The organism is Brevundimonas sp. SGAir0440 (assembly GCF_005484585.1).
In the GTDB taxonomy this organism is placed as follows: Bacteria; Pseudomonadota; Alphaproteobacteria; order Caulobacterales; family Caulobacteraceae; genus Brevundimonas.
Window position 1 is genome coordinate 950,320 of the sequence record NZ_CP039435.1, and the last position, 115,343, is coordinate 1,065,662.

Below are 115,343 nucleotides of genomic sequence, written 5' to 3' on the forward strand. Positions count from 1 at the left end.
ACGACGGCGGCTTCAAACAGAATAGTGGCGATGCGCTCGATGTCGGGCGCCTCCAACTCATGACGGTCCGCCGCCCCGCCGAGGATCGCGGCGATGACACGCACGGGCTGACCGCTCGAACGGGCGAACATGGATCGCACCAGATCGGGGTCGTGATCGCGCGCCCACAGCAACAGGCGCTCGATGGCCCGCAGTTCGGCTCCTGCCGAGACCTCGAGCATCTCAGAGAGCAGAGAGGCGAGTCCGCTGCGCCAGTCCTCATCCGGCAGCGGCCGACGCAGCGGCGCCAAGCGGGGTTCCACAGCGTGGTTCAACACAGCCAGAAACAGGGCCTGTCGCGTCGGAAAGCGCGCATAGAGAGTGCGCTTGGACACGTGGGCGGCCCGGGCCACGGCGTCGATCGTGACGCTTTCCAGATCGTTCGCACACATGAGTTGCAGCGCGATGCTCAGGATGTGGGTCTCAAGCTTGGCGGCAATCTCATGGGGCGGACGACCGCCTTGGGCAGGGCGCGGTTGCAGCACGAGATCGTTGGTCGCCGCCTTCATCATGGGTTGTTAACGCAAACGGTCCGAAAGCGTTCCGTTTTAGGCTCCTAGAGCCTTTAGACCTCCGCCGGCCCCAGAACAGGTGACCACCACGGACAATAAGTTGGACCCTGCAACCTATGCGACCGATGCAGTACCAACATGTACGCCAGGCCAGTAGGTCAAGTTAGCGACCACACCGGTGTGGCGGCATGCTCGCCCGCCCGAGCGGCCCCGCCGCGACAATTCCATTCTCGTTCGACGTGTTGAACCGAAGGTGCAACATGGCCTGTCCTGGAAGGCAAAGCATGTCGCCCGGCGGCCGCCCTGGGCAAGGCGAAGCGCACCGCTGGCAACCCGGACAGAGCAAAGCCGAGGCGGGATAAAAAGTCAGGATATAGCAGCCGACGATATAAAATCTCTGTCGAAATCGCCTATTCACTCGCCGCAGAGTATAATCGGTGTGAAGTGACTGTATTCAACTTAACGAAGTTTGCGGCCTGCTGCAGGGCCTGATGTGCCTCGGGAATGGGCAAGCCGACCCAGACATGGGGCATATCCGGATACTCGAACATCTGCACGACCCCTGGCGCGCGGCGCGCGACACGGCGAGCGTCGCTATTTAGGAGATCGCGTGTGCCGGATAGAATGGCGACGGGCGGCAGGCCGTCGAAGGAACCGAACAGGGGGCTGACGCGCGAATCCTGCGGGGACACACCATTCGCATAGGCCCTTCCCGCCGCCAACAGTCCCGGCGGCGCGAGGATTGGATCTCGGGGAGCCAGCGCGCGTTGTTCCGGATCGGACAGGGTCACGTCGAGCCAGGGAGAAAATAGCACCAACGAGCCCGGCATCGGGCGTGCATCGTCGCGCAGGGCCATCGTTACCGCTAGTGCGAGACCGCCGCCTGCGGAATCGCCCATGATGGTAATCGTGCCGGCGGCGCTCTTATCCACCAGATGGCCATAGACGCGCCTGACCGCATCATGCGCGGCTTCCCAGCCTGTCGTCGGTGTCAGCGGATAGATCGGAACGGTGACGCTGGCCCCCGTGAGCGCGATGAGGTCTTCGATGATCGTCCAGTGCAGGGAAATCAGGTCCCACGCATAGGCGCCTCCATGAAGATAGAGGATCCGGTGCGCCGACGCGTTCTCGCGCGGCTGCACTATAAAGCTTCGCACCCCCGCGATCTGTTTGTCCCGGATCAGGAACTTGCGCCGCAGACGCCGGCCAGGCAGCGCCGGTCCGTTCTTCTGCTTCTCCAGCGCATCTGCAAGGAAGTTTTCGCCGTCAGTGAACGCCTTTCGCGCGTTCACGAGACGGAGGATTGCGAGCAGGAGTTTCGCTCGTAAACTCGTCATCGGTTTGCCCGCCAGTCGGCGCACTGCGGAGTCTTTAGCATCGCGTCTCTCAATAGCACCAGCCGGACAAATTCCACACACGTAGCCGATGGCCCAGAACAGGAAGGTGACCACATAATCGGCGCTGGTGTGATGGCAAAGACCTTGAGCAAGCTCGACTGGGCAGCGGATCCTGCGATCTCACAGATTGATGCCGTCACCTGCGGACAGCCCCTGATCTGCAAGAAGTAATTTTGAGTTTGAGGGGGTGATCTGCGGGGTGCGGTCATCTGGCCGGCCTGTTGACGCAGTGTGGATGACCGCTGGCCCTGATGGAGTCCGCGGATCGGGTCCCTTTCAGGCAAGCGAGCACAAAGCTCCGACAGCACCTCGGGTTTTCCCGGCTTGCGGCCGCGTTCAGATCGTCACCGTCATTCCCATTCGTCCCTCTGCAGCTTGGGGCGACGACCTTGTGGCCGCCGCGATCTCATTCAGACCGCAATGGGCGGCCTGTAGACGTCTCCTTGGGTCATGACCGCTCAGGGCGATGCGGACGGTCTTGGTGGCCATGGCCACGGTGACCACGCGGGCGGGTTTGTGTTCGAGCAGGGAGCGAACCCTATCGGCCGAGGCCAGGGAGGCTCCGGTTCGGACGCGCCGGATGACCGAGGTCGCTCCTACCACCAGCAGCTTGCGCAGATAGCCGTCGCCCATCCTGGAGATGCGGCCCCGCCGATCCTTGCCGCCGGAAGAGTTCTGTCGGGGAACCAGGCCCAGGAAGGCGGCGAACTCCCGGCCGGACCGGAACAGGGAGGGATCGGTGATGCTGGCCGACAGGGCCGTGGCGCTGATGATCCCGACGCCGGGAATGGTAGCGAGCCTCTGGCTGATCTGGTCCTGGCGATGCCAGGCCAACAATCGGCGTTCGAGTTGATGGATCTGGGCCGCCAGGACCTGTAGTCGATCCGAGCGACGCCTTTGCGTTGCGCGACGGGCCTTACCATTTTTTTGAAAGCAGGTCGTTTAGCGCCGCCTTGTCCAGCATGGCGTCGGCCAGCAGGCGCTTCAGCTTGCCGTTCTCGTCCTCCAGCGCCCGAGGCCGTTGGGCGTCCGACACGCTCATCCCCTCGAACTTGGCCTTACAGGCGTAGATCGTGCCCTCGGATACCCCGTGCTTGCGCGCCAACTCGCCCGCCTTCGCACCCGCCTCGTTCTGCCGCAGAATCCCAATGATCTGCTCTTCTGTGAATCTTGCTCGCTTCATTCCATCCGTCCGTTCAAGGGCCGGACTCTAGGTGTTTGATCCCGGAGTTTGATGGTGCATCTTCGGTGCAAGCTTGGAGGAAATTCTCAGGGGCAAGTCACCTGGGATATGGCAGCGCCAATGGTTTGGCTACGGATGCCTTGACGCCCGCAGCGTCCATCGACGGAAGCCTTGATCCGCTGGACGAGATTTACTCGGGAAAGAAGGCTCACCTCCGCCCGTGCCACGAGGCTGTAATGGCGGCGGGGGAGTCGTTCGGCGAATTCGAGATCGCACCCAAGAAGGGCTCCGCCGCTCTCCGCCGGAAAAAGCAGTTCGCGATGGTTGGCCCTAAAAGCGCCAACAGCATCGAGATCGGCATCAACTTGAAAGCGGAGGTCACGAGCGAACGCATCGTTGCGCAAAAGCCCGGGGGCATGTGTCAGCACGCAGTCCGGGTCTCGTCAGCGCATGACGTGGACCAAGAAGTCGTGTCGGCCATGAAGGAGGCATTCGATGCGGCGGGTTGAGGCCATATTGTAGCTGGCCTCGCCGAATGGTTAGAGCGCGCCAGACGCAAGCTCCAGCCGGACGTGATGGCGGACCGGTGAAGCCCGCCCAATCTTTTTCAAGCGTCCTTGGCCTTTAGGTTGACCGTCAGCTCCGCCAGCTTGGTCATGTACTGATCGCTCTCGTAGATGTCCTTGGTCGCGGCCTTCAGCTTTTTGTCGTCGGCCTTGAGACCCGAGCCCGCCGCGAAGGCCGCTGCTGTCCCGAAGCCCGCGATGCCATAGTGGGACATCCGCTGATATTGCGCGATGATGATGGCGTCAACACGGGACCTTTCTCCGGACCCTCTTCGATGACATGCTTCGTGGCTTCGGCGACTAGGCCTTCCATGCCTCTGAAGTGTTCTTTGGAGACTTTCTCGTCCTGCCCGGCGAGCAGCTCCTTCAGCAGCTCGGTATGCTTTGAAATGCCTTCAACCGATTTGCCGAGCATTTCCTTAAGCGAAGGATCAGAGGTTTTCGGGGCGATCTTCTTCAGCACGCGCTGCATCTGGTCGTTGGCGGACCACAGGTCTTTCAGCTCGTCAGTGTAGAGGCCTTTCAGATCTTCTGGCGTCGACATAGATGTTTCTGCTGGTTGAGTTGATTGGATGTCGTGCGGACGTCCGGAAAGCCGCTTCGGCCCCGTTAGCGATGAGCCAACCATCCGTTCCGGCGAATCCTCCCGTTAGCGCCGGAACAAGAATAGGCTCGATCTTGTTAGGCCCGCTGGAAACCCACGCGATCAGCGTCAGGACTGAGGGCTGTATGCAAACGACAAACTACGAGTTCATCGGATGGGACGCGCTGCTCTATGAGTGGGCGCCCAAGGTGATCGGCGCTGTGCTGATCCTCATCGCGGCTTGGTTTATCGGCAAGGCCGTGAAATGGGCCCTGGCGAAGGGGATCAATCGTATTCCTGGCGCCGCCAAGGCGAGCACCAGTGACAACCCGAAGCACTCGATCGGCGCCAGCCTGGGAGATGTCGCCTTTTGGCTAATCCTCTTGTTCGGTGTCGTCGCCGCCCTCGGCGTCCTGAACCTGGGCCAGGTCGTCGCGCCCCTGAACTCACTGCTCACGCAGGTCGCGTCCTTCGTGCCGAGCGTCCTCGGCGCGGTCCTGATCTTCTTCATTGGGTTTGTAGTCGCGACTTTGGCCAAGCGAGTCGTCGAGGCTGCACTGCAGGCCGCCAACGCGGATCGCTGGCTTGAGAAGGCCGGCCTGACCAAGGCGACGGGCTCGACTGGCGTCAGCACCGCGATCGGCACCCTGGTGTTCGTCCTGATTCTGATCCCCATCACGATCGCGGCGCTGGAGCAGCTGGGCATCGAGTCATTGACGGTTCCGGCGGTTGCCGTGCTGTCGACTGTCTTGGCTGCGATCCCGCATGTTCTCGCCGCTGCCATCGTTTTGGCGGTGGGTTGGTTCATCGGTCGCTGGGTCGCCCAGCTGATCGAACGCATCCTGCCGGCGACTGGGTTCGATCGCAGCATCTCGAGCCTGACGGCTCTGACCGCCACGACTCAGGCGCCGGCCGCGCCGAAGCCGACCACGGCTCCCTATGCCGGTGACGTGACACCGGCCACCGCAATGGCTCTAGGTAGTGATGTGCCCAAGCCGATGACGCCGTCCAGCATCGTGGGCAAGATCGCAATGGCGGCGATCGTCGCCTTCACGGCGGTCGAGGCCGCCAAGCTTCTGCAATTCGGCACGATCGCCGTGACGCTGCAGGAAATCCTGGCCCTGGCCGGACACGTCATCGTCGGCGGGATCATCATCACCGCCGGCGTGCTGATCGGCGGTGTCCTCGCCAACCTGATCGACAAGGGTACTGGCGGCGCCGATGGCTTCGCCTCCACCCTGGTGCGTTGGGCCACGATCGCATTGGCGACGGCCATGGGCCTGCGCTTCATGGGCATCGCCGACGATATCGTCCTTCTCGCCTTCGGCCTGATCCTGGGGGCGGCTGCGGTGGCGGCAGCGCTAGCCTTCGGGCTCGGCGGGCGCGACGCCGCCAGCAAGGTGGCCCAGACGTGGGCCGACAAGGTCACGAAGACCCCGCCTCAGTGAGACCCGCGGCCGACGATCGACGAGATCGCCGGCCGCATTCTTTTCCCCATTTAACGACGAGTTCGATATGACCGATAACCGCGATCGCGACCCTCGCCTGACCCCAGTGGCCCCGGCCTGGCGCAAATACCTCCCCTGGATCATCGGAGCCGTCGTGCTCCTGCTGCTGCTACTCATGCTGACCCGCTGTGGCGACGACCGCGCCGCCATGGATCCCGCAACGACTGACGACGCCGCCGTAGCTCCGACGACCGAGGCGCCGGTCATGCCCGCCACAAATGCTTCCGTTGGGGTTTCGGGGCTGGACGCCTACCTCGCTGGCTCGGACGCCGCCCCGCGCACTTTCGCGTTCGAGCGCGTCAACTTCGACACCGGCAGCAGCACCATTCGGCCCCAGGATCGTCCCGAGATCGCGGCCGTCGCCGCTGTTCTGAGCCGCTACCCGAATGCCAAGATCCGCTTGTACGGCTATGCGGACGCGCGCGGCTCCGACGCCGCGAACCGAACCCTCGCCCAGGCCCGGGCCGACATCGTCCGTTCCGCCCTGACGGCAGCCGGCGTGGATGCCCGCCGGATCGAGGCGCTTTCAGGCGGGGAAACCAATCCCGTCGACAGCAACGCCACCGCCGGAGGACTGGCTGAAAACCGCCGCACGGAACTGGTCGTCGTCCAGCGCTAACCGCACAGGCCGGGGCTAGCGCCCGGGCCATCCACCTTCAGAGGAGATGTCATGAGCTTTTTCGGAAAAATTTGGGACAAGATCACCGGCCATAAGGCGCGTCCGACGACGCCTCAGGCCCAAGCGCCCACGAGCACCCCAGTCTCGGCACAGCCCGTTCCTGCGGCGCCCGCCACTCCCTTCACGCCTCAACCGGTCGATGTGGACCAGATACTCTCCCAAATGGCCGAGATGAAGGGCGGCGGCGGAAACTGGCGGACATCGATCGTCGATCTGCTCAAGCTGCTCGACCTGGATTCCAGCCTCGACGCCCGCAAGGACCTCGCCGAAGAGTTGGGCGTGCACGCTGGCGCTCATGGCTCGGCGGAACAGAACATCGCCCTGTCCAAAGCGGTCTGGCGAAAGCTTGCGGAGAATGGCGGCCAGGTTCCGGCCAGCCTGCGAGACTAATCGAACAGGTCGATGTCGGCTCAACACACTGCTGCGATTCTCCTGCTCGCTCGCCACCTGGATGTGGAAGAGCCTTCGCCTGGGCAATCCAAATGGACGGATATCAAGGCGGCCATCGACGGCCTGAGCGATGATCGCCTTGATGCATCGATCCGCTATTTCGGTCAGGCGGGCTCGCCAGTCACCGCCCGCGCGGCTGAGATGCTGACGGATTTGATGATGGCGAGGATGGTCCGCCTATTGGGCGCGTCGAGATCGGAGCGACAATAGCGCCTCGGACTGGGCGCGGTACAGAGGGTGTCAGTGTGAAGCGCTTCTTGCGAGACAACGGCCTGACCCTAGTGCTGGGGCTCCTGTTCGTTGCCTGTCTGGCCGGTCAGGCGCTCACCGGCCTAACGAGCGAGAGTGCGGACCGCGCCCAGCACGGGGAGCCGGCACTGCACATGGTCGCCTACCTCGGGAGCGGCGCCTTCCTCTCCTCGCTCTTCGAAAACTGGGAGAGCGAGTTTCTGCAAATGTCCACCTACGTCGTTCTGACGGCCTACCTCATGCAACGCGGCTCTCCAGAGTCGAAGGATCTGGACGCCGAAAACCCGCAGGACCGAGACCCCGCTCTCGATGCCGCTCGCGCGGACGCGCCGTGGGCCGTTCGAGCGGGCGGGCTGGTACGGACGATCTACGCCCATTCCTTGGGACTGACGCTGTTCGCGCTGTTTCTGGCCTCGTTCGCACTCCACTTCCTGAACAGCGCCCGCGACGCCGCCGAACAAGCGGCCGCGCATGGGGAGGAGGCGTCCGGTTTGCTGGCCCATCTCGGCGAGGCGGGGTTTTGGTTCGAGAGCTTCCAGAACTGGCAAAGCGAATTCCTCTCGACAGCCGTCCTGGTGGTTCTCAGCATCTTCCTGCGCGAGCGCGGCTCTCCGGAATCAAAGCCCGTGTCCGCGCCACATTCAAAGACCGGCACCGGTTAGTCTCTCTGCTGGATAGGGCCGAGGTCGCTGCTCGGCTCCTTATGAGTTATGGCTCGGCCCCGGCTAGAACGGCTGCCACGCGCCTGTCGGGTCCAGGACGGAGAAACCAACACTTCGGCTTAATCTGCATATGCCGCGTGCGGACTTCTCCCTTGTTCACACAGCCGCCACCGAGCGGTTCGGGGTATACGCCGACCCAATCATGGCCGTGATAAATGCCGACACTGGAGAGGCGGTTCAGGATGCCAATCTTGCCCTCGTCACTATCCTAGACGGACGCCTCAAGGCGGAGCGCGGAGCTTTCGATCAGTCTATTGCAGGTTTGACGATCAGCTCGGCTCTTGTCGATTCCGCTGTGCACCACATCGCCCGCTACGGCTCGGGCCACACCGAGGCTATCGTCACCGCCGACGCCGAGGCGGCCGAGCGTTTCGCCGCCCAGGTCGACAGCGCCATCGTCCTGGTCAACGCCTCCACCCAGTTCGCCGACGGCGGTGAGTTCGGCTTCGGCGGCGAGATCGGCATCTCCACCAACCGCCTGCACGCCCGCGGCCCCGTCGGCGCCGAGCAGCTGACCACCTACAAATACGTCGTCCGCGGCCAGGGCCAGATCCGGCCGTGACAGCAGGAAGCCGGAGACGTCTCCGCCTCCGGCTCCTCGCCGTTCACCTCATCCGGGCCTCAAGCCGCGCGAAGCGCGATGGGCCCGCAGAGCAATCCTATGCTCTGCCCTCGGGCAGAGCATAGGCGATCACATAGTCGCCTTCCGGCGTCTCCATGAAGTGATGGCCGCCGGCCATGATGACCAGGTATTCGCGGCCGTTCTGCTCGTAGATCATGGGGTTGGCCTGGCCGCCCGCGGGCAGGACGTCGGACCAGACGGTCTTGCCGGTCTCGATGTCGATGGCGCGGATCAGGTCGTCGGTCGCCGCGGCGATGAAGATCAGGCCGCTGGCCGTCACCACCGCGCCGCCGTTGTTGGGCGTGCCGATCTCCAGCGGAAGCATCGAGGGGATGCCCCACGGGCCGTTCTTGCGCGCCGTGCCGAACGGACGGTCCCACAGGGTCTGGCCGGTACGCATGTCGATGGCGGTGATCCCGCCATAGGGCGGCTCCTTGCACAACAGGCCCGTCCACTTCACGCGCCAGCCGGCGTTGACGTCGATGGCGTAGGGCACGCCGATCTGCGGGTCGCCGGCGCCTTCGCCCTTGGACAGGCTGCCGCCGCGTTCGGCCGCTTCCTTCTGCTGGGCGATGTAGCGCGGGTCGTCGCGCGGGAACCAGCCCTTTGCATTGGCCTCGGCGCGCGGCACCAGCCGGTTGTAGTTGGGCATGTCGTTGTAGTTGGCCACGATCACGCCGCGCACGGGATCGACCGCCACGCCGCCCCAGTCCGAGCCGCCGTTATAGCCCGGATAGTTGATGTAGTGGTTGGTCGAGGGCGGGGTGTAATAGCCTTGATAGTTCGCCTTCTTGAAGTTGATGCGGCAGAACATCTGGTCGATCGGGGACATGCCCCACATGTCGGCCTCGACCAGGTTCGGCTTGCGCAAGGTGGCGAACAGCGAGAACGGCTGGGTCGGCGAACGCTGGCCCTGTTCGGTCCCGCCGGTGGTCGGCACCGGCCGTTCCTCGACCCGGTGCAGCAGTTGTCCGGTGGCGCGGTTGAAGACGTACATGTCGCCTTGCTTGGTCGGCACCAGCAGCGCCGGTACCACGCCCGCCGCCGTCGGGAAGTCGATCAGCGTCGCCTGCGAGCCGTGGTCGAAGTCCCACACGTCGTTGTGGACGGTCTGGTAGTGCCAGCGCGGTTTGCCCGTCGTCACGTCCAGGGCGACGATGGAGGTCGAATACTGCTTCTCCAGCGGGCGGCGCGAACTGGACCAGTAGTCGGCCGAGGAGTTGCCCATCGGCAGATAGACCAGACCCAGATTCTCGTCGACAGAGGCCGTCGTCCACATGTTGGGGGTGCCGGGCGTATAGGTCTCGCCCTCCGGCGGCAGGCCGTTGCGGTCCGGACGCATCATGTCCCAGGCGAAGCGCAGTTCGCCCGTCTCGACGTCGAAGCCCTGGATCACGCCCGAGGCGTTCCACCGCTTCTGGCCGTCCAGAACCTGGTGGCCCGTGACGATAACGCCACGCACGATGACGGGCGCCGAGGTGATCGACACCATGCCGGGATAGGGGTCGCCCATGCCGACCTTGATGCTGACCGCGCCGTTCTGGCCGAAGGCCGGGCACGGACGCCCGGTGCGGGCGTCCACGGCGATGATGCGGCCGTCCAGGGTGCCTTCGATGATCTTGACCGCGCAGGGTTCGGCCGGATTGGCGTTCGCCCGGGCATGATAGGCCACGCCGCGGCAGGCGGCCGTGTAGGGAATCTGGTCGTCGGCGACCTGCGGATCATAGGTCCACTTCTGCTGGCCCGTATTGGCATCCAGGGCGAACAGCTTGTTTCGGGCCGAGCACAGATAAACGGTGTCGCCGATCTTCAGCGGCGTGGTCTCCGCCCCCCACCGCTCGCCGGGCAGGTCGCCGGTGCGGAAGGTCCAGGCGCGTTCCAGGCGGCCGACGTTGTCCTTGTTGATCTGGGTCAGCGGCGTATAGCGCTGCGCGCTGTCGGTGCCGCCCCAGGCGGGCCAGTCCGCGCCCGTCTTCAGCAGGGCGGGATCGTTGTAGCTTCCGCGCGCGCCGGGCACCGGGTGGTCGATCTGCGCCTTGTTGGCCTGGGCGATGACGACGCCGAAGATCAGGGTCAGAACCGCCAGACCGGCCGCCGATCCGGCGGCCAGCCGCCCCGCGCCGCGCCGCAGCGCCGGCAGGGTCGCGATGACCAAGAACATCAGCACCAGCGGCCCGACCAGGCGCGGCACCAGGGCCCAACCGTTCAAGCCCTTTTCCCAGAAGGCCCAGATCAGCGTCGCCAAGAAGGTCGCGGCGTATATCCACGCCCCACGCACGTCGCGCAGCACCAGCAACACGCCCGAGGCGATAAGCGCCAGGCCAGCCAGGACATAGTACCAGGAGCCGCCCAGAGCGGCCAACTGCACCCCGCCGACGGTCAGGATCAGACCGATCACGGCCAGCAGGACGCCGAGAAGCAGGGTCAGCCAGCCTCCCAGACGGGTTGGCGTTGTCCATCGTGGCATGAGAGCCCCCTGAAACTGCGGATCAAGGAACGGCAACGCTGTCTCAGAGGCGGAGTTCCAAACATACATTCCCCAAGTGGCATGCCGTCTGACGTGAGTTTCGCCTGAATCCGACCGCAGGACAATCATTTTCCGTCCCGAGCGGCGTCGTCGGGGGCGCAAGGCGCTGAGACAGGGCAGATCGGCCCGCGAAGCCGCCGTGTTGTGCCCTGGTGGCGGTGTTTTTCAGCGCAGCGGACAGACCCATCCTGCCGTTTTCGTTCAGTTTGGGCGTGGATGGCGGTCATGCGCATAGCGGAGGCGCTCGCAATCGGCGGATGGCGGCGAGGATGGCGCGGACCATCGGACCGGTGACGGCCACCTCGGCCAGCTGGAAGGTGATGGCGCGGGCATGGCGGACGACACGTGCCCCGATCTTGATCAGCTTCAGTTGCAGGCTGGTCAACGACCAGTCGGCCATCGTCTCGGGCAACTCGATGCAGCGCAAGAAGATGGCCAGGTTGTAGGCCAGCGCATGCAGTTGCAGTCGCACCTCATTGTCGCGGAACTTCCGGCATGACAGCCGCGTCCAGTGGAAGGCATATTTACCTTCCTTGATGTGCTGCTCGGCGGTGCCGCGCTGGTTATAGAACCGCACCACCCAGTCGGGCTCCATCGGCAGGTTGGTGACGATGAAGCCGACACGCGGGAACAGTTCGCCCGGATGCCATTCGATCTTGGCGATCACCCGGCGTTCCTTGTCCCAGGATGCCGCCTGATACTCGAAGTCTTCGTAGAAGCGCTTGACCTTGGTCAGCGAAGGTCGCCCGACAGGGCGCGTCAGCCGATGCGCGATCTTCTCGCGCAGGACGTTGTTCGCAGGCAGCCGGATGGCGTAGAAGAATCGGGCTTCTTCCAGCCGCTCATAGATCGCGGGGATCGCGTAGGCGGCGTCAGCCCGGAAGAACCGGCCGCAAAGGTCGCGCTCCGCGTAGCGGGCGATGACGGGGTCGAGAACGTCCCGCCAGCCATCGGCGCTGTGGACGTTGCCATGGCGCAAGGCGCAGCGCTCCAGCATGCCGAACTGGTTGAACAAAAAGTTCGGGTGATAGCAGGTGCAGTCGAAATGCCCGTTCCAGGCCGCGCCCTCCTGATCGCCATGGGTGGGGCTGACCGAACTGTCCATGTCCAGAACGATGTACTTCAGCCCGTTACGGTCATGGAACCGGTCGATCCATTGGCCATTCAGGTCGGCCAGCGCGGCACGGTTCTCGGGCTGTGCCAGTGTCTCGGTCTCGAACCGTCCCATCTGCGAGGCCGAGGCCGCTTGCGCATCGACAGCCCTTCCACCCACGACCTGGCGCATCACCGGATCGAGGGCCAGGCGGTCGGCGTCGTTCACATCCTCGTATCCGGCCAGTCGCCCGAACACCGATTGCCGGAACAACCCGTCAAGCCGGTGGACCGTGTTCTTGCCGCGCCGGGTGTCGCGCAATGCTTTTGCCGCCAGATCGGACAGCCCGAGCGCGTCATCCAACTCGCGCATCACCAGCAGGCCGCCGTCGGAACTGAGCTGCGCACCTCGGAACTCCACATGCACCCGGCGGTCGAACTCGACCCGATCTGCCCGCTTCGAACCCGCACCCTCTGGGTGATCCATCAAACGCGCCCCTCACGGCCATCAACACCATGATTTATATCGGAAATATTGAGATCCTGACAGCAAAATCAGCGATTTACTTGGGGAATGTGGGCTTAAGCGTCCTATTGAATAGGCGCGGGGAGACAAATTGTGAGTGACGATAAGAGCAAGTCAGGCGATCAGGATCGTGAATTGATCAGCCTGACCGAGGAGTATGAAGTCCAGGACTGGGCTAAGAAGTTTGGCGTGACCCAGGCCGCCTTGCGTAAGGCGGTTCGCAAAGTTGGAAACAAGGCCGACGACGTCGAACGGGAGCTCAAGGCCTGATGCGCCTGCAAACGACTCTGATGGTGGCCATTGCCGGGTTGCTCCTGAGTCTCGCTATCTGGTGGGCGACCGGGGGCAAGTTCGCTTTCTTCTTCCTGCCCATCTTGCTCGGATTGCCGATGCTAGGGCGGAACCGGCGCTGACGGTTGGCCAATGGCCATCGAGCATTCAGTCGATGCGGTTCGTAGACGCGTGTTCGTCACCCCGCCGCCCACAGCGCGAGGGTCCGCCGTGAGCGATCTCATCATCTCGTTGGTCGGGGCGCGGCCTGAGTTCGCGAGTTGGGACTGGGTTCATGACATCCGAAACGCCAGCGGCGAGGCGGGCCAGGAGGATGTCAGTCGTGTGGCCAGCGCCTTTTCATTGGCATTGGCCGGAGAGCCTGCGCCTGCCGCGATGACGATCTTTATCACCCAGGATCCTGGATTTCCGCTTTGGGCCAAGGTCATGGATGGCTTGTTCCCCGGGCGGCGACATCTAACGGCGGCCACCCCGGCAATGGCCCTGACCCTCCTCGAGACCGCTCGGACCGGTTGACCTGCAGGCGGCCATGATTGTCCGCAACCGTGAAGCCGCCGCGGCTCAATCGTCTCCCAAGATATCGCGTATGCGCGTCGCCAACGCCTCCATCGCGAACGGCTTGGTGATCATGGTCATCCCATGCTCCAGGAATCCGGAGGCCAAAGCCGCGTTCTCGGCGTAGCCGGTCATGAACAGGACTTTGAGGTTGGCGCGAAGTTCGCGGCCGGCGTCAGCCACCTGTCGTCCGTTAAGCCCGGGGAGGCCGATGTCTGTAATCAGTAGATCGATGCGCCGTTTCGACTGAAGGATTTCGAGTCCTTTGGGTCCGTCGGAGGCTTCCAACGTACGGTATCCGAGGTCCTCCAAAACGGAGACGATCAGTCCGCGCACGACGTCCTCGTCCTCGACGACCAGGACGGTTTCCCCTTCCTCGGCGCCGTGTGCGTCGCTGAGAGAGAGGGGTCCGTCGTGCTCCTCGGCCTCGCCGATATGGCGCGGCAGATAGAGCTTGATCGTCGTCCCCTTGCCGATCTCGCTGTAGATTTTGGCGTAGCCCTCGGACTGGCGCGCGAACCCGTAGATCATCGACAGACCGAGGCCGGTTCCCTGACCAATAGGCTTGGTGGTGAAGAAGGGATCGAACGCCTTGGCGATCGTGCGAGCGTCCATGCCCGTGCCTGTGTCGGTCACGCAGATGCAGACATACTGTCCGGGTCGCACATCGCGCTGGCTGGCGGCGTAGATGGAATCCAGGTGGGCGTTGCAGGTCTCGATTGTCAGGCGGCCGCCGTCCGGCATGGCGTCCCGGGCGTTGATGACGAGGTTGAGAATCGCGCTTTCAAGTTGGTTGGGATCGCATTGCGTAAGCCACAGGCCGCCGGCCAGGGCGAGCTCTAGCTCGATCCGCTCGCCCATGGTGCGCCGGATCAGATCCTCCATCGACGCGACCAGAGGGTTGGCGCGGACGGCACGGGGAGCGAGGGGCTGGCGCCGCGAGAAGGCGAGCAGGCGGTGTGTCAGCGCCGCCGCGCGATTGGCCGAGGTCATCGCGCCGGTCATAAAGCGGTCGATCTCGCTTATCCGCCCTTCGCCGATGCGTTTCTGAACGAGGTCGAGGCTGCCCGTGATGCCCTGCAGCAGGTTGTTGAAGTCGTGGGCAATACCGCCAGTGAGCTGGCCGACGGCCTCCATCTTCTGGCTCTGCCGCAGCGCGTCTTCGGTCGCGCGCTGCTCCGTCACATCGCGTCCAAATCCATAGATCGTGTTCGTGTCACGGACGAAGTTCCAGACCACCTGTCTCACCGCGTCGTCGGCGGCCCGCATGTCGACCTGACGCTCGCTCGGCGGCGTCGGGCCGACGATGTCATTGAGCAATGTTGTTCTGGATGCCTCATCGCCGCTTAGGAACTCATCGAACCGATGTTGAACGGTTCGAGCCGTCGACCAGCCTAAGCATGAACTCCAGGCGGGATTGACCTTCAAGATCTCGCCGGACCCTGATGCAACCACCTTCAGCACTGGCGAGACCGACCAGATCCGCTCCTGGTCGCGAGCGATCGCCCGCTCCTCGGTGATGTCGCGCCCGACCGCGTGGATGCGCCCGGCGTCGGGGACTGCGGTCCAATCGAGCAGACGGTAGGTCCCGTCCCTGCAGCGATAGCGGTTCTCGAAGGCCAGGGTCGTGGCACCCTGTTCCAGCTTGCCGACTTCCTGGGCGGTGCTCGCTAGATCGTCGGGATGGGTGAATTCGGCCAGTGATCGGCCGGCCATTTCACCGACTTCCCAGCCAAGCAGCCGCGTCGCCGAGGGGTTAACGGCGGTGATGATGCCCTCAAAGTCGCAGACCAACATGAGGTCCTGGGACATGGTCCAAAGCCTGTCACGATCGCGAGCGTTCGCCGCCTCCACGCTCTTCTGGTCATGGATATCGGTGTTGCTTCCGACCCAATGGCTGATCAGGCCGTCCGCGCCTCGGATCGGCAGCGCGCGCACCAGGTGCCAGCGATAGTCGCCGTCGGCCCGGCGGATTCGGAACTCGGCTTCGTAAATCTCGCCCGTTGCGACGGAATGTCCCCACCGGGCCGCCGCCGCGGTCAAATCCTCCGAATGAACGATCTCGCCCCAACCTTCGCCGACCAGATCACGTTCGTTGCGTCCGCTATATGCGACGACCTGGCGATTGAACCAATCAAGCCCGCCATCCGGCTGTGCCGTCCAAATCTGGTTCGGAAGGCCCTGCGCCAGCGACCGGAATTGCGCTTCACTCTGCTCGAGCGCCGCCTGGACCCGACGCTGCTCGGTGACGTCCTGGATGACGCCCACCATAGCCGTGGGTCGGCCCGCATCGTCCCGTTCAAACTCCGCTCGCCGGGACAGAACGCGTTCCTCGCCCGTGTCTGCGCGCCGGACGCGGTATTCCACGGTCCGATCCGCGTCGCCCGCCGAGCGCCGGGCCTCGTTCGAGGCCTTGCCCGCATCCTCCGGCACGATGAGCGTTTCGATCTCGCTGGCTGGAACACTGTCGCAGACCTCAAGTCCGAAGATGCGGCAGAAAGCCGTCGAGCCCGTGATCAAGTTGGTCGCTAGGTCCAGCGTGAAGACACCGACGCCGCCCGCCTCTTGGGCGCGGTCCAACTGGTCAGCCGTGCGGGCGAGCGCCTGGGCCGCCATGTGCTCGTCGGTCCGATCACGCAGCACCTTGACGAAGCCTGCGACCGCTCTCTGCTCATCCAGTAGAGGGGTCATCTGACCCATGGCCCAAAAACGGTCGCCCGACTTGCGCATGTGCCAACGCTCGTCAGCCACTGATCCGTCTTTCAAGGCCCCCTGCATTTCAGCTTCCGGAACACCCGCCTCTCTGTCCTCGGGCGTGAAGAAGAGGGTCGCCGGCTTGCCGAGCATGTCAGCCTCGGTCCAGCCAAGGATATTCTCGGCCCCCCGGTTCCAACGCGTGACCTTGCCTTCGAGGTCGCTGGCGATGATCGCGTAGTCCGTGGCGCTGTCGAGGATCTGGCGACTGCGCGCCTCGCCCGCTTTCATCTGGTTCTCGACGAGGGTCCGTTCAGTGACGTCGGATCCTTCGACGAAGATCCCGACGGTTTCTCCCGCCTGATCCTTCAGCGGTTGATAGACGAAGTCGACATAGCGTTCGTCGGCCGGTTCCTCTGGGTTCGCCTGAACCGCATATTTGGCCCCGTTGGCGGCGAAGGCTTCTCCCGTGTTGAACACGCGGTTCAGCAGCTCCAAGTAGCCCTGTTCGACCGCATCGGGTAACGCCTCGGCGATGGTCCGTCCGACAACCTCCCGCTCGCCGATGAGGCGCATGAAGCCGGGATTGGCCAGCTCAATCCGATGTTCCGGTCCGGCGAGCAGGGCGATGAAACTCGGCGCCTGCTGGAACATGCGGCGCAGACGATCTTGTTCTCCTTGAAGCCATCGCTCGGCCCGAACTCTCTCCGTCGTTTCGGTCACGATCGCGATGACGCCGCACGGAACGCCGCGGTCATCGAGCGCCGGCGAGTAGTCCAGGTCCATCCAGACCTGCTCCGGCGCGCCATGCCGGTTCAGCGTCAACTCCTGGTCTTTGTAGGCGAGTGTCCCTCCCGCCAGCACGACCTTCATGACATTGTCGTTGAACTCGGCCACTTCAGGCCAACCGTCCCGCACCCCCAGGCCCAATTGGCCTGGATGCCGCCCACCGGCGAACACCGAGTAGGCGTCGTTGTAGATCATTGTGCCGACCTCGCCCCAGAGGCTGACGATCGGTACATGGGACCTGAGAATAAAGCCAAGGGCGGCGGTCATATGGGATGGCCAGGACCCAATAGGTCCAAGCGGCGTAGTGGACCAGTCGTACGCTGCGACCAGCGCTCCGACCTCGCCGCCATCACGGAGAAAGCTAGGCGCTGGGCTGGTCGGCAGGCGGTCAGAGATCATCAGGAATCCGGACGTCCCCCGGGACGCTACGCGCTCCAAACGCATAAAATGCCTTTGGGTTCAGAGAAATCTGTGACCGCAAAAGAGCCACGAAAGCAGACGGTTAAATCACGGCCAGTTGGAACGGTGGCGTGGCGTCATGGTTGAGTAGCGCATGACCGTCGCTGCCCGCCATGTCGTCCTTGTCGTCGATGACGAACCCATTCTGCGAATGAATGCTATCGAAGCATTTAGAGATCTCGGTTGCGAGGCTTACGAGGCGGGTGACGCGAAGGAAGCGCTCGCAGTATTGGAAGAGCACCCCGACATCTCGGTACTTTTCACCGACATCAATATGCCAGGTGGACAGGATGGGCTCGCCCTCGCGGGCGCGGTCCATGATCGACGACCCGACGTTCGTCTGATCATCACGTCGGGGCGGGAACAACCTGCCCCAGTCGATATTCCCGACGACGGACAGTTCGTACCCAAGCCCTATCATTTGGACGTGATAACTGACCTCGTATTGGAGCTTCCCCTGGCGCGCGTGTGATCGTGGGCTCCAACATCTCGTTACGACCATCTGCGCGGTGCTGTCGTGCAACTGGATCAGCCGGCTTCGCTCCACCTGCGACATCCCGGTAGCTCGCCAGCCGGACGTATACGGCCTCGATCTTGGCCACGGTCTCGAATAAATCCATGGCCGCTCCGGGTCAGCGATGTTTAGCGATCCGGTAGATGCTGCGCTAGTGGAACGCCGGCAGTTTAGTGAGCCTGGACGTAAGCTTCGAGTTCTGGCACCTAAATGCAAACTGAGACCTGCTCCTGCACTGGATGAGGGTGGCCGAGAGTGACGTGACCCCCGTTTCTCATCCAGCCATAACGAGAGTGCTTTGCTGATCTGAACTTGGGTTGGTGGGGTTGGCAAGAGGCCGGTCAGCGAAGCCTTCAACCAGCGCAGCAGACCGGCCGCTCTGTCCGGTGAGCGCCTGTGCGTAGGCCTTCGGCGTCAGCCATCCCAGCTTCGAGTGAGGCCGGGTTTCGTTGTAGTCGCGCCGCCAGGCTTCGAGCACCGCCCGGGCGTGCGGCAGGGATCGGAACAGCGTCTCGTTCAATAGCTCGTCACGCAGCCGGCCGTTGAAGCTCTCGTTGAAGCCGTTCTGCTGAGGCTTGCCCGGCGCGATGTAATGCCAGCCCACGCCGGCGTCGTCGGCCCAGGCCAGGATGGCGTTGGACGTGTACTCCGTGCCGTTGTCGCTGATGATCGTCTCGGGCCGCCCACATCGGAGGATGATGGCGTCCAACTCGCGCGCCACTCGTCGGCCCGACAGCGACCCGAATCCGATAAGCGCGGGGACCGCGGGAGACGCCGCACGGCGGGGCGGATCAAGCGCGGTGGTGGGAATGGCGGCGAACCCGCATGAAGCCCACCAGGCCGATCGCCATCGGATCGGCCGGGGCCGGCCTCCTCGGGCCGGCCCGCAGCCGGCGGAAAGTTATCCGCCTGACTTGAAAACCGCCGATCCGCACGTGCAGGATTGATGTCGCAGGGGCGTCGCCTCGGCATTCACGCTCAGGGACCGCCGGTCCCTCTCACATCAAAACTGAAACTTTTGAAACTGCGGAGGCCCCTCCGCAGCGTGGAGAGATGTGATGTCGAAGACAACGAACGGACCAGCCTGGCTGACGTCTATTGAGCAGGGAAACGTGCCGACAGGAGGCGCTCGTGGCTAAGCGTTGCGCTCCTGTCACGCGCGTGGGCGGCAAGGTCAGTCCACGCCGAACAAATCAGACCATGGCGATCGAATATGTGGCCGTGGGTTCATTGAAGCCGGACCCGCGACCCCAGCGCAAACATAGTCAGCGCCAACTGGCCAGTCTCATCGGAGCTATCGAACGCTTCGATGTCGTCAGGCCGATCCTGGTCACCGACGACAATGTCGTGTTGGACGGCAACGCGGTCTTGGAGGCGGCGAAACGGCTCGGTCACGACACTATCCCCGTGATCCGCATCGACGGCTATACGCCGAATGAACTGCGCGCCTTGCAGATGTCGCTGAACCGGATCGGCGAACATGCGCAGTGGGATGAGGCTGTCCTTCGCGCCGATTTCATTGCCCTCCTGGCCGATCCCGACATCGAGTTCTCGCTGGATTTCACCGGCTTTGACCAGGTCTTCGTGGATCGGGTCACCCTGGCCGACGATGTCGGCGCCCTGCAGGATGAAGTTCCCGAGCCGGATGGCGGTGCTCCGGTCACGCAACTGGGTGATGTTTGGATCTGCGGGCGCCACTGCATCGTCTGCGGCGACAGCCGTGATGGCGCTGTCTACGTCATTCTGTTGGCTGGAGGGCGGGTCAGGCTGATCCTGACCGACCCGCCCTATAATGTCAGAATCGCGGGCAACGTCTCGGGCCTGGGAAAGGTGCGCCACGGCGAGTTCGCCATGGCGTCGGGAGAGATGACGCGGGCGGAGTTCGTCGAGTTCCAACGCCAAGTCTTCGATCACTGCAAGCAGCACGGCGTCGACGGAGCCCTGCTCTACGCCTTTATCGACGGACGGCATGTCGCCGATCAGATCGCCGCCGGCGAAGCCGTTTTCGGAGAGCTCAAACAGCTTGTTGTCTGGGCCAAGGACAACGCGGGGATGGGGACCTTTTATCGGTCGCAGCACGAACTCCTGACGATCTGGAAGGTCGGCGACGCGCCCAACGTCAACACCTTCGGGCTAGGGAGCAATGGCCGCTACCGGTCAAACGTCTGGAACTATCCGGGATACGCCAGCCTCGGCGCTGGCCGGGATGAAGCATTGTCCTTCCACCCGACCGTCAAGCCGCTGCCAATGATCGTCGATGCGATCCTGGACGTCACCCATCAGGGAGAGATTGTCCTCGATCCGTTCGGTGGATCCGGCACGACCCTGATCGCGGCTGAGCGCACGGGCCGCATCGCCCGACTGATTGAGATCGACCCAAAGTATGTCGATGTGACGCTGCGACGCTTCATCACCGAGACTGGCGAGGAGCCCACGCTGGCGGAAACCGGCGAAGCCTTTTCGGAAGTCCGGTCTCGACGCCAAAGCGAAACCGTGAAGCCAGTTTCGGAATCGGGTCCCGACAGCGTGTGGGAGATCCTCTGATGACGAGGTCCGCGAAACGCCGCCCAATGACCGATGAGCAAAAGGCCCGTGCTGACGAGGCCGATTATGTGGCCGGCTTCGGCAAGCCGCCGAGGTCATCGCAGTTCGCCAAAGGGAAGTCCGGCAATCCGGCGGGACGTCCCAAGGGCGCGCGCTCCATGCGCACGCTGTTGCAGGAAATCCTGGACCAGCCTGTCACCATCTCCATCAAGGGCGTGCCGCGCCAGGTCCCCGCCAAGGAGGCCGTCCTGACCCGGCTCATGTCGCAGGCGTTGACGGGTAAGACCCAAGACGCGGCCCTGTTCGTCAGCCTGATCAAGTCCACTCTGCCGGAACAGTTCGCCGAGGAGGCGGACGACGCGCTGTCGACCGATGAGGCCAAGCTTCTCGAAGCCATCGCCAGTAAGATGTTGATGGCGCGCGGAGAGCGTGGGGAGGACGTTTGATGGGCGTCCCGGCCTTCACCCGCGCCGAGTATGACGCGGCCCTTCGAGCCGACCTGATGGGTTACTTCGTCTGGGCGTGGTCCCAGTTGCATCCCAGCCAGAAACTCATATCCGGCTGGCATCTTCATGCGTTGTCGGCGGCGCTCACCAAATGCGCCACGGGCCAGACCAAGCGGCTGATTATCAATCTGCCGCCGCGAAACCTCAAGTCAGAGTTCGCCTCGATAGTCTTTCCGACCTGGCTCCTCGGTCGCGAACCCAGCCGCAAGATCATCAACATCACCTACTCGGAGGCTCTGACAAAGGATTTCGCCCGGGGTTCCAAGGCCCTGATGGAGACGGCCGATTACAAGCGGATGTTTCCGGCGACGCGGATCAATCCGAGGGCCAACGCGGACGCCGACTTCACCCTGATGAAACACCGGGGCAAACGGTTCGGGACCACGGTCTTCGGTCCCATCACCGGCTTCGGCGGTGACTTTTTGATCATCGACGATCCGATCAAGCCCGAGGACGCGCGGTCCGACACGGTTCGCACGCGGGTCAACGAATGGTTCGAAAGCACTGCCCTGTCCCGACTGGATCGCAAGGAGACCGGCTGCATCATCGTCATCATGCAACGCCTGCATGTCGATGATCTGTCCGGCAGGCTGCTCGAAGCGGGTGGATGGACCCATCTGAATCTCCCGGCCCTGGCCACCGAGCGCCAGGCGCTTGATGCCGGTCTGGGACTGACCTGGACGCGGGAGATCGGCGACCCGCTGAACCCTAGGTTCGAGTCCAAGGAGACGCTGGCGGCGATCCGCGAGAGCATGGGGGAGGACTTCTTCGAGTCGCAGTATCAGCAATCGCCGGTCATGCCGGGCGGCAACGTCGTCAAGCTCGGATGGCTGCAAAGGTACCGTGCGCCGTTCAGGGCCACGATGGACGATGAGGTGGTGTTCAGTTGGGACACGGCATTCGGAACGGGCGACAACAATGACTGGTCCGTGGGTACGGTTTGGATCGTGCGCGGCAAGGACTACTACCTTGGAGACATCGTCAGGGGCCGTTTCTCCGGGGGAGATCTCGTCACCGCCATGGCGAATCTATGGAACAAATATCCCACCACTCGCCGGGTCATCCTGCTTGAGAAGGTCAATGGGATGGAACTGGTCGCGGAACAGGTCCGGCAGGCCTGTCCCGATGTTGATCTGGAGCTCGTCCCGCCGGTCCAAAACAAGGTCTCCCGGCTTTGGGCGTCCACACCGATATTCCAACGCGGGGCGGTCCACCTGCCGGATCATGCGCCATGGCTTGATGAGTATGTGAAGGAACTCATCTCCTTCCCTCGCGCGAAGCATGATGACCAAGTCGACGCCACCAGCCAGTTCCTGGGGTGGATCACGACGAAGCCCGATCTGACGGTCGTCCAGCGATCCTGGTGACGACTGGACTTCGCCGTGGAAGGAAGCGTTGGTCGGCTCATGCCGTTTCAACCGACACCTCGACCCACCCCGCCCGCCTTCGGCAAGCGCCGCGTTCCGCCCCTTACAGCGGAGCAAAAGGCGGCGCTGGTCGCAAAGGCCGAGGAAGCTGCGCGGGCGGCATGGCGCGCGCGCCAGGACGCCTACCTGGAGGCGCGGTTCCAAGAGAACATGGCCAAGCTGAGGGCCTCTATCGGCGAAGCCGAGCACGCTGTCGCGCGTCGTCGACTTGGGGCCATGGGCGGCGAAATCCTGCGGGGTTTGGCCGGGTTCGCGGTTGGCCTGCGGCTAGGCTGCTAAGCCGCCAACTCAGCCGGGCGTCGGGCGGACGATCAATGGGTCCGCCTTTGGTCGGAGCAATTCATAGGGCGAGACCTTCAACGCTCCAGCCAGCTTCTCGATGTTGTCGAGTGAGATGTTGCGCTCGGATCGCTCCACGGCGCCGACGAAGGTTCTGTGCAGTCCGGCCTCGTCGGCGAGGCTTTCCTGGCTCAGCCCGCGATTGGCGCGATAGCGGCGGAGATTCTCCGCCAACACCTTCCGCAAGGGTTTGTCCGCCTTCGCCGCCATCTCCGAAAGCTGACTGGATGACGCATATACGGCGACAGCGTTTACGTAGCATTTTGGAAGTGTGCGTTAGGGTTTTCCGGTCTCAAAACAGGAGCGGCAAACATGAGTCAGCAGCAAAACAACGACGGCCCGATCGTCGGAATCATACTTCTCCTGATGTTCGTGGCGTGGCCCGTGTATTCCTGTACTCGGCCTAAGCCCAAGCCGTCATGCGCGGCGACGCTCGCTCAGCTCAGCGGCGAGGGTGTTTCGGGCCGCGAGTATCGCCAGCTCCAGCAGGTGTGCAAGGATGTGGGTCGCTGAACATCGCAGGCCAATCCCGCACGCGTGATTGTTGGTGATGACGGCGCGGTCTGCTCGTGGCGTTTGCCGATCATGTGGAAAAGTGGTTGACCGCCTAAGCGAGCGAACGGCGGGCAACATAGGGACATTCATGGCGGTGCTTGGAATTGACGCCGCTTGGACGTTGCGAGAGCCGAGCGGTGTCGCCCTCATTTCGAAAAGCGGATCGCGCTGGCGCCTGTTGGCGGCGGCGCCCTCGTATGAATCCTTCATCGCGATCACGGGCGGCGCCAACCCGTCCGGTGATCGACCACGAGGGAGCGAACCTGATCTATCTGGGCTACTGTCGGCCGCAGCTCGCGTCGCCGGTGTAGAGGTCGATCTGATCGCGGTGGACATGCACAAAGAAATCGCGCGAACGTTTGAAGCCGTACTTCTCGATGAAGGCGTCACGTCCCAGGACGCGGAATTCCTCCATTGCCCTCTCGACAGCGGCTGACTGGGTCAGATTCTCGAGCTTGCCGCCTGTCGCCATTTTCTTCCCCCGACCCGCTGATCATGCCCGACATACAAGGCGGTCGCCGCGTCGCGAAGGCCCCCGGGAACGCTAGGGCCACCGCGCATGGCCTTCGGCTCCAGATGGTCGCGTCTGAACTCCGCCAGTCGATACGCTTGAGGCGTTTCCTTAGGCGTGGGCCGACGCCTCGTTCGCCGCCGCTTGCTCTTGCTCCGCGCGTTCTCGAGCCTCCAGATGTCCCGCGACCTTGGCGGAGATATCCTCCGGCGTCACACCGCTGTCCGCCAGCTTGACCGCCCAGGTGCGTCCCGGATGCAGCACGTCCCAGGGTGAGCGGTACTGGGTGGCGCGTCGTCCGCCGGGATCATGATTGCCGAACCCGTCGACCACCAGGTTCCAGACCGGGAAGTGCCAACTGATCAGCATCCGCTCGGCCATCCGGATCCACACATCGTCGACCGCCAGGAAGCGGCAGGCGAAATCCTCGGATTTCAGATTATCGGCCTGGGCCACGGACTTGGCGTGATCCGCCAGCCGGTTCCAGAGCGCCCGCCCATGCGGGGCGTCGAAATCCCCGCCGCGACGTCCCCCCATGGGGTCGGCCTTGCCGATGTAGATCGGCAGCGCGAAGGCGCCGTCGCGATTCTTGTCGGCGACCTTGGCGTAGGCCGGGAAATCGCCGGTGTAATAGATGGCGTAGATGCCGGCGCCCTCGAAGGGCTGGGCCGGCGCGAGCGGCTCAATGGGCCTGCGCAGGAGGGCGTTGGCCACGCTTTCGGCCAGGTGCCGCTTCTCCAGCGGATTGTAGGGGACCAGGGCGCTCATCGGAACGATGTAACTGATCCGCCACCGAGCGGGCAACAATGCCGGCCAGACGCACGGGCACGGCGTTGCCGAGCTGGCGCATGGTTTCCGTCCACGACCCATGGAACAGGAAGTCGTCGGGGAAGGTCTGGAGGCGGGCGGCCTCGCGCACCGAGAAGTAGCGGATCGAGCCGTCGGGACGGCGCAACATGTTCTCGCCGCCGGGCACGCCATGGACGCCGGCCTTCAAGGTCTTGGCCGGGGCGTCCAGCGGGCTGCCGGTATGACCTGGATAGGAACGAGCGCCGGGGATGAATCTGTGGTCGGGGATACCCTTGGCTCCCCTTGGGTCGAGCTCTGGGTCCGGCAGGCCGAGGAAGGCGTCGCGGACGGTGAGCCACGGCCGTGCGGTCGGCTTCTCGCCCTTGATGGTGGGCAGGGCGTCCCGCAGCAGTCGGCGTTCGGCGCGTCCAATGCGGTGCCTGTCGAAGTACTCGTCCTCGTGGGTCAGGGACCAGGCCAGGGCGGCGGATGAATGGGTCTCGTCGGGGAAGCGCCATTCGACACCGAGGTCCGAACGGAACCCGACCAGGAAGATCCGCTCGCGCCGTTGCGGCACGCCATGGTTGGCGGCGTTGAGCAGGCGCAGAACGACATTATACCGCAGGCCCGAGTTGGAGCCGCTGGTCTCGTGGCGCTCGAGCCGGCCGAGGTGGTCGATCCAGGGCTCGTCGGGGCGGGCCGTGACCTCGGGATGCGCGAGCTGCAGCCGGATGTAGCTGAGGTAATTCTGGAAGGTCGCGCGCGTCAGGCCCTTCACGTTCTCGAACACGAAGGCCCTGGGCTGGAGCTCCCTCACGGCGCGAATGGCCTCGGGGAACATGTCGCGATGGTCGAGGTGGGCGTTGTGCTTTCCACCCAGGGAGAAGGGCTGGCACGGCGGACCACCGGACACGAGATCGATGGTCCCCAGGCCGTCATAGGACATCAGGCGCACGTCACCCTGGGTCACGGGCCAAGGCTTGTTGTCCTTCAGGGTGTCGCAGGCCCAGCGGTCCCATTCGACCACCGCCGCGTGATCGAACCCGGCCCCGGCCACGCCCAGGCCAAGTCCTCCCGCTCCCGCGAACAGTTCGATCGATCTCATCCGAGGAAGTCCCTCACGCACTGCTCCAATCCGGGACGGTCACCCAGTTCGCACTCCCAGAGAATCAGAGCTTCCCAGCCTGATTCGTTCAACCGTCGTTCCACCTCGCGGTCGCGTTCCCGGTTCCGAGCGAGCTTTGGTCCCCAGAATTCCACACGGGACTTGGGCGCTCGCGCCAGCTTGCAGTTGGGATCGTCGTGGCCATGCCAGAAGCAGCCGTGCACCAGGATCACCTTGCGGCGCGGACCGAACACCAGGTCGGGCTTGCCTGGTAGGTCCTTGCGATGAAGCCGGTATCGATAGCCCAGGCCATGGACCAGCTTGCGCACCAGCAGTTCCGGCTTGGTGTCGCGCGATCGAACCCGTGACATACGCTCCGAGCGTTGGGCTGGTGAAAGGGTGTCCACGCCCGCCACTGACCGTCATTCGCGGAGGAAGTCCAGCCGGACGCGGGATGCGTGCCTTTGCGGTGCGTCCGCCTTTGACGCAGGGCAGCTGTCCCAGGAAGCTAGGTAGAGTCTGGAACGGGCTCATAGCGGACGTTCGGGATGTCCGCTTCCGGGGGAGCACTGGAACCTAGATCCAGTGCGTCAGCGTCTGGCGTTTCGGTCGACGGCCGCGTCTGCTTCCGGAGGACTGAATGGTCAGCGGAGGGGGCGAGCGTCGCGAGTGGCCTCGATCGTCGTCTCCCGCCATAGCCAAGTAGTCCCGGTTACGTCCGGTTGTCGGGTGGCGGTGTGCGCGATACCCTTGCGGCCGTGGGAGGGGCTATGACTTCAAAGCGACCGCAAGTTGCGCAGCCATTCAGTGCTGAGGCGGCGCTGAAGCGCGCCCTTCGCGATCACCTGCGAACGCTGGGATTTACGAAGGATGACGCGGGTGATTTGGTTCTTCCCGACGGAGGAAAGGAAGTTGTTAGAAGCCTTCATCGCAGCCAGTGGCGCGCGAAGTGGACTGCCGCTCAGCCTTTATTGGCACGGGCGTTACCCAACGCTCTGGTACACTTCGCGAACGGCGCGGAGATCGATCCGACCAAAATCAAGTTTCGCCTGATACTCGTGCGCAGCGGCACACCTGAGGCCGATCTCTTTCGTATCGCTACACTGACTTGGTCCGTACCGGTCTCGCCTGGTTTCGGCCGGCGTCTGCGCTACCTGGTTTGGGACGACGGCCACAACCGCTTGGCAGGCGTCATCGCCCTCGGCGATCCCGTGTTCAATCTCAACGTCCGCGACATCGAGATTGGCTGGGATGTTCATGATCGCGCCAACCGTCTGGTGGGCATCCTCGACGCTTACGTGCTCGGAGCGGTTCCACCCTACAGCTTTCTTTTAGCCGGCAAGGCTGTGGCCTGTCTTATTCGGTCGAAGGACGTCTTGAATGACTTCGAGCGCGCCTACGGGAGATCGGTCGGGGTGATTTCAAAGTCGGCAAAGCACGCCAAGCTCCTTGCGGTCACAACCACCTCTTCAATGGGCCGATCATCCGTCTACAATCGGCTGAGGCTCGACGACACGATCTATCTGAAGCCCCTCGGCTTCACGAAAGGCTTCGGGCACTTTCACATCACCGATAGCCTCTTCGAAAAGATGCGGGCATACCTTCGAGAACGAGGTCACGACTACGCCGACAGACATGTCTTTGGCGAAGGCCCGAATTGGAGGCTGCGCACAATCCGGGCCGCGCTGGTCGGTCTGAACGTGAATCAGAACATTCTCAGGCACGGCATCCAGCGCGAAGTCTTTATCGCGACGCTCGCTGAGAACGCCTACGAGGTACTGAAGGATGGCAATGCGGAGCCGGACTTTTCAAAGTTGCTGAGCGTGTCGCAGATCTCAGATCTTGCCCGCGAACGCTGGATCGTGCCGCGGGCCGAGCGCGGCGAGGTCGATTATCGGTCTTGGACGCGTGACGACATCCCCAACCTCATCAAACGCAAAGCCGATTTGCCAACCGCGGCGAAACACAGCCGTGGCTAGAAGAACGCTACAGGGCGCCTCGTGATGGGCCATCTGGCGACCTAGCGATTGCCGAGAGACGGCGACTCCGCCCGCTTAGTGGGCAAGTCGGCCGAAGGAGGGCGTCAGGGGCTAGAAGCATTGGGGCCGATGAATGTTCTCTTGAGCATGGGGGCCGTCCTGACGCACTCGCCGTTCTGAACGGCTGAGCTTTTCACGCTAGGGAGGGCCCGTACCAACGATTGGTCCCGCCGACATCCTAGCGATGCGCGGCCCCCTAGAAACTCTCGGTGGAATGCGCGAAGCTTGATCTGCGAGCTTCGATTCACCTTGCGTTGCTGCGCCAAAACACCGGGGGCGGAATGCAGCGCGAAATTGACGAGATGCGGAAGCAGTTGGTCGGCTACATCGAAGCCACCTACCATCTCTCGCATCCCAAGACCGTCGCCATAAGACGCGCCTTGCTGTCGAGCGCGGGAGGGATCTCGCAGGAGCCTTACGTCGAAAGCACGCCGACCTACATCGGCGACCGAAAGTTCGACGATCTGTCCCTGCCTAAGGCGGTTCAAGCTCTACTGGCGGGGCTCGCCGACACGGGCTTGCTCTTTGATCCGCCATACGAGCACCAGGCCCAAGCGCTTGAGCAGGTGATGAACGACACCGGCGGCAAAGGAATCGTCGTTACGACAGGTACTGGCTCCGGCAAAACCGAATCCTTCCTCCTACCCGTCCTGGCGCGCCTGGCGGAGGAGGCCAGTGCTCGTCCGGAGGTGTTCAAGACCCGCGCGGTCCGCGCGATGCTGCTCTATCCGATGAACGCCCTCGTCAACGATCAATTGGGGCGGCTCCGCACCCTGTTCGGCGATGAATCCATCCGCAGCTGGTTCGAGACGACGGCTGACAGGCCAGCGAAGTTCGGTCGCTACACCGGCCGCACACTATACCCCGGCAGGCGCGATGGAGACCGCGACAAAGTTAGGCTGAAGTCGCTTGGCTACTATCTCGACCTCGAAGACGCCGCTCGCGGGGGCGAGGCCGAGAAGGCGGAACTAGTCGATGTCCTAAAGCGCAAGGGGCGCTGGCCAGCCAAGCCCGACAGCACCGAAGGCGCATATGACGGTCTGCGCGGCTGGTACGGCTCCAAAGTCGCCCGTTGGGAGGATGCGCAAGGCCGGCCAAATCGAGCCATTGAGCGCCCACAGGACGGCGAACTGCTGACCCGTCACGAGATGCAGGAGGCTTGCCCCGACCTTCTCGTCACGAATTACTCGATGCTCGAGTACATGCTCCTACGACCTATCGAGCGAAGCCTGTTCGATGAGACGCGCGCGTTTTTCGAGAAGCATCCCGAGGAAAAGTTCATCTTCGTCCTCGACGAAGCCCACCTCTACCGCGGCGCCAACGGCACCGAGGTCGCCTTCCTCATTCGGCGGTTCCTGGACCGTCTCAAACTAGACCCGTCACGCGTCACCTTCATCTGCACCAGCGCGTCGTTCTCGGTCCCCGCCGCCGCTCAGCAATTTGCGGCGCAACTCATCGGGATCGACCCGGCCACCATCACCGTTCTTAACGGCCGCAAGCGTCTCGAGCCCAATGCCGCCCCAGGAGACGCCGCCGCTGCGGACGTCTTCGCCAGCGTTCCTCTCCAAGGTTTGCTGTCCACCGACTCCGCCGAGAGGGCCGAGGTCATCGCCCCCGTTCTCGCGTGGCAGCCGTTCGAAGCGGCCGAGCCGCTCATCCTCCAGCGCGTCTCCGGCCCGGCCTCCGCCGTTGAGGTGAGGGGCCTTGATCGCGCTGGAAGCCTGCTCGTGGAAGAACTCCAGGTTCCATCCGGATCACCTGTCGAGACCCGACAACACTTCGGCCTTGTCACCTCGGTGGTACCGGCTGACGGCGTCGTGCGCTTCGCCAGACCCAAAGGCCTCGATCTCGGCCGCGCCACGCCCGACCAAATCCATTGGGCGACGGATGATCTCTCCCGTACCGCTTGGCTGGCCCTCAAGGACCTCCCGGTCGTCGCGGCCCTTAAGAACATCACCTCGGGCGCGGCCGCAGAAGCGGACCCGAAGCTGATCACCGGGTCGGCGAAGAGCCTGTCCCAACTCGCCACCTTGCTGTTCGGCGACGTCAACACCCGCTCTCTTCGGGCGATCGACGCCCTCCTTGAACTCACCAGCCTCGCACGCCCTGCGAGCGACAAAGTCCCGCTACTGCCGGCTCGCGTCCACCTCATGTTCCGAGGCCTTCCGGGCCTATGGGCGTGCGTTGATGCAAACTGCGCCGCTTTGCCGGAGCATTTGCGGGGCGGGCCGACCGGCGCCCTCTACGCAGAGCCACGCCGGCACTGCGACTGTAAGGCTCAGGTTTTCGAACTCTGGTCCTGCCGCTCCTGCGGCATCGCTATCGCACACGCCTACGTGGGGTCGCCCGCGGGGGCTCAACACCTTTGGCCGGATGACGGCGCGGCCTACAGCGACGATGCTGGTGTCGTTCGTGAAGCCCATATCTGCCTGGAAGATCCCGGCGCCTCGGCTGCGACGCCGCTGGCTGCGGCCGACCTCGACGTCTACACAGGCCGCCTTGATGGAGACGGCAGTCGAACCCGCCCGATCTGGTGCGACTCCACAGGACAGAGCGTCTTCGATCGCTGCCCGCGCTGCGATGCGAACCAGCAGATCAGCGACTTGCAGACCAAGGGCGACGAGCCCTTCCAACAACTGGTTGCCGTCCAGGTTCTAAGCCAGCCGCCACGCCCGGAATCCGACGCTCCGTTGAAGGGCCGAAAGACCTTAGTGTTCTCCGACGGTCGCCAAACGGCCTCAAGGCTGGCTGGCCTCCTGAAGACGTTCGCCTTCCGCGACAGCGTGCGTCCGTTGTTGCTCGACGGGATGGAGGGCCTGGCGAAGTCGCCTCATCAGCCCAGCCTTGATGACGCCCCGCTCGCGGTAAGTCTCTCAGCCGCGCTGAACCAGGTGCGCATTCGTCCCGTGGATGATCGGGGCGACTATGTCGGCTGGGGTCGGCGGGCTGCTGAACTGATTGCCGATCCCGACGTCGAGGCCCAGGAGATCGCTGGCTTCTCGAAAGACGCCTCGGAAGCCACCCCCGGATCGGTCTTCCAGTCGCTCTACGCAATTCTGCAGGATCGCCACACGGGGCTCAGCGCCCTCGCTCTTGCCAGCGTCGGCCCCAAGCTCGGTCGCCTCGACCGTAAGACTGTCGAGGCGATCCCTCTCCCTAAGCTGGCCGGACTCGACGACGACAGAGTCCGCCAGGAGGTTTTGCGCCTCTGGCTGTGGTGCGCGCTCGACCGTCATTCGATCAGGTTGAGCGCGACGCCGATCGATGTCGAAGTCGACCGCTGGAGTGGGAAATTCGGCGAGCGCGTCACCCGCGCCCTGAAAGCCGCCGGCCACAACGCCTGGCTTCCTGGTTTCACCAAGACCGGCGTTCCGATCCTCCGCACCGTCTTTAGCGGCAGCAGCGACAGCACCTTCCAGATCTCGGCGCGCAAAGTCGCGCTCCTCCCGGGCAACGCCGTGACCTGGCGCCGCTGCGGCACCTGCACCCTGGTTTCGCCAGAAAACGCTCTCCTCGCGGACTATTGCCCGTCGTGCAATGGCAGGACGGAGGCGATCGACCCCGGCCATGACCAGGTCTTCCGCAGCCGCAAGGCGTTCTTCCGGCACGCCGCGGAGCGCATGGCCGACCACACGCCAGGCTCCGCTCCGCACCAACTCGTCGCCGAGGAGCACTCGGCTCAGTTGAACGACACCAACGCGGTTCGGGCCATGAGCCGCAACGAGGCCTACGAACTCCGATTCCAGGATGTGCCGGTGGCCCAGAACGGCCAGCCATCCGATCCCATCGACGTTCTCAGTTGCACGACCACCATGGAGGTCGGCATCGATATCGGCGGCCTCACGGCCGTCGCGCTCCGCAATGTGCCGCCCGGTCGCGCCAACTACCAGCAGCGCGCCGGCCGTGCCGGGCGTCGGGGTGCAGGCCTCTCCACTGTCGTCATGTTTTGCGGCGCGGACAGCCACGACCAGAGCTTCTTCCGCGACCCGGCCCCCATCGTCGCCGGGCCCGCCCCCGATCCGGTCCTCAATCTCGACAACCGCGTTATTGCGGAGCGCCAGGCATTCGCTTTCCTCCTCGGCCGCTTCCAACAGGCCCGGGTCATCAGTTCAAGCAACCCGAACATCTTCGAGTCCCTCGGATCAACCCACGCCTTCCTGACCGGCGACGCGACCGGTTTTTCCCTCGCTGGCCTTCGCGTCTGGCTTGCCGACAATCGAGACGCGCTCGTCGCGGACCTCGACCAACTGTTCACGGCCTCATGCCCCGGGCTCGACGCCCCCGGTCTTCTCGAACAATGGCCTGATCTCCTTGAAGAGAAACTTGCCCTTGCGACCGCTCAAGTCGTCGAAGGGGCCGACGAGCCGGCTCCGGACGTCGCGCCCGACGAGGTAGATGACGACGGCGACTACGACGACCTCGTGGAGGAGGATGCGCCCGACAATGACAAGTCGGGCGCCGGATCGAATAAGCTCCTCGACCAACTGTTCGCGCTCGGTCTCATGCCGCGTTATGCGTTCCCTACAGACGTGGCGACGTTTGCGGTGTTCGAGGAACATCCCGACCCCTATCAGCCACAGTTGGCCTATTCACCCCAGCAATCTCTCAACGCGGCCCTAGCCCAGTACGCGCCGGGCCGCTCCGTCTGGGTCGATGGCAAAACGCACCTGTCGATGGGCGTCTGGAGCAACTTCGACGACGACCGCTGGGACGCCTATCGAGAGCGCAAACTCTACTACCATTGCCAGATCTGCGATTTCGCGACCCTCAAGCCTCGCGATCAAGGGCGTCCCCGTGAGTTCATCACCTGCCCGGCATGCAACACTCCGAGCGGCATGGGTCCGGCACAGCACTGGTTGCGGCCGGTCGGCTTCGCCAATCCACCCGGCATGCCTGCTGCCCCGCCTCGCATCGACGGCACCGTCAACAGCCGTCCGACGCGCGCTAAGCTCGATGCGCCGCACTTCCGCAACGAGCAGCGAATTGGCGGCGAGACTTTCGCCAACCAAGCCGGTTGGGAAGCCTGGCAGGAAAACCTCGACCTGGTCGTCACCAATCGGGGCACCCAGTCTTCAACCCAACAGGGCTTCCGGCATTGCGCGAAGTGCGGGCGCACCGAGCCAGCGGATCTAGACGCTAACCTCGCGCAACTGGGGCCCGGATCAGCCGGGCACGCACGGCCCAGGCCGACGAAGCCGAAGGAGCCCGAGCTCTGCAACGGCGCCGTGACGAGCCTCGTCTTGGGAAATCAGTTCAAGACCGACATTGCCGTCCTCCGGCTCCAGGCCCCGCCGTCGTGGGATCTCAGCCCTGACCGACCTGCGACGGTCATTGCTGCGAAATCCGCCGTTGAAGCTCTGATCCGTGCCGCCAGCCGCGACCTGGAACCGGGCGACATTGACGGCGACTATCGCTTCGCACCCGTGCGGACGGCCAACACGCTTCTAGACCTCTACATCTACGACCAGGCCGCGGGCGGCGCGGGCTTCGTCAAGGCGGCCGCATCCGATCCGCGCCGTCTCGTCTGCAGCGCCATCGAACTCCTTGACGACTGCACCTGCGAAGACAGCTGCTACCAGTGCCTCCGTTCCTACAAGAACAGGTTCGATCACGGTTTCCTTGATCGGCGGCTCGGGGCTGATCTCCTCCGCGCTTGCTTCGAGGGAGTCGACCCGGTCGTGTCAGACGCATGGGCAGAGGGGGCTCTGAGGCGGCTCGTGACCGACGTCCAAGACGCGGGTGGCGATTATAGTCTCGAGCCGAGCGGCCTCATCAGCCCCGAAGGGCGTGCCATCGTCGTCGGCCACCCGTTCGCGCCCGACCTTCCGGGCAATCCGAGCGCCGCCGCTTTCGCTTCGGAGGCCCAATCGGCCAAGGTCGTCGATGTCTTGATGATCGACCGAGGCCTCCCGCTTGCGACAGCTCTGGTCCTAGACACTATCAAGACGTCGGCTCCCCCGCCGTCTCCTGCGACGGATGGCCCGCCGCTGCTCAGCGTTGACGCCGCGATTGACGGAGCGGCGCCGACAGGCATCCAGCGGGTGGCCGTGGGAGCTTTCGAGCCCGGCGACTTCGTGATGAGGTTGGACACACACACGCTCGGCGGAAAGCTCGGCGACGGCGCGGCCCCTGTTCCCAAGGGCAGCTACTGCCTCTTCCGTCCGCTGGGCTCCGAGGACGTCGACCCTAAGCAGGTCTATCTGCTTCGCCGAAGCGACGGTGCGACCTTCGGTGCCACCCACCAACGCTGGACCGTTGGCTCGACCCAAACCGTCAAGGACGGGGTAAGGGTCCGATATCGGGCGGCGCCCGAAAGGACCGAATGCGCAAGCGAGGTCGTCGCCCCGGGCGCGCTAGAGGCGGTTGCCTTGTTCATCCGGCGGGTTGTCTGATGGCGATCTGCATCCCAAACACCCTGCCAGAGAACATGCCGCACGACTCGGAAGCCCTCCTGATGAGGGCCTTCCAGACGCGCCTCGGCGACGATTATCTGGTTTTCCACTCGTTCCCGTGGCTGGCGCCCGAGCGGGACGACCTCACTTCTCCGGTTCGCGAAGGGGAGGCCGACTTCGTCCTCCTCCATCGCGAGAAGGGAATGCTGGTCATCGAGGCGAAGGGCGGCGAGGTCGTACTGCGCAATCGTCAATGGTCTCGGCTAGTAGGCGGCGGCCGGCTGAAGGACCTACGTGACCCGGCGCAGCAGGTGAGAAGGGCCGCCAGGGCGCTGCGCAAGCGCATCGAACTGATCTGCGGCGAAACCATCTACCAGAAGGTCCGGTTCGCGACCGCCGTCGCTTTCCCACACTGCGTTTTCCGAGATACTCCGCCAGCGGACTTGCCGGCCCGCACCATTATGACGATGGATGACCTGGCGGACATCGAGAACGCAATCGACCGCGCCTATGACGCCTTCGGGCGCTTCCACACGGCGCTGACAGGTCCCGAATTCGAAGCGGTGCGCCAAGCGCTCGCCCCGGAGTTTGCAGTCTGTGAGCCGCTGAAGCTCGATGTCGACGCGGCGGGCCAGGTGCTGGCCCGACTGACGCGTCAGCAGATCCAGATTCTGAACGGGTTCGCGGCGAACCCTCGCGCGGTCATCCACGGCGTCGCCGGGTCCGGCAAGACGATGCTTGGCCTGCAGAGAGCGCGCCGGTTCGCCCGGGATGGCTGCTCGGTGCTCTTCACATGTTTCAACGCCGAATTGGCTCGCTGGCTGAACGAGCAGATCGCCAACGACGAGTACGACAAAGGATCTTTAACGATCCGCCATTTCCACGGCCTCGCCGCGGAGATCCTGAAGAAGGCGGGACTCCCGCTCGATCCAGTCGGCGACAACACCCATTACTGGGACGTCGTCGTACCGGATCAGATGGCGACTGCAGCCGCAGCACTTTATCCGGATGATCCGCCTTTCGACGCTCTCGTGGTCGATGAGGCTCAAGATTTCAGCCCGGGGTGGTGGGATGCGCTCGCGTACCTGACCGGTCTCGGCGACGACGTCCCGACCTGGGCCTTCCTAGATCGAGATCAGAGCTTGCGCCGGGACCCCGTCGATCCGCCTCTCGAAAACGCTGCGATCCTTCATCTCGACACCAACTGCAGGAACACGCGCCGCATCGTCGGCTTTGCCGCGGCAACGGCCAAGATCACGGCCGAAGCCGCAGAGATGGCCCCCCTCGGCCGACCTCCGCGCCTCATCTTCGCCCAAACCCAAGGCGCCATGCCTGGCCTTGTCCAAGGCGAGTTACAGCGTCTGCTGCGAGACCATCGTCTGAACCCTGATCAGGTCGCGCTGATCGGCCCGACCGCCTGGAAGAATGGCGTGTTGGCCCGCTGGACCGAGATGGCCGGCGTCAAGCTAACCGACTCCGCCAGCGAATGGCGCAAGGGGCAAGCCATCCTCTGCACCACGGCGCGCAGTTTCAAGGGCTTGGAGGCGGATGTCGTCATTCTTTACGGCATCAACGGCGTCGGCGGGCTCTTCACGGAAAGTGACCTCTACGTCGCGGTCACCCGTGCTCGGGGCCACCTTCTTGTGGTGACGCAGAACTCAAGCTTCGCCGACCAGATGAAGGCCGCCATCATTGGCGTCTCCGCCATCGGAACCGAACTGGAAGCGCTATGACGCGTGCGGCTTGGGCGGAGGCGATCGGCGCCGAACTTGACGACGCGGGCCTCCCCACGATCGAGACCGTCGTCGGCCACATCCGCGCCGCCGCCGCCGTCGAACCCTATCTGCTGCGAAGCCGCATCACCCGAGCGCTCAAGGAAAGCTACAGCCCTTTCGGCGGTGAGGATGGCGATCTCGGCCCGCTCATTCACCAAGGCTGCGACATCCTTGTGCGGCTCGGCGACCTAACCGCTTTCCAATCAGATGGCGGACTGGGCTACGTGGCGACGCCCGAACGGCTGGTTGAGCTCGATGCAGACCGCGTCGTCGTTCTCGGGATGTCTGCGGGTTCCGCGACGCCGGTAACCGGCTTGGTCCGTCGCCTTTCTCGGGACACGGCCATCGAGACCATTTCCGCGCCCCTGGTCGGTCTGGCGGACGAACTCGGCCCCCCTGAATGGCGTCTTCACATTCTGGCCCTCGGCGGCATGGATGAACGGACCGGTGGACCAGGGGGCCTCTTCACACGGCTGGCCGGCGCCGCCGCAAGCGGCGAGCGCCTGGATCGTGCCGAGCCCGCGGCGCTTCGCGTCCTATCAAAACGGGGGCCCTACTTCGGCAAGGCACAAGTCGTTGCCGGAGACGGACGATGGACTGGCCTCCTGGGGGAGGGGGCGTTCTGCGCCTCCCGACGTAAAACCTACAGCTGGCAGAACTGCGTAATTTCAGCGTCTGCGCAGGGTGTCCGCGCGGTCGACGTCACCAACCTCGACCGCTGGCGCTGGGCCGTCGTCGGACAGACCAGGCTCGCCGGGGATCCGGTATTTGATTGGCACGACGGCCAACTCCAATGCTTCACGCCTCCGCCATTTCAGTTGCAGCGGCTTTTAGACCTATCCGGAGACAATGTAGGCCCTTGGAAATGGGCCGTCTCGCAGACGGCTGCTGACCTCGCGGAACAACTCACCGCCTAACGATCATTGCACCTTCAGGACGATGGAGCGGGGCGTAAACTGCGACGTCATTAGCGCCTGAAGCATGCCGTCCAGATGAGCTTGGCGCATCTCGGCCCCGACCTCAGCGAGAAGGATCGCAAGGTCGTTGGCCCGCCGTCGCGCCCGGTCAAAGGCGAGTGTGCCGCCACGCAAGCGGCCGGCCGCCTCGACTGCTTGAGCGGCTGCGAGCGCCTCCTGCGCCTCCATGCGGGTCTTGAAGCGTCGTAACGGCAATGCTCCGGCGAGGCGCCGCCCGCGGTGCTCCATGCCTGCCCTCACGAGATCTTTCAGACGTTCGACCAGCACCCCCCGAGCGGTGACCGCCATGGCCGAGTCGCCGTGCGAAAGGCCTCGGCTCGAGATGTGTTCCGGTATGCTCACGCGGCCACTGGCTCCAACCAGCACCCTCGGATCGATTTCCTCGGGCGTAGGGCCGAGCCGCGCGCCAAGTAGAAACAGATCCGGTTGCGCAAGGTCAGTGAACCAACGCGCATCGGCCAAGTGTTCCTCGTAGGCCCTGCGAACAGCCGCCTGCATCGCGTCGCGCTCGGCCTGCGTATCGCCAGCCGAAGGCCGATCCTCCAGGATCGACGGGTCAAATGGGCGTCCTGACGTCGGCCTGAGCATGGCGCTGAGCAGTAGCACCCGCTCGCCCTTGAGCCCGGACGCCGGATGATCCTCCGGCACGCGAACGACGTGCTCGTTCTTCGTCGTGCTCGTCCACGCCAACTGAGAGAAGGTCTCGATGACACTGTCGTGAACCGGGTCGCCATGGTCGAAGAAGTGCAGCCGCCGTTCGCCGACATTGGAATTGGGCGGTGAATGTAGGTCGGTTCGCTTCAGCAGCAGGGCCACATGACGCCAAGGCCCGTCCGTTTCCAGCTCGGGAACGACGACGTCGCCCTGCTCAGGCCGATGAGGGTACCAGAGGGTCCTGTAGGGCTGACCGGTCTTCTCATCAGTCCGTTTCTGAAGCCGCAGGACTCTCAGTTCATCGGAAAGCGTGAGAAGACGTTTTGCACCCGCCTCACGCTCGATGAACCAATTTGGTCTCGGTGCATCGTCTGCGTCCGACATTGGCAAGGCATAACGCTGGCTTACCATCGCCTCGTAGCGGGCTTTCGCCTCAGCCGCCCGCTTCGGCGCACCGAAGCGCGAGTAGCTGCGCCAACCCTCAATGTCCCGGCGCTGCGCCGTCGCTGCCGAGATCAATGCAGGCCAGTTACCCGAGATGCCGTAGGCGGCCGTATCGATCGCCTGCGCCAGGCTCGTCCACGCATCCTCATCGAATACCCGCCCACCCGAAAAGACATCGGCGGCCTCGTAGACCTCGAGGATCCGCGCTTCGATGGAATCACGAGTGACAATCGGAGTGATCCGGATCGTTCGTTTACCTGGCCGACCCTTACCTCCCAGCCGGTCAAGCCTACCGATCCACTGATCAACGTCCCGCGGGTCCCAAGGGAGAACGTAGAAGACCAGTTCTGTAGCGAACTGGAAATTATGACCCTCAGCCGCCACATCCGCGGCAACCAACACCTTCGCTTTGCCCGACTCGAACGGCTCGACCTCATCGCGCAACTGCGCAACGTGGACGTCCATTTCGACATCCGATCCGCCGTAGGCCCGCCGCTTCGTGGCGACCTTGACCTCGACTAGCTTTTCGATGGCTGCTGCAAGGTGATCGACGCTTCGGTTGTCGTCGGCGACCACCACCACCCGAGCCGCCGGTGCGGCCGCAAATGTCGCGCGCAAGTGGTCGATCAAGGCGTCGAGTTTAGCGTCTCCAAGATCGCGGGCGGCAGCTTCCAGTGAGCGCAGCGCGGTCGCCATTTTGGCAGTCGGCCGCTTGAGCGTGCTGACCCGATTAATCAGCGCCTGGGGGCTCGCCAGGGCTGTCTGTAGAAGGGCCTCGCCGCGGACATTGACGCCCTCGCTGACTGCCGCCCCCAGGTAGCGCCTCGCGGCATCGACACGATCCGCGTCGCCATCAGTCGGCGCCACGACTATCGCCCGGTAACGACGCTGCGGCAGCGCGTCTGGATAGTCGGCTCGCCTCGTCCGGATCACCCGGCGAAACGCGCCGTGGGTCTCGGCGTAGAAACTCCGGCCCATCCCCGCTGGCGTCGTTAGGCCCTCCGGTTCATCGGCCTTGCCCGTAATGAAATCAAACGCCTCATCTTCGCGGGCTGCCAGCAACTCCAAAATATCCTCGCCTGACGCGTCCGCTCGGCGAGCAAGATCAGGCTCCAGGATCTCCAAGATAGCACGACGCAGACCTTCATCGTGCAAGGCCGGCGTCGCGCTCAACAGCAGCACGTGGGGAATACTGCGGCTCGCGGCGCCCACCAAATCGCGCATCTGCTGCCCGAGCTTGGGGTACTCGTCGACAACCAGGGCATCATAGAATTTTGCATTCAACCGAACGGCGCCGGCGGCCAAACGGGCAGGGCGGAACAGCTCGACGGCGATGTGACCCTTCCTCGGGCGAAGAGGCGGACTCTCCTCATCCGGCTCGATCGCCACGCCACCGGCGCCGATGTGCGTCCGGCACAGGAATTCCTCGTTCCATTGGTGATTAAGATCGTCCGGCGTCACGAGGGCGACGCGAAGGCCCGTGTCTCGCTGAGCAGCGAGAGCGCGCAGCACCATAAGGGCCTGGATGGTTTTGCCGAGCCCGACCTCATCGGCCAGGAGGAACCGACACGCCGTGTCCGTCGCCATTTGACTGACATTGTCGATTTGATGGGGATAGCTGAACGCGGCCACCCCTAAGGCGCCGAGTAAAGCTTGGTCGGCATCTGCCAGCCGCGCTTGGCCGTGGAGGCTCAACCAGTATGCAGCGAGTTGGTCCACCATCACGCCGCCCGCGCCATGCGCGCTGAAACGAACCGTACCGTCCGCGCCAAAAACACATCCCTGGACATGGCTGCAAAGGTGCCGGTGTCGGGATCCGCTGCTCCGGGGTTCAACCAGAACTGCAGCGCCTCACAAGCAGCATCAAGACCAATCTGGCTCCGCGGAAGGGCCCATGCCGCGGTCCAATCCGCGAGGAAAACTGAGGCCTCTGCGAGATCGCTACCCGCGAACCCTCGCCGGCCAAGAACCCGCGCTCCCGACGTCGGTGCGATCAAATCCATCAACGGCGATCGCCCCGACGCCTCGAGCGCCGCTATCGCAGCTTCGCGCCACTGGTCGTCCGAGGCGCCGAAGTCCATATCGTCCGCGTCAAACTCAACCATTCGTCCATGGGCCTGCGCGTTCCGCAGCATCTCGGCGAACGCCTCGACGAGCGCTTGGTCGGCGCACGCATCATCAATGACACCTTCGTCTGTCCAATCCGGGCAGGACCGCGCCAGAGCCTCGCCGAAGCGACCGGCAAAATCGGCCCTATCAGTCGGATCAAGCGCGCCAGCTTGGTCTCCGACCGCGTGCGGTAGGATATTGTCGAATAGCAACATCGACGGCGAATCCGTCACAGCGCGCCCTTCCAGCGCATGCCATTCTGGACCGCACAGGGCTGAAACGAGCGGGTCTTCAAATTGGCGGACGACGCGCACGCGCGCAGCGACAGAGGCAATGCTCCTTGCCTCGGCGGTGGCCCAAGCGCGACGTGAGCGAGCTAGGTCGATCAGGCCGCCGCCGTCCTCTCGTAGCCGCCGGCGCCCTTCGATTCCCGAGAAATTGCTGCCGAGATCCCCAAATCCAAACTGATCAGGCGCCTCGATTCTTCCTGGTGCGGCGAGGCGCCCATCGTCGAAGCGGAAGGTCCGAAGGATGGCACCGCCGCCCGGTCCAGCAAGGTTGAACCGGAAGGGCCGCTGCGCTTGCGCGACCACTTCTTGAGTGGGCCGGCCGAGCCCTGCTCCAGGCTCCTCCGCCGACCAGTCGATATCACCGTCTCGCCGTCGCAAATGCACCGTATCCCAAGGGTGCCGCCCGACGCGCACCCGGAGCGTCGCACGCCCGGCCTGAAGGATTCTCAGCCGAATGTGCTCAGCCTGTAGTGCGTTGAGGATCAGGCTCGATTGAGCCAGCCCGGTCCCCTCGTCACTCAGTTCATCAGTGGCGTAGGCGATGATCTCATCGTCGATCATCGCAAGCATCTCGACCGGCCAGCGGGCACCCGGGATGGGGCTTTGGATTTTCGCCAGTAGGCGCTCTTCGATCAGAGCGTCGAACGCGCTCTCCCTTTCGAACAGGAACACACCCGGCGTCGCCGTCATTGGCTCGCGTGGAGCGCTCACCGTAAGGCCGTGAGCGGCCCCGTCCCGGCGGCTCAACTTCTCGATCCGCAGGCCTGCGCCATTGATCACGCAAAACGGCGTCTGCGCTGTCACGTGCCGCCGGGGAAGCGTAAGCGCGTCCTGCGGAGCGCGTGCTACCGTGTTTGTCGAAGATACGCTTCCGCCAAGCCACCTTGCTTCCGCCAGCAGCGCGCGATCATGGGGATCAGAAAGGTCCGCCCGCCGAACGGGGGCGCCGGCAACAACCCCCTCGGCAGCAAGGCTCTCAAACTTGCCCGCCTGGTCCACCACCCAGAGGTGGCCCTGGTCGAGGCGAATAGGCAATTCAATCCGATCGGCCTCGTCGCCCGCTCGCAGGAAAACGAGGGGCGCGTCCCAATCCACCGTGCGGCCCATAAGGGCCTCCGCGATCTCCGCTTCGTCCTCGAAGACAGTTCGCGCGTCGGCCGCGGCTGGCCCGTTTCCACCGGGTAGGGCCGTCAGCCGGATCACAATCGGAAGTGACCCAAACATGTTGTCGGAGGCCGTCCGCGACTGTCCCCAGAGCTTCGGACGCCAAGCTCTCGCTGACGCCTGCTTCCGGCCCAGTTCGACGAGCGGTGGAGGGAGACTTGGCCAACTGACCGAAAATACAAACTCTTCGCCGATCCGCCGCAACCCCAGGGCCCCGCTCTCTGGCAGCAACGGCGTCGTGGTCGTCGGCCTGCGCCGTCTCGCCTCTCTCAACGCGAAAAAGGCCTCTGACTGGTGGGCAAACGCAGCCTTGAGACGCTCGAAGGTCGGATCGGGCAGCGATCCCTTCCCATTGTCGCCCAGTAGCGCAGTAATCACACGCGCCGCCGGTCCCTCCGGCTGCAACCAGTCCGACAGTCGGGCCCCTTCCCACGACTGAGCCCAGGCGCGAAGGGAGGAGAGGTCCGGCCTGCGCGTGCTGGTAGCTGAGGCCACGCCGGCGACGGGCCCTCGCGCGAGCAGCCGGGAGACGGGCCCAGCCAATTCGTAGGGCATGAGCGCGTTTGCGATCGGCCACGCGATGATTGAAAACTGCGTCGCGAATCCGCTGTCACTAGGTCGCTGTAGGGCGAAGCGGTCAGCAAGACTGCCGAACGCTGATGAAAGGAGGTGGCGCTGCCCGACCGGGATCGGCCGGCCCAGCAACCCTTCAAACTTCCCCCAGAAGACCGTTCCAACGCCCTCGAACCGGTACCCGATCTCACTCGCCGCGGCACAAGCAGAGATGGGGTATTCCTTGATCAGCGCCTCGAAGTCGATGCCGCCCAAGAGTTGGGGGAGTTCGAGGAGCGGATCTGACCAAAGGGCTGCAGCATCGACTACCTCGATCATGGTGATGGTTCGGCCAAGGCTCCCATTCGCGAGCTTGCCCAGGTGAGCCTCCAGCCGAGCTTCGATTGTACTAAGCGTGTCCGCCCCCATGGATCACCCCACACCTCGTCCGTCTTCACTTAAGCGCAAATTTGCTTGCCGGGACAGGAGAGTCGCCTAGGCGGCCTTGCCGAATAGCTGCGGCAAGGCCGAATGGCGGAGAGCGGACCTTGTAGCCCGTCTGAATGTCGCCTTTTGGAGGTCGGCGATAAAACCGCTCCTGGCGCTTGCGGGCCGTCGCTAGCTTTACGCTACCTAAGCGCCACCTCGTTCGAGCAACTCGAGCTCGCCTGTGACGGCAACCCGATCGTATTCAGCTACGTCAGGCACCCGGCCGAGTTCGACTACGCGGCGAAGAAGTCGCGCTAGTAGATCGCTGGCGAACTCGTACCCTCGGCGCAGCGTTTCGGCATCGCCACCACCCCCGTGCACCACTTTTGACCGAAGCTTATAGGCAGCTTTTACCGCCGCGAAGATCCTAGCTTTTTCGTCCCCACTGCCCTGTAGAAGGATCGCTGTGTTGAGCGCGAGCCGGCGAGTGATTTCTGCCTCGACCCCCACTAGGCCTTCGATCCCCGCCCAAAGCAGCATGATCCGGGCGTCGTCATCGGGAAGATATTGCGCATTGTTGTAGTACCGTTGCGCCGAAGTAAAAGCGTTATTGGAAAGCAGCTTCGCGAAGTCTCCATAGTGGTCGGCAGCCCATCGCAGGTTCTCTGGCGTCGCTGCGACGGCGCGGGGCAAGGGCTTGAAGACCAAGTTTCGGTTGGCGATCGCGAAGCCTGCACTTTGAGAGTAGCTGTAGAGCGGCATCACCGGAGCAGCGATAGCAAGGCCCAGCAAGCTAAACGTCCACAGCGAATTCCAAGCCTTTGCCGCAAGTAACTCGCCGCCTTGAGGCTCGCAGACTACCAGCGAGAAATCGGCGAGCCGTTCCATTACAATCAGCGCGGCGTCTTCGCTCAGCTGGCCCACCGTCGTCCCGAACGAAGTCTGACGCATCGGCGTCCCAGCAGAGATCGTGACGCCGTCGGCGAGTTTGAAATCGGACGTGACGGTCAGGCCATGCCCGACGATTTGGACCTGATGGCCTGGCCCGACTACAATCCCAACCATCGTGCCTTCATCCCTCGGTGGAAGAGCTGCCTAGCGAGTTACGTGTTGGCGGCTGTCAGAGTTCTTAGCCACTGCGCAATGTCAGCGCTCTTCGCTAAATGTTCCGCTTGTAGCTCCTCAAGCGCGTCTTGCCGACGCTGCGCCTTCACGGCCTCGTTATAGGCTTCCCTGAGGGTTGCGTCGGCAGCCTCCCGCGTCACATCGTCAGCCGCTGCATAATAGTCGATGAGTGCGGTTAAGCCGACGCCTCGCAGCCGCTCCGCGTCAGCGGTGAGTTGCTGTCGCATGTCGGATGTGATGCCTTGGATCGTCATTCTCTTCCCAAACCCATGTCTATGCCGTGCCCTGCCGACGCCGCAGACGTCCACTATACAGCGGCTTCCGCATGTCCGCTTTTGGCGCCAACCCGACTTTCCACGCGTCTCGCCCTCGACTTCCTGGTCGAAGGAAGCCCGTGTGGAGGCCATGACCGAGAGTGAAGACGATGACCCCCGACCCCGGCATTTGGAAGACATGATGTTGTCGGCGATCTGGACGCGGCTGGAGCAGGCGGGGGACCTGGCCACGGCCTCCGACGTGATGGCTGCCCTGCCAGATGTGGCGGCGCTCGCGGATGAGACGGCCATATTGGCCCGCGCTCTGGAACTCCTTCGGCGGACAGAATCCGAAGGCTGAGATTTCTCCTTCTTCCATTGGACTTGGCGGCGGAAGCAAGCGTTGGTCGCTCCACCGCAAGGGTGCGGATGGAGAGAAATCATGAACCAGAACAATATGAAGCCGGCTGGCGAAGGTGCGTCACAGCCCGCGCGCTTCAGCAAGATCAGCCAGGTGGTCGCCCTACTGCGCCGCCCCGAAGGCGCCACGGCGGCTCAGATCATGGCGGCGACCGGCTGGCAGGCCCACAGCGTGCGCGGCGCCATCGCCGGGCAGATTCGCAAGAAGCTGGGCCTGACGGTCGCGACCGAGAAGGTCGGGGGCCTGACCGTCTATCGCATCACGGCCGCCTGATGGCGGAAGACACGGTGACCCTGGAGGGCCTGCGGGCGGAATGGCGGGACAAGTTCATGACCGCTCCGCCAAAGCTCAGATCCCGCGACCTGATGGCGCGGGAGATCGCCTATCGCGAACAGGTCGCCCGCGAGGGCGGCCTGTCCCGGACGATGGAACAGCGCCTGGCCAGGTTGGCGGAGCGGTTCGCCGAGGACGAGGCCTACCAGCCGTCCCAGGCCCCGAGGATTAAGCCCGGTAGCTGCTTCGTGAAGGACTGGCGAGGCGAACGCCATGAGGTCTGGGTGAAGGAGGAAGGCTTCAACTACCGGGGTAGGGACTTCGCTTCCCTCAGTCAGGTCGCCTTCGCCATCACCGGCACCAAGTGGAACGGACCGGCCTTCTTCGGTCAGAGGAAAGCGGGGCGGCCATGAAAGCCCTCCGCTGCGCCATCTACACCCGTAAATCCACCGAGGAGGGGCTGGAACAGGGCTTCAACAGCCTGCACGCCCAGCGGGAGGCCTGCGAGGCCTATGTCCTGTCCCAGGCCGGCGAAGGCTGGCAGGCCCTGCCCAGGGAATATGACGACGGCGGCTATTCCGGCGGCAGCATGGAGCGACCGGGGCTGAAGCAACTCATGGCCGACATCGCCAAGGGCGAGATCGACATCGTGGTGGTCTACAAGGTGGACCGCCTGACCCGGTCGCTGCCGGACTTCGCCAAGATGGTGGAGGCCTTCGACGCCAGGGGCGTCAGCTTCGTCTCGGTGACCCAGGCCTTTAACACCACCAACAGCATGGGACGGCTGACCCTGAACGTGCTGCTGTCCTTCGCCCAGTTCGAGCGGGAGGTCACGGCCGAGCGGATCCGAGACAAGATCGCGGCGTCCAAGGCCAAGGGCATGTGGATGGGAGGGCCGCCGCCGCTGGGATACGATGGCGTGGACCACAGGCTGATCCCGAACGCCGATGAGGCGCCCACGGTCAGGATGATGTTCGAGCGATACCTCGAACTGCGCTCGGTCCTGGAACTACAGGCCGAACTGAGGCGACAGGGCGTTCGATCCAAGCTCCGGACGACCAAGGCCGGCAAGGTTCGGGGCGGGGCCGTGATCAGTCCCGGCGCCTTGCGGCTGATCCTGATGAACCCCGTCTACAAGGGCGCGCTCAGGCACAAGGAGAAGCTGGTCGAGGGGGCGCACGAGGCGATAGTGCCTCCCGAGACCTGGGAGGCCGTCAACGCGGCTTTGACACGACGCAGCCAATCGCTCGCCGAGGATCGCGCCCGGGGAACCAGCGGCCTTCTCTGCGGCATCCTGAAGGATGACCGGGGGCATACGATGCGGCCGGTGCATACCAAGGGGAAGGCTGGCCAGCGTTACCGGTTTTACTCCTCGGTCGCCCTGGAAAATGGAAGGAAGGACGAGGCCGGTAGCGTGACGCGAATCTCCGCCGGGGTGATCGAGGCCTTCGTCGCCAACAGGATCCTTCCGGCGCTCGATCCAGCCTGGAGGCTGGACGCCGAGCCCGACCAGCGTTTGAGAACCGCCATGGCCAAGGTCACCCTGGGCGAGACTCAGGTTCGTATCCTGACGGCCAAGGGAGCGATTCCTGGTGACCGAACGATCCAGGGCGCCGAACGAGAGGAGCGGGCCGATGGCGAGATCGAGTGGATCCTGCCGGTCCGGCTGAAGCACCGGCACAACGCGGTCTTGATCGAGGCCGAGGGACAATCCCCAACGGCCGCCAATCGGATCGATCGCGCCCTGGTCAGGGCCGTCGCCATGGCCAGGCGATGGACGGCCGACCTCAGGACCGGTCGTCATGGATCGACCGCCCAACTGGCCAAGGCCGAGAATCTCTGTGTTCGCTACCTCGGCCAGATCCTGCCCCTGGCCTACATGGCGCCGGATCTGGTGGAGCAGATCATCGCGGGACGTCAGCCCCAGGCCCTGTCACTCGGCGCCTTGATCGCCCATCCCTTCCCGATGGATTGGAACGAGCAGCGCAGGCTGTTCATGGCCATCGGCGCGGTCGGCTAGACCCGACCCTTCCTCACGATCGGAGACTTAAATCCCGCCGCCGGTCCTCCGGCGGCGGCTCGGTTCGGGCTAACCCTTCTCCGCGGACACCTGCGGCCAAACCCGGAAGTGGAAACATGGGCCTGGAGAATGGGGCGGGGAACAGCCGGCCAAACCGCGCGGAAATCCTCTCCACGGCGGGATTGGCGTCCGCGTTAACCGTCTAACTGTCTGAAAAGAGTGGCCAGTCTCCCCCTTCCCCGGCCGGCCGGTGAAAGGGGGAGACTGATTGGTGGAGCTTAGCGGAGTCGAACCGCTGACCTCTTGCATGCCATGCAAGCGCTCTACCAGCTGAGCTAAAGCCCCGGACCTGTCGGTCTGGATCGCCCGGTTCATCTTGCGATGGCCCCCGGCGAGGCGGCGGAAACTAGGTCAGGCTTTTTCTGCGATCAAGCCCGTTTCGAGATTTATTTTCACCGCGTTCCCAAGGGTGAAAATACGCAGGTTTTTCAAACCGGAAGGTTCGAAAGGCCTGCTGTCCCGCCGCGTCTCCCTAACGGGAAATGCGGCGGGTGCAACAAGTTTCTGAGCCTATCCACAGGCCTCGAACAGGTCGGGCCTCAAGGAGTGCGAAGCGCGATAGGCCCACAAAAGGATCAGTCGTCGTCGCGCGACGGCTTGGCGATCTCGTCGTCGATCGAGTCGTCGTCTTCGTCTTCGATGAACGGCACGGAGTCGTCATCGTCGTCGGCCAGCAGATCGTCGTCTCCGTCGGTCGAGCCCATGCCGGCTTCTTCCGAGGCGTCGGCGGGGGAGTCTTCGTCCTCGTCGTCCGGCGTCAGGATCGGCTCGTGGCCTTCCTCGTCGATTTCCGGCGTCTTGACGTCGTCTTCCTCGTCCTCGTCGCCGTCGATCTTCTTGTCCGTGACCTGATCATCCGTGTCCTCATCGTCGGACGGATAACCGGGACGGGCGCGGCGGCTGCGCAGCTTCATCGCCTCTTCGGGATCGAAGTCGGTTCCGCATTTGGGGCAGTGCGCGGGGCGACGGTTCAGGTCGTAGAACTTCGCCTGGCAGTTGGGGCAGACCTGTTTGGCGCCCAGTTCGGGATTGGCCACGTTTGGATGCTTTCAACGGGTTGAATTCGGGGCGGTCCCTTGCCACCCCTTTGACCCGCTGTCAAAAGCTGTCTTTCGCGCCGCCCGCGCGGCCCTTTGCACAATACAGCCTGAAGCGGGTGATCATGCCGTCCCAACTGACTTCGCGCCGCGCATCCGCCCTGACCGGAAAGGTCCGCGCGCCGGGCGACAAGTCGATGTCGCACCGGTCGATGATCCTGGGTGGAATGGCGTCCGGCGTGACCGAGGTCGAGGGTCTTCTGGAAGGCGACGACGTTCTGGCCACCGCCCGCGCGGTCGAAGCGTTCGGCGCCAAGGTCGAGCGGATCGGTGATGGGACATGGCGGATCGAGGGGGCGGGCGGGTTCAAGACGCCGGCCTCGGTGATCGACTGCGGCAACGCCGGAACCGGGGTGCGCCTGCTGATGGGGGCGGCGGCCGGCTATCCGCTGACGGCGACCTTCGATGGCGACGGCTCGCTGAGAAAGCGCCCGATGAAGCGGGTCACGGGACCGCTGGCCGACATGGGCGCGGCGTTCGATTGGCAGGCGGCAGAGGATCGGCTTCCGGTGGCCCTGACCGGCGGCGCGCTGAAGGCCATCGACTATGTGCAGACGGTGGCCTCGGCCCAGGTGAAGTCGGCCATTCTGCTGGCCGGGCTGAACGCCGAGGGCGTCACCTCCGTGATCGAGCCGGAAAAGAGCCGCGACCACACCGAGCGGATGCTGCGGGCCTTCGGCGCCGAGGTGGGCGTCGAGGAGAGGGGCGAGGGCTGGAAGGTGACGCTGAAGGGCGGTCAGGCCCTGACCGGGACTTTCGTCGCCGTGCCGGGCGATCCGTCCTCGGCGGCGTTTCCCCTGGCGGCCGGTCTGATCGTTCCGGGGTCGGAGGTCACGGTCGAGGGGGTGATGCTGAACCCGCTCCGCACCGGCCTGTTCGACACCTGGATCGAGATGGGCGCCGACCTGACCATTACGAACCGGCGCGAGGCCGGGGGCGAAGAGGTCGGCGACATCACCGCCCGTCATTCGTCCCTGAAGGGCGTGGTCGTGCCCGAGGATCGCGCCGCCTCCATGATCGACGAATATCCGATCCTGGCGGCGACGGCGGCCTTTGCGGACGGCGTCACCGTCATGCGCGGCGTGGGTGAAATGCGGGTCAAGGAAAGCGACCGGATCTCGCTGATGGTCGAGGGACTGCGCGCCTGCGGCGTTCAGGTCGAGGAGGAACCGGAAGGTTTTATCGTCACCGGCGCCGGCCACGGCGGGACCGTGCGTGGCGGCGGCCTGGTCCATACCGCCCACGACCACCGCATCGCCATGAGCCATCTGGTCCTCGGCCTGGCCGCCGAACAGCCGGTCTCGGTCGACGAGCCCGGCATGATCGCAACCAGCTTCCCCGGCTTCGTCGAGATGATGAATGGACTGGGCGGGCGGATGTCGCAATGAGCAGCAATCGGGAGACCGCGCCGATCAGGATCGCCGCTTTTGGTCTGCTGACGCTTGTGTTCAGCTGGGCGGTTCTCACGCTGCATCGGTCAGGCGAGATCGATTGGAGTTTTCGAGTAAATAAGGTGCCGTCCGTCTTTCGATTGAGTCGCGCGGTTGACGGTTGGCAGTTTGACTTGCTGGTCGCGATCTGCGGCCTCCTGGCTCTCGCGAGCATCTTCTTTGTCGGACTCGCGATTTCAGACCTCATCGCGCCGGAAAAAGCTGAAGCATGAGCCAGGCCCTGATCATCGCCGTCGACGGACCGGCCGCCTCTGGCAAGGGGACCATCGCCGCGCGCCTGGCCCAGGCCTATGGCCTGCCACATCTGGATACGGGGCTGCTGTACCGGGCCGTGGGCGCAAAGGTGCTGGCGGAGGGCGGATCGTTGGATGATGAGGCCGCGGCGACGCGGGCGGCGCGGGGGCTGGATGCGGCAGGCCTGTCGGAGGATCCGCGCCTGACGACGGGCGAGGCGGGCGAGGCGGCCAGCCGTGTCGCCAGCTTCGCCGGCGTGCGGGCGGCTCTGCTTGAACTGCAGCAGGCGTTCGCGGCCCAGGCGGGCGGCGCGGTGCTCGACGGACGCGACATCGGCACGGTGATTGCGCCGAATGCTCAGGCCAAACTGTTCGTCACCGCAACGCCCGAGGTGCGGGCCACGCGCCGCTGGAAACAACTGACGGCGCGAGGATCGGACATCGCCTTTGACGCCATGCTGGCCGACATTCAGCGCCGCGACGAGCGCGACGCCGGGCGCGGAGCGGCCCCGATGGTCCAGGCGGACGACGCGGTCTTGCTGGATACGACCGATCTGGGTATAGAGGCCGCCTTCGATGCGGCCCGCCGTATCGTCGAGGCGGCGCGCGCGAAACACGGTCTCTGACCCATTTCGCAAATCCAACGCTCCCACCCTCGGCCTCCGCGGGCGTTTTGATCGTTCTGAACGGCCTCGCATCCCGACGACCTGACTCCATCTTTTCCCATCGCCCCGCGCGCCGCCTTTCGCTGCGTCAGGGGTCCACCTCGCGCGGGACCGTCCTTTGGTCACGCGCCACAGCCCCACTGGAAACACCAGAGCTTCATGTCTGATACTCTCAACCCCACGCGCGACGACTTCTCGGCGCTGCTCGACGAACAACTGTCGGGCCGCGACTTCGGCGAAGGCCAGGTCGTTCACGGCCGCGTCGTCGGCATCGAAAAAGACATCGTCATCATCGACGTTGGTCTGAAGACCGAAGGCCGCATCGCCATGCGCGAATTCGGCCAAGGCGACGACGGCGCCCTGCCCAAGGTCGGCGACAACGTCGAGGTTTACCTGGAGCGCGTCGAGAACGCCCTGGGCGAAGCCGTCATCAGCCGCGACAAGGCTCGTCGCGAAGAAGCCTGGACCCGTCTGGAAGTCGTGTTCGCCGAAGGTCAGCCGGTCAACGGCGCCATCGTCGGTCGCGTCAAGGGCGGCTTCACCGTCGATCTGGGCGGCGCCTCGGCCTTCCTGCCGGGTTCGCAAGTCGACATCCGTCCGGTCCGCGACGTCGGCCCGCTGATGGGCAAGGAGCAGCCCTTCGCCATCCTGAAGATGGACCGTCCGCGCGGCAACATCGTCGTGTCGCGTCGCGCCATCCTGGAAGAAGCCCGCGCCGAACAGCGCACGGAACTGGTCGGTCAGCTGGCCGAGGGTGAAGTCCGCGAAGGCGTCGTCAAGAACATCACCGACTACGGCGCGTTCGTCGACCTGGGCGGCATCGACGGCCTGCTGCACGTCACCGACATGTCGTGGAAGCGCGTCTCGCACCCGAGCCAGGTTCTGGCCGTCGGCGACACCGTCAAGGTCCAGATCGTCAAGATCAACCCGGACACCCAGCGTATCTCGCTGGGCATGAAGCAACTGCAGTCGGACCCCTGGGACGGCGTGGAAGCCAAGTATCCGGTCGGCGCCAAGTACACGGGCCGCATCACCAACATCACCGACTACGGCGCCTTCGTGGAGCTGGAAGCCGGTGTCGAGGGCCTGGTGCACGTCTCGGAAATGTCCTGGACCAAGAAGAACGTCCACCCCGGCAAGATCGTCTCGACCTCGCAGGAAGTCGACGTCGTGGTTCTGGATGTCGACGCCTCCAAGCGCCGCATCTCGCTGGGCCTGAAGCAGGCTCAGGACAATCCTTGGGACGCCTTCGTCGCCAACAACCCGATCGGTTCGACCGTCGAGGGCGAAGTCAAGAACGCCACCGAGTTCGGCCTGTTCATCGGCCTGGACAACGACATCGACGGCATGGTGCACCTGTCCGACCTCGACTGGTCGGTGTCGGGTGAAGAAGCCATCCAGCGCTACCGCAAGGGCGAGATGGTCAAGGCCAAGGTCCTGGACGTCGACGTCGAGAAGGAACGCGTCTCGCTGGGCATCAAGCAGCTGGGCGGCGATCCGATCGGCGAGGGCGACACCTATCGTCGCGGCCAGCAGATCACCGTCACCGTGACGGCGATCGAGTCGGGCGGCATCGAGGTCAAGTTCGGTGAAGACGACGCGCCGGTGACGGCCTTCGTTCGCAAGTCGGACCTGTCGCGCGACCGTAACGAGCAACGTCCGGAACGCTTCGCCGTCGGCGACCGCGTCGACGCCATGATCACCGCCGTGGACAAGGCCTCGCGCCGCGTCTCGGTGTCGATCAAGGCGCTGGAAATGAAGGACGAGCAGGAAGCCATCGAACAGTTCGGATCGTCCGATTCGGGCGCTTCGCTGGGCGACATCCTGGGCGCCGCGCTGAAGAACGCCGGCACCAAGGACTAAGCGCTCATCCAAAGAGCGTCAGGCGCTTCGCTCAAGCAGCGGAGCGCCGCGCGCTCTGCGATAGCGACAAGGAATGAGGGCGGCGGGAGCAATCCCGTCGCCCTTTTCTCTGTCTGGCACACCGCTGTGTGCACTTCCGGACATATTTCTTGCGAATGACGCGCATCATTGTCGGATAAGGGCTTTTTCGAGAGCCTGTCGAAGGTTAGGGTGCGGCTCTGGATCGACGGCAGGCGAGACGGCCTGTCTAAACGAGCTGGCGGGGGCGCAGATGATCAAGTCCGAACTGATCGAGAAGCTTGCAGCGGAAAACACCCACCTGACTCACGCCGAGGTCGAGCGGCTGGTCAATGTGATCCTCAACACCATGACTTCGGCGTTGTCCGAAGGCGGCCGGGTCGAGTTGCGCGGTTTCGGCGCCCTTTCCGTGCGGTCGCGCCCGGCGCGTGCGGGTCGCAATCCGCGCACCGGCGAAACCGTCGAAGTGCCCGCCAAGGCCGTCCCCTTCTTCAAGAGCGGCAAGGAACTGCGCGAGCGGCTGAACGCCTCGGGCGACGCCTGATCTCACTCTCTCAAGGAAATCTCATGAGCCTGCTGTCGGAGTTTCGCGAGTTCGCGGTCAAGGGCAATGTCGTGGACCTGGCGGTCGGCGTGATCATCGGCGCGGCCTTCAACGGCATCGTCAAAAGCCTGGTCGATCAGGTGGTGATGCCGCCCATCGGCCTGCTGACCGGCGGCATCGACTTCTCCGAGCTGGAATGGGTGCTGCGCGCCGAAAACCCGGCGACGGAAGCGATCGAGAAGGTGTCGATCCAGTATGGCGCCTTCCTGAACACGGTGATCCAGTTCCTGATCGTCGCCTGGGTCGTCTTCCTTGTGGTCAAGGGCATCAACGCCCTGCGTCGTCAGGAAGCCGCCAAGCCCGATCCGGCGCCGGCTGCGCCGACGGCGACCGAAGCCCTGCTGGCCGAGATCCGCGACGAGTTGAAGGCCCGCCCAAAGGCCTGATCAGGCCTTCGACACGCGTCCGCCCAAGGTCGGGCGCGTGATTGCGGCGGCAGCCAAGGTTTTGGGCATCGGCGGCGTACGCGAACAGATGCCGTAATCGCCGTCGAACGGCGTCGGCGCCCAGGCGGCGGCGAGCGCGGGGTCGTCGATGATGGCGTGGCAATGTCCCCAGCCGCCCTCGCGCCACGCCGTCTTCGCCAGATCGCCCAACAGCGCCAGCAGGCGCAGCGTCACCATCTGCAGCCGCACCTTGGCGGCGCCCAGCGCGCGGGCGTTGTCGATCAGCGCCTGCGTCAGAAGCGGTATCGCTTCGGGCGCCGTCTCCAGCGCAATCAGATCGAGAATGTCCAGATAGGGCGGCTCGATCAGGCTGGTCTTGGTCATCTGCGCCATCGCCATCCCGACGATGCGGTTGTCGCTTACGCAGGCCAGCATGACCGGCGGCAGGGTCAGGTCAGGGTCCGCCAACCGCCAGCGCAGGATTTCCGGGCTGCGATCCGCCAGCAGACGCTCTTCTTGCGACAACCGGCGCCAGAAGTCCGCATAGGGCGAGGCATCCGACAAATCGCGCAGCACCGTCACCCCAGCGGGCAGCACCATCGGCGTCTGGCGGAATACGCGCCTGTTCATCAGCCGCTCGCCCAGCCGCGCGGCGGTCTCGGCGGAGGTGCGGCCCAGCAGCAGGCGCAAACTTCGACCCTGAGCGCAGGCCAGACGATTGGTGATCCACGACAGCTTCAGTCCATGACTTTCGGTCGGCCAGGGCTTCATGTCGAACAGGCCGTATAGCGGCGCCGAGCGCGCATTGGCGTTGAAGGTGTAGCGGGCGAACAGGCCTGGCTGTTTCAGAAAGGTGCGGATCAGCGGCCGGCTGGCGCCCTTCTGGCTGGGCGGCACGATGATCGAAAAACCGGTGGCGCCGAAGTGGTCCTGGGCGCCTTGGCGAAATCGCTGGATGAAGTTGCCCAGCATGGCGACGGCGTTGTCATCCGCGTCGGCGACCACCCATCCGGCGGGCGCGCCCAGCGCCAACCGCGCCGGATTGGCCTCGAGCCAGCGCCATCCGGCCGGCGACCGTTCGGGCCAGCCGACCTGACGATGCAGCCTGTTCAGCGCCTCATGGTCTGGAGCGGCGATCGGTCTGACAGACATCTGGCGCGCCTTCCCATTATGAAACCGCGAGCGTTTCTGACGACCGACTTAGCAGGATGTGCGCCATTGGGCGTCGCCCAGGGTTGTTTTTCACTTTCCTCGCACGCCGCCTGGCTACCCCCGCGACAGCCTTAACACTTGTTCGAATTCCCCCGCTGTGCTGGGTATGCGCCTTTCGCGCGCCCGATAAGCGGCGCGGCAGTTGGGAGTGAGCCGTTGAGGACGGATTTGGGGAAGGCGCGACTTACACGGCGCGTGAAGACGATTAGGGGGACGCGCGCATGAACATCGTCGTCGCCCTTGGACTGATCATCACCTTCGCCACGGGCGTGCCGGTGCTGATGCAGATCCTCAAAAACCACCCGCGCGGACTGATCATCCTGTTCTTCGCCGAGATGTGGGAGCGGTTCTCCTACTACGGCATGCGCGGCATCTTGATCTTCTTCCTGACGCAACACTTCCTGTTCGACGACGCCATGGCGGGGTCGACCTACGGCTCCTACACCTCGCTGGTCTATCTGCTGCCCCTGCTGGGCGGCATCATGGCCGACCGCTTCATCGGCACCCGCAAGGCCGTCGCCTTCGGCGCCCTGCTGCTGGTCGCCGGTCACGGCATGATGGCCTTCGAGGGCCGTCCCGCGACCGAAACCCTGACCTATGCCGGTCAGACCTATCAGATCGACGCCGAAGGCCGCGGTGCGGCGCGTGAAGTGTCGATCGTCGTCAACGGCCAGAAATACGCCTTCGAGGCGGCCGAGAACGGCCTGGCGATCGAGGGCCTGCCCGCCGCGTCGCCGCTGCCGGCCGTGCTGCCGACCGGCGAATACAAGATCGACGCGACCCGCGACATGGCGGGCGTGAACGTCTTCTATCTGGCGGTGTCCTTCATCATCATGGGCGTCGGCTTCCTGAAGCCCAACATCTCGACCATTGTCGGGCAGCTCTATCCGCAGGGCGATCCGCGGCGGGACTCCGGCTTCACCCTCTACTACTACGGCATCAACCTCGGCGCCTTCTGGGCGGCGGTGCTGTGCGGCCTTTTGGGTCAGACCGTCGGCTGGTGGGCAGGCTTTGGTCTGGCTGGCGTCGGCATGGCGCTGGGGTGGATCGTGTTCGTGCTGGGCAAACCCCTGCTGCAAGGCAAGGGCGAGCCTCCGGCCGAAGCCAATCTGAGCAAGCCCATGCTGGGTCCGATCAACCGAGAATGGTCGATCTACCTGCTCAGCATCCTGGGCGTCGGCGTCGTCTGGTTCATGGTTCAGCGCAACGCCCTGGTGGGTTGGGTCCTGGGCGCCGCCACCGTCGCGTCGCTGCTGTTCATCCTCTACGTCATCGTCAAGGTTTGCGAGAACAAGGCGCAGCGCGAGCGGATGATGCTGGCCTTGGTGCTGATCTTCGGCTCGGTCGTCTTCTTCACCCTGTTCGAACAGGCCGGCACCTCGCTGAACCTGTTCGCCGACCGCAACGTCGATCTCAGCATCACCCCGCAGGCGTTCCAGCTGCTGGGCGTCACCGTCGGCACCCCGGCCCAGATCGCCGCCGCCGGTCTCAGCACGTCGGGTCCCTGGATCGACGCCACCATCACGGCGGCCCAGACCCAGTCGTTCAATGCGGGCTTCATCCTGATCTTCGCACCGATCATGGCCGCGCTCTGGGCCTTCCTCGGCAAGCGCAACCTGGACCCCAACCCCACGCTGAAGTTCGGCCTCGGCCTGCTTCAGGTCGGACTGGGCTTCATGATCGTGGTGTGGGGCGCCGGCATGGCCAACTCGGCCTTCCAGATGCCGCTGCTCCTGCTGGGTCTGCTCTATCTGTTCCACACCACCGGCGAGCTGTTCCTGTCGCCGGTGGGCCTGTCGGAAATCACCAAACTGTCCGTCGCCAAGGTGGTCAGCTTCATGATGGCCGTGTGGTTCCTGGCCAGCTCCATCGCCCAATATGTCGGCGGCTGGATCGCCGGCCTGGCGGGCACGGAGACGGTCGGCGGCCAGGTGCTGAACCCGGGCCTTGCGCTGCAGACCTCGCTTGAAGTGTTCAAGCTGCTGGGCCTGTGGGGCATGGGCATCGGCGTGGCATTCATCGTCGTCAGCCACTTCATCAAGGGCTGGTCGCACGGCGCCAACGACGGTGATGATCACCCTGGCCCTGTGCTAAACGATCGCGGTCAGGAAGACGGCAACGTCGCCCGTCCTGCGGCCTCGACGCCCAGCCACTGATCGACGCCTGATCAAGGAAAAGCCCCGGCGGAGCGATCCGCCGGGGCTTTTTGCTGCGTGGACCTAGGCCTCAGAAGGTCTTGCGGACCCGCAACGAGACGAAGGTGCGCGGGTCGATGGAGCGCTCCTCGACGAAGGCGACCGTGCGCGGATTGCGCGTGGCGTAAACCGTGCGCTGCTGGGTGAAGTCGTCCCACAGGTTCAGCTGGGCGCGCAGCGACAGGGTCGGGCTGGGCTTGTATTCGACAAAGGCCTCCAGATAGTCCGCGCCGCGCCAGGCGAAGGTCTGGTCGGGGTCATAGGTCGCCTGGCCCAGACGCGGCAGCCAGTTGATCCCCCACTGGGTCTTCCACGAAGTGATGTCCTGCTGGAAGCCGACATTGGCCTGGCTGGGGCGCACGCCCGAGATGCGGCGGTCCTCGCCCGTGGTCGGGTCGGTGACGCTGGTCTTGTTCCAGTCGTTTTGGAAGGTGAAGCGGGCGCCCGAAATCCCGACCTTGTCCAGCGGCACCACCACGTTCAGCGACAGCTGATCCAGCGTTCCGTCGCCGATGTTGCCGGTCGCCGACAGGCCGCCGGGCAGGGGCAGGCGGTCGATCACATCGATGATGCGGTCGTGGCGATAGCCGATCGAGACCACGCCCTCGCCCCAGAAGCGGCGCTCATAGGACAGCTCGGAAATCCAGCGCTGTTCCGGCTCCAGATCGACATTGCCGCCGAACACCGTGCCGTCGCTCAGCTCAGCCGAAGCGGCGAAGTCGCCGAAGTCCAGCTGCCCCAGTTCGCGCTCGAAGCGGAAGCGCAGCTGATTGTTCGCCATCGGGGTCCAGGTCGCCAGCACGCGCGGCTTGGCGAAGAAGAAGCTCTTTTCCTGGTCCGCATCGCCCGACTGGCTGATGGTGGAGGCTTCCAGGCGCACGCCGCCTTCCAGCGTCAGCTTCGGATTGATCCGCCAGGTCGCCTTGCTGAAGGCTTCGCCGCGCGTCTCCTCGACCTTGACCGAGGCGCTGGGCAGGGGAACGCCGACGCCGCCAATGGTGAAGGCCTGGTTCACGTCCAGCATATTGTAGGCGATCTCGGCGCCGGCCTCGATTGTCAGGGCGGGCGAGCGTTCGTGACGCACCAGGGCGCGCAGGATGGATTCCGACGAGTCGCCGTCGGATTTGAACTGCTGCTCCGGCGCCGCCGTCCCGTTGAGCGTCTCGTTGCTGCCCGACACGCTGTCGAAGCTTGAGAACTCGTGGATCAGACGCGTCTCCAGGGTCCAGCGCGGGTTCAGGGTGCGGGTCCACGTCAGGCCCAGCTCGCCGGAATCGCCGTCTTCGGCATAGTCGCTGCGGCGCAGGGATGTGGGCGACGAAAGCTCGGTCCAGTTCTGATAGTCGTTCAGACCATAGCGGGCGGTGCCTTCCAGCTTTCCGCCGAACACCGGGCCGGTGTAGTTGCCGCGAATGCTCTGACCGCCGCCCCAGCCGTCGTTTTCAAAACGCTCGTCGCGGATGACGTCGCCGGCGGCGTTGCGACGGATCGACCGGCCGACGCCGTTGGAATCGCTGGATCCCATGCCGTCCGACAGGGTCACGCCCCAGCTGCGATCGCCCTTGTTCTGCGTGAACTGATAGGAGCCGCCATAGATGTCATGGCCGCCTTCGAACAGCATGGCGTTCCAGGTCAGGATCGACTGGCGGCTGTCGGTCGTCTTCAGGATGACGTTCACGACGACGGAATAGCCCTGCATGTCGATACCCGGCGCGCCGCCCCGGATCAGTTCGATGCGCTCGACCTGATTGGCCAGGGTCCGGCCCAGGACGTTCGAACCCGAGTCGTTCTTTGAGGCGGGGCGGTTGTTGTTGATCAGCACATTGCCGACTGCCCCTTCGAAACCGCGCGCGCCCGATCCGTTGTCGATGGAGAAGCCGGGGACCCGGTTGACCATGTCGAGCGCCGTATTGGGGCGCTGGGCGGCGAAGAAGTCCGGCGTGAAGACCAGCACGCCGCGCTGGCTGGCGTCGGCCAGGGGCGCCTGGCTGGTCGGGCCGGTCGGCACCGGGGCCTCGGCGACTTGGGGCTTGTCTGCGTTGGAGGCGTCGGCGGCGAATGCGGCGCCGGCGGTGAAAAGCAGGGCGGTGCTGGCCAGCAGCAGAGTCTTTGTCATTGATCTTCCCCTCGGGTGTTGGCGAGAGGTGTGCCGATCCGGCGCGTTTATCTCCAGTTACAAGGCCGCAAGGTGGATTAAATCGACGACATCATTACAGCGATTTCATTACACCAGCGACAGTAATGAAGTTTACAGCGATGTAATGATCGGACGCTCATCTTCTCTATTGCTTTTAGTTGGCGCGATGACGCTGACGACCGCGCCTGCCGTCGCGCAGGATGCGCCTTCGGACGCCGTCGAGGATATCGTCGTCACCGCCCGCCGGATCGAGGCGCCGATGTGGGAAGTGCGGCGCGGCGACAGCGTCCTGATCCTCGTGGGATCGATCGACGGTTTGCCCAGAAAGATGGAGTGGCGCACGGATGCACTCATCTCTGCGGTTGATCGTGCCGACCGCGTTCTGTTTCCGGTCGAGGGGCGGGCGTCGCTGGCCGATGTGGGCCGGCTGATCTGGCGGTTTCGGACGCTCACCCGGTTGCCGAACGGGCGCACCAGCGCCGACTATCTGTCCCCGGACCTTGAGGCCCGGGTCGAAAGCCTGACAGGCGAAGGCCCGACCCGCGACAGCATGCTGATCCTGTCGGGCGATCTGATGGAGCTGGGCGGTTACAGCAGCGGAGGGCGTCCGGTGTCCGGCCTGGTCCGTCAGGCGACGCGCGCCAATCGCACGCCCGCTGAACCCGTCGGCATCTTCAGAGGGGACGAGCTGATCGAAAAGGTTCTGACGACGCCGCCGGAACGCTATCTCGACTGTATCGACGCTGCGGCGACGGCGGCGGAGGCTGGGGTCGAGGCGGGCGCGCAACGTGCGGAGAACTGGCGTCTGCGCCGGATTCCCGCGGTATTGGACTCGCCCCTGGAAAAGGCGGCGACGGCCTGTTCCTACTGGTCGGTGATGGCCCAGGCGGACGATCTGCGTCGGATATGGAATACGGCGGTGGACAAGGCGCTGACCGAGGTCGGGGTCACCGTTGCTATCGCCCCCTTGCGGCTATTGGCTGAGCCAAACGGCGTGCTGGATCGGCTGGAGGCGGAGGGGCTGGAACCCATCGGTCCCGAATGGCGCCCCTCCGCCCCCGCTCAATCCGCGCGCTAAAGCTTACTTGCGTTCCGGAACGGCGTCGCGGGCGGCTTCGCCGATGTTGTCGGCGGCGTTGCCGACGCTTTCGGCTGCGCCGGCGATGGCGTTGTCCTTCACAGCGTCGCTGCGGTTCATGTTCATCAGGAAGTAGCCGATCACCAGCACGGCCAGCAGGCCGACGATCAGGGCGACGATGGCGCCCATGCCGCTGCCGCGACGCTCGACGACGGTGGTGGGCGCCGCGCTGGTTTCAGTGATGCGTTCGACCCGGCCATCGGGATGTTGGACTTCGCGTTCGGTAGGCATGGTGGTTCCTCTCCAGTGTGGCGGGGAAACACCCTTTGCAGCGATACGGTTCCGCTCGCTCAGACGGCGGTGCCGCCGACCGTCAGGCCGCCGATCTTGAGGCTGGGCTGGCCGATGCCGACGGGCACGCCCTGTCCGGCCTTGCCGCAGACGCCGACGCCCGGATCGAAGGCGAAGTCGTCGCCGACCATCTGGATCTTGGTCAGGGCCGTGGCCCCGTCGCCGATCAGGGTCGCGCCGCGCACCGGGGCGGTGATCACCCCGTCCTCGATCAGATAGGCCTCGTTGCACTGGAACACGAACTTGCCGTTTGTGATGTCCACCTGACCGCCCGAGAAGTTGGCGGCGTAGAGGCCGCGCTTCGTATTGGCGATCATGTCGGCCTTGGAGTCCCGGCCGCCCTCCATGAAGGTGTTGGTCATGCGCGGCATGGGCATGTGGGCGAAGGACTGGCGCCGGCCGTTGCCGGTCGCGGCGACGCCCAGTTGCCGCGCCGACAGCCGGTCGTGCATCAACCCGACCATGATCCCGTCCTCGATCAGCACGGTGCGCGAGGTGGGCGTGCCCTCGTCGTCGACCGACAGCGAACCGCGCCGTCCGGCGATCGAGCCGTCATCGACCACGGTGACGCCGGGGGCGGCGACCCGCTGGCCCATCATGCCGTTGAAGACCGACGAGCCCTTACGGTGGAAGTCGCCCTCGAAGCCGTGGCCGATGGCCTCATGCAGCAGCACGCCGGGCCAGCCGGCGCCCAGGACCACGTCCATCTCGCCCGCCGGACAGTCGACGGCGTCCAGATTGACTAGAGCCTGACGCAGGGCCTCGTCCACCTGGGCCTGCCAGCGTTCGGGCGCGACCCAGGCTTCAAACCCGGCCCGGCCGCCGGCGCCGGACGAGGCGCTCTCGCGCTTGCCGTTCTGCTCCACGGTGACCGAGACGTTCAGCCGGACAAGCGGGCGAACATCGCGCACCGCCCGCTCGTCGGCGCGCAGGATCTCGATGGCGCGACGTTCGCCGATCAGGGAGGCGGACACCTGAACCACGCGCGGATCACGGGCGCGCGCCCAGGCGTCGATCTCGGCCAGCAGGGCGATCTTGTCGGAAAAGGCGGGCGAGGCGAGCGGATCGACCTCGCCATACAGTTTCTGATTGGTGGCGCGCGGCCCCTCGGCAACCCGCGCCTCATGCCCCTGCTTGGCCAGGGCCGCGCTGTCGGCGGCGCGACGCAGGGCGGCGGCCGAGATCTCGTTGGCGTGGGCGTAACCGGCCGTCTCGCCCGCCACGACCCGCAGGCCGAAGCCCTCGGTGGCGTCATAGGCGGCGGACTTCAGCCGACCGTCGTCGAACACCAGGCTCTCGCTCTCGGACCGCTCCAGGAACAGTTCGCCGTCGTCGGCGCCGGCCAGGGCCGTTTTCAGGATCGACAGAGCTTCATCGGTATCGACGCCGGCGGCGTCGAGGATGGGCGGCGGGGAGGCGTGAACGGTCATGGCCTTTAGGTAGGGGCTGAAGGCCGTTTCGTCACCTGCCCCGGCGCGCGAAACCGCCGATCAGTCCAGCGGCTGGGGCCGCGTCACCACCGGACCGTCGAGGTCGCTGCTCGACGGGCGTGCCGCGGTCGGGGCGGGCGTCGGGGCCGTCGGCACGATCACCAGCGGCTCGGTCGTGACCGTCGGCGCCGGCGTGGACGGCGTCGGGGTGGTGGTCGTGGGCGCACGCGTCGTCGGTTGCGTCGTTGCGGCCGGCGTCTGGTTCTGGGCCGGGGTCTGCGTGCGGGGCGCGGCCGTCGTCGCGCGCGGCGTCGTCGTTGCCGGCGCAGAAGCGGCAGGCGCGGGCGTCGTCGCTGTGATCGTCGTGGCGGGGGCGGGCTGTTCGGTCGCGACGACGGGTGCGGCGTCGGCAGGAGTCGTATCGGCCGGCGGGGCGGTCAGAGGTGCATCGGCGGTGACGGCAGGCGTGGGTGTCGCCGGGGTCGAGGCGGGACGCATTGCGAACCACAGGCCCCCTCCGGCGACCAGCAGGGCGACCACCCCGACCCCGACATAGAGCGGCAGGCGCGAGGTCTTGGCGGGCGCACGGGCGAAGCTGGGCGTGAGCGGCGCAGCGGCCGGTGAAACAGCGGGTCTGGCCGCGACCGCTGGGGCGGCGGCGACAGGCTCGGCCGCGACCGGCTTCGGCGCAGGGGCCGGCGTCGCCTCGAGCGCGGGCAGGGGGCGTACGGTCAGATCGGGTTGAACGGCCGGCGCCGGCTGCGGCCTGGGCTGCGGCGGCGTTGGAGCCTGGGGTTGGGGCTGGGCTTGGGCCGGGCGCGCCGTCGGGATCAGCGAACCGCCCAGGATGCTTGCCCCCTGCGGACGGGGCGTGGGACGCGGGGCGGGATTCGCGGGCGTCGTCTGACCCTTGGCCGGCGCGACGCCGGAGGCCAGGCTCTGGGTGTGGATCGAGGCCTGCTGCTGTTGCGCCGTGGGCTTGCGCGGCGGCGGATTGGGAATGCGGTCCAGCGGATTGGGCGCGACCGGCACCGGCCCGACGTGGAAAGTCGTCGCGGGCATACGCCCCCAGGTCACCGGCTTGCGGGCGAAGGGCTGGGGCGGGGTCTTCTGGTCGTCGGACATGGTCTTCTCAATCGCTGGCGATCTGGCCCGTTTCGTGACGGATCAGTTCTTGAGCCGGTAGCCGGTCTTGAACATCCACATGACGATGCCCAGGCAGACGGCGAAGAAGCCCAGGGTGGCGGCGACGCTGACGCCGATGGCCACATCCCCCTGACCATAGAAGGCCCAGCGGAAGCCCGAGATCAGATAGACCACAGGGTTAAACAGGGTCACCGTGCGCCAGCCGTCCGGCAGCATGTCGATGGAATAGAAGGCGCCGCCTAGGAAGGTTAGGGGCGTCACGACCAGCATCGGGATCATCTGAAGCTGCTCGAACCCATTGGCCCAGACTCCGATGATGAAGCCGAACAGGCTGAAGGTCACCGAAATCAGGATCAAAAAGGCCATCATCCAGACCGGATGCAGGATCTGCAGCGGCACGAAGAAGGCCGCCGTCGCCAGAATGATCAGGCCCAGCACCGCCGACTTGGTCGCCGCCGCGCCGACATAGGCCAGCACGATCTCCAGCGACGACACCGGCGCCGACAGGATCTCGTAGATCGTCCCCGTGAACTTGGGGAAGTAGATGCCGAACGAGGCGTTGAAGATCGACTGTGTGAACAGGCTGAGCATGATCAGTCCCGGCACGATGAAGGCGCCGTAGGGCACGCCGTCCACCTGTTGCATGCGGCTGCCGATGGCGCCGCCGAAGACGACGAAATACAAGGCCGTGGTGATCACCGGCGTGACCACGCTCTGCCACAGGGTGCGCAGCGCGCGCGCCATCTCGAAGCGATAGATGGCCCAGACGCCGTATCCGTTGAAGGTCATGCCGCGGCTCCGTTCTGGTGGACCAGGCTGACGAAGATGTCTTCCAGCGAGCTCTGGCGGGTGTTCAGGTCCTTGAAGCCGATGTTCAGCCCCTCAAGCCGGCGGATCAGCGAGGGCACGCCCGTATCGTCGGCGTTGGCGTCGAAACTGTATTCCAGCTCGCCGCCCTCGTTCTTCAGCGTCAGGTCCCAGTCGGACAGGTCGGCGGGCAGGGCGGCCAATGGCTCGATCAGGTTCAGCGTCAGGGTCTTCTTGCCCAGCTTCTTCATCAGGGCCGACTTCTCCTCGACCAGGATCAGCTCGCCCTTCAGGATCACGCCCACCCGGTCGGCCATCTCCTCGGCCTCTTCGATGTAGTGGGTGGTCAGGATGATGGTGACGCCGCGCTCGCGCAGCTTCCTGACCATGGCCCACATGTCGCGGCGCAGCTCGACATCGACCCCGGCGGTCGGCTCGTCCAGAAACAGGATGTCCGGCTCGTGGCTCAGGGCCTTTGCGATCATCACCCGCCGCTTCATCCCGCCCGACAGCGTCATGATCTTGGCGTCGCGCTTGTCCCACAGCGACAGGTCCTTCAGCACGCCCTCGATGAAGGCGGGGTTCGGCGCCTTGCCGAACAGGCCCCGGCTGAAGGTGACGGTGGCCAGGACGGTCTCGAAGGCGTCGGTGGTCAGCTCCTGCGGCACCAGACCGATCTTGGTGCGGGCGGCGCGGAAATCGGACTGGATGTCATGGCCGTCGGCGACCACCGTCCCGGTCGTGGGCGTGACGATGCCGCAGACGATGGAGATCAACGTGGTCTTGCCCGCGCCGTTCGGACCCAGCAGGGCGAAAATCTCGCCCTTGTCGATCGTCAGGTCGATGCGCTTCAACGCCTGATGCCCCGACTTGTAGGTCTTGGTCAGGCCGTCGATCTCGATTACGGGCATGGGCTTTCCTTTCCGGCGCGCGCGGAGGCGCGGGCCGGGTGTGGCGGCAATATGGCGTGCCTGACGCCCGACTCAAGTGGCGGCAGCGCTCAAGAGACGCCAAGTCGTTGTTAACCCGATTGTCGCACGGTGCCGGCTTGAGTTGAGTTTTGGCAGGAGCTTTCGTGCCGTCCCTGTCCGCCGCCCACCACGCCGCTCTGACGGCGATCGTCGAGGCCTGCCCCGACGCATCGCTGGGGATGCTGGGCGCGGCTGTGGCGGCGCTGAAGGGCGACAAGGCGGTTGAACTGTCAAACATCGTCGCCGCAGAGGCGCGCGATCGCGCCCGTCGCGGCACGGCCTTCGCCCCTCTGCTGCCGCTGTTTCAGCCGCGCGCCGACGGCGTGCCGGCCCTAGTCTTTCCGCCTCTGGTCCTGAAACGGGTCTGGCGCGAGGCGGTCAAGGGCGAGGAGGATTTCCTGCCCCTGCTGGACGGGGCCGTGGCCGTGGACGGCGAATGGACCCTGGCCGCCGATCGGCTGTGCGCCAAGGCGGCCGCCGTGCTGCGCGACCGGCCGCGCGACGTCTGGCCGGAGTTTCAGCGTCCCGCCGACGACCAGCCCCCATCCACCCCGGTCGAACTGGCCGGCTGTTTCGACCTGACGCCTCTGGCCCGCAGCGCCCTGCCGCGCCTGCCCGTCTGGCTGGAACGCCCCGACGACAACCAGCTGGCGGGGCTGAGGCTGCTGATCCAGGACTGTCTGGCGATGTCGCCGGACGGCGGGCGGCGCATGATCGACATCCTGTTCGCCCATGTGGCGGACGCCGAGCGGATGCTGCGGGTCGTGACGCGCACCAGCCGCCTCGCCGACCGTGAAATCACCCTCAGCCATTCCGACATGGGCGTCTTCGTCGAGCGGCTACTGACCTCCGTTCAGGCGCGGGTGCAGAAGATCGCCGTCGTGGTCCGATCGTCGCTGGGCGAGACCGCGATGCTGGGCGTGGTGGACGACGTCAACTGGTGCGCGGGCGTGCTGGCCGAGATGGACCTCAGTTTGCAGGTGCGGCCCGATTCAAGCTGGGGCAAGGCGGCGCGGATGGCGCGGGTTCAGGTGTCGGGACAGCTTTCGGGTCTGATGAAATCCGCCTCCAGCGCCGTCCACGCCGCCCTGCCTATGAAGCGTCAGGTCATCACCGGACGCATGACGCGTATGTCGCCCTGGCTGGAGGCGCCGGCCGATGGCGAACCGATCGAGGCGGCGGCGGCCTTGCTGGCGGCGGTGGCGGCCCTGCGCGGCGCGGCCGTCACCTTCGGCTGTGAAGCCGATCGCTCGGGATTGAAGGCCGACCTGACCGACTACCTCTCCACCTGGTCCGACGAGGCGCTGAACAGTCTGTCGGACGGCGAGGCCGAAAATCCCGACCATGTGCTGCGTCTGATCGGGGTCGCGGCGCGGTTCCTGACCGTGATCGAGGCGCTGGAGGCGGCGCGCGCGGTCAGGCGGCGCGCGGCCTCGGCGGAAATGGCGCGGCTGGGCTGAAACGACGCCTCGCCCGACGTTCGTGGATGGGTTAGACGGCGAGGATGATCGTCTTCTGGATAATGACGGGACTGGCGGCGGCCCTGGCCGCCCTGCTGGTGCTGACCGGCGCGCGACGCGGCGCCGATCCGGCGTCCGGCGCCGAAACCCAGGCCGGCTCGCGGGAGATCGAGGAGCTGGATCGGCTGAAGGCGCGCGGCCTGCTGGACGAGGCGGCCTATGTGGGCGCGCGCGCCGAGGCGGGGCGGCGGCTGCTCGCCGTCTCGGCGACGATGACCCCGGCAGCCGGCGCCCGCGATCGGTTCTGGGTGCTGGGCGGGATTGGCTTGACGGTCGCGGCCGCCCTGGGCCTCTATGTTTTCACCGGCTCGCCCGGCTTGCCGGATCAGGCCTATGAGCGACGGGTCGACGATTGGTCCGCCAATCTGGATCGGCTGGAGCCGGCGCAACTGGCGGCGGTGACTGCGCGGGTCGTTCAGGAGCGGCCCAAGGATCGGCAGGCGCTGGCCATGCTGGGCGCGGCCCGCTTCGCCGCCGGCGATCCGCTGGGCGCCGCCTCCGCCTTCCGCCGTCTGATCGCCCTGGACCCCCGTGACGCCCAGGCGTGGGCGCGGCTGGGCGAAAGCCTTGTCGTCGCCAATGACAACCAGATCGGCGGCGACGCCGAGGCCGCCTTCCGCGAGGCCTTGAAACTGGACCCCGACCAGCTCGGCGCGCGCTTCTTCCTGGGCGAGGCGGCGCTGCGGCGCGGCGACGCCGTCGAAGCGCGCACCCTGTGGACGCCCCTGATCGCCGCGCTCGACCCGGCCGATCCGCGCCGTCTGGATCTGGAACGCCGACTGCCGAAGGACAGCGCGCAATGACGCGTTGGTCCTGCGCGACGACGGCGGTATATGCCGCCTGTCCGTCCCTGGAATCCGGAATGTCCCTCGCATGAGCTGGCTGCCCAAATCGCCGAAGGCGCGTCGCCGCCTGTGGGTCGTCGCCGCCGTGGCGCCGATTCTGGCGCTGGCGGTCGGCCTGTCGCTGTGGGCGATGCAGGACAGCGTGACCTTCTTCTATTCGCCGTCCGAGGCCACCGCCGACAAGGCGCCGGAGGGCCGCAACATCCGCCTGGGCGGTCTGGTCGAGGCCGGCAGCGTGCAAAAGACCGGCGACGGCGTGGTCGCCTTCGTCGTCACCGACAACGCCGCCACGACCCGCGTCGTCTATCACGGCGACCTGCCCGACCTGTTCCGCGAAGGGCAGGGGATCGTGGCGCAAGGGGCCTTCGGCGCCGACCGCACCTTCCACGCCAGCCAGGTCCTGGCCAAGCACGACGAGAACTATATGCCGCGCGAGGTCGCCGACCGTCTGAAGGAAAAGGGCGAGTGGCGGCCCGACGCCTCCGAAATGCGCTCAAGCAGGCCGCAGGCCGATAGCGCCCTGACGCGCTTATGATCGCCGAGCTTGGGGCCTTCGCCCTGGCGCTGGCGCTGGCGCTGTCGATCCTGCAGACCGGGCTTTCGGCGGCCGGACGCGCGCGTCGCAGCCCGGTCCTGGCCGGGGCCGCCCAGGGCGCGGCATTGGCGGCGGCGGCGGCGGTCGCGCTCAGTTTCGCAGCCCTGATCTACGCCTTCGTCGTCTCCGACTTTTCGGTCTCCAACGTCGCGGCCAACAGCCATACCGACAAGCCGATGCTCTACAAGGTCGCCGGCGCCTGGGGCAGCCATGAAGGCTCGCTTCTGCTGTGGTGTCTGGTGCTGACCGTCTTCGGCGGGGCGCTGGCGCGGGCGCGCGGCCTGCCGTTCGGGCTTAAGGCCTCGGCCGTGGCGGTGCAGGGCGCGCTGGGCTCGCTGTTTCTGGCCTTCGCCGTCTTCACCTCCAGCCCCTTCACCCGCCTGGACCCTGCGCCGTTCCAGGGCGCGTCGCTGAACCCCTTGTTGCAGGATCCGGCCTTGGCCGTGCATCCGCCGCTGCTCTACGCCGGCTATGTCGGGTTTTCGGTCTGCTTCTCCCTGGCGGTCGCAGCGCTGATCGAGGGACGGGCGCAGACCGCCTTCTGGCCTGCCTGGGGGCGCTGGGTCCGACCCTGGGCGCTGGCCAGCTGGGCCTTCCTGACCGTCGGCATCACCCTGGGCTCCTTCTGGGCCTATTATGAATTGGGCTGGGGCGGCTGGTGGTTCTGGGACCCGGTCGAGAACGCCTCCTTCATGCCCTGGCTCGCGGGCGCGGCCCTTTTGCACAGCGCGGTCGTGACCGAGCGGCGCGGCGCGCTGGCCGGCTGGACCGTGTTCCTCGCTTTGCTGGCCTTCACCTTTTCGATGCTGGGCGCCTTTCTCGTGCGCTCGGGCGTACTGACGTCCGTCCACGCCTTCGCTGTCGATCCCCAGCGCGGGCTGATGCTGCTGGCCATTCTCGGGATCACGGCCGGCGCCGCCTTCGCCCTGTTCGCCTGGCGGGCGCCGCAGCTGAAGGGCGGGGGCCTGTTCGCGCCGGTCAGCCGCGAGGGGGCGCTGGTGCTGAACAACCTGTTCCTGACGGCGGCGGCGGCGACCGTCTTGCTGGGCACCCTCTATCCGCTGATCCTGGAAGCGGCGTCCGGCGCGACCATTTCGGTCGGCCCGCCCTATTTCGCCGCCACCTTCACCCCGCTGATGATGGTCGCCTTCCTGCTCCTGCCGGCCGGCCCGCTGCTGGCCTGGAAGCGGGGCGACCTGCCCGGCGCGATGCAGCGCCTGGCCGTCGCGGCGGGTGTGGCGATCGTCGGCGCCCTGGCGGCCTATGCTCTGTGGGAGCCCAGGAAGGCGTTCGCCGCCGCCGGCATCGGCCTTGGTCTGTGGCTGATCCTGGGATCGCTGTCGGAAGTCGCCGAGCGCGCCCGCCTATTCCGCGCCTCGGTGGCCGAGACGCTGCGCCGACTGAAGGGGCTGCCGCTGGGCGCCTGGGGCATGACTCTGGCGCACTTGGGTCTAGGCGTCTTCATCCTTGGGGCGGTAGTCGAGACGGGCTTCAAGGCCGAGGCCGCCCGCGCCGTCTCGCTGGGCCAGAGCGTGTCCGCAGGCCCCTGGACCGTGACGCTTGACGACGTGCGCGTCGTCGAGGGGCCGAACTATCTGGCCGAGCAGGGCCGACTGACCGTGCGCGCCACGAATGATCAGGGCCGCGCCAGCACCGTCACGGCCGAGCGCCGCTTCTTTCCCGCCGGCGGCCAAACCACCACCGAGGTCGGGCTCGATTTCCGAGGCCTGGACGACGTCTATGTCGTGATCGGCGAACGCGCGGGCAGTCCCAAACAGCCGGCCTGGGTCGTGCGTCTGTACTGGAATCCCTGGGCGCGACTGATCTTCCTGGGGCCGATGATCATGGCGCTGGGCGGGGTGCTGTCGTTGCTGGATCGTCGTCTCAGGCTCGGGATCGGCGCGCGCCGGCGCAAGACCGCATGAGGCGCCTGGCGATCCTGCTGGCCGCGCCGGTCATGGCGCTGATGCTGACGGCGGCCGAACCGCCCGCCGCACCCGACCGTCCTCTGGCCGATGCGACCCAGGAGGCCCGCGCCCAGGCCTTGTTCAAGGACGTGCGCTGCGTCGTCTGCCAGCATGAGGCCATCGCCGACAGCCCGGCGGGCGTCGCCGGCGACATGCGCCGCTTGATCCGCGAGGAGATCGCGGCCGGCGCGTCGGACCAGGCCGTGCGCGACGATCTGGTGCGGCGCTTCGGCGAGTATGTGCTGTTTACCCCGCCGGTCCGGGCGGGGACCTACCTGCTGTGGTTTGGCCCGTTCATTCTGGTACTGGCGGCGATCGCCATCTTGATGTTGCGCGCGCGCCGTCGTCCGGCCGAGGCCGTTCCACTGACGCCGGAAGAAGAACGCCGACTGGACGAAGTTCTACGAAATGAGAAGCTTCGCCGCGATCCTGACGCAACCTCGCCTCACGACGGGCGCTAGTCGAGATCAACGATCGGCGGTCGGGATTGGCGCAAAGCCGGTTCGGCCTATATCAATCGCGAAACCGGCGCCCGTCTGGCGCTGGACAAGAGGATCGCAAGGACCACGATGCTGAAGCGCAAGGAGTTCATTCTCGGGGCCGCGGCCGGCCTGACCCTGGCGGCGGCGGCGACCGCCGGCGGCGTCATCACCTGGCCCGGCGCGCACGCGGAACCGCAGGCGGTGAACCGGATCACCCCGGTTCCGGCCAATGGCGACGCCTTCACGCCCCCGCCGGGCGCGCCCAGCAGCTTCGCGACCATCTTCGACCAGGTCTCGCCCGCCGTCGTTCAGATCGACGTGACGGTCAAGGTGGACCAGCCTCAGGGCGGCGCCTTCCAGATCCCCGGCCTGCCGTTCCAGTTCGTGCCGCCGCAAGGCCGCGGCGGTCAGGGCAATGATGAGCCGCAGACGACCCAGGGCGCCGGTTCGGGCTTCTTCATCTCGCAGGACGGCTTCATCGTCACCAACAACCACGTCGTCGCCGACGCGACCGAGATCAAGGTCAAGATGTCGGACGGCCGTGAACTTCCCGCCCGCCTGATCGGCCGCGATCCCGGCACCGACCTGGCGGTGATCAAGGTCGAGGGCAACGACTTCAAATACGTCAGCTTCGAAGAGACGGCCGAGCCGCGCGTGGGCGACTGGGTCATCGCCATCGGCAACCCCTTCGGCCTGGGCGGCACCGCCACGGCGGGCATCGTCTCGGCCAAGGCCCGCGACATCGATCCGTCGGGCTACAACGACTACATCCAGATCGACGCCGCCATCAACCGGGGCAACTCGGGCGGTCCGACCTTCGACATCCACGGCCGCGTCATCGGCGTGAACTCGGCCATCTATTCGCCCACGGGCGGCTCGGTCGGCATCGGCTTCGCCATTCCGGCGGACACCGCCAAGACGATCACCGAACGCCTGATGCGCGGTCAGTCGATCGAGCGCGGCTATGTGGGCCTGGGTCTTCGCACCCTCAGCCCCGACGGTTGGGAAGCTCTGGGCCAGCCCAAGGACTTCAAGGGCGCCCTGATCGAAAGCGTGACCGAGGACGGCCCGGCTTCGCGTGCCGGCGTCCAGATCGGCGACCTTCTGGTCGGCGTGAACGGCCAGGCGGTGGCCAACAGCCAGGAAGCCACCCGTCGGGTCGGCGCGGCCAAGCCGGGCGACACCATTCGCCTGGAAGTGATCCGCGACGGTCGTCGCCAGACCCTGAACGTGCGCTCGGGCACCCGTCCTTCGGAAGAGGAACTCGCCGCGTCGGAAGAGGGCGGAAGCGCCAATTCGGGACAGAGCCAGCCTGGACAGGGCGACACGATCGAAGGGCTCGCAGTCACCGCGATCACGCCGGCTGCGCGTTCGCGGTTCAGCCTGCCGGCCAGCGTCAACGGCGTCGTGATCACCAACGTCGAACAGGGTTCGGCTGCGGCGCGCCTCGGCTTCCTGCCGGGCTTCGTCATCACTCGCGCCAATGATCGCAACATCACGTCCGCCGCCGATCTGCGCGCGGCTGTGGCGGCGGCCAAACAGGCGGGTCGCCCCAGCATCCTGCTGTTCGTGCGCACGCCTCAGGGCACCAGCCCGGTGCCGTTGAAGTTCGCTGCCGGCGAATGATCGGCATTCTGACCAAGCCTTAACTCGTCAATCGCCGCCGATGCGCTACCATCGGCGGCGATTTTGATTCCGGGAGGGGTTTCGATGCGGATTCTGGTGGTCGAGGATGACGCCGAGGCGGCGACCGCCATGGTGCGGGGCCTGTCCGAAGCCGGACATGAGGTCACCCACGCCGTGGACGGCGCCTTTGGTCTGCTGGAGTCGCAAAAGGGCGGCTACGACGTCTATGTGGTGGACCGGATGATGCCGCGCCTGGACGGCGTCGGCATGGTCGAAACGGTGCGCAAGGGTGGCGATCAGACGCCTGTTCTGTTCCTGTCGGCCCTGGGCGAGGTCGAGGACCGGGTCACGGGCCTGAAGGCCGGCGCCGACGACTATCTGGTCAAGCCCTACGCCTTCGCCGAACTGATCGCGCGCGTCGAGGCCCTGGCGCGCCGTCGCGAGACCGGCGGGGTGCAAACCGTGCTCAAGGTCGGCGACCTGGAAATGAACCTGATCGGCCGCACCGTGCATCGCGGCACGACCGAGATCGATCTTCAGCCGCGCGAGTTCCAGCTGCTGGAGTTCCTGATGCGCCACGCCGGCCAGTCGGTGACGCGCACCATGCTGCTGGAAAAGGTCTGGGAATACCATTTCGACCCCCAGACCAACGTCATCGACGTCCATATCAGCCGCCTGCGCTCCAAGATCGACAAGGGCTTCGACCGCGCCATGCTGCAGACCGTGCGCGGGGCGGGATATCGGTTGGAGGCGTGACTTGAGATCCTCCCCCGCAATGCGGGGGAGGGGGACCGCCGGCACGGCGGTGGAGGGGGCGACCCCGGACACCGGCGCTGAAGCCGCCCCCTCCACCACTTCGTGGTCCCCCTCCCCCGTGAACGGGGGAGGATTTTAGGGTGCGCCTTCCCTCCCTCCTTCGCCGCACGCCGTTCCGGCTGACGCTGCTGTTTTTGGCGCTGTTCGTGGCGGCGGCGGGGGCGATCCTGGCCTATGTCTATTTCGCCTCGGCGTCGGAGGCCCAAGGTCGGGCCAGGGCGGATGTGGAGATCGAGCTGGGCGCCCTGACGGCGATTCACCGCACGCGCGGCATCGACGCCCTGAACCAGGCCCTGGTCGAACGGTCGATCCGGGGCGGGCCGTATCTGTATCTGCTGACCGACAAGGCCGGAAAGACGATCACCGGCAACATCACTGAGTCCCCGATCGACATCGACCTCAGCCTGCCGGCCGGCGCCAGCGACTGGGAGACCTTCCGCCTGACCGACACGGACGCCCAAGGCAAGGTCCAGCGGCGTCGCTCCATCGGCGTGATCACGACGCTGACCGGCGGCGAACATTTGTTCGTCGGTCAGGACATCGGCGACATCGAGGCCTATCTGGCGCGCCTGACCCAGGCCCTGTGGGGCGCCATGGCCCTGGTCATGCTGCTGGGCCTGGCGGGCGGTCTCTACATCAGCCGGCGGGTGGAAAAGTCGATGGCCGGGCTGAACCAGGTGGTTCAGGCGGTGCAGGACGGTGACCTCAAGGTCCGTGCGCCCGTGCGCCACACCGGCGACGAACTGGACGAACTGGGCCAGGGGCTGAACACCATGCTGGATCGGCTGGAGGCGTCCATGTCCTCGATCCGCCACGCTGGCGACGCCATCGCCCACGACCTGCGCTCGCCCCTGACGCGGATGCGGGCCAAGCTTGAGGTCGCTCTGATCGACGCCGAAGCCGGCAAGATCGACGGGGTCGACGCCCTGGGCATCGCCCTGGATGAGGCCGACCATCTGCTGAAGACGTTCAACACCGTCCTGGCCATCGCGCGGCTTCAGGCGGGCGGGGCGCCGGATCCCAAGGTCATGGACGCGGCTGATCTCGCCGCCGACATGGCCGAGCTTTACGAACCGGCGGCCGAGGACAAGGACATCGACTTCTCGTCCGAGGTCGAAAAGGGGCTGATGATCGAGGGCAACCAGCCCTTCCTGGCACAGGCCCTGGCCAACCTGATCGACAACGCCATCAAATACACCCCCGCCGGCGGGGCGGTGAAGCTGCGTGCGCGCCGCCGCTCGTCGGGCGAGATCGAATATTCGGTCACCGACACCGGACCGGGCGTCCCGGAAGAGGACCGCGAGCGGGTGGTCCAGCGGTTCGTGCGCCTGGACAATAGCCGCACCGAACCCGGCTCGGGTTTGGGGCTTTCACTGGTGACGGCGGTGGCGGAGGCCCATGGCGGGCGGGTCGTGCTGGACGAAGGCCCCGGCGCCTACGGCGACTTCGGACCGGGGCTGCGGGTGGCGTTGGTGCTTCCGCCCGCCTCGACCGGGATGAGCGGATGATGTGATGGCCCATCCAGAAACCTCGATCCCGCTGGCCTACAGTCTCACGCCCGCCGGTCCGGTCACAAACATCGCCGCCGCCGACCGCCTGCACGAAACCCTGACCGAGGCCGCCGACGCCGACGGCTGGCGCGAGACTCTGGACGGCGCCTGGGCCGCCCTGGCCCCCGTCGCCGGCGCCTCGCCCTATCTCGCCGGTCTGATGCGGCGTCGCCCCGCCCATCTGAGAAACCTGCTGGACGCCGATCCGGTCGAGACGCTGGAGCGGATCATTCGCGATACGGACGCGCTGGACGCCGAACCGGACGCGGTCCGTGCTCCGCTGCGCGTGCTGAAGGCCGACCTGCACCTGCTGACCGCCCTGGCCGATCTGGGCGGGGTTTGGGATCTGGATCAGGTCACCGACGCCCTGTCCCGGTTCGCCGACGCCTCTTGCCGCGCGGCCCTGCGCGCCGTCGCCGCCGAACAGAGGGCGCGCGGTCGGCTGATCTCGCCGCCCGGCGATCCGCGCGGCCCCATTCCCGGCCTGTTCGGCCTGGCCATGGGCAAACATGGCGCCAACGAACTGAACTATTCGTCCGACATCGACATCTCCCTCTTCTTCGAGCCGCGCCTGATGGTTCTGGCCCTGCGCGAGGGCGAGGAGATGCAGGACTTCGCCAATCGCGTTGGCAAGGGGATCGCCACCCTGCTGACCGAGCGGACGGGCGACGGCTATGTCTTCCGCGTCGATCTGCGGCTGCGGCCCGACCCGTCCTCGACCCCGCCGGTCGTCGCCGGGCCGATGGCCCTGGCCTACTATGAGAGCGTAGGACAGAACTGGGAGCGGGCGGCCTTCATCAAGGCGCGTCCGGTGCTGGGCGACATGCGCGCGGCGGGCCGGTTCCTGAAGGCCATGATCCCCTTCATCTGGCGGCGCAGCCTGGACTACGCGGCCGTACTCGACATCCAGTCGATCAAGAAACAGATCCACGTCCACAAGACGGGCGAGGGCCTGCAGGCCGCCGGGGCCAATCTGAAGCTGGGACGCGGCGGCATCCGCGAGATCGAATTCTACGCCCAGACCCAGCAACTGATCCTGGGCGGCCGCGATCCGGCTTTGCGCAAGCCCCGCACGCTGGAGGCGTTGAAGGCCCTGGCCGACGCGCGCCATGTGCCCCAGGCGGTCTGCGAGGAGCTGTCGGCCGCCTATGTCGAGCTGCGCGGGCTGGAGCACCGGGTGCAGATGCTCGACGACGAACAGACCCACCGCCTGCCCGAGGATGCCGAGCGCCGCGCCGCCGTCGCAGCCCTGGCCGGTTCGAACGATCTGGCCGCCTTTGACGCCCGGGTCGAGGCCCTGCTGGCGCGGGTCAACGCCCGCTATGGCGAACTGTTCGAGGGCGGCGAAGATCTGGACTCCAGCTACGGCAGCCTGGTCTTCACCGGGGTCGAGAACGATCCCGAGACGCTGGAAACCCTGCGTCGCATGGGCTTTTCCGAGGCGCCGTCGGTCGCCGACACGATCCGCAGCTGGCATCACGGCCGCATCCCCGCGACGCGCACGGCGCGGGGGCGCGAACTGTTCACTCGCCTGGCGCCGCGCCTGCTGGAGGCCCTGGCCCGATCCGGTGCGCCGGACGAGGCGTTCCGCCGTTTCGCCGTCTTCTTCTCCGGGCTGGCGGCGGGTGTTCAGGTCCAGGCCCTGTTCCTGAATCAGCCCAAACTGTTCGAGATGGTGCTGGGCGTCATGGCCTTTGCGCCGCGTCTGGCCCGGACGCTTGGCCGGCAACCGGCGGCGCTGGACGGTGTGCTGGACGCCCGCTTCCTGGTCGATCTGTCCGAAGAGACCGGCCTGACCGAACAGATGCTGCGTGAGGCCGGCGAGACCGAAGATTTCGAGGGGGCCATGAACGCCGTGCGCCGCCTGCATCGCGAGCAGATGTTCCGCATCGGCATCCACGCCCTGACCGGCCGGGCGGGGGCCGAGACGGCGGGCCGCGCCTACGCCGCCCTGGCCGACGCCGCCATGCGCACCCTGTCGCCCGCGGCCCTGGCCGAGACCGAACGGCTGGGCGGCGCCTTCCCCGGCGCAGTCGCGGTGGTCGCCTTGGGCAAGGCCGGCTCGCGCGAGATGACGGCCGGATCGGACCTGGACCTGATGACCCTGTACGAGGCGCCGCCCGAGGCGACCTCCGAGATCAAGGGCTGGACCGCCGACGTCTTCTACGCCCGCTTCACCCAGCGGCTGATCGCGGCCCTGTCGGCGCATACGGCGGAAGGCGGTCTTTACGAGGTGGACATGCGCCTGCGCCCCACCGGCTCCAAGGGGCCGGTGTCGGTGCGGCTGAAGGCGTTCGACGCCTATTACGCCAAGGAGGCCGAGACCTGGGAGTTCATGGTTCTGACCCGCGCCCGCGTGGTCTGGGCCAGCGATCCCAAGTTCGGCGCCCAGGTTTCGGCGGCTATCGAGGCCGCCCTGCGTCGCCCGCGTCCCGGCGTCGATATCGCCGCCGACGTCCGAAAGATGCGCTCCCTGATGGATCGCGAGCGTCGCCCGCACGGCTTCTGGGATCTGAAGCTGTCGCCGGGCGGGCAGGTGGACGCCGAGTTCGCGGCCCAGTTCCGTCAGCTTCAGGCCGCCGCCATCGGCGAGCGCTTGACCCTGTCGACGCTTGAGGCCCTGCACGACGACCCGGTCCTGGCCGAGGCCTGGCGCGTGCAGCAGCGTCTGGCCCATCTTCTGGCCGCCGCCTTCGAGGGGCGGGTCGATCCGGAGGGCGAACCCGGCGTCTTCCAGCTGCGCCTGGCCGAGGCGGCCGGCGCGCCGGACTTCGACACGCTGAAGACCGAGCTGACCGATCTGCGCGCGCGGGCCCGAAAGGCCTTCGAGCGGGCGGTGCCAGCCAGACTGGAAAAAGAGGGCCGCGACGGAGAATCCGCAACGCCGCGTTCAATCTCCTGACAGGGCAATGTCAAAGGGCGCCAAACGCGCCCGTGGAGATGATCGAGATGAGAAACACCTTTCTGACCGGCCTGGGCGTCATCGCTCTGGCCGCCGCCGCCGGCGCCGCGACCGCACAGGTTCCGCCGGCTCCCGTCGTCGGCGCGCCTGCGCCGCATCATGCGCGTGCGGATCCGAACCGCCAGATCACCCGCGCCGAGTTCGTCGATGCGCGCATCGCGCGTCTGACTGCGCTCGATACGAACCGCGACGGCGTGGTCAGCCCCGAAGAGCGCGCCGCCGCCATGCAGGCCCGTCGCGCCGAACGGGCGGGCGACCGCTTCGCCAAGCTGGATGCGAATGGCGACGGCTCCATCAGCCGGGCCGAGCTCGACGCCGGCCATGCCGCACGCCCGGATCGCGGTCCGCGCGCGGAGCGTGCCGGTCATCGTGAGGGGCGTCGCGGCGGCGCGCATCACGCCATGCGCGGACAAGGCCGCGAACGCGGGCCGGTGGTGATCGCCGAAGCCTCCGCCAAGCTCGGCGAGCGGTTCGACAAGATGGACGCCAACCGCGACGGCGTGATCTCCGCCGACGAGCGCCGGGCGGCCATGTCCGCGCAGCGTGAGCAACGGCAGGAACGCCGCGCGGCCCGCCAGGCGCAGCGTCCGGTACAACAACCCGCTTCCCCCGTCCCGGCTTCGGAGTAAGACGGTGTCGGGGTCGGCCGTCGTAAACGCACCGGTCCCTTTCGTCAGCAGCGGAAGAGGCAGGTTTGGTCGCGATCGTCGACCCCGACGAGGATCTGGTGCGGCGCGTGGGGCAGGGCGACCCGGCGGCGGTGCAGACGCTCGTCTCGCGCAAGCTGCCGCGCATCCTGTCGCTGGCCCAGCGCATGCTGGGCGATGCGGTCGAGGCCGAGGACGTGGCCCAGGAGACGATGCTCAAGGCTTGGCGTCAGGCGCCCAGATGGACGCCCGGCAAGGCCCGGTTCGACACCTGGCTGCACCGGGTCGCGCTGAACCTCTGTTACGATCGGCTGAGGCGTCGTCGCGAAATCCCGACCGACACGCCGCCGGATCGTCCCGACGAAGGCCCGGCGCCGGATCGCGGTCTGCTGGCGGCCGAGACGGGCGTGCGGGTCACGGCGGCCCTGAAACGGCTGCCGGACCGACAGCGCGAGGCCATCGTCCTGTGCCATTATCAGGAGCTGTCGAATATCGATGCGGCGGCCCTGATGGAGATCAGCGTCGAGGCGCTGGAGAGTTTGTTGTCGCGCGGTCGTCGCGCATTGCGTCTGGCCCTTTCGGACATCGGTCCGGGGTCGATTAAAGGAGACGGACGATGAAGGCGGAACGGTTGCACGAACTGGCGGACGCCTATGGCGCCGACCTGCGTCGGTGGCCCGCGTCCGAGCGCGCCTTCGCCGAAAGCCTGATCGCCGCCGATCCGTCGCTAAAGGCGGTGCTGGATCAGGCGGCCGCGCTGGACGCGCTGCTCGACGCCGCGCCCAGACCTGTCCCGTCCGCCGCCCTGACCGCGCGCATCCTTGCGGCTGCGCCCCGGGCGAAAAGCCGTCTGGGCAAGGCGATCTGGTATCTGGGCGCCGGTTGGGCCGCCGCGGCCTGTGCGGGCGTGGTCGCCGGCGTCGGTCTGACCACCCATCTGACCGCCGACGCGCGCGCCGATGCGGTGCTTTATCAATCCTCGCTGACGGGCGTGGATGACACGGAACTGCTGGGATGACGTCCAAGAGCCTGAAGATCGCCCTGGCCGTTTCGGTGGCCCTGAACCTGTTCGCCGTGGCGGGCGGGGTCACATATGTCGTCAATCGCGACCGGATCGAACGCCGGATCGAGGATCAACGGCGTCCGGGCCGCGAGGGACCGCTGGCCGAGGTGCTGGCCGATCTGGATCCGGCCGTGCGCCAGCGCGTGCGCACCGCGCTGCGAGAATCGGCCCTGGCGGCGCGTCCTGATTTCGAGGCGGCCCGCGCCGCGCGGCGAGAGGCGATCGACATCGCCGGTCAGCCGACCCTGGACGCGGCCCGGGTCGAAAGCCTGCTGGAACAGTCCAGAGCCGCCGAGATGCGCGGCCGCACCCGCCTGGAAAGCGGCGCGGTCGCCGTGCTGGCGACGCTGACGCCCGAGGAGCGCAAGGCCTTGGCCCCGATCCTTCAGCGTAAGGGCAATGCTCGTCGCGCCGTAGCCCGTGGGCCGGATCACCGTCAGCCGGACGACCGCGCGCCCCGCTGACGGCGCTCGGGCGCTCAGCCCTTCTCGGACGCGCGGAAGGCGGCGACGGCGCTGACCGCCGAGCGCACCGACGCCTCGATAGCGGCCCAGTCGCCCGACTTCACAGCGTCATCGGTCACCAGTTTCGACCCCATCCCCGCCGCGACGATGCCCGCGCCGAACCATTTGGCGATCGACGCCTCGTCCGGATCGACGCCGCCCGTGGGCATGATCTTGACCCAGGGCATCGGCCCCTTGACCGCCTTGACGAAGTCCGGGCCGCCGACGGACGAGCCGGGGAACAGTTTGACGATGTCGCAGCCCAGTTCGTGCGCCTCGCCGATGTCGGTCACCGACCCGCAGCCGGGGAAATAGGCGACCATGCGACGGTTGCAGACCTTCGCCACGTCGGGGATCAGGCAGGGGCTTACCACGAACCGCGCGCCGCGATTCAGGTACAGCGAGGCCGTGCCCGCATCGACGACCGAGCCGATGCCCAGGACCACGTTCGGGTCGGTCTTGATCAGTTCGCGATTGATCTCGCCGAACAGGTCGCAGGCGAAGTCGCCGCGATTGGTGAACTCGACCACCGGCGCCCCGCCGCGCGCGCAGGCGCGGATGACGTTCAGGCTGACCTCGGCGTCGGGATGATAGAAGACCGGGCACACGCCCTGGGTCTGAAGCGCCTGAAGCACGCTGACGCGATCATGGGCCATGGACGGGTTCCTCTGCGATAGGTTCGCGTCCGACCTCCGCTGTCGCGGACGCAAGGTCAAGTCAAACCGCGTTAGCGCGGGCGTTCTCTTGACGGCATGTGGCGAAAGGCGGACCGTCGTTCGCTCAATCGCCTGTTGGAGAAGCAGGATGTTCGCCGCCCTCGCTGTCGTCGCACTTCTGACCGTCCAGGATCCGCCGCCCGCCGCCGACATGGACGGCGCCTGGTCTGTCGATCTGGCGACCGATCCGGCCCAGCCCTATCGCCAGCCCATGAACCTGACGCTCCAGGCCGATGGCGTCGTGACGGGCGACTTCTACAACAGCCGCATCGAGGCGGGCCGATGGAAGCGCCAGCACGGCCGGCTGTGCGTCTCGTTCCGCACCACCGACGGCGCAGGCCCCTATCACACCGCCGCCTGCCTTGCGGGCGACCATGTCGAGGGTCAGACCTGGGCTGAACACCGCAACTTCGTCTTCATCTGGCGCGCCGACCGCCCCTCTTGAAGCCTCGCCGCTCAAGCCCATCTGTCAGGGAGGGGAGTGGGGGATTTTATACGAATTAGACGAATTAGACTCTATTTTTCGCTGCTGGGTCTGATCGCCGCTCAGCGTCGATGGACCAGGTCGGCCAGCCGTTTGACTAGGGCGCTCTCGGCATGGAACAGTGGATCCAGAACCGTGAAATGGTTCAGGCCTGGCATAGCCTCGAACCGTGTCTTCGCCCCGGCGTCGCCCCAGCGCGCGGCCATGGCGCGGCTCTGATCCACGAAGGCCTCGCTTTCCGCACCGCCGACAACGCAGTCCAGAACCGCGCCCGCGGGCGCCGGCCAGCGCATCGGCGACAGGGCCTCAGCCTCGGCCGTACTCAGGTCCAGGGCGACGTTGATTGAGGTGGGAATCAGCGGTTCCAGATCGAACACGCCCGAGATAGCGACCGCCGCCGAGGCCCGCCCGTCCGCCAGCAGGCAGGCGGCCATATGCCCGCCCGCCGAATGGCCGCTGACGACGGGCGCCGTGCCGGTGCGGTCGCGGATCAGATCGATCGCCGCCCGCGCCTGATCGACGATCCGGCTCAGCCGCACGTTCGGCGCCAGATCATAGGTCGGAATGGCGACGCTGACGCCGTGGGCCAGCAGGGGCGGCGCCACGAAGCTGAACCAGCCCGCATCCAGCGCCTGCCAGTATCCGCCGTGCAGGAAGACCACGACCTGCGCGCCGTCTCCGGCGTCGAACCAGTCGATCCGCTCGCGCTCGCCCGGGCCGTATTTCAGGACCTGCGGCGGATGGACGGCGCGGGCGGCCTCCGATCCCGCCTTCCAGCGCGCCATCACGGCGGGGTGGTCGGGGACCAGGGCGCGGTTGTTGTATTGCGCCTCCAAAACGGCGTCTGTGTCTTGCGGCTTACCCGTCACGTCTTCGTCCGCTAGAAGCGCCCTCGAACCAGAGGACTGATCCGCCATGATGACCGCCATCTTCGTCTTCATCAAATGCGAGCTGGGCTACGCCAACGACGTGGCGGCCGATATCGTGGACAATGTCGAGAACGTCTCGGAGGTCTATTCCACCTCGGGTCAGCACGACCTGCTGGCCAAGTTCAACCTGCCGCGCGACGCCGACATCGGCACCTTCGTGACGAAACAGGTCCAGACGCGGCCGCACGTGCGCGACACCTTCACCGTCATCACCTTCTCGCCCTTCCTGCCGAGCAAAGGCTAGGGCGCGGCCTTTCGCCTGACCTTGTCCTTGCGGTCCTCGGCCTCGTCGTCGTCGCCGACCTTCTCCTCGACCGTGGCCGACAGGCGCTGGAAGACGCCCAGGCCCACCAGCACCAGCACCGAGGCGATCAGCAGGGCGGTGGGATAGAGCAACTGCGCCACGTCCTCGCGCGCCGTCTTGAACACCACCACCAGCGCTTCGAGAAACAGGGCGATGACGATGGTCGACAGGAACTTGGTCAGGCTGCGCCGGGCCTCGGCGGCGCTGCGCTTTTCGTTGCCGCGCCGGACCTCGTCCTCAAAGATGTATTTGGCCACGTCGAAGACGGCGATGGCGACGATGACATAGCCCAGCACGTCCAGAACCGCGTCTGCGCCGGACTTGTCGGGCGAGCCGATGCCTTGCAGCGCCTCCTTCACCCCGAACCCGATCAGGGCCATGGCCGCCAGCAACAGCAGCAGGCTGGCGAAGGCGAACACCGCCCGGGTCAGATAGGTCATGGAAATCTCTCCGCGAGGCCACAGCAACGCGCCAACCGCCAAGCTGTTGCCTGACGGGCAAAGGGTGACGCTGGCGCCGGGGACGGCTAAACGAGGGGCATAGGGAGACACGACATGACGCGATCCAACGCGCCCGCCTACATGACCGGTTTCGGCAATCATTTCGCGACCGAAGCCGCGCCCGGCGCCCTGCCGGTGGGTCGAAACTCGCCGCAGAAGACGCCGATGGGCCTGTATGCCGAACAGCTGTCCGGCACGGCCTTCACCGCCCCGCGCGCCGAGAGCCGGCGCAGCTGGCTCTATCGCCTGCGTCCCTCGGCCCAGCATGGGCCGTACACCCCCTTCGATCAGGGGCGGGTCCGCTCCGGTCCGTTCGACGAGACGCCGCCCAATCCCAACCGGATGCGCTGGGACCCGCTGCCGATGCCGCAGGGTGCGACCGACTGGGTCGAGGGGCTGACGACCTATGGCGGCAATGGCGAACCGGACGGCGGCGCCGGGGCGGGCATTCACCTGTATGTCGCCAACCGATCGATGACCGACCGGGTCTTCTATGACGCCGACGGCGAACTGCTGATCGTGCCTCAGGAAGGCGACCACCGCTTCGTCACCGAGTTCGGCGTCATCGAGGCCCAGCCGGGTCACATCGTCCTGATCCCGCGCGGCGTACGCTTCCGCGTCGAGGTTGAGGGGCCAGTGCGCGGCTATGTGTGCGAGAACTACGGCAGCCCGTTCCGCCTGCCGGATCTCGGCCCCATCGGCTCGAACGGCCTGGCCAATCCTCGCGACTTCGAGACTCCGATCGCGGCTTATGAGGACGTGGATCGCCCGACCGAGTGCGTCCAGAAATACGGCGGGCGTCTGTGGGCCACGACCTTCGATCACAGCCCGTTGGACGTCGTCGCCTGGCACGGCAATCTGGCGCCCTGCCGCTATGACACGGCGCGGTTCAACACGATCAACACCGTCAGCTACGACCACCCCGATCCGTCGATCTTCACCGTCCTGACCAGTCCGTCGGAGACGCCGGGGACCGCCAATATCGACTTCGTCATCTTCCCGCCGCGCTGGATGGTGGCCGAGGACACCTTCCGCCCGCCGTGGTTCCACCGCAACGTGATGAGCGAGTTCATGGGTCTGGTGACCGGCGCCTATGACGCCAAGGCCGGCGGCTTCGCGCCGGGCGGCGCATCGCTGCACAACCGCATGAGCGGCCACGGCCCCGACCAGGCCAGCTATGACGGCGCGATCAAGGCCGAGCTGAAGCCGCACAAGATCGAAAACACCCTGGCCTTCATGTTCGAGATGCGCATGCCGATCCGCGTCACGAAATGGGCGTCGGAATCACCGCAGATGCAGCTCGACTACGACGACGTCTGGTCAGGCTTCACCAAAGGACAGATCTCATGATCCGCACATCCCTCATCGCCGCCGTTGCGCTTGTGGCCGCCGCCTGCTCGCCACAGACCACGGGAGCGGCGTCGGATGCGCCGATGCAGAGCGCCGACGCCGCGTCCTGCGCCACGCGCGGCGGCACGATGAAACAGGTCGGGCGGATGCAGTCCTGGCAGTGCGTCATCTCCTACGCCGACGCCGGCAAGCGCTGCACCGACGGCGATCAGTGCCAGGGCGATTGCCGCATCGAGGGCAACAGCGGCGTGACGCCGGGGACGGCGGCGACCGGCGTCTGCCAGGCGACCAGCGACCGCTTCGGCTGCCATACGACGGTCGAGGACGGCATGGCCGGCCCGACCCTGTGCATCGACTGAGGTCGCAGGCAGGAAAAAGCCCCCGTCGCAAGCGACGGGGGCTGATCCATCCGTAAACGGATTTAGGCGGTCGCCAGACCTTAGTGGGTCGAAGGCGTGTTGGCGGTGGTCATGCCGCCATCGGCGTTGCCGGCTTTCTGCTCGACCATGTCGGCCTTGCGGTCGGCGTTCTTCTCGACCTGATCGGCCTGGGCGTTCAGGGCGTCAGCCTGAGCGGCGGTCGGAGCGGTCGCGGCCTGCGCTTCCAGTTGGTCGGCGCGGGCTTCGCCCGTCGCTTCGATGGCGTCGGCTTGCTTTTCAGCGGCCTTGTCGGCGGCGCTTTCACCGCAGGCGGCGACGCCGGCCAGCATGAAGACCGAAGCGGCGGCGATGGCGAACTTTTTCATTTGAGTTTCCTCTCCTAGATGGAAACTCTCAAACGCTACGGTGACGGTTCGGTTCACGCCGCCGTGAGATTTTCGTGATCGCCCGTCGCGTCAGCCCTCCGACTGGGCGAAGGCGACCCGCGCAGCGCCCAGCAGGGCGGCGTGTTTGTGCATGATCACCTTGGTCGGAATGTCCTGCATATACTCCTTGAACCTGCCCTTGCGTTCGAAGCGCTGGCGGAAAGGGCTGGTCTTGATGAAGGGCAGGATGCGCGGAACGATGCCGCCGGCGATATAGACGCCGCCGCGCGCGCCGGTGGTCAGGGCGATGTCGCCGGCGACCGCGCCCAGGATGGCGCAGAAGCGGGCCAGGGTCGCGCCGCACGGGCTGTTCGGATCGGCCAGGGCCGTTGCGGTGATCTGGGCTGGATCGTCGATATGGGTCTCGCGTCCGTCGATCTCGGCCAGGGCACGGTGCATGTTCAGCAGGCCCGGCCCGCAGATCAGACGCTCGATCGACACCCGGTCATAGCGGCGACGCAGGATGCGCAGGATTTCATCCTCGACCGGATCGCCGGGGGGGAAGCAGGCATGCCCGCCCTCGGACGGCATGGCCATTTCCTTGCCGGCCGCGTCGCGTACCAGGGCCGAGACGCCAAAGCCGGTGCCGGGGCCAAGCACCGCGACGGTGCAGTGCGGATCGCCGTCGACCGGTCCGCCCAGGCTCTCCAGCTGGTCTTCCGGCACGATGGGCGCGCCCCAGGCCAGGGCCTCGAAGTCGTTGATCAGCTTGACCGGCTTCAGGCCCAGGGTCTGAAGCTCCGCCTCCGACACCTGCCAGGGCGAGTTGGTCAGGTCGATGGCGCCGTCCGTGACCGGGCCGGCGACGGCGATCACGCCGCCCGTCGGCTTGACCTCGCAGCCGTCGATGAAGGCGGCGACGCCTTCCAGGAAGGTCGGATAGGTTTCGGCCGGGAAGCTCTCGTGGTGGTCCAGCACGGGCTTGCCGTCAACCATGCGGGCCACGGCGAAGCGGGCGTTCGTGCCGCCGACATCGCCGACGAGAAGGGTCTTGTCATTCATTGGGGCGTTTCCTGCGCTCGGTTCGGTGGATCAGGCGTCCACGGTCCGATCGACGAAGTTGGGATTGGGCGGGGTGTCGTCGTTGCCGCGTGAGCCGGTCGGCAGGGCGAAACAGACCGTCGCTCCCTGCTCGGCCGTCGTGACCACATGGCGGAAGGCGCCGAACAGCTCACGGCCATAGCCCCAGGACGAACCTTCGGCGTTGACGGCGGACCGGGCGGCCAGCGGACGGGCGGTCAGGTCGGGAACCCCGACGGTGGTCAGAACCCCGGCTTCTGCGTCCAGGCGGATGATGTCGCCGTCCTGAACATGGGCCAGCGGGCCGCCGGCCAGGGCCTCGGGCGAGACGTGGATGGCGGCGGGCGTCTTGCCGCTGGCGCCCGACATGCGGCCGTCGGTGACGAAGGCGACCTTGAACCCCTTGTCCTGGATGACCGACAGGGCCGGCGACAGGCTGTGCAGTTCGGGCATGCCGTTCGCCTTGGGCCCCTGGAAGCGCAGGACCACGACCACGTCGCGGAACAGCTTGCCGTCCCGGAAGGCTTGCAGTGCGTCTTCCTGGGTCTCGAACACGGCGGCGGGCGCCTCGACGATGCGGTTCTCGGGTTTGACGGCGGAGATCTTGATGACCGCGCGACCCAGGTCGCCCTGAACCAGACGCAAGCCCCCCTCCTTGTCGAAGGGATTGGAGGCCGGGCGCAGGATGTCGAGATCGAGGCTTTCCTGAACCCCGTCGCGCCACACCAGTTCGCCGTCCACCATCGACGGTTCCTGGAAATAGGCCTCAATTCCGCGACCCATGATGGTCGTCACGTCGGTGTGGATATTGCCCGCCATCGCCAGCTCGCGCGCGATGAAGGCGACGCCGCCGGCGGCCTGGAAGGCGTTCACGTCGGCCGAGCCGTTCGGATAGACCCGCGCCAGCAGCGGCGTGACCGACGACAGCTCGTCCATGTCGGTCCAGTCGATCAGCACCCCCGCCGCCCGCGCCATGGCGACCAGGTGGATGGCGTGATTGGTCGAGCCGCCGGTTGCCAGCAGGGCGACGATCATGTTGACGATGGACTTCTCGTCGATGACGTCGGCCATGCGGCACTCGCCGCTGCGCGCCAGTTCGACCGCCCGTTTCGCGGCCGCGGCGGTCAGGGCGTCGCGCAGGCCGGTGTCGGGGTGGACGAAGGCGGTGGAGGGCATGTGCAGTCCGCCCAGCTCCATCATCATCTGGTTGGAGTTGGCCGTGCCGTAGAAGGTGCAGGTGCCGGGCGAGTGATAGCTGCCGATCTCGCTTTCCAGCAGGGTCTGACGATCGACCTTGTTCTGCGCATATTCGGCCCGGACGCGGGCCTTTTCCGCGTTCGGAATGCCCGACGGCATCGGGCCTGCGGGTGCGAAGACGACGGGCAGATGGCCGAAGGCCAGGGCGCCCATGAACAGGCCCGGTACGATCTTGTCGCACACGCCCAGCATCAGGCCGGCGTCGAAGGCGTCGTGCGTCAGGGCGATGCCCGCCGACATGGCGATCAGGTCGCGGCTGAACAGCGACAGCTCCATGCCCGGACGACCCTGGGTGACGCCATCGCACATGGCGGGGGTGCCGCCGGCGACCTGGGCCGTGGCGCCGACCTCGCGCACGGCCTTGCGCACCACGTCGGGGAAGCGCTCGAACGGCTGGTGGGCCGACAGCATGTCGTTATAGGCGGTGACAATGCCCAGGTTGGGCTTGGATCCGTCCATCGCGGTCAGCTTGTCGGCGATCGTCTGGCCCGCGAAGGCGTGGGCCCAGTTGGCGCAGCTCAGCTTGGCGCGTCCGGCGCCGCTGTCGCGCGCGGCGTCCATGCGACGGATGTAGTCGGCGCGGGTCTCGCGGCTTCTTTCGACGATGCGGGCGGTGACGGCCGCCACGGTGGGATGAAGCGCCATTTCAGCCTTCCTCCGTCCACAGAACTTCAAGGGGAACGCCGGCGGCGATCAGGGCGGCGATGGGCTGAATCTTGGGATCGCCCTGGGCCTGTTCTTCGAAGACACGACGCTTGGCGGCGCCCTTCAGGCCCAGGATCACCCGGCCCGCAGACATCAGATAGGGCAGGTTGATCGACAGCCGTTCGAGCGTCGGCGCCATGCCGTCGCGCCCATGCGGCACGCCCAGCACCGTGGGCTTCAGCGTCGGCGTCAGCAGGGTCTTCAGCGTCGGGCTCTCGGGGAACATGGAGCAGATATGGCCGTCCTCGCCCATGCCCAGCAGCACCGCATCAAACCGCCCGCCCGCATTGCCCAGGGCCTTGGCCGCCACGATGGCTGCGCGGTCCACGGTGACCTCGGGCGTATAGAGCGGGATGAAGCGGGCCGTCGCCGCCTTGTCCTGAAGCAGCACGTCGCGGATCAGACGGGCGTTCGAGTCCGGCGATGTCTCGGGCACATACCGCTCGTCCACCAGGGTCACGGCGATTTTGGACCAGTCCAGATCGGTCGCCGCCAAGCGGCGGTAAACGGGCGCAGGCGTCGAACCGCCGGGACCGGCGAACAGGGCCTGGCCATGGTCGCGCACGGCCGCGCCAAGCGTTTCGGCCAGACGCGCGGCGATGGCTTCGGCCCAGGTCTCGACGGAGGCGAAGGTTTCGATGGCGGGGGTCTCAGACATCGGTCGTATTCCAGTCGCGGCCGGTCCGCATCATCAGCATGTCGGCGCTGTCGGGGCCCCAGGTTCCGGCGACGTAGTCGTCGGGCTTCAAGCCGGATTCGGCCCAGGCCTCGGACACCTCGTCCACCCATTTCCAGGCCTGCTCGGCCTCGTCGCGGCGCACGAACAGGGTTGAATCGCCGGCCATCGCGTCCAGCAGCAGCCGCTCATAGGCGATGCGGCGGCGTGGCGGGGCGGCGGACTTGCCGTCCACACCCCACGACAGGCTCATCTTGATCGGCTGCAACTGCATGCGCTGATCCAGGCCCGGACGCTTGTTCATCACCGTCAGAGAGATGTCTTCCTCGGGCTGCAGCTCGATGATCATCCGGTTGGCCTGAACCTCGCCCCGGTCGTCGCGGTCGAAGATCGAGTGGGGCACCGGCTTGAACTGGATGACGATCTCGGTGCGCTTCTCAGGCAGGCGCTTGCCGGTCCGCATGAAGAAGGGCACGCCCGCCCAGCGCCAGTTGTCGATGTCGGCGCGAACGGCGACGAAGGTTTCGGTGTCGGACGGCTGGCCGCGCTCCTCGTCATAGCCCTTGGCCGGCTTGCCCTCCGAGACGCCCGCCACATACTGCCCCCGCACGGTCACGCGCTCGGCTTCGTCAGGCGTGATAGGGCGCAGGGAGCGCAGCACCTTGACCTTCTCGTTGCGCACCGAGTCCGGGTCCAGGTCGCTGGGCGGCTCCATCGCCACCAGGCACAGCAGCTGCAGCATGTGGTTCTGCAGCATGTCGCGAAGGGCGCCGTATTCGTCATAGTAGGGCCAGCGGTCGCCGACCCCCACCGTCTCGCCGATCGTGATCTGCACGTGGTCGATGGACAGGTTGTTCCACAGCGGTTCGAAGATCGTGTTGCCGAACCGCAGGGCGATCAGGTTCTGGACGGTCTCCTTGCCCAGATAGTGGTCGATGCGGAAGACCTGGTTCTCGCTGAAGGCGTGGGCCACGGCGTCGTCGATTTCGAGGAAGGACTTCAGGTCGCGCCCAACCGGCTTTTCCAGCACGATACGACAGTTCTTTTCGGCAAGGCCCGCCGCCTTCATCGCCGTGACGATGCGGGCATAGAGCGAGGGGGACACGGCCAGGAAAGAGGTGACCTCCCCGTCGCCGACCTTGTCCTTCAGCGGCTTCAGGCTTTCGGGCGAGGTGGCGTCGACCGCCAGATAGTCCAGGCGGGCCTTCATCCGCGACCAGCTGGCTTCGTCCCAAACCTTGTCCGCCTCGGCGCGCGCCTTCACCGCCTCGTGCACCTTGGCAATATAGTCGTCGGCGCTCTCTTCTGAACGCGCGGCGCCGATGATCTTCAGTCCTTCAGGCAGAAGGCCGTCGTGTTCGAGGAAGTAGAGCGACGGCAGGAGCATGCGCATCGCCAGATCGCCGCCGCCGCCAAACAGAATGAGAGCCGCCATGTCTTGTCCCTCGATGATCCCATTTGTCGGGACGCACGCCTTTACGGTCTAGCCGCTGTCTTTGGCCGCTTCCGCTCGCGAGGCCAACACGTCCAGCACGTCCTGAAACACCATGTTACGGGCATGGAGAAGAACGAGCAGGTGATAGATCAAATCCGCAGCCTCGCTGGCGAGTTCCTCGTCCGGGCCGGCGACGCCGGCCAGAGCGGTCTCCACGCCCTCCTCGCCGACCTTCTGGGCGATGCGTTTGGGCCCCTGTGCGATCAGTCGGGCGGTCCAGCTTTCGGACGGATCGGCAGCGGCCCGTTCGGCGATGGTGCGCTCCAGCCGGGCGATCCGACCCAGGCCCGGCGCGTCGGCCTTTCCGAAACAGCTCGTTCGGTTCAGGTGGCAGGCGTTTCCGACCGGCCTGACGCCCAGCACGATGGCGTCGGCGTCGCAGTCGGCCGTGATGGAGACGACGTGAAGCCGGTCGCCCGAGGTCTCGCCCTTCCTCCACCGCCCTCCGCGCGAGCGCGAGAAGAAGGTGGCCTCGCCGGAGGCGATCGTCTCGTCCAGCGCCGCGCGATCCATATAGGCCAGGGTCAGGACCTGCAGCGTGGCGGCGTCCTGCACCACGACGGGGACCAGGCCGGCGCCCTTGGCGAAGTCGATGGTGTTCGGGTCGATCACAGTCTCATCTCCAGGCCTTGGTCGGCCAGGTATTGTTTCAGGTCCGGAATGGCGATGGCGCCGGTGTGGAAGACACTGGCGGCCAGGGCCCCGGAGACGTCGGCCTGCTCGAACACAGCCTTGAAATGCTCGGGCGCGCCGGCCCCGCCCGAGGCGATCAGGGGAATGGTCAGACGTGCCCGTGCGGCGGACAGCTGCTCGATATCATAGCCGCGCCGAACCCCGTCCTGATCGATGCAGTTCAGCACGATCTCGCCGGCACCCAGGCCCTGCGCCTCGTCCAGCCAGTCCAGGGTCCGCTTGCCGGCATGACGGCGTGCATCGGGGTCGCCGGTATATTTGTGCACCACCCAGTCTCCGTGCTCGAACCGGCTGTCGACGCCGACGACGACGCATTGGCTGCCCAGCCGCGCCGCCATCTCGGCAATCAGTTCGGGCCGTTCCAAGGCGGGAGAGTTGATCGAGACCTTGTCCGCCCCGTGGTCCAGGCAGCGCGCCGCCTGCTCCACGGTGCGAATGCCGCCGGCGACGCAGAAAGGAATGTCCAGCAGTCGGGCGATGTCCTTGATCCAGCCGTAGTCCAGCGTCCGCCCTTCGGGACTGGCGGTGATGTCGTAGAAGACCAGTTCGTCGGCGCCCGCATCGCGATAGCGGGCGGCCAGCTCGGCCGCGTCGCCCATGTCGGTGTGACCGACGAACTTCACGCCCTTGACCACCCGGCCGTCCTTCACGTCCAGGCAGGGGATGATCCGCCGGGCGGTCATTTGACCGCCCGGCTTGATGCAGGATGGACGGTCATAAGCGTTTGGCCGCCGCGATCGCCTCGGGCAGGGTGAAGCAGTTCTCGTAGAGCGCGCGTCCGACGATGGAGCCGTGACAGCCCAGCGCCTTCACTGCAGCGATGTCGTTCAGCGAGGAAACGCCGCCAGAGGCCTGCAACACCAGATCCGGCCGACGGCTGCGGATTTCGGCCAGCAGATCCAGGTTCGGCCCGGTCAGGGCGCCGTCGCGACCGACATCGGTCACCAGCAGGTGTTTGGCCGTGCCCTTGGGATACCGATCCAGCGCCTCCCAAAGCGTCATGCCCGAGGACTGGGTCCAGCCCTTCAGCGCGGGGACCGGCACGCCGTCCTCGATCTTGACGTCCAGGGCCAGGGTGATGCGCTCGACGCCGAAGGTCTCCAACCAGGTCGCCACCGCCTCGGGCTGGGTCACCGCCAGCGATCCGACCACGACGCGCGACACGCCGGCGTCCAGCAGCTTTTTCACATCGTCGGCGCTGCGCACGCCGCCGCCCGACTGAACCTTGACGTCGATGGCCTGGGTCAGTTCGCCGATCAGGGCGTGCTGACGCGCCTCGCCCGCCTCGGCTCCGTCCAGATCGACGATGTGAATCCACTCCGCGCCCTCGGCCGCAAAAGTCGTCAGGCGGGCGGCCGGCTGCTGGTCGTAATGCGTCACCTGGGCGAAGTCGCCATGCATCAGGCGCACGCAGACGCCGTCCTTCAGGTCGATGGCGGGGTAGATCAGCATGGCAGGCCCAGGAAGTTCTTGATGATGGTCGCCCCGGCCTCGGCCGAGCGTTCGGGGTGGAACTGGCAGCCCCAGCGGTTGGCGGATCGAACCACAGCCGGAACGACGCCGCCATAGTCGGCGCGCGCCAGGGTCGCCGGTCCGTCGGGACAGACGAAGCCGTGGACGAAATAGGCATAGGCACCGTCGGCGACGCCCTCCAGCAAGGGGTCGTCGCGGTCGCGCGTCAACCGGCTCCAGCCCATGTGCGGCACCGGCAGATCGCCCGCAGGCTTCAGCCGGGTCACCGCGCCGGGAATGAGACCCAGCAGATCGACGCCGTCGCCCTCGTCGCTCGATCCGAACAGCAGTTGCTGACCCAGGCAGACACCTAGCAGGGGCCGCGGGAAGGCGCGGATCGGCGCGATCAGACCCAGGTCCGACAGGCGCTTCATGGCGTATCCGGCCGCGCCTACGCCAGGCAGGATGACCCGTTCAGCCTCGGCGATCACGGTCGGATCGTCGGTCAGGCGCACGGTCGCGCCCAGCCGCTCCAGTGCGAACTGGACCGAGGCGACATTGCCGGCGCCGTAGGCGATGATGGCGACCTCGGTCACAGCACACCTTTGGTCGACGGCACGGCGTCGCCTTCGACGCGGATGGCCTGGCGCAGGGCGCGGCCGAAGGCCTTGTAGACGGCTTCGGTCTTGTGGTGGTCGTCCTGGCCCGTGACCTTGATGTGCACGGCCGCGCCCATGGCCTCGGCCAGCGACCGGAACACGTGAGCGGTCAGGTCGGTGCGGTAGTCGCCGATGAAGGGCGTCTCGAACGCACCCTCGAACAGCGGATAGGGACGGCCGGACAAGTCGATCGAGACGGTCGCATTCGCCTCGTCCATCGGCAGGACGAAGCCATAGCGGGCGATGCCCTTGCGCTCGCCCAGCGCCTGTTTCAACGCCTGGCCCAGGGCGATGGCGCTGTCCTCGATCGTGTGGTGCGGATCGGTGTGCAGGTCGCCTTCGCATTGCAGACGCAGCGAGAAGCCGCCGTGGGCCGCGATCTGCTCCAGCATGTGATCGAAGAAGCCGACGCCGGTCTCAATCTTCACCGGACCGGGCGAATCCAGATCGACGGCGCAGACGATGCGCGTTTCCTTGGTGTCGCGCACGGCCTGACCGACGCGGACGGGGCGGCGCTTGGCGGGCGTCAGGCCGAAGGCGGCGAGCAGCCGGTCGTTGACCTCGGACTTGATCGAGATCGGCAGACGCAGACGCTCGCCGGACAAATCGGCCTCAACGCCGTAGGCCTTCAGACCGGCCAGGGCGGCGGCGGGCGCTTCGGGGCGGGCCATGATGATGGGACCGACGCCCGGTTCGACCGGCATCTGGCGGCCCAGTTCGCGCACGACCCGTTCGCGCTCGCGCCGGACCGAGGCGATCCGCTCGGCGGTCTCGATCATCCGAGACGGATCGAGCGCCTGCATCGCCAGCCGCACCAGCGGTTCGGGCAGGGCATAGGGTTCCAGCACCGACGCCAGACGCGCCAGGGTCTCGGCTTGGGCGATCGCCGCGCCGACGCGGGCGCCGGCGAGACCATAGGCCAGAGACAGACTGCGCAGCACGACCAGGTTCGGTTGATCGGCGACGACGGTCACGGCCGAGACGCTGTCGGAGAACTCGATCAGTCCTTCGTCCACCACCAGCAGGGTAGGCGCGACGCGGGCGGCCATTTCGGCGACGGCCTCAGGCGAGCCCAGGGCGCGGATGACGACGATACTTGCTTCTGGGGCGGGTTCGCCCTTGGCCGGATAGATGGCGGCCAGGCTGTCATAGGGCTCGGCGTTGGGGGCCTCGACCGAGCCGCCGTCGCGCGCGGCGAGGCGATAGGCCAGTTCCAGCCCGTGGGTCAGGCCACGCACCGGCAGCACCCGTTCGGCAGGCGCGCCATAGACGGCGGCCATGCGAGCGGCGAGGGCGGAGGCGTCGCCGGGATAGCGATCCAACCCCTCGCCGCCGGAAACCAGCGGCGGATAGGGAGCGGGCAGGGTCATCCTTCGGCCCTCAAGTCGGCGGCGCGGGCGTGGGCTTCCAGGCCCTCCATCCGCGCCAGGCGGGCGGCGATGGGGGCCAGCTGACGGGCGCCGGCCTCGGATACCAGCTGGACCGACATAGTGGTCATGAAGCTGGCGGTGGTGACCCCGCCCAGGGTGCGGGCGCCCCCGTCGGTCGGCAGGACGTGGCTGGGACCGGCGGCATAATCCCCCAGCGTCTCGGCGGCGAACCGGCCGACGAAGACGGCCCCGGCGGCCTTGATCGAATCGACCAGCGGCTCGGGATCGTCGATCTGGATCGCCAGGTGTTCGGGGCCATAGAGGTTGGCGACTTCTGCGGCGGCGTCGAGGTCGCGGACCAGGATGGCGCGGGCCTCGTTCAGAGAAGCGCGGGCGATGGCTTCGCGGGGCAGGGTTGCGACCTGAACCTCGACCTCGCTCAGGATGTAGTCGATGGTGGCGCGGCTGGTGGAGACCAGCAGAACCTGTGCATCCGCATCGTGCTCGGCCTGGCTGAGCAGGTCGGCGGCGGCGATCTCGGGCGCGGCGTCGCGATCAACGATGACCATCAACTCCGACGGGCCGGCCGGCATGTCGACGGCGGGACCGCCGGGCAGGGCCGAGGCCTGCTTCTTGGCCTCGGCCACATAGGCGTTGCCGGGTCCGAACAGCTTGTCGCAGGCCGGGATGATCCCGTCCTCCAGTTCGACGCCGAAGGTCAGGGCGGCGATGGCCTGGGCCCCGCCCATCAACCAGATGGCGTCCAGCTCCGCCTCAGCGGCGGCCAGGATCATGGCGGGGTGGATGCCGCCGTCCTTGTTCGGCGGCGTCACGGCGATGCGCTGCCCTACGCCCGCGACGCCGGCCGGAATGGCCAGCATCAGCAGCGACGAAAACAGCGGCGCCGTGCCGCCCGGAATATAGAGGCCGGCCGAGGCGATGGGACGCCAGGCCAGTTTCGAGCGCACGCCCGGCGTCGTCTCGACGAAGGGGGTGTCCTCGGGCCGGGTCGCCTGGTGGAAGACGCGCACATTGTCGGCCGCCATGCGCAGGGCGCGCACATCGCCGGGCGGCAGGGCGTTGCGCGCCTCGGCGACGGCCTCGGGCGTGATGGCGATGCGACGGGGCGGCGCCTTGTCCAGCTTCAGGCACCAGTCGGTTACGGCCGCGCCGCCGCGCTGGCGCACGTCGTCCAGGATGGTGCGCACGACCTCGGTCACGTCGCCGGCGGTGCGTTGGGCCGGGCGGGCCAGGGCGGCCGTCTTGCCGGCCGCGTCGAGGGAAGACCAATCGATGCGCTTCATCACATCATCTTCTCGATCGGCAGGACCAGAATGGCCGAGGCGCCGGCGGCCTTCAGCTTCTCAAGCGTCTCCCAGAAGACGGCCTCCTGGCAGACGGCGTGGACGGCGACCGCGTCGTCGCGACCCATCAGGGGCATGACGGTGGGCGAGCCTGCGCCGGGCAGGATGGCGGTGATCTCGTCCAGCGCCGAGCGCGGGGCGTTCAGCATGACGTATTTGGCGCCTTGAGAGGACACCACGCCCGCCATCCGTTCGATGACGCTGTCCAACAGCTGCTGCAGCGCGGGCTCGGGCGCCACGGGCGACTGGATCAGCACGGCCTGACTTTCCAGAACCGTATCCTTGGCCCCCAGGCCGTTGGCCTCCAGCGTCGCGCCGGTCGAGACCAGGTCGCAGATGGCGGCGGCCAGTTTCAGCCGGGGCGCGACCTCGACGGCCCCGCGCATGACCACGATGTCGGCCTTGACCCCGCGTTCGTCGAGGAAGCGGCGCAGGATCTTAGGGTAGGAGGTGGCGATGCGCAGACCGTCCAGCGAGGCCGGACCGTCATAGGTCAGCGTCGGAGGCGTGGCGATCTTCAGCGTGCATCGACCGAAGCCCAGCGGCATGACGATCGAGGCGTTGGGCCCGCCGTTGCGGCCTTCCTCCAGCACGTTCTCGCCGACGATACCCAGGTCGCAGACGCCGTCCGCCACGAAGGTGGGGATGTCGTCGTCGCGGACGCGCAGCAGGTCGATCGGATAGTTCTCGACCCGGTACAGCAGGTCGTTGTGACCCTTGACCCATTTCAGGCCCGCGTCGCGGATCAGGTCGAGGCTGCGGTCGGCCAGACGGCCGGATTTCTGGACGGCGATGCGAAGCCGGCCCTGCACGGTGCTCATGTTCGGATACTCAGTTCTTGTTCTTCAGGCGGTCCAGGGCGAGGCGATAGCCCTGATGCGGCATGTCTTTCAGATAGCGGGCGACACGGACGACGGTGGTGGGGCTGGCATGGGCCTCTGCGGCGATCTCGCGATAGGATTTGCCGCCGGCGTCAAGCAGGCGCGCCACCTGCCAGCGCTCGGAGAAGGCGCGCAGTTCCGCAGGCGTGCAAAGATCGGCCAGAAAGGCGTCGATCTCGGCGCGCGTCTGCATCGACAGCAGGGCGTCATGCAGGTCGTCACGGGCAGGAGAAGTCGTCATGCGCGTTCCACTATGCTGTAACGGTGGAACGGTCAAGAGGTGCGGCGTGAGTCGTGACTGGTGACTCGTGATTGGGTCGAGGGTTCAGTCACGGCTCACGATTCACCAATCACGACTTACCTCAGCCCGCGCACCGCTCTATCTGTCCGCCCATGACCAAGGTTCTCATCATCGGCGCCGGACACGCGGGCGGCTCCGTCGCGGCCTTTTTGCGGCAGTATGGGCATGAAGGCTCCATCGTGCTGGCGGGCGAGGAGGATGCGCCGCCGTATCAGCGGCCGCCCTTGTCTAAGGCCTGGCTGAAAGGAGAGGCGGATCTGGAGGCGCTGCTGCTGCGGCCTCTGAGTTTCTACGCCGAGCAGGGGATCGACTTCCGACCCGCGACGGTCGCCGTGGCGGTGGAGCCTGCCGCGAAGACGGTCGTCTTTGAGGACGGGTCGTCGGAGACCTACGACATCCTCGTGCTGGCGACCGGATCGACGGCACGGAAGCTGCCGGTTCCGGGCGGGGACCACCCCGATCTGCTGGAACTGCGCACGATTAAGGACGCCGAGCGACTGAAGGCGGTCCTCGGGCCCGGCAAGCGTCTGGCGGTCGTCGGCGGCGGCTATGTGGGGCTGGAAGCAGCGGCGTCGGCGCGGGCCCTGGGCGCTGAGGCTGTGGTGATCGAGCGCGCGCCGCGCGTGCTGGCGCGGGTGGCGTCCGAGACCCTGTCGGCCTTCTTCACGGCGCAGCACCGGGCGCACGGCGTCGAAATTCTGACCCACGCTGAGGTGGTCGCCGTGGCCCGCGACGGCGTGACCCTGGCCGACGGATCGGTGGTGTCGGCGGATGCGGTGCTGGTGGGTGTCGGCGCCCTGGCGTGCGACGCCCTGGCGCGGTCGGCCGGCCTGACCTGCGACGACGGCGTGGTGGTGGATGACGAGGCGCGCACCAGCGACCCGGCGATCTTCGCCATCGGCGATATGACGCGACGCCCCATTCCGGTCCACGGCGGCGTGCATCACCGGCTGGAAAGCGTTCCCAATGCCCTGGAGCAGGCCAAACAGGCGGCCGCCGCCATCGTCGGGCGGGCCGGACCCACGCCCGAAGTGCCGTGGTTCTGGTCGGACCAGTATGACGTCAAGCTTCAGATCGCCGGCCTGCCGTTTGACGCCGACCGACAGGTGGTGCGCGGCGATCCGACGGCGTCGGGCTTTGCAGTCTTCCATCTGAACGGCGACCGCATCGTCTGCGTCGAGGCCGTCAACGCTCCGCCCGAGTTCATGGCCGGTAAACAGTTGATCGCCAAGGCGACGCCCGTGGACGTGGACAAGCTGGCCGATCCGGCGGCGTCGATGAAGGCGGTGGCCGTCGGATAAGGCGTCGCCGCAGTGCAACAAAACTGTTGCGCTTTACGTTCGTGACCGTTCAAGCTGCGACTTCAACGCGGCGGGGGCGGATGACGAGAGCTTTCGACGAAATGAATGGCGGCGGATCGGGTGCGATCCGCGACAGCTACAAGACGCTGGCGGCCTGGCTGGAAAACGCGCCGGCCGATCTGCTGCAAGCGCGTTCGCGCCAGGCGGAGCTGTTCTTCCGCCGCATGGGCGTAACCTTCGCCGTCTATGGCGACGAGGAATCCAACGAGCGGCTGATCCCCTTCGATGTCGTGCCGCGCATCATCGGCGCGGACGAGTGGGGTGGTCTGGAAAAGGGGCTGAAGCAGCGGGTCACCGCCATCAACGCCTTTCTGAGAGACATCTATGGCCCGCAGGACTGCATCAAGGCGGGCATCGTCCCGGCCGATCTGATCCTGACCAATCCACATTATCGGCCAGAAATGCAGGGCCGTCGTCCACCAGGCGACGTCTGGTGCCATATCTCGGGCGTCGATCTGGTGCGCACGGGCGAGGACGGCTTCTACGTTCTCGAAGACAACTGCCGCACGCCGTCGGGCGTCTCCTATATGCTGGAGAACCGCGAGATGATGATGCGGCTGTTCCCCGATCTGTTCGCGGAACATGCGGTGCGGCCGGTCGAAATCTACACCGACATGCTGCTGCGCTCGTTGCAGGCCTCCGCGCCGGCCGGGGCGGGGGCAGACCCGACGATCGTCGTGCTGACGCCCGGCCCCTTCAACTCGGCCTACTATGAGCACAGCTTCCTGGCCGACAAGCTGGGCGTCGAGCTGGTTCAGGGCACGGACCTGTTCGTCAATGACGACACGGTCTTCATGCGCACGACCGAGGGGCCCAAGCGCGTCGATGTCATCTATCGCCGCATCGATGACGACTTCCTCGATCCCCTGACGTTCATGCCGAACTCCACCATCGGGGTGCCGGGGCTGATGTCGGCCTATTTCGCCGGGCGGGTGACGCTGGCCAATGCGGTCGGGACGGGCGTAGCCGACGACAAGGCCGTCTATACCTACATGCCCGAGATCATCCGCTTCTTCACGGGTGAGGATGCAATCCTGCAGAACGTGCCGACCTGGCGCTGTCGCGAGCCGGACGCCCTGAAGGAAGTGCTGGATAAGCTGCCGGAACTGGTGGTCAAGGAAGTCGGCGGATCGGGTGGCTACGGCATGCTGGTCGGGCCGACCTCGACCAAGGCCGAGATCGAGGATTTCCGCGCCAAGCTGATCGCCGATCCCGACGACTTCATCGCCCAGCCGACGCTGAGCCTGTCGACGGCTCCGACGCTGAACGGCGGCGCCCTGTCGCCCCGCCACGTCGATCTCAGGCCGTTCGTCCTGTCCAGTCAGGCCGGCGTGCGCGTCGCGCCCGGCGGCCTGACGCGAGTGGCGTTGAAGGAGGGGTCGCTGGTGGTGAATTCCAGCCAGGGCGGCGGAACCAAGGACACCTGGGTGCTGGACAACTGATGCTTTCACGCACTGCAGACAGCCTCTACTGGACCGGCCGCTACATGGAGCGGGCGGACTTTCTCGCCCGCATTCTGGAGGCGGCGATCCGTCTGGCCGCCCTGCCGGCGAAAGATCAGGCCGCCGTCACCGCCTGGGCCGGGGCCATCGCCTCGTCGGGGGTCAAGGCCGGCTTCGACGCGACCGGCCGGACCGTGTCGGAAAAGTCCGTGCGGGAATATCTGGCCTTCGGCTTCGACAATCCGACCTCGATCAAGGCCTGCATCACCAAGGCGCGGACCAATGCGCGCTCGGTGCGCACCGCCCTGACCATCGAACTGTGGGAGGCGATCAACGGCGCCTGGAACGGTCTGAACGAGCTGGGCGAACCGACCAAGCGCGACGACTTCACCAACTTCCTCGACTTCGTGAAATCGACATCGCTGGCGGTGGAGGGCGCCTCGTCGCGGACCATGTTGCGCAATGACGCCTACTGGTTCCTGCGGCTGGGCATGGCGATCGAGCGCGCCGACAACACCGCGCGTCTGCTCGACGTGAAATATCACCTGCTTCTGCCGCCCGGCGAACGGGTCGGGGGGCAGCTGGACTATTTCCAGTGGACGACCCTGCTGCGCGAGGTTTCGGCCCTGACCGCCTATCGCTGGGTTTACCGCGAAAGCGTGCGGCCCTGGCTGGTGGCGGATCTGCTGGTGCTGAACCGCCAGATGCCGCGTTCGCTGGCCTCGTGCCAAGGCATGATCGTCAGCTATCTGGAGAAGCTGGCCACCGATTACGGCCGGCGCGGCCCCGCGCAACGGCTGGCCTCCAATCGCCTCAGCCAGTTCAACGAGGCCAAGATCGAAGACATCTTCCAGTCCGGCCTGCACGAATACATCCAGAGCTTCCTGAACGAGAACAACGCCCTGGCTGCGGCCGTTCACGAACAGTATCTGGTCTGACCATGCGGATCCGGATCGATCACTCCACCCGCTACGCCTACGCCCGGCCCGCGCGGTTCATCGTCCAGATGCTGCGCCTGACGCCCAAGTCGTGCGAAAGCCAGCAGGTCCGCGACTGGCGCATCGAGACCGACGTGGACGCCCGGCTGCGGCGCAGCGAGGACGCCTTCGGCAACATCGTTCACAGCCTCTACACCGAGCGGCCGACCGACGCCCTGACCATCCGCGTCACCGGCGAGGTCTCGACCGTCGAGACGGGCGGCGTCGTGAAGGGCCAGGCCGAGCGGTTGTCCCCCCTGGTCTATCTGCGCGAGACCCCGATGACGAAGGCCGACGCCAGCATCGTCGATTTCGCCCGCTCCATCCCCGAGGGCCCGACGCTCAATCGGATGCATCGGTTGATGAGCGCGCTGAAGGATACGGTGGCGTTCGAGGTCGGCTCGACCTCCGCCTCCCACACCGCCGCCGACGCCTTCGCCCAGAAGCGCGGCGTCTGTCAGGACCATTCGCAGATCTTCATCTCGGCCGCGCGCCTGCTGGGCGTGCCTGCCCGCTATGTCTCGGGCCATCTCAGCCGTCAGGATGGACGCCACGATCAGGACGCCGCACACGCCTGGGCCGAGGCCTGGGTCGAGGATCTGGGCTGGGTCGGGTTCGATCCGGCCAACGGCATCTGTCCCACCGAACACTATGTCCGGGTCGCGGTCGGCCTGGACGCGCGCGGGGCCACCCCGATCCGAGGCACGAGCTATGGCGGCGGCCAGGAGCAACTGACCGTCGCCCTGAATGTGCGGCCGGTGCAACAGAGCCAGCAACAACTGCAATCCAGTGGATGGCTCCGATAGGCATGACGCGCGAATCTGTTAGCGTCTGGGGATTCGCAACGCGGGGAGCGAATAGAGCGAAGTGACCTATTGCGTAGGCATGCTGGTGGACGACGGGTTGGCGATGATCGCCGACACGCGCACCAATGCGGGCGTGGACAACATCTCGTCCTATCGCAAACTGCACATCTACAAGTCGCCGGGCGAGCGGATCCTGGCGGTCGCGACGGCCGGCAATCTGTCGGTCACCCAGACGGCGCTGGCCATGGTCGCGGCCGGGGTCAAACTGCCGGACTCCACCGAGCTGGAAACGCTCCAGACCGCCCCGACCCTGTTCCGCGCCGCCCAGCTTCTGGGTCATGCGATGGCCAGCGTGCGCGCCAGCATCAATACGCCGCCGACGCCGACCGCCGACGGGCTGAACGTCACCGCCTCGATGCTGCTGGGCGGTCAGATCGCCGGCGGCAAGATGGGGCTGTATCTGATCTACGGCCAGGGCAACTTCATCGAGTGTGGGCCCGATACGCCCTATCTGCAGATCGGCGAGCTGAAATACGGCAAGCCCATTCTGGATCGCGCCCTGCACAGCTCCACCTCCCTGTCCGAGGCGGTGAAGCTTGGGCTGATCTCGTTCGATTCGACCATCCGCTCGAACATCGCCGTCGGCCCGCCGCTGGACCTGATCGTCATGCCGCGCGACCAGCTGACGGGCACGGCGCGGCGCATCGAGGCGGACGATCCCTATTTCCGCGATCTGGGTCGGCGCTGGTCCGAAGCCTTGGCCGCCGCCCACCGCGCCATGCCCGATCCGACCTGGTTGCATATCGACACGTCGGCGCCTCAGAGGAGCATCAGCGCCGTCGGCTAATTAAGATTGCGATTTGTTCGCAATTGTCTTGTGCCTTCCTGTGGAGCTGGTTATTGCGAGCGCATCGCAAAATCAGACCAAAAGGTCGCAAGAGTATGTCCGAATCCCGCGCCGCCGCGCTCCGCTCGCTTCTGTTCGCCTCCAGCGCCGCCGGCATGCTGGTCGCCGCCCCCGCCATAGCCGCTGATGTGATCGCCGAGGACGGCGTGGTCGTCACGGCCGACCAGTCCCAGCCCGCCAATCTGGGCACGATCGACGTCAACGGTCAGTTCAAGAAGCCGGCGCCCGTCAGTCCCGAGTTCGTCGCGCCCCTGGTGGATATCCCGCGCGCCGTGACGGTCATCCCCCAGGCCATCATCGAACAGACCTCGGCCTCGTCCTTGCAGGACCTGCTGTCCAACTCCCCCGGCATCACCTTCGGAGCAGGCGAGGGCGGTCAGCCCCTGGCCGATCGTCCCTTCATCCGGGGCCAGTCGTCGGGCAACAACATCTTCGTGGACGGCATTCGCGACACGGGCGGCCAGCAGCGCGAGGTCTTCAACCTGGAACAGGTCGAGGTCATCAAGGGGCCGGACGCCGTTTATTCGGGACGCGGTTCGGGCGGCGGCAGCATCAACCTGGCCTCCAAATCGCCCAAGCTGAACGCCTTCACCAATGTCAGCGCGGGCGCGGGCACCGACGGCTATTTGCGCGGCACGGTCGATGCGAACCTGCCGCTGGGCGAGACCGCCGCCCTGCGCATCAATCTGATGGGCGCCCAGGGCGACGTGCCGGGCCGCGACGCCGTCGACTACGACAAATGGGGTGCAGCCATCAGCCTGGGCGCCGGCCTGGGCACGCCGTCGTCGATGGTCTTCAGCTACTACCACCTGACCAGCGACCAGATGCCGGATTACGGCATTCCGCTATTCACCAAGATCCAGTCGCGCACCACCGACAGCGGCGTTCTGGATGTGCCCTATGACAGCTTCTATGGGCTGAAGGCGCGCGATTACCTGACCAATGAGGTGGATGCGTTCACCTTCAAGGCCGAGCATCGCCTCAACGATTTCGCCACGATCCGCAACGTCAGCCGCTACTCGCAGACGCTGAACGACTACATCGTCACCAACCCCGGCGACGGCGGCTATGTCGGACGCGCGGCGGACGGGACCTACTGGATGAAGCGGGGCACCAAGACCCGCTGGAACCCGGTCGCCACCCTAGCCAATGTGACCGATGTCTTCGGCCATTTCGCCACCGGTTCGATCAAGCACAGCTATGACGTCGGCGTGGAGTTGTCGCGCGAGCACAACAGGAACGCCTCCTATTCGACCTACACCACCTCGGGCTCGGCCTGTCCGACCGGTCTGACGACAATCAGCGGGTCCTATCCGACCGCTGCTGGGGCGCTTGGCGCGGGAGACTGCACCCCGGTCTACAACCCCAACCCCGACGACGCCTGGACCGGTCTCATCAATCGCGGCCCGACCAGCTCGAACACGACCGAGGCCATCGGCGTCTATGCGAACGACAGCATCACCCTGAACGAGCGACTGATCCTGAACCTGGGCGTTCGCTGGGACCAGTATTTGGTCAAGGGCGTCAATGCGACCGCGACCCAGTCGGCCGGCGTCTGGACGACGACGGGCTATACGGCCGTTCCGAAACAGACCTGGGAGTTCACCAACTATCAGGTCGGTCTGGTGTTCAAGCCGACGCAGAACAGCAGCGTCTATGCGTCCTGGTCCACCTCTTCGACGCCGCCGACCATTTCGGCGGGCGACCAGAACGCCTCGGGCGGTACAGGCACGGTCGATGGCGTCGCCAACACGGTTCTGGATCCGGAAGACACCGAAAGCTACGAGATCGGCGCCAAGGCCAATGTCTTGAACGACCGTCTCGCCCTGTCGGCGGCCGCCTTCCATCTCACACGCAAGAACGCCCTGATCCTGGTTCAGCCCAACATCTTCCGTCAGGAGGGCGAGGTCGAGGTCAACGGCTTCGAGCTAGGCGTGTCAGGTAGCATCACGCCGAAGTGGACCGTGTTCGGCGGCTATACCTACATGGACTCCGAACTGACCAAGGCGGCCGTGGTCGTGTCGGGCACGCCGCCGGTCGCAACCGTCAATCCGCTGCAAGGCCTGCCCCTGGCCAATACGCCCAAGCACAGCGCCAGCCTGTTCACCACCTATCGCGTCCTGCCCCGGCTGACGGTCGGCGGCGGCGTCTACTACACGTCCAAATCTCTGGGCGGGAACCAGGGCGGCGCGGGCGGCGGGAATAACCGCATCTATGCGCCCGAATGGACCCGCGTGGACGCTTTCGCCGCCTATGATCTGACGGATCGCGCGACGCTTCAGCTGAACGTCAAGAATGCGACGGACGAGGACTACATCATGCGCACCAATGGTGTTCACCACGCCGACGTGGCCGCAGGTCGCCAGGCCATCCTGGCCCTGAACCTGCGCTTCTAAAGGCCGTTTCCCCGGCCTAGTCTGACGGCCCCGCGATCCCCCGCGGGGCCGTTTCGTCTTTCAGCGAGAACGCCCGTGCTGCTACAGATTCCGGAAGTCTTCTCCAAGGCCGAGGTCGCGGCTCTGCGGGCGCGGCTGGACGCCGGGCCGTGGGCGGACGGCAACGCCACCTCGGGCCATCAATCGGCGACGGCGAAAAAGAACCTGCAACTGCCCGAAGAGTCGGATGTGGCGAAGGAGGTCTCGGCTCTGGTCGTCCAGGCGCTGAACGCCAATCCGATGTTTGTGGCCGCGGCCCTGCCGCACACGATCTTTCCGCCCCTGTTCAACCGCTACGAAGGCGGGGACCAGTTCGGCCTGCACGTCGACAACGCCATCCGCCAGTCCCGCAACGGCGGGGCGATCCGCATTCGCAGCGACCTCTCGGCGACCCTGTTCCTGTCCGAGCCTGAGGACTACGACGGCGGCGAACTGATCATCGAGGAGATGTACGGGTCGCAGGCGATCAAGCTGCCGGCCGGCGATCTGGTCCTGTATCCGTCCAAGAGCCTGCACCGGGTCACGCCGGTGACGCGCGGGGCGCGGGTGTCGTCCTTCATGTGGATGCAGAGCCTCGTGCGCGACGACGCCGATCGCGAGACCCTGTTCCGTCTGGACATCGCCACCCAGCGCGTGGCGTCCGAGAAGGGGCCGAAGGATCAGGCGGTGATCGAACTGACAGGCGTCTATCACAATCTGCTGCGGCGCTGGACCGAGCTCTGACACCAGAGGCGTCGCAACGTCGCTAAATGCTATTGCAACCCGTTCGCAACAATGGCACAGCGACCCCGTGACCGAACTCGCCACACAGCGTCAGGCCGAAACCGCAGCCAAGGGCCCCAAACCCAAGGCGGCGCTGAACGGCGCACGGTCGTTCTGGCTGAAGCAGCTGCATAGCTGGCACTGGATTTCCGCGGCGGTCAGCCTGGTCGGCATGATCCTGTTCGCGGTCACCGGCATCACCCTGAACCATGCGGCCTCGATCCCCGGCGATCCGGTGACGGTCGAACAGACCGCGACCTTGCCGGCGCCCCTGGTGCAGCGGCTGGCGGCCTTCCCCGAAGAGACCACCGATCCCGTCCCCGACGCCGTCGCGCGCTGGGCGTCCGAGACGCTGAAGGTCGAGATCGCCGACAAGCCGACCGAGACGACGGCGGAAGAGGTCTATGTCGCCCTGGCCCTGCCCGGCGGCGACGGCTGGGTCACCATCGACCGTTCGACCGGCGAGACCCTGCACGAGAAGACGACGCGCGGCTGGATCGCCTACCTCAACGACCTGCACAAGGGCCGCAACGCCGGCGTGGTCTGGTTCTGGTTTATCGACGTCTTCGCGGCGGCCTGCGTCATCTTCGCCGTCACGGGGCTGGGTTTGATGTTCCTGCACGCCAAGGGTCGGTCCTCAACCTGGCCGCTGGCGGCGCTGGGTCTGCTGATCCCCGTCGTTATCGCCCTGATCTTCATTCACTGACGAGTTTTCCGATGCGCCTGCTTCCCGTCGTCATCACCACCGCCGGCCTCGCCGCCGCTGCGCCCGCCATGGCCGCCGACCTGACGGTGTCGGTCGAGATTCCGCGTCTGAACACCGCCTCCTATCATCGCCCCTATGTCGCGGTGTGGATCGAAAAGCCGGACCAGTCGGCCGAACGCACCCTGGCCGTCTGGTATCAGCAGACTCGCAATAACGAGGGCGACGGCAAGGATTGGCTGAAGGATCTGCGCACCTGGTGGCGCAAGGGCGGTCGGGCCATGAGCCTGCCGGCCGACGGCGTATCCGGCGCCACGCGCGCGCCGGGCCGCCAGACCGTCACCGTACCCGCCGCCCGCCTGCGCAACCTTCAGCCCGGCCAGTACAACATTGTCGTCGAGGCGGCCCGCGAACTGGGCGGGCGCGAGGTCGTTCGCGTGCCCTTCCGCTGGGGCGCGGCCAACACCGGCGCCGGAACCGGCTCCACCGAACTGGGCGCCGTGCGCGTCGCCGTCTCTCGCTGAGGATCATGACCATGAAGAAGACGATCGCCCTGCTCACGCTGGCTGCAGCACTGGCCGCCCCCATGGCCGCCCAGGCCCACCGCGCCTGGCTGGCGCCCACGGCCACGACCCTGTCGGGCACGGACGCCTGGGTCGGATTCGACGCCGGCATGTCGAACCAGGTGTTCAACCCCGACCACGCCGCCATGCGCCTGACCGGCCTGACCATCACCGCGCCGGACGGCTCGGCGGTCCAGCCCGAGAACGCCATGCAGGGCCGCTATCGCTCGACCTTCGACGCCCATCTGACCCAGAACGGCACCTACAAGATCGCCAACGTCATGAACGGCGTGATGGCAAGCTATACCCTGAATGGCGAGCAGAAGCGCTGGCGCGGTGTGGCCTCGGAATACCCGGCGGGCCTGCCCGAGGGCGCGACCAATGTTCAGGCGACCCGCACTGCCAGCCGTATCGAGACCTTCGTCACCCTGAACAACCCCACCGACACCGTCTTCAAGACGACCGGCGAGGGGCTTGAGCTGGTTCCCGTCACCCACCCGAACGATCTGGTGGTCGGCGAACCCGCCACCTTCAAACTGCTGAACAACGGCCAGCCGGCGGCGGACATCGACGTCACCGTGGCGCGCGGTGGTCTGCGGTACCGCGACAACCCCGAAGAATCGACGCTCAAGACCAACGCCGAGGGCGCCTTCACCATCACCTGGCCGGAAGCGGGCATGTACTGGCTGAACGCCTCGGTCCGCACCGAAGGCCAAGGCGAAACGCTGGGTTCCAACGCCAGCTATGTGGCGGCGATGGAAGTCCTGCCCTAAGCGAAGGGCCATGTCCGACATTCCCCCCTCGCGCGGCTCGCGCGCCGCTCCGCCCACGGTCAATATCGGCGACGCCGCCCCTCTGGGCGACCGCGCCGACAACCGTGTCCTCGTGCCCGCGATAGAAGGCGCGCCGCCCCGTCCGCCCAGCGATCTGATCCGTTCGCTGGGCGGCCAGACCATGGGCACGACCTGGAACGCGCGCGTCATCGCCCCGCCAGGCGTGGGCGAGGCCGAGATCCGGTCTGCGATCGAGGAGGAACTGGCCACCGTCGTCGGTCTTTTCAGCCCGTGGGAGCCGTCCAGCGAAATCAGCCGCTTCAACACCGCGCCGGCCGGCGTCTGGGCGGTGTCCCAGCCGTTCTGGGATCTGCTGGATGCGGCGATGACCCTGGGCGACGAGACCAACGGCGCGGTCGATCCGACCCTTGGCGCCTTGGTCGATCTGTGGGGGTTCGGCCCGCCCGGACCGCGTTCGGCCTTGTTGCCGGTCCCGTCCGAGGACGAGATCGCGGCGGCTGCGGCCATTTCGGGCTGGCAGAAGCTGCGGCTGAACGGCGATGCGCGGGCTGTGATGCAGATGGGCGGGATGAGGCTGGACTTCTCCGGCATCGCCAAGGGTCATGCGGTGGATCGCGTGTCCGACCGGCTGATGGCCATGGGCGCCACCTCGCACCTGATCGAGATCGGCGGCGAGTTAAAAGGGCGCGGCGTCAAGCCGGACGCCCAGCCGTGGTGGGTCGAGATCGAGCGGGTCGAGGGTTCGCCTGCGCCCCACACCGTGGCGGCCCTGTTCGATCTGGCCGTGGCGACCAGCGGCGACTATCGCCGCGCATTCCGCCATGACGGGCGCCTTTATCCCCACACCATCGACGGATCGACCGGCCGGCCGGTCAGCAACAATCTGAGTTCGGTCACCGTTCTGCACCGCTCGGCCATGATGGCCGACGCCTACGCCACGGCCCTGACCGTCATGGGACCGTTCGACGGACCGGACTACGCCGAGGCCGTGGGTCTGATGGCCCATTTCGTCGAACGCACCGAGCGCGGACCCGTCGAGCGGATGTCGCCGGCCTTCGCCTCCCTGATGGACGACGACGGAGATCGTCCGGGGTGACAGCCGATCCGCAGCGCTGGCTGTGGGCGGTCGGGGCCTTGGCGCTTTGGCTGACCCTGATCGTCGTCATCGTCTGGCGCGAGCGCAGGGCGAGGGCGGCGGCCCGTGCGCGGTCTGATGCTCTGGCGGGCGCAGGCGAGGGACGGCCGCTGCTGATCGCCTTCGCCAGCCAGACGGGCTTCGCCGAGGAACTGGCGTGGATGACGGCGCGGTCTCTGGGCGATGGCGGCGTGGGTGCGCGTGTGCTGTCTTTCGCCGATCTGGATGTGCAGACGCTGAAATCGACAGACCGGGCGCTGCTGATCGTCTCGACGACCGGCGAGGGCGATCCGCCCGACAGCGCGGCCCGGTTTGTGCGCAAGGTCATGGGCGAGGCGACGAATCTGTCGGAACTGCGTTTCGGTCTGCTGGCGCTGGGCGACCGCAACTACGATCATTTCTGCGGCTTCGGCCATGCGGTGGACGGGTGGCTGCGACGCGCGGGCGCCGAACCCCTCTTCGACATGGTCGAGGTCGACAACGGCGAGGCCGGCGCCCTCCGCCATTGGCAGCACCTACTGAACCAGATCACCGGCAGCGTGACGGCCCCCGACTGGACCCCGCCCGCCTACGAACCCTGGCGGCTGGTCGAACGGACCCTGGTCAATCCGGGCAGTCCCGGCGGCGAGGCCTGGCATCTGGCGTTCGAGGCCGTGGGCGCGTCGCCCGATTGGTCGGCGGGCGACATCGCCGAGGTCGGCCTGCCGGAACGCGACGGCGTCACGCCCGGCTCGCGCGAATATTCCATCGCCTCTCTGCCGTCGGACGGCCGGGTCGAGTTCCTGATCCGCCTGATGCGCCACCCCGACGGCGCGCCGGGTCTGGCCTCGGGCTGGCTGACGCAGGATCTGGCGCTGGGCGATCAGATCGGAATGCGCCTGCGCACCAACCGCAGCTTCCACGGCCCGTCGGACGAGACGCCGATGATCCTGATCGGCAACGGCACGGGCATCGCCGGCCTGCGCGCGCATTTGAAGGCGCGCACCGACGCGGGCGGGGCCTGGCTTCTGTTCGGAGAACGCACCCAGGCGCAAGACGCCTTCTTCGACGCGGAGTTGCAGGCCTGGCTGGCGTCGGGCGTGCTGCGGCGGCTGGATCGGAGCTTCTCGCGCGACGAAGGCGACGGCCGATATGTGCAGGCCCTGGTCGCGGCGGCGGCGGATGATGTGCGCGACTGGGTCGCGCGCGGCGCGGCGGTCTATGTCTGCGGCAGTCTGGAAGGCATGTCGCAAGGCGTGCATGCGGCGCTGGAAAGCGCTCTGGGCGCGGACGTGGTGCTGACCCTGCTGGAAGACGGGCGCTATCGCCGCGACGTGTACTGAACCCCGTCCTTGCTGATGGCGGTTACCGGCCTAGACGCCCCAACAGTTCCGCCGCGAAGGTCGACAGGGTGTCGTCGCGCGCACCCATGACGATGATCCGGTCGCCCGGCTTGGCGATCGCGACGATCCGGTCGCCGCAATCCGCGCGCGTCGCCAGCGCCTCGGCCTGACGGCCGGCGGCGCGGACGCCGGAGGCGATGTCTTCCGATCCCACGCTGCGGTCGGTGGTGCCGCCGTAATAGACCGGCTCGGGCATCAGCAGCACGTCGTCCTCGCGCATCAGGCCGGCGAAGCCGTCGATGAATTCGGACTTCATCAGCTTCAGCGGGCCGAACCCATGCGGCTGAAACAGGATCAGCAGCCGCCCGTCGAAGGCGTGCAGGGTCTTCAGCGTGGCGGCGATCTTGTCCGGGTTATGGGCGAAGTCGTCGATGACGGTGATGTCGCCCGTCGTCCCGACGACCTCCATCCGGCGCCGGATGCCGGCGAAGGTTTCCAGCGCCTTCACCGCCTCGGCCGTCGGCACGCCCAGCGCCCGGGTCGCGCCCAGCGCGGCCAGGGCGTTGGCGACATTGTGGGCGCCGGGCACGTTCAGGGCCACGTCGTGTTCGCTCCAGCCCTCGATCAGCCGGAACCGCATGCCTGTCGGCAGAGGCTGAAGATCATGGGCGGACAGGTCGGCCTTCTCTTCGCCCAGGCCGAAGGTGATCGCTTTCCCAGCCGGCAAGGTCTGGGCCAGGGCCGCCGTCTCGGGATTGTCCAGGTTCAGCACGGCCGTCGTCGCCCGCGCGGTGAAGCCCCCGAACAGGTCGCGCAGCTCCTCCATCGACTTGTGGTCCAGCGAGATGTTGGACACCACCGCCACCGTCGGATCGTAGTGCGCGATGGAGCCGTCGCTTTCATCCACCTCGGACACGAACACGTCGGGCCCGCCGATCAGGGCGCTGGCGAACGGATGGTCGGCGTCGGCGAAGTTCTTCATCACTGCGCCGTTCATGACGGTCGGCTCGCGGCCCGTCTGATGCAGGATCCAGGCGATCATGCCGGTGATGGTGGACTTGCCGCTGGTGCCCGCGACCCCGACCGAGGTCGCGGCGGTGTTGAAGAGTTCGCTGAGCAGTTCGGGCCGGGTCTTGATCGTCGCGCCCGCGCGCCTGGCCGCGCCGATGTCGGGCACCGTCTCCTCGATGGCGCCGGTGGCGACGACGGTCTGATCCGAGCGGGTCACGCCCGATCCGTCCTGAGGGTGCAGGGTCACGCCGTGGGCGCGCAGCCAGTCGAACTTCTCGGGCGTGCGGCCTTGGTCCAGCGCCCGGTCCGACCCTTCGATCACAGCGCCGCGCGCCTGGACGATCATGGCCAGGGGCAGCATGCCCGACCCGCCGATGCCGCAGAAGAAATAGGAGGCGTCTTGGTTCATGCCCCCTTAGAACAGGGGATCGGGCCGGTCCGCCAGTGGGGGATCGCAAAAACGACGAAGAAGACGGACGTGGACACCAATAGCTTCAAGATCGGCGTCGTCTGCGCCAGTTCGCGCTTCTCCAAAGAGCGCGCCGAGGCGGTCGAGGCCTGGATGGCGCACAACCATCCCGACCGCGATGTCGCCGTCGTCTTCCACCCCGCCTGTTTCCTGAAACACGGTCATTTCGCCGGCGACGACCGGGCGCGCGCCGACGCCTTCGTGGAGTTCGCCAACGACCCCCGCATCGACGCCATCTGGTTCGCGCGCGGCGGATACGGCTCCTGTCGCATCGCCGATGCGGTGATCCCGCGCCTGGACGCCGTCGCCCGCAAGAAGCGCTACATGGGCTATTCCGACGCCGGCAGCCTGTTGGCCGGGATGTACAAGGCCGGGTTCCAGCATCTGGCGCACGGACCGATGGCGTCGGATTCGGTGCGCGACGACGCGACCGCGCGTGGCGCCCTGTCCTGGCTGACCGCGGGACGCACCGACTGGATCGAGCCGTCGCTGGCGACCGATCCTCGCCCGGCCGTCGCCTTCAACCTGACCATCCTGAACGAACTGACCGGCACGCCGCTGGAGCCCGATCTGTCCGACCACGTCCTGATGCTGGAGGAGGTGTCCGAGGCCGCCTACCGGATCGACCGGATGATGTTTCACTTGACCAGCCAGGCCAGCATTCGTCGCGTGGCCGGGATTCGCATGGGACGGGTCTCGGACGTCACGCCAAACGATCCCGATTTCGGTCAGACTCCGGAGGAAATCGTTCGATACTGGTGCCTGCGTTCGGGCATACCCTTTCTGGGAAGCGCCGATATCGGGCATGACGCCGCCAACAAGGTCGTCCCCTTCGGTCGCCCGTAAGGCGAACGACGCGCGACGAAAAGGACACAGTCTCGCCTCTATTCGCTAGGGCAAGCTCGCCCGCCTCTCGACAGAACGCCGGTCCTGACTTCAGATGCCGGTCCGCGAGGCGTTAGGACTTCGTTAGCCAAGGCGTTGGGGGACGCTGCGGTTTGCGCCTTCTGCGATGCGGCGGTTCGTTCGGATATCGGGGGATGCCCGGACGAGCCGCCTGATCGTCTTCCCATCCATCGACGTTGAGTGCCGCAGGGCTTAAGGATCGCGGGTGCGTTTCGACGAGAGATTCATCGATGAACTGAAGGCCCGCCTTCGGCCGTCCGACGTGATCGGGCGGACGGTGAAGCTGAAACGTCAGGGGCGCGAATATGTCGGGTTGTCGCCCTTCTCGAAGGAGAAGTCGCCGTCCTTCTTCGTCAACGACGACAAGGGTTTCTTCCACGACTTCTCGTCCGGCAAGCACGGCGACATCATTTCCTTCCTGCAGGAGACCGAGCGGCTCAGCTTCGTCGAGGCCGTGCAGCGTCTGGCCGGAGAGGCGGGGATGCAGCTTCCCGCCGAAGACCCCAAGGAGGCCGAGCGCGAGCAGAAGCGGGCGGGTCTGTCGGACTGGATGGACCTGGCCCAGAAATGGTTCGCCGCAAACCTGCGCCGGACGCCGGGCAAGGCGGCGCGGGAATATCTGGACAAGCGCGGCCTGCCCGAGGATCAATGGGAGCGTTTCGGGCTGGGCTATGCGCCCAACGACCGCGAGGGGCTTAAACAGGCTTTGGTCCAGCGCGGCGCCAAGCCCGCCGAACTGGTCGAGGCCGGGCTGCTGATCTCGCCCGAAAGCGGCGGCCAGCCCTATGACCGGTTCCGAGACCGACTGATGTTCCCGATCCTGGATGCGCGCGGCCGGATCGTCAGCTTCGGCGGCCGGGCCATGAACCCCGACGACCGGGCCAAATATCTGAACGGCCCGGAAAGCCCGCTTTTCCACAAGGGCGCGACCCTTTACGGCCTGCCCGAGGCGCGGCGCATCCTGGGTGCGGAATCCAAGAACGACCAGGCCATCATCGTGGTCGAAGGCTATATGGACGTCATCGCCTGCCAGCGCGCGGGCCTGCCGGCCGTGGCGCCAATGGGCACGGCCCTGACCGAGGAGCAGATGGAACGGCTGTGGCGCGTGTCGCACGAGCCGATCCTCTGCTTCGACGGCGATGCGGCCGGACTGCGCGCCGCCTATCGCGCCATCGAACGCTCGCTGCCGCTGTTGAAGCCAGGGCGCTCGTTCCGGTTCGCGCTGCTGGGCGCCGGTCAGGATCCCGACGACATTCTGCGCGACAAGGGCGCGCCCGCGCTACGTCAGGCCCTGGCCGAAACTCATGGGTTCGCCGAGGTGCTGTTCCGCCGCGAACAGGATCTGGAGCCGCTGGACACGCCGGAGCGCAAGGCCGGCTTCAAGGCGCGGCTGAGAAACACCGCCTCGGCCATCCAGGACAAGGATCTGGCCGAGCAATACCGCCGCGACCTGTTCGACCGTTTCGACGCCCTGTTCCCGCGCATCCCCCAACGCGCGCCCTGGACGCCGGGGCAGGGCAAGCGCGGTTTCGGCCCGCCGCCCAAACTGGGTCAGACGGCCGAGGGCGCCCAGGCGATGCAGTCGCTGTTTCGCGCCATCGAGCCCGTGCCGGCGGCTCTGGCCCACGGCGCCATCGACGACCCCGAACGGATGGACGACCATCTGGAGGAAATCGCAGCCCATGGATTTGGCGACAAGGGGCTGGATGGACTGGCGCAGGAGCTGGTTCGCCTGCGTCTGTCGGGACATAGCCTTGACTCCGCCGCCCTGCGACGCCATCTGGCGCAATCGGGTCATGATGCCTTAGTGCGCGAGGTCGAGAAGGCGGCGGCAAAGTCCGGCGCGCCATTCCTGGCCGCAAATGCGCCCCTCGCCGAGGCAAGGGTCCGATGGTCGCAGGCGTTCGACGCTTCGACGCGGGTCGCCGCGTTGGAGGACGCCTTGGCCCATGCACGTGATGTGCCTGGGCAGGATGAGGCGTTCCGCCGGCTGAAGGCCGAGCGGGATGCGCTTCGCCGTGCGATCAAAGCCGGGACGATTTGGGAAGACAGCGCGGGCACGTAACCTTACGGCACGCTAAGCATTGTATTTTTCGCCGGGGCGGACTGATCACCCTCTCGGCTGGAGACAGACTGACTATGAACGCACAGACCGAGACGCAGGACACCGAGGTTTCGACCGATGGGCCCCTGCTCGATCTGACGGACGCCGGCGTCAAGAAGTTCATCAAGCAAGCCAAGGCGCGCGGCTATGTGACGATGGAGGAGCTGAACAAGGTCCTGCCGTCCGAAGAAGTCACGCCCGACGCCATTGAAGACACCCTGGCGATGCTGTCCGAAATGGGCGTCAATGTCGTGGAGGCCGAGGAGGACGCGCAGGAGCAGCAGTCCACCGACGTCGCCGCCGCGGCCGGCACTGCTGTGGCCGAAACGCCCGCCAAGTCGGCCTATGACCGCACCGACGACCCCGTGCGCATGTATCTGCGCGAAATGGGATCGGTCGAACTGCTGAGCCGCGAGGGCGAAATCGCCATCGCCAAGCGGATCGAGGCCGGTCGTGACGCCATGATCTCGGGTCTGTGCGAAAGCGCCCTGACCTTCGAGGCCATCATGGTCTGGCGCGACGAGCTGGAAAACAACCGCATCCTGCTGCGCGAGGTCATCGACCTGGACGCCACCTATGGCGTGCTGAACCCTTCGTCCCTGCCGGGCGCCGCCCAGCCTGAAGGCGAAGAGGAAGACGAGGCCGAGGACAAGCCGGCCGCCGAGGACAAGCCTGAATCCGACGACGACGACGACGACGACTTCGACGACGGCGGCGGCATGTCGATCTCGGCGCTGGAAGCCGAGCTGCGCGACGGGGTGATGGACGTCCTAAACGCCATCGCTGCGGACTTCGGCGCCTTCCGCGCCCTGCAGGACAAGCTGGTTCAGGCCCGCCTGAAGGGCGAGGTGCTGAGCGCCAAGGATGAAAAGGCCTATCAGGCGCTGACGACGTCCATCTCGGACCGTCTGAAGACCATGAAGCTGAACAACAATCGCATCGAGGCGCTGGTCGAGCAGCTCTATGCGATCAACAAGCGCCTGATCGGTCTGGAAGGCCGTCTGCTGCGTCTGGCCGACAGCTACGGCATTTCGCGGCCCGAGTTCCTCAAGGCCTATTTCGGCTCGGAGCTGGATCCCACCTGGACCGACCGGATCAAGGACCAGGGCGTGCGCTGGACCAAGTTCAGCGAGAACGAAGCCAGCCAGATCGCGACCATCCGTTCCGACGTCGCCGCCGTGGCGTTGGAAGCCGGCCTGCCGATCGACGACTATCGCCGTATCGTCCAAACGGTGCAGAAGGGCGAACGCGAAGCGCGGCAAGCCAAGAAGGAAATGGTCGAGGCCAACCTGCGCCTCGTGATCTCCATCGCCAAGAAATACACCAATCGCGGCCTGCAATTCCTGGATCTGATCCAGGAGGGCAACATCGGCCTGATGAAGGCGGTCGATAAGTTCGAGTATCGTCGCGGCTACAAGTTCTCGACCTACGCCACATGGTGGATCCGTCAGGCGATCACCCGCTCGATCGCCGACCAGGCGCGCACCATCCGCATCCCGGTGCACATGATCGAGACGATCAACAAGATCGTTCGCACCAGCCGCCAGATGCTGCACGAGATCGGCCGCGAGCCGACCCCGGAAGAGCTGGCGGAAAAGCTGGCCATGCCGCTGGAGAAAGTGCGCAAGGTCCTGAAGATCGCCAAGGAGCCGATCTCGCTGGAAACCCCGATCGGGGACGAGGAAGACAGCCATCTGGGCGACTTCATCGAGGACAAGAACGCCGTCCTGCCGATCGACGCCGCCATCCAGTCG

100 protein-coding genes, 1 tRNA gene and 5 pseudogenes (2 of these 106 only partly in view) are annotated in these 115,343 nt (G+C 66.1%); 63 read left to right on the top strand and 43 right to left on the bottom strand.

What is annotated here, in order from left to right:
* The 4 genes and pseudogenes from E7T10_RS04620 to E7T10_RS04635 form a co-directional block, all read right to left on the bottom strand.
* Positions 1-551, bottom strand: the 5' portion of a protein-coding gene (locus E7T10_RS04620; RefSeq protein ID WP_017504310.1) for a TetR/AcrR family transcriptional regulator. The gene continues 151 nt to the left of window position 1, outside the view; 551 of the gene's 702 nt are visible here — the first part of the coding sequence; it begins with the start codon at positions 549-551; its stop codon lies beyond the left edge, outside the window.
* Between the two features lie 410 nt (positions 552-961).
* Complete coding sequence (locus tag E7T10_RS04625) at positions 962-2,002, bottom strand: alpha/beta hydrolase (protein WP_017504311.1); 1,041 nt, start codon at positions 2,000-2,002, stop codon at positions 962-964.
* Between the two features lie 356 nt (positions 2,003-2,358).
* Positions 2,359-2,818, bottom strand: a pseudogene (locus E7T10_RS04630) (transposase); the annotation flags it as partial.
* 11 nt (positions 2,819-2,829) lie between these two features.
* A pseudogene (locus tag E7T10_RS04635) lies at positions 2,830-3,131 on the bottom strand (transposase); the annotation flags it as partial.
* Positions 3,132-3,271: 140 nt separating this feature from the next.
* Between E7T10_RS04635 and E7T10_RS04640 the strand changes: the two are divergent.
* The gene (locus E7T10_RS04640) at positions 3,272-3,640 is read left to right on the top strand and encodes a DUF5655 domain-containing protein (protein WP_137720903.1); all 369 of its coding nucleotides are present in this window, start codon (positions 3,272-3,274) and stop codon (positions 3,638-3,640) included.
* Between the two features lie 98 nt (positions 3,641-3,738).
* Here the strand turns inward: E7T10_RS04640 and E7T10_RS04645 are convergent.
* Positions 3,739-4,325 (bottom strand): annotated as a pseudogene (locus tag E7T10_RS04645) (DUF892 family protein).
* On the opposite strand from E7T10_RS04645, the gene E7T10_RS04650 reads away from it, so the two are divergent.
* The 6 genes and pseudogenes from E7T10_RS04650 to proA form a co-directional block, all read left to right on the top strand.
* The gene (locus tag E7T10_RS04650; protein ID WP_246846107.1) at positions 4,244-5,728 is read left to right on the top strand and encodes a mechanosensitive ion channel; all 1,485 of its coding nucleotides are present in this window, start codon (positions 4,244-4,246) and stop codon (positions 5,726-5,728) included. The pseudogene E7T10_RS04645 and the gene E7T10_RS04650 sit on opposite strands and share 82 nt — an antisense overlap.
* Positions 5,729-5,795: 67 nt before the next feature.
* Positions 5,796-6,407, top strand: coding sequence for an OmpA family protein (locus E7T10_RS04655; protein ID WP_137720904.1), 612 nt, complete (start codon positions 5,796-5,798; stop codon positions 6,405-6,407).
* A gap of 51 nt (positions 6,408-6,458) precedes the next feature.
* Positions 6,459-6,857, top strand: coding sequence for a DUF3597 domain-containing protein (locus tag E7T10_RS04660; protein WP_137720905.1), 399 nt, complete (start codon positions 6,459-6,461; stop codon positions 6,855-6,857).
* A 12-nt stretch (positions 6,858-6,869) separates the two neighbouring features.
* Positions 6,870-7,127 carry a hypothetical protein gene (locus tag E7T10_RS04665; RefSeq protein ID WP_137720906.1) on the top strand — a complete coding sequence of 86 codons (258 nt, stop codon included), beginning with the start codon at positions 6,870-6,872 and terminating at the stop codon, positions 7,125-7,127.
* Between the two features lie 35 nt (positions 7,128-7,162).
* A complete protein-coding gene (locus tag E7T10_RS04670) occupies positions 7,163-7,828 on the top strand; it encodes a DUF6766 family protein (protein ID WP_137720907.1) in 666 nt (221 codons plus the stop codon).
* A 328-nt stretch (positions 7,829-8,156) separates the two neighbouring features.
* Positions 8,157-8,450 (top strand): annotated as a pseudogene (gene proA, locus E7T10_RS04675) (gamma-glutamyl-phosphate reductase); the annotation flags it as partial.
* Between the two features lie 97 nt (positions 8,451-8,547).
* On the opposite strand, the gene E7T10_RS04680 reads toward proA, so the two are convergent.
* Both E7T10_RS04680 and E7T10_RS04685 read right to left on the bottom strand, forming a co-directional pair.
* Entirely contained in the window at positions 8,548-10,977 is a 2,430-nt protein-coding gene (locus tag E7T10_RS04680; RefSeq protein ID WP_039247742.1) for a membrane-bound PQQ-dependent dehydrogenase, glucose/quinate/shikimate family, read from the bottom strand.
* Positions 10,978-11,260: 283 nt separating this feature from the next.
* Positions 11,261-12,616 (bottom strand): IS1380-like element ISKpn23 family transposase, encoded by a 1,356-nt coding sequence (locus tag E7T10_RS04685; RefSeq protein ID WP_003168745.1) that lies wholly within the window; start codon positions 12,614-12,616, stop codon positions 11,261-11,263.
* A 132-nt stretch (positions 12,617-12,748) separates the two neighbouring features.
* Between E7T10_RS04685 and E7T10_RS04690 the strand changes: the two genes are divergently transcribed.
* A complete protein-coding gene (locus tag E7T10_RS04690) occupies positions 12,749-12,925 on the top strand; it encodes a DUF3606 domain-containing protein (RefSeq protein ID WP_137720908.1) in 177 nt (58 codons plus the stop codon).
* A gap of 231 nt (positions 12,926-13,156) precedes the next feature.
* A complete protein-coding gene (locus tag E7T10_RS04695; RefSeq protein WP_137720909.1) occupies positions 13,157-13,462 on the top strand; it encodes a hypothetical protein in 306 nt (101 codons plus the stop codon).
* A 45-nt stretch (positions 13,463-13,507) separates the two neighbouring features.
* Here the strand turns inward: E7T10_RS04695 and E7T10_RS04700 are convergent, their stop codons facing one another.
* Positions 13,508-17,251 carry a PAS domain-containing sensor histidine kinase gene (locus tag E7T10_RS04700; RefSeq protein ID WP_137720910.1) on the bottom strand — a complete coding sequence of 1,248 codons (3,744 nt, stop codon included), beginning with the start codon at positions 17,249-17,251 and terminating at the stop codon, positions 13,508-13,510.
* Between the two features lie 286 nt (positions 17,252-17,537).
* Between E7T10_RS04700 and E7T10_RS04705 the strand changes: the two genes are divergently transcribed.
* Positions 17,538-17,915: a response regulator gene (locus E7T10_RS04705; RefSeq protein ID WP_137720911.1), complete on the top strand. Its 378-nt coding sequence runs from the start codon at positions 17,538-17,540 to the stop codon at positions 17,913-17,915.
* Between the two features lie 316 nt (positions 17,916-18,231).
* On the opposite strand, the pseudogene E7T10_RS04710 reads toward E7T10_RS04705, so the two are convergent.
* Positions 18,232-18,714: pseudogene (locus E7T10_RS04710) on the bottom strand (integrase core domain-containing protein); the annotation flags it as partial.
* A gap of 443 nt (positions 18,715-19,157) precedes the next feature.
* Here E7T10_RS04710 and E7T10_RS04715 point away from each other — a divergent pair.
* The 4 genes from E7T10_RS04715 to E7T10_RS04730 are packed head-to-tail and all read left to right on the top strand — an operon-like array spanning position 19,158 to position 22,713.
* Complete coding sequence (locus E7T10_RS04715; protein WP_210416149.1) at positions 19,158-20,501, top strand: DNA methyltransferase; 1,344 nt, start codon at positions 19,158-19,160, stop codon at positions 20,499-20,501.
* Positions 20,502-20,527: 26 nt separating this feature from the next.
* Positions 20,528-20,947 carry a DUF5681 domain-containing protein gene (locus E7T10_RS04720; protein WP_137720913.1) on the top strand — a complete coding sequence of 140 codons (420 nt, stop codon included), beginning with the start codon at positions 20,528-20,530 and terminating at the stop codon, positions 20,945-20,947.
* On the top strand, positions 20,947-22,374 hold the full coding sequence (gene terL, locus E7T10_RS04725; RefSeq protein ID WP_137720914.1) for a phage terminase large subunit: 1,428 nt from the start codon (positions 20,947-20,949) through the stop codon (positions 22,372-22,374). The genes E7T10_RS04720 and terL overlap by 1 nt, the downstream gene beginning before the upstream one ends.
* Positions 22,375-22,413: 39 nt before the next feature.
* Entirely contained in the window at positions 22,414-22,713 is a 300-nt protein-coding gene (locus E7T10_RS04730) for a hypothetical protein (RefSeq protein WP_017504318.1), read from the top strand.
* Between the two features lie 9 nt (positions 22,714-22,722).
* Here the strand turns inward: E7T10_RS04730 and E7T10_RS04735 are convergent, their stop codons facing one another.
* Positions 22,723-22,950, bottom strand: a complete 228-nt coding sequence (locus E7T10_RS04735) for a helix-turn-helix transcriptional regulator (protein ID WP_313015197.1) — start codon at positions 22,948-22,950, stop codon at positions 22,723-22,725.
* A 466-nt stretch (positions 22,951-23,416) separates the two neighbouring features.
* On the opposite strand from E7T10_RS04735, the gene E7T10_RS04740 reads away from it, so the two are divergent.
* Complete coding sequence (locus E7T10_RS04740) at positions 23,417-23,764, top strand: hypothetical protein (RefSeq protein ID WP_137720915.1); 348 nt, start codon at positions 23,417-23,419, stop codon at positions 23,762-23,764.
* Positions 23,765-23,950: 186 nt separating this feature from the next.
* Here E7T10_RS04740 and E7T10_RS04745 read toward each other — a convergent pair whose 3' ends face one another.
* From E7T10_RS04745 to E7T10_RS04755, 3 genes are read right to left on the bottom strand one after another with little or no spacing between them, the layout of a single operon-like run.
* Positions 23,951-24,607, bottom strand: coding sequence for an Eco29kI family restriction endonuclease (locus E7T10_RS04745; protein WP_137720916.1), 657 nt, complete (start codon positions 24,605-24,607; stop codon positions 23,951-23,953).
* On the bottom strand, positions 24,522-25,733 hold the full coding sequence (locus E7T10_RS04750; protein ID WP_137720917.1) for a DNA cytosine methyltransferase: 1,212 nt from the start codon (positions 25,731-25,733) through the stop codon (positions 24,522-24,524). The genes E7T10_RS04745 and E7T10_RS04750 overlap by 86 nt, the downstream gene beginning before the upstream one ends.
* The gene (locus E7T10_RS04755) at positions 25,730-26,104 is read right to left on the bottom strand and encodes a DNA mismatch endonuclease Vsr (RefSeq protein ID WP_246846109.1); all 375 of its coding nucleotides are present in this window, start codon (positions 26,102-26,104) and stop codon (positions 25,730-25,732) included. The genes E7T10_RS04750 and E7T10_RS04755 overlap by 4 nt, the downstream gene beginning before the upstream one ends.
* Before the next feature lie 366 nt (positions 26,105-26,470).
* On the opposite strand from E7T10_RS04755, the gene E7T10_RS04760 reads away from it, so the two are divergent.
* The 4 genes from E7T10_RS04760 to E7T10_RS04775 all read left to right on the top strand — a co-directional run bounded on the left by E7T10_RS04760 (position 26,471) and on the right by E7T10_RS04775 (position 36,856).
* Entirely contained in the window at positions 26,471-27,712 is a 1,242-nt protein-coding gene (locus E7T10_RS04760) for a Druantia anti-phage system protein DruA (RefSeq protein WP_210416150.1), read from the top strand.
* A 269-nt stretch (positions 27,713-27,981) separates the two neighbouring features.
* A complete protein-coding gene (locus tag E7T10_RS04765) occupies positions 27,982-34,164 on the top strand; it encodes a DUF1998 domain-containing protein (protein ID WP_137720918.1) in 6,183 nt (2,060 codons plus the stop codon).
* Positions 34,164-35,897: an NERD domain-containing protein gene (locus tag E7T10_RS04770; RefSeq protein WP_168189889.1), complete on the top strand. Its 1,734-nt coding sequence runs from the start codon at positions 34,164-34,166 to the stop codon at positions 35,895-35,897. Before E7T10_RS04765 ends, E7T10_RS04770 begins: the two co-directional genes overlap by 1 nt.
* A complete protein-coding gene (locus tag E7T10_RS04775; RefSeq protein WP_137720920.1) occupies positions 35,894-36,856 on the top strand; it encodes a hypothetical protein in 963 nt (320 codons plus the stop codon). The genes E7T10_RS04770 and E7T10_RS04775 overlap by 4 nt, the downstream gene beginning before the upstream one ends.
* 3 nt (positions 36,857-36,859) lie before the next feature.
* Here E7T10_RS04775 and E7T10_RS04780 read toward each other — a convergent pair whose 3' ends face one another.
* From E7T10_RS04780 to E7T10_RS04795, 4 genes are all read right to left on the bottom strand, one after another.
* On the bottom strand, positions 36,860-39,736 hold the full coding sequence (locus E7T10_RS04780) for a helicase-related protein (protein ID WP_137720921.1): 2,877 nt from the start codon (positions 39,734-39,736) through the stop codon (positions 36,860-36,862).
* Positions 39,736-42,468, bottom strand: coding sequence for a hypothetical protein (locus E7T10_RS04785; RefSeq protein ID WP_137720922.1), 2,733 nt, complete (start codon positions 42,466-42,468; stop codon positions 39,736-39,738). The genes E7T10_RS04780 and E7T10_RS04785 overlap by 1 nt, the downstream gene beginning before the upstream one ends.
* 294 nt (positions 42,469-42,762) lie before the next feature.
* Positions 42,763-43,623, bottom strand: coding sequence for a HEPN domain-containing protein (locus E7T10_RS04790; protein WP_137720923.1), 861 nt, complete (start codon positions 43,621-43,623; stop codon positions 42,763-42,765).
* A 38-nt stretch (positions 43,624-43,661) separates the two neighbouring features.
* Positions 43,662-43,937 carry a hypothetical protein gene (locus E7T10_RS04795; RefSeq protein ID WP_137720924.1) on the bottom strand — a complete coding sequence of 92 codons (276 nt, stop codon included), beginning with the start codon at positions 43,935-43,937 and terminating at the stop codon, positions 43,662-43,664.
* Between the two features lie 151 nt (positions 43,938-44,088).
* Here E7T10_RS04795 and E7T10_RS04800 point away from each other — a divergent pair, with 151 nt between their 5' ends.
* The 4 genes from E7T10_RS04800 (at position 44,089) to E7T10_RS04815 (ending at position 46,651) form a co-directional block, all read left to right on the top strand.
* Positions 44,089-44,298 (top strand): hypothetical protein, encoded by a 210-nt coding sequence (locus E7T10_RS04800; protein ID WP_137720925.1) that lies wholly within the window; start codon positions 44,089-44,091, stop codon positions 44,296-44,298.
* A gap of 81 nt (positions 44,299-44,379) precedes the next feature.
* The gene (locus E7T10_RS04805) at positions 44,380-44,631 is read left to right on the top strand and encodes a DUF3489 domain-containing protein (protein WP_246846110.1); all 252 of its coding nucleotides are present in this window, start codon (positions 44,380-44,382) and stop codon (positions 44,629-44,631) included.
* The gene (locus E7T10_RS04810; protein ID WP_137720926.1) at positions 44,631-45,044 is read left to right on the top strand and encodes a DUF2924 domain-containing protein; all 414 of its coding nucleotides are present in this window, start codon (positions 44,631-44,633) and stop codon (positions 45,042-45,044) included. The genes E7T10_RS04805 and E7T10_RS04810 overlap by 1 nt, the downstream gene beginning before the upstream one ends.
* On the top strand, positions 45,041-46,651 hold the full coding sequence (locus tag E7T10_RS04815) for a recombinase family protein (RefSeq protein WP_137720927.1): 1,611 nt from the start codon (positions 45,041-45,043) through the stop codon (positions 46,649-46,651). The genes E7T10_RS04810 and E7T10_RS04815 overlap by 4 nt, the downstream gene beginning before the upstream one ends.
* Positions 46,652-46,920: 269 nt before the next feature.
* Here the strand turns inward: E7T10_RS04815 and E7T10_RS04820 are convergent.
* Both E7T10_RS04820 and E7T10_RS04825 read right to left on the bottom strand, forming a co-directional pair.
* Positions 46,921-46,996: transfer RNA gene (locus E7T10_RS04820), tRNA-Ala, on the bottom strand.
* Between the two features lie 290 nt (positions 46,997-47,286).
* Positions 47,287-47,748, bottom strand: a complete 462-nt coding sequence (locus E7T10_RS04825; protein WP_137720928.1) for a TIGR02300 family protein — start codon at positions 47,746-47,748, stop codon at positions 47,287-47,289.
* Between the two features lie 122 nt (positions 47,749-47,870).
* Here E7T10_RS04825 and aroA point away from each other — a divergent pair, with 122 nt between their 5' ends.
* The 6 genes from aroA (at position 47,871) to mscL (ending at position 53,028) form a co-directional block, all read left to right on the top strand.
* A complete protein-coding gene (aroA, locus tag E7T10_RS04830) occupies positions 47,871-49,196 on the top strand; it encodes a 3-phosphoshikimate 1-carboxyvinyltransferase (protein ID WP_371276289.1) in 1,326 nt (441 codons plus the stop codon).
* Positions 49,193-49,471 carry a hypothetical protein gene (locus tag E7T10_RS04835; RefSeq protein ID WP_137720930.1) on the top strand — a complete coding sequence of 93 codons (279 nt, stop codon included), beginning with the start codon at positions 49,193-49,195 and terminating at the stop codon, positions 49,469-49,471. Before aroA ends, E7T10_RS04835 begins: the two co-directional genes overlap by 4 nt.
* Positions 49,468-50,118: a (d)CMP kinase gene (cmk, locus tag E7T10_RS04840; protein ID WP_137720931.1), complete on the top strand. Its 651-nt coding sequence runs from the start codon at positions 49,468-49,470 to the stop codon at positions 50,116-50,118. Before E7T10_RS04835 ends, cmk begins: the two co-directional genes overlap by 4 nt.
* Positions 50,119-50,316: 198 nt before the next feature.
* Positions 50,317-52,020 (top strand): 30S ribosomal protein S1, encoded by a 1,704-nt coding sequence (gene rpsA, locus E7T10_RS04845; RefSeq protein ID WP_017504363.1) that lies wholly within the window; start codon positions 50,317-50,319, stop codon positions 52,018-52,020.
* A 271-nt stretch (positions 52,021-52,291) separates the two neighbouring features.
* Complete coding sequence (locus E7T10_RS04850; protein WP_039244165.1) at positions 52,292-52,582, top strand: integration host factor subunit beta; 291 nt, start codon at positions 52,292-52,294, stop codon at positions 52,580-52,582.
* A 23-nt stretch (positions 52,583-52,605) separates the two neighbouring features.
* Positions 52,606-53,028, top strand: coding sequence for a large-conductance mechanosensitive channel protein MscL (gene mscL, locus E7T10_RS04855; protein WP_137720932.1), 423 nt, complete (start codon positions 52,606-52,608; stop codon positions 53,026-53,028).
* Here mscL and E7T10_RS04860 read toward each other — a convergent pair whose 3' ends face one another.
* A complete protein-coding gene (locus E7T10_RS04860; RefSeq protein ID WP_137720933.1) occupies positions 53,029-54,180 on the bottom strand; it encodes an N-acetyltransferase in 1,152 nt (383 codons plus the stop codon). It lies immediately after the preceding gene.
* 281 nt (positions 54,181-54,461) lie between these two features.
* Between E7T10_RS04860 and E7T10_RS04865 the strand changes: the two genes are divergently transcribed.
* Positions 54,462-56,396, top strand: coding sequence for a peptide MFS transporter (locus E7T10_RS04865; protein ID WP_137720934.1), 1,935 nt, complete (start codon positions 54,462-54,464; stop codon positions 56,394-56,396).
* A gap of 70 nt (positions 56,397-56,466) precedes the next feature.
* On the opposite strand, the gene E7T10_RS04870 is transcribed toward E7T10_RS04865, so the two are convergent.
* On the bottom strand, positions 56,467-58,551 hold the full coding sequence (locus E7T10_RS04870; protein ID WP_137720935.1) for a TonB-dependent siderophore receptor: 2,085 nt from the start codon (positions 58,549-58,551) through the stop codon (positions 56,467-56,469).
* Positions 58,552-58,738: 187 nt separating this feature from the next.
* On the opposite strand from E7T10_RS04870, the gene E7T10_RS04875 reads away from it, so the two are divergent.
* On the top strand, positions 58,739-59,650 hold the full coding sequence (locus E7T10_RS04875; RefSeq protein WP_137720936.1) for a TraB/GumN family protein: 912 nt from the start codon (positions 58,739-58,741) through the stop codon (positions 59,648-59,650).
* Between the two features lie 3 nt (positions 59,651-59,653).
* Here the strand turns inward: E7T10_RS04875 and E7T10_RS04880 are convergent, their stop codons facing one another.
* The 5 genes from E7T10_RS04880 to E7T10_RS04900 are packed head-to-tail and all read right to left on the bottom strand — an operon-like array spanning position 59,654 to position 64,295.
* Complete coding sequence (locus tag E7T10_RS04880; RefSeq protein ID WP_045809440.1) at positions 59,654-59,941, bottom strand: hypothetical protein; 288 nt, start codon at positions 59,939-59,941, stop codon at positions 59,654-59,656.
* A gap of 59 nt (positions 59,942-60,000) precedes the next feature.
* Positions 60,001-61,431, bottom strand: coding sequence for a metalloprotease TldD (tldD, locus tag E7T10_RS04885; RefSeq protein ID WP_137720937.1), 1,431 nt, complete (start codon positions 61,429-61,431; stop codon positions 60,001-60,003).
* A gap of 60 nt (positions 61,432-61,491) precedes the next feature.
* Positions 61,492-62,556: a hypothetical protein gene (locus E7T10_RS04890; protein ID WP_137720938.1), complete on the bottom strand. Its 1,065-nt coding sequence runs from the start codon at positions 62,554-62,556 to the stop codon at positions 61,492-61,494.
* A 42-nt stretch (positions 62,557-62,598) separates the two neighbouring features.
* Positions 62,599-63,366 carry an ABC transporter permease gene (locus E7T10_RS04895; protein WP_039244173.1) on the bottom strand — a complete coding sequence of 256 codons (768 nt, stop codon included), beginning with the start codon at positions 63,364-63,366 and terminating at the stop codon, positions 62,599-62,601.
* Complete coding sequence (locus E7T10_RS04900) at positions 63,363-64,295, bottom strand: ABC transporter ATP-binding protein (protein WP_137720939.1); 933 nt, start codon at positions 64,293-64,295, stop codon at positions 63,363-63,365. Before E7T10_RS04900 ends, E7T10_RS04895 begins: the two co-directional genes overlap by 4 nt.
* Positions 64,296-64,459: 164 nt before the next feature.
* Between E7T10_RS04900 and E7T10_RS04905 the strand changes: the two genes are divergently transcribed.
* From E7T10_RS04905 to E7T10_RS04970, 13 genes are all read left to right on the top strand, one after another.
* The gene (locus E7T10_RS04905; RefSeq protein WP_137720940.1) at positions 64,460-65,815 is read left to right on the top strand and encodes a hypothetical protein; all 1,356 of its coding nucleotides are present in this window, start codon (positions 64,460-64,462) and stop codon (positions 65,813-65,815) included.
* A 44-nt stretch (positions 65,816-65,859) separates the two neighbouring features.
* Positions 65,860-66,678: a c-type cytochrome biogenesis protein CcmI gene (ccmI, locus tag E7T10_RS04910; RefSeq protein ID WP_137720941.1), complete on the top strand. Its 819-nt coding sequence runs from the start codon at positions 65,860-65,862 to the stop codon at positions 66,676-66,678.
* A 70-nt stretch (positions 66,679-66,748) separates the two neighbouring features.
* On the top strand, positions 66,749-67,255 hold the full coding sequence (gene ccmE / locus E7T10_RS04915) for a cytochrome c maturation protein CcmE (protein ID WP_137720942.1): 507 nt from the start codon (positions 66,749-66,751) through the stop codon (positions 67,253-67,255).
* Positions 67,252-69,240, top strand: coding sequence for a heme lyase CcmF/NrfE family subunit (locus E7T10_RS04920; RefSeq protein WP_137720943.1), 1,989 nt, complete (start codon positions 67,252-67,254; stop codon positions 69,238-69,240). Before ccmE ends, E7T10_RS04920 begins: the two co-directional genes overlap by 4 nt.
* Positions 69,237-69,743: a cytochrome c-type biogenesis protein gene (locus tag E7T10_RS04925; protein ID WP_137720944.1), complete on the top strand. Its 507-nt coding sequence runs from the start codon at positions 69,237-69,239 to the stop codon at positions 69,741-69,743. Before E7T10_RS04920 ends, E7T10_RS04925 begins: the two co-directional genes overlap by 4 nt.
* A gap of 108 nt (positions 69,744-69,851) precedes the next feature.
* Entirely contained in the window at positions 69,852-71,390 is a 1,539-nt protein-coding gene (locus tag E7T10_RS04930) for a Do family serine endopeptidase (RefSeq protein WP_137720945.1), read from the top strand.
* Positions 71,391-71,474: 84 nt separating this feature from the next.
* Complete coding sequence (locus E7T10_RS04935; RefSeq protein WP_017504381.1) at positions 71,475-72,146, top strand: response regulator transcription factor; 672 nt, start codon at positions 71,475-71,477, stop codon at positions 72,144-72,146.
* 140 nt (positions 72,147-72,286) lie between these two features.
* On the top strand, positions 72,287-73,714 hold the full coding sequence (locus tag E7T10_RS04945) for an ATP-binding protein (RefSeq protein WP_137720946.1): 1,428 nt from the start codon (positions 72,287-72,289) through the stop codon (positions 73,712-73,714).
* A gap of 4 nt (positions 73,715-73,718) precedes the next feature.
* On the top strand, positions 73,719-76,658 hold the full coding sequence (locus E7T10_RS04950) for a bifunctional [glutamine synthetase] adenylyltransferase/[glutamine synthetase]-adenylyl-L-tyrosine phosphorylase (RefSeq protein WP_137720947.1): 2,940 nt from the start codon (positions 73,719-73,721) through the stop codon (positions 76,656-76,658).
* A 47-nt stretch (positions 76,659-76,705) separates the two neighbouring features.
* Positions 76,706-77,347 carry an EF-hand domain-containing protein gene (locus E7T10_RS04955; protein ID WP_210416151.1) on the top strand — a complete coding sequence of 214 codons (642 nt, stop codon included), beginning with the start codon at positions 76,706-76,708 and terminating at the stop codon, positions 77,345-77,347.
* 65 nt (positions 77,348-77,412) lie between these two features.
* The gene (locus E7T10_RS04960; RefSeq protein ID WP_137720949.1) at positions 77,413-77,985 is read left to right on the top strand and encodes an RNA polymerase sigma factor; all 573 of its coding nucleotides are present in this window, start codon (positions 77,413-77,415) and stop codon (positions 77,983-77,985) included.
* Positions 77,982-78,383 (top strand): hypothetical protein, encoded by a 402-nt coding sequence (locus E7T10_RS04965; protein WP_039244185.1) that lies wholly within the window; start codon positions 77,982-77,984, stop codon positions 78,381-78,383. The genes E7T10_RS04960 and E7T10_RS04965 overlap by 4 nt, the downstream gene beginning before the upstream one ends.
* Positions 78,380-78,892, top strand: coding sequence for a periplasmic heavy metal sensor (locus tag E7T10_RS04970; RefSeq protein WP_137720950.1), 513 nt, complete (start codon positions 78,380-78,382; stop codon positions 78,890-78,892). Before E7T10_RS04965 ends, E7T10_RS04970 begins: the two co-directional genes overlap by 4 nt.
* A gap of 14 nt (positions 78,893-78,906) precedes the next feature.
* On the opposite strand, the gene E7T10_RS04975 is transcribed toward E7T10_RS04970, so the two are convergent.
* Positions 78,907-79,587: a bifunctional 4-hydroxy-2-oxoglutarate aldolase/2-dehydro-3-deoxy-phosphogluconate aldolase gene (locus E7T10_RS04975; protein ID WP_137720951.1), complete on the bottom strand. Its 681-nt coding sequence runs from the start codon at positions 79,585-79,587 to the stop codon at positions 78,907-78,909.
* A gap of 148 nt (positions 79,588-79,735) precedes the next feature.
* On the opposite strand from E7T10_RS04975, the gene E7T10_RS04980 reads away from it, so the two are divergent.
* The gene (locus E7T10_RS04980; RefSeq protein ID WP_045811867.1) at positions 79,736-80,092 is read left to right on the top strand and encodes a hypothetical protein; all 357 of its coding nucleotides are present in this window, start codon (positions 79,736-79,738) and stop codon (positions 80,090-80,092) included.
* Between the two features lie 101 nt (positions 80,093-80,193).
* Here the strand turns inward: E7T10_RS04980 and E7T10_RS04985 are convergent, their stop codons facing one another.
* Positions 80,194-81,060 carry an alpha/beta hydrolase gene (locus E7T10_RS04985; protein WP_137720952.1) on the bottom strand — a complete coding sequence of 289 codons (867 nt, stop codon included), beginning with the start codon at positions 81,058-81,060 and terminating at the stop codon, positions 80,194-80,196.
* On the opposite strand from E7T10_RS04985, the gene E7T10_RS04990 reads away from it, so the two are divergent.
* On the top strand, positions 81,047-81,304 hold the full coding sequence (locus tag E7T10_RS04990; protein WP_039244189.1) for an Lrp/AsnC ligand binding domain-containing protein: 258 nt from the start codon (positions 81,047-81,049) through the stop codon (positions 81,302-81,304). The two genes, E7T10_RS04985 and E7T10_RS04990, sit on opposite strands and share 14 nt — an antisense overlap.
* Here E7T10_RS04990 and E7T10_RS04995 read toward each other — a convergent pair.
* A complete protein-coding gene (locus tag E7T10_RS04995; RefSeq protein ID WP_137720953.1) occupies positions 81,301-81,804 on the bottom strand; it encodes a GNAT family acetyltransferase in 504 nt (167 codons plus the stop codon). The genes E7T10_RS04990 and E7T10_RS04995 overlap by 4 nt on opposite strands.
* A gap of 114 nt (positions 81,805-81,918) precedes the next feature.
* Between E7T10_RS04995 and hmgA the strand changes: the two genes are divergently transcribed.
* Together hmgA and E7T10_RS05005 are read left to right on the top strand one after the other, a co-directional pair.
* Positions 81,919-83,214, top strand: coding sequence for a homogentisate 1,2-dioxygenase (gene hmgA / locus E7T10_RS05000; RefSeq protein ID WP_210416152.1), 1,296 nt, complete (start codon positions 81,919-81,921; stop codon positions 83,212-83,214).
* Positions 83,211-83,573, top strand: a complete 363-nt coding sequence (locus tag E7T10_RS05005) for a hypothetical protein (protein WP_137720954.1) — start codon at positions 83,211-83,213, stop codon at positions 83,571-83,573. Before hmgA ends, E7T10_RS05005 begins: the two co-directional genes overlap by 4 nt.
* Before the next feature lie 80 nt (positions 83,574-83,653).
* Here the strand turns inward: E7T10_RS05005 and E7T10_RS05010 are convergent, their stop codons facing one another.
* From E7T10_RS05010 to E7T10_RS05070, 13 genes are all read right to left on the bottom strand, one after another.
* On the bottom strand, positions 83,654-83,959 hold the full coding sequence (locus E7T10_RS05010) for a hypothetical protein (RefSeq protein WP_137720955.1): 306 nt from the start codon (positions 83,957-83,959) through the stop codon (positions 83,654-83,656).
* 90 nt (positions 83,960-84,049) lie between these two features.
* Positions 84,050-85,021, bottom strand: coding sequence for a glucokinase (glk, locus tag E7T10_RS05015; RefSeq protein ID WP_137720956.1), 972 nt, complete (start codon positions 85,019-85,021; stop codon positions 84,050-84,052).
* Between the two features lie 30 nt (positions 85,022-85,051).
* Entirely contained in the window at positions 85,052-86,941 is a 1,890-nt protein-coding gene (edd, locus tag E7T10_RS05020; RefSeq protein WP_137720957.1) for a phosphogluconate dehydratase, read from the bottom strand.
* A gap of 1 nt (position 86,942) precedes the next feature.
* Positions 86,943-87,659, bottom strand: a complete 717-nt coding sequence (gene pgl, locus E7T10_RS05025; RefSeq protein WP_137720958.1) for a 6-phosphogluconolactonase — start codon at positions 87,657-87,659, stop codon at positions 86,943-86,945.
* Entirely contained in the window at positions 87,652-89,112 is a 1,461-nt protein-coding gene (gene zwf, locus E7T10_RS05030) for a glucose-6-phosphate dehydrogenase (protein ID WP_091748787.1), read from the bottom strand. Before zwf ends, pgl begins: the two co-directional genes overlap by 8 nt.
* 48 nt (positions 89,113-89,160) lie before the next feature.
* Positions 89,161-89,784: a bifunctional phosphoribosyl-AMP cyclohydrolase/phosphoribosyl-ATP diphosphatase HisIE gene (gene hisIE, locus E7T10_RS05035; protein WP_137720959.1), complete on the bottom strand. Its 624-nt coding sequence runs from the start codon at positions 89,782-89,784 to the stop codon at positions 89,161-89,163.
* On the bottom strand, positions 89,781-90,548 hold the full coding sequence (gene hisF / locus E7T10_RS05040; protein WP_137720960.1) for an imidazole glycerol phosphate synthase subunit HisF: 768 nt from the start codon (positions 90,546-90,548) through the stop codon (positions 89,781-89,783). The genes hisIE and hisF overlap by 4 nt, the downstream gene beginning before the upstream one ends.
* Positions 90,549-90,579: 31 nt before the next feature.
* A complete protein-coding gene (hisA, locus tag E7T10_RS05045) occupies positions 90,580-91,317 on the bottom strand; it encodes a 1-(5-phosphoribosyl)-5-[(5-phosphoribosylamino)methylideneamino]imidazole-4-carboxamide isomerase (protein ID WP_137720961.1) in 738 nt (245 codons plus the stop codon).
* Complete coding sequence (hisH, locus tag E7T10_RS05050; RefSeq protein WP_137720962.1) at positions 91,311-91,913, bottom strand: imidazole glycerol phosphate synthase subunit HisH; 603 nt, start codon at positions 91,911-91,913, stop codon at positions 91,311-91,313. The genes hisA and hisH overlap by 7 nt, the downstream gene beginning before the upstream one ends.
* A complete protein-coding gene (hisB, locus tag E7T10_RS05055) occupies positions 91,910-93,346 on the bottom strand; it encodes an imidazoleglycerol-phosphate dehydratase HisB (protein ID WP_137720963.1) in 1,437 nt (478 codons plus the stop codon). Before hisB ends, hisH begins: the two co-directional genes overlap by 4 nt.
* Entirely contained in the window at positions 93,343-94,650 is a 1,308-nt protein-coding gene (gene hisD, locus E7T10_RS05060; RefSeq protein WP_137720964.1) for a histidinol dehydrogenase, read from the bottom strand. The genes hisB and hisD overlap by 4 nt, the downstream gene beginning before the upstream one ends.
* Complete coding sequence (hisG, locus tag E7T10_RS05065) at positions 94,650-95,531, bottom strand: ATP phosphoribosyltransferase (RefSeq protein WP_039244204.1); 882 nt, start codon at positions 95,529-95,531, stop codon at positions 94,650-94,652. Before hisG ends, hisD begins: the two co-directional genes overlap by 1 nt.
* A 10-nt stretch (positions 95,532-95,541) precedes the next feature.
* Positions 95,542-95,832, bottom strand: a complete 291-nt coding sequence (locus tag E7T10_RS05070; RefSeq protein ID WP_039244205.1) for a YerC/YecD family TrpR-related protein — start codon at positions 95,830-95,832, stop codon at positions 95,542-95,544.
* Positions 95,833-95,984: 152 nt separating this feature from the next.
* Here E7T10_RS05070 and E7T10_RS05075 point away from each other — a divergent pair, with 152 nt between their 5' ends.
* The 12 genes from E7T10_RS05075 (at position 95,985) to E7T10_RS05130 (ending at position 109,099) form a co-directional block, all read left to right on the top strand.
* Entirely contained in the window at positions 95,985-97,193 is a 1,209-nt protein-coding gene (locus tag E7T10_RS05075) for an NAD(P)/FAD-dependent oxidoreductase (protein WP_137720965.1), read from the top strand.
* A gap of 80 nt (positions 97,194-97,273) precedes the next feature.
* A complete protein-coding gene (locus E7T10_RS05080) occupies positions 97,274-98,695 on the top strand; it encodes a circularly permuted type 2 ATP-grasp protein (protein WP_137720966.1) in 1,422 nt (473 codons plus the stop codon).
* Complete coding sequence (locus tag E7T10_RS05085) at positions 98,695-99,633, top strand: alpha-E domain-containing protein (protein WP_091748762.1); 939 nt, start codon at positions 98,695-98,697, stop codon at positions 99,631-99,633. The genes E7T10_RS05080 and E7T10_RS05085 overlap by 1 nt, the downstream gene beginning before the upstream one ends.
* Positions 99,634-99,635: 2 nt before the next feature.
* Positions 99,636-100,478: a transglutaminase family protein gene (locus tag E7T10_RS05090; RefSeq protein ID WP_137720967.1), complete on the top strand. Its 843-nt coding sequence runs from the start codon at positions 99,636-99,638 to the stop codon at positions 100,476-100,478.
* Positions 100,479-100,539: 61 nt separating this feature from the next.
* Entirely contained in the window at positions 100,540-101,325 is a 786-nt protein-coding gene (locus E7T10_RS05095) for a peptidase (RefSeq protein WP_137720968.1), read from the top strand.
* A 95-nt stretch (positions 101,326-101,420) separates the two neighbouring features.
* Positions 101,421-103,781, top strand: coding sequence for a TonB-dependent siderophore receptor (locus E7T10_RS05100; RefSeq protein ID WP_137720969.1), 2,361 nt, complete (start codon positions 101,421-101,423; stop codon positions 103,779-103,781).
* 75 nt (positions 103,782-103,856) lie between these two features.
* On the top strand, positions 103,857-104,543 hold the full coding sequence (locus tag E7T10_RS05105) for a Fe2+-dependent dioxygenase (RefSeq protein WP_137720970.1): 687 nt from the start codon (positions 103,857-103,859) through the stop codon (positions 104,541-104,543).
* A 67-nt stretch (positions 104,544-104,610) separates the two neighbouring features.
* Positions 104,611-105,288 (top strand): PepSY-associated TM helix domain-containing protein, encoded by a 678-nt coding sequence (locus E7T10_RS05110; RefSeq protein WP_137720971.1) that lies wholly within the window; start codon positions 104,611-104,613, stop codon positions 105,286-105,288.
* An 11-nt stretch (positions 105,289-105,299) separates the two neighbouring features.
* Positions 105,300-105,809, top strand: a complete 510-nt coding sequence (locus tag E7T10_RS05115; protein WP_137720972.1) for a DUF2271 domain-containing protein — start codon at positions 105,300-105,302, stop codon at positions 105,807-105,809.
* 11 nt (positions 105,810-105,820) lie between these two features.
* Positions 105,821-106,621, top strand: a complete 801-nt coding sequence (locus E7T10_RS05120; RefSeq protein ID WP_210416153.1) for a DUF4198 domain-containing protein — start codon at positions 105,821-105,823, stop codon at positions 106,619-106,621.
* A gap of 10 nt (positions 106,622-106,631) precedes the next feature.
* Entirely contained in the window at positions 106,632-107,738 is a 1,107-nt protein-coding gene (locus E7T10_RS05125) for an FAD:protein FMN transferase (RefSeq protein WP_137720974.1), read from the top strand.
* Positions 107,735-109,099, top strand: a complete 1,365-nt coding sequence (locus E7T10_RS05130; protein WP_137720975.1) for a sulfite reductase subunit alpha — start codon at positions 107,735-107,737, stop codon at positions 109,097-109,099. The genes E7T10_RS05125 and E7T10_RS05130 overlap by 4 nt, the downstream gene beginning before the upstream one ends.
* A gap of 22 nt (positions 109,100-109,121) precedes the next feature.
* On the opposite strand, the gene murC is transcribed toward E7T10_RS05130, so the two are convergent.
* Complete coding sequence (gene murC, locus E7T10_RS05135; RefSeq protein WP_137720976.1) at positions 109,122-110,519, bottom strand: UDP-N-acetylmuramate--L-alanine ligase; 1,398 nt, start codon at positions 110,517-110,519, stop codon at positions 109,122-109,124.
* 69 nt (positions 110,520-110,588) lie between these two features.
* On the opposite strand from murC, the gene E7T10_RS05140 reads away from it, so the two are divergent.
* The 3 genes from E7T10_RS05140 to rpoD all read left to right on the top strand — a co-directional run.
* The gene (locus E7T10_RS05140; RefSeq protein WP_137720977.1) at positions 110,589-111,425 is read left to right on the top strand and encodes an LD-carboxypeptidase; all 837 of its coding nucleotides are present in this window, start codon (positions 110,589-110,591) and stop codon (positions 111,423-111,425) included.
* Positions 111,426-111,690: 265 nt separating this feature from the next.
* Positions 111,691-113,550 (top strand): DNA primase, encoded by a 1,860-nt coding sequence (gene dnaG, locus E7T10_RS05145; RefSeq protein WP_137720978.1) that lies wholly within the window; start codon positions 111,691-111,693, stop codon positions 113,548-113,550.
* Positions 113,551-113,624: 74 nt separating this feature from the next.
* Positions 113,625-115,343, top strand: partial view of an RNA polymerase sigma factor RpoD gene (rpoD, locus tag E7T10_RS05150; protein ID WP_137720979.1) — the 5' portion only. The gene runs 228 nt beyond the window's last position; 1,719 of the gene's 1,947 nt are visible here — the first part of the coding sequence; the start codon lies at positions 113,625-113,627; the stop codon falls past the right edge of the window.

Bases quoted from the DNA above. Each gene is read 5' to 3' on its own strand.
- E7T10_RS04650 (WP_246846107.1), top strand. From the start codon at position 4,244: ATGTTTCTGCTGGTTGAGTTGATTGGATGTCGTGCGGACGTCCGGAAA.
- E7T10_RS04655 (WP_137720904.1), top strand. From the start codon at position 5,796: ATGACCGATAACCGCGATCGCGACCCTCGCCTGACCCCAGTGGCCCCG.
- E7T10_RS04660 (WP_137720905.1), top strand. From the start codon at position 6,459: ATGAGCTTTTTCGGAAAAATTTGGGACAAGATCACCGGCCATAAGGCG.
- E7T10_RS04665 (WP_137720906.1), top strand. From the start codon at position 6,870: ATGTCGGCTCAACACACTGCTGCGATTCTCCTGCTCGCTCGCCACCTG.
- E7T10_RS04680 (WP_039247742.1), bottom strand. From the start codon at position 10,977: ATGCCACGATGGACAACGCCAACCCGTCTGGGAGGCTGGCTGACCCTG.
- E7T10_RS04685 (WP_003168745.1), bottom strand. From the start codon at position 12,616: ATGGATCACCCAGAGGGTGCGGGTTCGAAGCGGGCAGATCGGGTCGAG.
- E7T10_RS04700 (WP_137720910.1), bottom strand. From the start codon at position 17,251: ATGACCGCCGCCCTTGGCTTTATTCTCAGGTCCCATGTACCGATCGTC.
- E7T10_RS04705 (WP_137720911.1), top strand. From the start codon at position 17,538: ATGACCGTCGCTGCCCGCCATGTCGTCCTTGTCGTCGATGACGAACCC.
- E7T10_RS04715 (WP_210416149.1), top strand. From the start codon at position 19,158: ATGGCGATCGAATATGTGGCCGTGGGTTCATTGAAGCCGGACCCGCGA.
- E7T10_RS04720 (WP_137720913.1), top strand. From the start codon at position 20,528: ATGACCGATGAGCAAAAGGCCCGTGCTGACGAGGCCGATTATGTGGCC.
- terL (WP_137720914.1), top strand. From the start codon at position 20,947: ATGGGCGTCCCGGCCTTCACCCGCGCCGAGTATGACGCGGCCCTTCGA.
- E7T10_RS04730 (WP_017504318.1), top strand. From the start codon at position 22,414: ATGCCGTTTCAACCGACACCTCGACCCACCCCGCCCGCCTTCGGCAAG.
- E7T10_RS04740 (WP_137720915.1), top strand. From the start codon at position 23,417: ATGGCGGTGCTTGGAATTGACGCCGCTTGGACGTTGCGAGAGCCGAGC.
- E7T10_RS04745 (WP_137720916.1), bottom strand. From the start codon at position 24,607: ATGAGCGCCCTGGTCCCCTACAATCCGCTGGAGAAGCGGCACCTGGCC.
- E7T10_RS04750 (WP_137720917.1), bottom strand. From the start codon at position 25,733: ATGAGATCGATCGAACTGTTCGCGGGAGCGGGAGGACTTGGCCTGGGC.
- E7T10_RS04755 (WP_246846109.1), bottom strand. From the start codon at position 26,104: ATGTCACGGGTTCGATCGCGCGACACCAAGCCGGAACTGCTGGTGCGC.
- E7T10_RS04770 (WP_168189889.1), top strand. From the start codon at position 34,164: ATGGCGATCTGCATCCCAAACACCCTGCCAGAGAACATGCCGCACGAC.
- E7T10_RS04775 (WP_137720920.1), top strand. From the start codon at position 35,894: ATGACGCGTGCGGCTTGGGCGGAGGCGATCGGCGCCGAACTTGACGAC.
- E7T10_RS04780 (WP_137720921.1), bottom strand. From the start codon at position 39,736: ATGGTGGACCAACTCGCTGCATACTGGTTGAGCCTCCACGGCCAAGCG.
- E7T10_RS04785 (WP_137720922.1), bottom strand. From the start codon at position 42,468: ATGATCGAGGTAGTCGATGCTGCAGCCCTTTGGTCAGATCCGCTCCTC.
- E7T10_RS04790 (WP_137720923.1), bottom strand. From the start codon at position 43,623: ATGGTTGGGATTGTAGTCGGGCCAGGCCATCAGGTCCAAATCGTCGGG.
- E7T10_RS04795 (WP_137720924.1), bottom strand. From the start codon at position 43,937: ATGACGATCCAAGGCATCACATCCGACATGCGACAGCAACTCACCGCT.
- E7T10_RS04800 (WP_137720925.1), top strand. From the start codon at position 44,089: ATGACCGAGAGTGAAGACGATGACCCCCGACCCCGGCATTTGGAAGAC.
- E7T10_RS04805 (WP_246846110.1), top strand. From the start codon at position 44,380: ATGAACCAGAACAATATGAAGCCGGCTGGCGAAGGTGCGTCACAGCCC.
- E7T10_RS04810 (WP_137720926.1), top strand. From the start codon at position 44,631: ATGGCGGAAGACACGGTGACCCTGGAGGGCCTGCGGGCGGAATGGCGG.
- E7T10_RS04815 (WP_137720927.1), top strand. From the start codon at position 45,041: ATGAAAGCCCTCCGCTGCGCCATCTACACCCGTAAATCCACCGAGGAG.
- E7T10_RS04835 (WP_137720930.1), top strand. From the start codon at position 49,193: ATGAGCAGCAATCGGGAGACCGCGCCGATCAGGATCGCCGCTTTTGGT.
- cmk (WP_137720931.1), top strand. From the start codon at position 49,468: ATGAGCCAGGCCCTGATCATCGCCGTCGACGGACCGGCCGCCTCTGGC.
- rpsA (WP_017504363.1), top strand. From the start codon at position 50,317: ATGTCTGATACTCTCAACCCCACGCGCGACGACTTCTCGGCGCTGCTC.
- E7T10_RS04850 (WP_039244165.1), top strand. From the start codon at position 52,292: ATGATCAAGTCCGAACTGATCGAGAAGCTTGCAGCGGAAAACACCCAC.
- mscL (WP_137720932.1), top strand. From the start codon at position 52,606: ATGAGCCTGCTGTCGGAGTTTCGCGAGTTCGCGGTCAAGGGCAATGTC.
- E7T10_RS04860 (WP_137720933.1), bottom strand. From the start codon at position 54,180: ATGTCTGTCAGACCGATCGCCGCTCCAGACCATGAGGCGCTGAACAGG.
- E7T10_RS04865 (WP_137720934.1), top strand. From the start codon at position 54,462: ATGAACATCGTCGTCGCCCTTGGACTGATCATCACCTTCGCCACGGGC.
- E7T10_RS04870 (WP_137720935.1), bottom strand. From the start codon at position 58,551: ATGACAAAGACTCTGCTGCTGGCCAGCACCGCCCTGCTTTTCACCGCC.
- E7T10_RS04875 (WP_137720936.1), top strand. From the start codon at position 58,739: ATGACGCTGACGACCGCGCCTGCCGTCGCGCAGGATGCGCCTTCGGAC.
- E7T10_RS04880 (WP_045809440.1), bottom strand. From the start codon at position 59,941: ATGCCTACCGAACGCGAAGTCCAACATCCCGATGGCCGGGTCGAACGC.
- tldD (WP_137720937.1), bottom strand. From the start codon at position 61,431: ATGACCGTTCACGCCTCCCCGCCGCCCATCCTCGACGCCGCCGGCGTC.
- E7T10_RS04890 (WP_137720938.1), bottom strand. From the start codon at position 62,556: ATGTCCGACGACCAGAAGACCCCGCCCCAGCCCTTCGCCCGCAAGCCG.
- E7T10_RS04895 (WP_039244173.1), bottom strand. From the start codon at position 63,366: ATGACCTTCAACGGATACGGCGTCTGGGCCATCTATCGCTTCGAGATG.
- E7T10_RS04900 (WP_137720939.1), bottom strand. From the start codon at position 64,295: ATGCCCGTAATCGAGATCGACGGCCTGACCAAGACCTACAAGTCGGGG.
- ccmI (WP_137720941.1), top strand. From the start codon at position 65,860: ATGATCGTCTTCTGGATAATGACGGGACTGGCGGCGGCCCTGGCCGCC.
- ccmE (WP_137720942.1), top strand. From the start codon at position 66,749: ATGAGCTGGCTGCCCAAATCGCCGAAGGCGCGTCGCCGCCTGTGGGTC.
- E7T10_RS04920 (WP_137720943.1), top strand. From the start codon at position 67,252: ATGATCGCCGAGCTTGGGGCCTTCGCCCTGGCGCTGGCGCTGGCGCTG.
- E7T10_RS04925 (WP_137720944.1), top strand. From the start codon at position 69,237: ATGAGGCGCCTGGCGATCCTGCTGGCCGCGCCGGTCATGGCGCTGATG.
- E7T10_RS04930 (WP_137720945.1), top strand. From the start codon at position 69,852: ATGCTGAAGCGCAAGGAGTTCATTCTCGGGGCCGCGGCCGGCCTGACC.
- E7T10_RS04935 (WP_017504381.1), top strand. From the start codon at position 71,475: ATGCGGATTCTGGTGGTCGAGGATGACGCCGAGGCGGCGACCGCCATG.
- E7T10_RS04950 (WP_137720947.1), top strand. From the start codon at position 73,719: ATGGCCCATCCAGAAACCTCGATCCCGCTGGCCTACAGTCTCACGCCC.
- E7T10_RS04955 (WP_210416151.1), top strand. From the start codon at position 76,706: ATGAGAAACACCTTTCTGACCGGCCTGGGCGTCATCGCTCTGGCCGCC.
- E7T10_RS04965 (WP_039244185.1), top strand. From the start codon at position 77,982: ATGAAGGCGGAACGGTTGCACGAACTGGCGGACGCCTATGGCGCCGAC.
- E7T10_RS04970 (WP_137720950.1), top strand. From the start codon at position 78,380: ATGACGTCCAAGAGCCTGAAGATCGCCCTGGCCGTTTCGGTGGCCCTG.
- E7T10_RS04975 (WP_137720951.1), bottom strand. From the start codon at position 79,587: ATGGCCCATGATCGCGTCAGCGTGCTTCAGGCGCTTCAGACCCAGGGC.
- E7T10_RS04980 (WP_045811867.1), top strand. From the start codon at position 79,736: ATGTTCGCCGCCCTCGCTGTCGTCGCACTTCTGACCGTCCAGGATCCG.
- E7T10_RS04990 (WP_039244189.1), top strand. From the start codon at position 81,047: ATGATGACCGCCATCTTCGTCTTCATCAAATGCGAGCTGGGCTACGCC.
- E7T10_RS04985 (WP_137720952.1), bottom strand. From the start codon at position 81,060: ATGGCGGTCATCATGGCGGATCAGTCCTCTGGTTCGAGGGCGCTTCTA.
- E7T10_RS04995 (WP_137720953.1), bottom strand. From the start codon at position 81,804: ATGACCTATCTGACCCGGGCGGTGTTCGCCTTCGCCAGCCTGCTGCTG.
- hmgA (WP_210416152.1), top strand. From the start codon at position 81,919: ATGACGCGATCCAACGCGCCCGCCTACATGACCGGTTTCGGCAATCAT.
- E7T10_RS05005 (WP_137720954.1), top strand. From the start codon at position 83,211: ATGATCCGCACATCCCTCATCGCCGCCGTTGCGCTTGTGGCCGCCGCC.
- E7T10_RS05010 (WP_137720955.1), bottom strand. From the start codon at position 83,959: ATGAAAAAGTTCGCCATCGCCGCCGCTTCGGTCTTCATGCTGGCCGGC.
- glk (WP_137720956.1), bottom strand. From the start codon at position 85,021: ATGAATGACAAGACCCTTCTCGTCGGCGATGTCGGCGGCACGAACGCC.
- edd (WP_137720957.1), bottom strand. From the start codon at position 86,941: ATGGCGCTTCATCCCACCGTGGCGGCCGTCACCGCCCGCATCGTCGAA.
- pgl (WP_137720958.1), bottom strand. From the start codon at position 87,659: ATGTCTGAGACCCCCGCCATCGAAACCTTCGCCTCCGTCGAGACCTGG.
- zwf (WP_091748787.1), bottom strand. From the start codon at position 89,112: ATGGCGGCTCTCATTCTGTTTGGCGGCGGCGGCGATCTGGCGATGCGC.
- hisF (WP_137720960.1), bottom strand. From the start codon at position 90,548: ATGACCGCCCGGCGGATCATCCCCTGCCTGGACGTGAAGGACGGCCGG.
- hisA (WP_137720961.1), bottom strand. From the start codon at position 91,317: ATGCTGATCTACCCCGCCATCGACCTGAAGGACGGCGTCTGCGTGCGC.
- hisB (WP_137720963.1), bottom strand. From the start codon at position 93,346: ATGACCCTGCCCGCTCCCTATCCGCCGCTGGTTTCCGGCGGCGAGGGG.
- hisD (WP_137720964.1), bottom strand. From the start codon at position 94,650: ATGAAGCGCATCGATTGGTCTTCCCTCGACGCGGCCGGCAAGACGGCC.
- hisG (WP_039244204.1), bottom strand. From the start codon at position 95,531: ATGAGCACCGTGCAGGGCCGGCTTCGCATCGCCGTCCAGAAATCCGGC.
- E7T10_RS05070 (WP_039244205.1), bottom strand. From the start codon at position 95,832: ATGACGACTTCTCCTGCCCGTGACGACCTGCATGACGCCCTGCTGTCG.
- E7T10_RS05075 (WP_137720965.1), top strand. From the start codon at position 95,985: ATGACCAAGGTTCTCATCATCGGCGCCGGACACGCGGGCGGCTCCGTC.
- E7T10_RS05080 (WP_137720966.1), top strand. From the start codon at position 97,274: ATGACGAGAGCTTTCGACGAAATGAATGGCGGCGGATCGGGTGCGATC.
- E7T10_RS05085 (WP_091748762.1), top strand. From the start codon at position 98,695: ATGCTTTCACGCACTGCAGACAGCCTCTACTGGACCGGCCGCTACATG.
- E7T10_RS05090 (WP_137720967.1), top strand. From the start codon at position 99,636: ATGCGGATCCGGATCGATCACTCCACCCGCTACGCCTACGCCCGGCCC.
- E7T10_RS05100 (WP_137720969.1), top strand. From the start codon at position 101,421: ATGTCCGAATCCCGCGCCGCCGCGCTCCGCTCGCTTCTGTTCGCCTCC.
- E7T10_RS05115 (WP_137720972.1), top strand. From the start codon at position 105,300: ATGCGCCTGCTTCCCGTCGTCATCACCACCGCCGGCCTCGCCGCCGCT.
- E7T10_RS05120 (WP_210416153.1), top strand. From the start codon at position 105,821: ATGAAGAAGACGATCGCCCTGCTCACGCTGGCTGCAGCACTGGCCGCC.
- E7T10_RS05125 (WP_137720974.1), top strand. From the start codon at position 106,632: ATGTCCGACATTCCCCCCTCGCGCGGCTCGCGCGCCGCTCCGCCCACG.
- murC (WP_137720976.1), bottom strand. From the start codon at position 110,519: ATGAACCAAGACGCCTCCTATTTCTTCTGCGGCATCGGCGGGTCGGGC.